Here is a 115343-nt window from a genome sequence, read left to right as displayed (position 1 = left end):
GCCACTGGCCGAAACCTCCGCGTCAGAGCGGCCCTCCCGGACTCTGGAAGAGGAGGTGGGAGTGTTGGAGGTAGAGGATCACCACCGAATACTGTATATCGAAGACAACCCCGCCAACGCCAAGTTGCTCGCCAAAATTGTGGAGCGCTTCAAGCCGTTGGAGTTGGACATTGCCGCAGAGCCCATGCTGGGTATTTATCAGGCGCGCACGCAGCTGCCTGACCTGATACTGCTCGACATCAATCTTCCGGATATGGATGGCTTTGAGGTGTTGAAGGTCTTGAAGCGCGACCCAGCCACCTGTGATATTCCAGTCGTGGCGCTGTCGGCCAATGCCCTGGCAAGCGACATTGATCGGGGGTACCGCTCGGGCTTTTCCGGGTACCTGACCAAGCCCATTGAGGTCGGGCAACTGGTGCGGGTGTTTAACCGGGTGCTGGGGGAGTGTGAGCTGGAGTGGGACGATTAACCCAAAGGCAGCCGGGGGCGGGGCCCGCCGGCTTCAAGGGCAACGGCTTATTTCGGTTGCTTCGCCACCCGAAGGTAAGGTTTGAGCGTTTTCCAACCTTCCGGGAATTTCTTCTTGGCGTCTTCATCGCTCACTGAGGGCGGAATGATAATGTCATCACCCGGCTCCCAGTTCACCGGCGTGGCCACAGTATGCTTGCCGGTCAGTTGCATGGAATCGAGCAAACGCAGGATTTCGTTGAAGTTCCGCCCGCTGGTCATGGGGTAGATCAGCTGCGCTTTGATCTTCTTGTCCGGCCCGATGATAAACACCGCTCGCACGGTGGCGTTGTCCGCTGGAGTACGACCCTCGGCACTGCCGTCTTCGTCTGCCGGCAACATGTCGTATAGTTTGGCCACGTTCAGGTCCGTGTCGCCAATCATCGGATAGTTTGGCGCCGTGCCCTGAGTTTCTTCGATATCCTTCCCCCATTTGGCATGATTCTCAACAGGATCAACGGACAGACCAATGATTTTTGTGTTGCGTTTGTCAAACTCCGGCTTCAGCTTGGCCATGTAGCCCAGCTCCGTGGTGCACACCGGGGTGAAGTCCTTGGGGTGGGAGAACAGGATCGCCCAAGAGTCACCAATCCAGTCGTGAAAATTGAGCTGGCCTTCGGTGGTCTGTGCGGTGAAGTCCGGCGCGGTGCTACCGATTCGCAGGGCCATAAGCTTACCTCCTTAGCGGATTTGCTGATTGAAGCGTTGAGATGCGGGTGAGATTGACGCTTTGCAACCCTATGGCTGTAAAGTGGGGTTATCTTATAGAAATGAAAGGGGCCCGTTAAATCACGAATTCGCATAACCTATAGCGGGAATGCATATCGAATTGAGCGCAATTTCTGCCTCCAGGGCTTGCCTTTTTATTAAGATGTATATAAATTACATCTTATGGCAAACGAGATCCGGGGAGGGCCACCATGAACCCGCTCAAACTGCTCCACGTCGCCCACGCTGGCATGCTTCTGAGTTTGGTGTTATCACTCGGCGCGCTTTCACTGGCGTATATGTTTTCGCACTCGCTCGGGTTGGCCACTCAAGTGGCGTCCCATATTGCGCTGATAGTCTTTCCAGCCTTCTTCAAGCTGGGTTATGTGCTGCGTTTGACCGCCCTCAAGCAGTTGGGGCGTGCGGTCGACTGAGCGGGCCGGGAAAGCCTGGCGTTTTATCCGGCGTCATTCCACTCTATAATCGGCGTTCATTCCCCGAGCGGAGATGCAAGTGCAAGCCGGAATAAAAGCGATAGTCGTGGCTTTGTTGTGCGGCGCGGTAACCGTTGTCCAAGCAGCCGAGCCCAAGACCGTCGAGGACATTCTCCCCCTGGTTCAGCAGTACTGTGGGTCCTGCCACGCCGTGCCGTCGCCGGCCTTGTTGCCGAAAAACAGCTGGCCCTACGTGATCGACTCCATGGTGACACTGGCCAAAAACCGTACCGGGCAGGACTTCATTCCGGCGGAGGCCGTCAAGCACATCAAGGCACTGTATTTTGGCAGCAGCCCCGAGGCCCTCCCCAAACTGCCCTACATTGATCAATCCCATCCGACGGTGCATTTCTCACCGGGCGGGATCGGTGCCCCTTCCCGCATTCCCCAGATACTCAACATTCAGTCAACCTCGCTGGGAGAGGCCCGCCACAGCTTCCTGGTGAGTGACGGCGAGGGGCATCAGCTGCTCCTGCTCGAAACCGAGGGCGGAAAGGCCCCCGAGTGGCGGGAAACCGTGCTGGCCGAGATCGATATTCCCATTACCGCCCGGGTACTGGACTACACCGGGGACGGGCGCGAGGACATCCTGGTGGCGGATCTGGGAGAGTTCCCGCCCAACGGCATGCTCGCCGGGAAGCTGTTCCTGCTGGAGCAGCATGAAAACGGCGACTTTGAAAAGCGACGGCTGATGCACCAGCTTGGGCGAGTCAGCGACGTGCAGGCGTTGGACCTGGATCAGGACGGCGATCTGGACCTGGCCGTGGCGGTCTTCGGCGGTGGCGATGTGGGAGAGGTCTTCTGGCTGGAACGCGAGGCCGACGGCTCCCACAAAAAACACGACCTGCTGGGGTTGAGCGGCGCGCTGAACATTACGCCCGCCGATTTGAACAGCGACGGGAAAATCGATCTCCTCACCCTTGTGGCCCAAGAGCATGAAACGCTGGTCGCCTTTATCAACCAGGGCAAAGGCCGTTTCGAGCGAAAGGATCTTGTCAGTGCCGGGCATCCATTGTTTGGCTCTACCAGAATGGAAGTCGTCGATTTTGACCGGGACGGCGACCCGGACGTTCTGTTTACCAACGGCGATGCCTTTGACACCCAGACCGAGCCCAAGCCCTATCACGGCGTCCAGTGGCTGGAGAACAAAGGCGATCTGAAGTTCGCCGTTCACGACATTGGCCGGTTTTATGGCGCGGCCAACGCCACCGCTGGCGATATGGACGGCGATGGGGACCTGGATGTGGTGGCCAGTAGTTGGGCCAACTACTGGGAAGACCCGAAACGTCAGTCACTCATCTGGTTTGAGAACAATGGCCGACAGCAATTTCAGCCTCGGCCGGTCAGCGGTAAGCATCGCGGTCTGGTGTCTCTGGAGCTGGTGGATATCACGGGCAACGGCCGCCTGGATATTGTGACCGGCGCCTTTCGCATGGATATTCTTACCGAGTTCTTCTCGCGAGAGGATAATCGGATCGCCCTCGACACAGAGGCAATGCGAGAAGACAAGCGCGAGCCCTCCGCTCGCCTGCTGTTGTTCAAGAATGAGGCGACGACTCCCTAAGAAAAGTCCAGCCACAAATGCTGGTAGCCACTGGCTGGATAGTGGGCATTGACCGGTGTTTTACCGATACTCGGCGTGACCCGATTGGTGGCGGCAAGAAGCTCCTCAAGAAACACTCGAAGCTCCAGGCGTGCCAGGGGCGCCCCAGGGCATACATGCAGGCCAGCGCCATACAGCAGGTTCTGGCTCTGATCCCGCCCCCAGCGAAAACGATCGGGCTCAGGGAATACCCTCTCATCCCGGTTGGCCGATACCCAGTTGACGGTGACGCGCTCGTCGGAGCCGACAGAACGACTCCCCAGGGTGACCGGCCGGGTGGTTCGGCGGCGGTTGGTAACCAGCGGGCCGTGAATACGCAAAATCTCCTCCACCGCTTCGGGAATTCGTTCCGGCTCCCGACGAAGGGTATCCTGCAAATCCAAATGCTCCGACAGGTATTGCAATAGCAGTCCGATTGACGCAGCGATAGTGCCGATTTCCCCCACGGTCCAGTTTCTGAGAATGCTGACAATATCGTTCTCAGAAATCGGGTTACCGTTGATGCGGCTGTTCATTATTTCCGTGGTCACGTCGTCCGGTGCCCATTCGCCCTGCTCGCGGCGGCTTTCCAGCAGGTCGTGAATATAGCGGCTGAAGCGCTGGGCAATCTCGTTCATGGCCTCGCGGTTACCGGCAAGTGTGGCTTCCTGATTTTCATGAGCCCACTGCCGAAGCGGTTCTTGCAAATGGTTGGGCCATCCAAGAAAGGCACACTGAATCTCCAGGGCAAAGTTCTCGGCCAGTTCCGGGATAATGTCGACGGCTTGCCGCCCGAGCACGGTACGAATCAGATTTTCCGATAGCTCGCGGCACAATGGTTCGAAGCCCGCCATGCGCGCCTGTGAAAAGTAAGGCTCGATCAGTGCTCTGTAAGGAGTATGCTCGGGCTTGTCCAGCCCGTTTGGCACTGACCGGTGCTGGGAAACCTGGTTGCTGAAGGTCTCATGATCCTCAACCACTCTGAGTACATCCTTGTGCCGGAACACCGACCAACCCATATACTCGCTATGGGCGACCGGACATTCGGTTCGCATTTGATCGAACGCGGCGAGAGGGTGATGCAGAACCTCCTCGGATCTGGGGTCCCAGTCGTATTCTTTTTTCACATCGGTCATTGCTGATCTCCCGGAACAACGTGCGCGCGCGCCGGCACCCCTCCGTGAGGGAGAGCACAAGGCGAGGCGGTGACGTTGTTATTGTGTGCTCGTGGTTTTACGGCTTTAGCAGGAAGGGCTAAATCGGTAACGGTTCCCGGAGTTCATGGTACAGCGCCGGGCATAAACGTTTCCACGGGGCTACCGCCAAAGATCTTCCCGGCTACTCCTTGTTGAGTAGTGGTCTTTCGACCTTTTTTCTAGCGTCTAAAAGTAGGTAGTTGAGGTATTCATGGGAGGTAGCTATTCGGAGGAATACTCCGGCGCAATAATTTCTGTTTATATCGAGTTGTGGGTGAGATCGTAACAGCTTTGGACCTCCCCGTAACAGACTGAGATGCGAATGAACAATTGTGCCAGAGAGTATGCCTATCCCCATGGTAAACCATGGAGTAGTGCTGTTATTCACGCCGATGCCAGATCTCCATTGAACAGGCTCGAAGATGGTTTCATCTTCGGGCCTTTTTTTGTTCGGTCGGAAGCGGTGGAGTCATGGCTTATCCGCGCCTCACGTTGTCCTTCTTCTTATCGCAGAAAGAGGTGTCTTATGACTCAGTGTATTAGGTCATGTTTACTCGGCATCGGCGCGGTGTTGGCGCTGGCAGGCAACGCTTGGGCCGCCGATCCCGCCAACGGAAAAGCGGTATACCAGCAGAATTGTCAGGCCTGCCATCAGGCTGAAGGCGCAGGAATACAGGGGGCCTTCCCCCCGCTGGCCGACAACCCCAATATTGCCGGCAACCCTGACTACCTCGCCAAGGTCATTATTAAAGGCGTATCCGGACCCCTGGAGGTGAACGGTAACCATTACAACGGCGCCATGCCCCCCATGGGTCATATCGACAACCAGAAAGTGGTGGATCTGGTGGCTTATATCCTTTCGGAATTGAACAGCAGTGGCGGTGAAATCTCCGAGGCGTCTGTTCAGGCGTTGCGGTAGTTCGTTGAAATTTTTGGTCCTCAGAGAAAGAGAGTAAAGCGATGAAAGCAGTCATGAAATCAGTAGCGGTCGGAGTAGGCGTGGCGTCGGCCTTGTGGTTGGCCGGTTGTTCCCAAACTGCGTCGGTCTCTTCGGCGGAGGAGTTTGTCGTGGACGGTCGAGTCTACGGTATGCCCGACGCCAAAGTGTATCGGGAAGACTATCTGGGTGATGCCGTGGTCGGGGAATATATGACCGCTTCCCCACACCTGGCGAAGCTCGATTACAAAGGCAATAAAACCCACCATGTGCGCCTGGACACTCTGTCTCAGAAAGTGGAAGTGGCGCCGGGGGTGAGTTATAACGCCTGGACCTTCGGTGGCAGTGTACCGGGTCCGGTGCTGCATGTACGCGAGGGGGACCGGGTGATCTTTACTATGAAGAACCGCTCGGATGAGCCTGTCGTGGTCACCAGCCCTGCGAAAGATGCGGCTCCGTTTTACCGTCAGTTAGCCGACAACCCCTATCAGAAGCCCGTCTCGGCCATTTCCCCCATGCCACACTCCATGGACTTCCACAGCGGAACCGTGGCCGCGGATGATAAATGGCGCAGCATCTCCCCCGGGGAAACCATCCAGTTCGAATGGGTCGCCAACTACCCGGGCGTGTACATGTACCACTGCGGCACTTCCAGTGTGCTGATGCATACCGCTATGGGCCAATACGGCGCGGTCGTGGTGTCGCCCAAAGAGGGTTATCCCACTGAGGCCGACCACGAATATGTGATCACTCAGTCGGAGTTTTACCTCCAGAAAATGGGTGACTCCTACATCTACGATCACCAGGCCGCCATGGCAAACAACCCGAGCCACGTCACTTTCAATGGTCACGTTTCCGCACTGATGGACCAACCACTGAAAGCCAGCAAGGGTGATCGTGTGCGCCTCTACGTGTTGAACGCTGGCCCCAATGGCACTTCCAGTTTCCATGTGATCGGAGCGATCTTCGATCGGGTGTGGTATGAGGGCAACCTGGAAAACGAGTGGCGGGGCATGCAGACCGTGTTGCTTGGGGCCAGTAATGGCGCTGTGGTGGAGTTTATCGTGCCAGAAGACGGCCTGTACAAGCTGGTGGATCACGAGTTCCACGACGCCGAGCGCGGCGCGGCTGGCGCCTTGATTGCCGCACCGGCTCAATAATAGGGCGTAAACATCATGGGTCTGAAAGCCGTTCAGTTTCTCGGAATCGTGGGGTTGGCGTGGGCGATGGGCGCCCACGCGGCCGAGCCACCGGTGACCGTGCCAGAGGGTACGTTTGAGCACGCGGTGCTGCTGGACCGGGATGTCCAGACCGAATGGATAAAGTCTTTTCGGGTAGATCCGCACCCGGTCTCCCGAGCCGACTATGCGGGCTTTGTTCAGGCCCACCCGGGTTGGCGACGCTCGGCGCTAACCGGGTTGTTTCAGGATGGTGGGTATCTCAAGCACTGGCACTCGGATCTGGAGCCTGATGGTGAACCGGGCGAGCCGGTGGTACACGTCTCCTGGTACGCCGCCCGGGCCTACTGCGAAGCCCGAGGCGGTGCCTTACCGACGTTGGCGCAGTGGGAATATCTTGTGAACTTGCGCCGGCGGTTAAACGGCCACAGCGATCAGGATTACGCCAATGCAGTCTTTGCCTGGTACGGCGAGCAACGGGTAGCGACCCTGGAGGACAAGGCTCTCGGTCTCAGCGGGTTTATCGGACCGGTCAATGAATGGCTGGAGGACTATCAGCTGTTATTGGGCAATGGAGATCAAGTCGACTTCGGTGGCGGCTCTTGCGGGGATACCGGCCGTTTGATTGTCCGCTACGACAGTGCCCATTACGCCACACTTTTGCGCTACCAGATGCGCAGCAATCTTTCCCCGGAGACCACCGCAAGCAACCAGGGTTTCCGCTGCGTCTACCCTTGATGGAGATTATTATGAAATCGTCGATGTTGAAGGGGCTGCTTTTTGCACTCTTGGGTCTCACTGGCATGAGTGCCTTGGGGTTTGATCAGACCGGGCGCGAACATCACGGTCACGACCAGCACAGTGGCATGCCGCACACGCCGCTGCCCATGACCTCCCGGGTCCCGGAGGGATCGCTTCACCAATTGGATGCCGTATGGCAGACCCATCGTGGTGACGCTTTGACGCTGGCAGATTTGGCGGGGCGGCCCGTCATTATCACGATGTTATACGCCAGTTGCACGACCGCTTGCCCGGTGCTCGTGCAGGATGTGAAGCGTATCTATCAAGCGTTGCCCGAAGCGCGGCGTTCGCAAGCGGCGTTGTTGCTGGTGAGTTTTGACACCGAAGGCGACACTCCCGAGGCGTTGAACCAGTACGCTCAGAGTGTGCGCGCCGATGGCGAGGCTTGGCATTTCGCGACAGGCTCGGCGGCGGATGTGCGCACGCTGGCGGCTTTGCTGGGCGTTCGCTACCGCAAGAACCCCAGTGGCGGCTACGACCACAGCAATGTGATTGCTGTGCTCAATGCCAAGGGTGAGGTGGTTCACCGACAGGAGGGGCTGAATCAGCCGGTGACTGGCGCTGTGAAGGCTGTGAGCCTCGACGGTGGGGCCTGACCTTACTCCGTTACTCTGTTTGGGGTAGTGCTTGCCCGGGCGTATTATGGTTAGCTGCGCTCAAGGAGTGAGCATGAACGTATCGAATCGAAATTCAGTTTTTTTAAGCCGATTGACCTGTGTCTTTTCGGTCCGCTGGCGCCACACTCTTGCCGTTGTGCTACTGTCGGGCGCGGTACTTCTGGATGCATTGGGTTCACCCGCCCAGGCGTCGGATGCGGCCGCCCCGTCAGAGCCCAAGTCCGCGGAAGACGTTGTCCAGCTGGCCGAGCGTTTCTGTGGTGGTTGTCACGCTCTACCTTCCCCCTCCTTGTTGCCCAAGCGCAGCTGGCCGGGCGTTATCGATACTATGGTGGACTTGGCGCAGAAGCGTATTGGCGGGGAGGCGATTCCCTCCGAGGCCGTCCCTCATATCAAAGCGCTTTACTACGGCTCAAGCCCCGAAGCGCTACCCGTGCTTCCTACCCTTACGCGCTCCGAAGACGAACGCCAGTGGACTGTTCAGCGTATTGGCGGGCGTTCCGCCGTACCCCAAATACTCAATATTCAGCCGGTGGCACCGAAGGATTTTGGTCGCCGCTCAGCGCACGCTTTTCTGGTGTGTGATGGCGAGCGAAAGCAACTGACCTTGCTGGAGGCTGAGGGCAATGATCGGATACGTTGGCGGGAAACGCCTCTGGCCACTTTTACGCTGCCGATTCAAACGCGGGTGCTGGATTACACGGGCAATGGCCGGATGGATATCGTGGTGGCAGACCTCGGGGAGTTGCCCCCGAGCGGCCGCCTGAAGGGCAAACTGTATCTACTGGCGCAGGATGAGGCGGGGAATCTGGACAAACAGCTACTCTACGAAGGCCTTGGTCGAATCGCCGATGTGCAGGTGCTGGATATGAATGATGACGGACGGTTGGATCTGGCTGTGGCGGTGTTTGGGGGGGATAACCTGGGGGGTGTGCTGTGGCTCGAAAATCGAGGTGACGGGCGGTTTGAGCGGCACGATTTGATAAGCTTGAGTGGCGCTCTGAATGTGGTCCCCGTGGACCTCAATGGCAATGGCCGACAGGACCTGGTCACTCTTATCGCCCAGGAGCACGAAGTGGTGATGGCCTTTATCAACGCGGGGGAGGGCCAGTACCGCCCCTTGGAAATTGCCCGGGCGCCCCACCCCATGTACGGTTTTACCCAACTGCAGGCGGCGGACCTGGACCAGGATGGCCGGCCGGACCTGATAATGACCAACGGTGATGCTTTCGATACACAAAACGACCCCAAGCCTTATCATGGGGTACAGTGGCTGCGCAATCGGGGTAACCTGAAGTTTGATTATCACGACATTGGACGCTATTACGGTGCCGCCAAGGCGACGGTGGCCGACATCAATGGTGATGGTTATCAAGATGTCATCGCCAGCAGTTGGGTTAATCACTGGGACGATCCCGAGCGCCAATCCATGATCTGGTACGAGAATGATGGCAAGCAGAATTTCCGGCCGCGGACCCTTGCCGGCAATCACCGTGGTATGGTTCCCATGGTGGTGGCCGATCTCGACGGGAATGGCCGGATGGATGTATTGTCCGGCGCGTTTCGTATGGACCTGCTACGAGAGCTGATGACCGGAGAGACCGCCAATCCGGCACCCCAGTCGCTTGGTGATGAGGCGCATTCGAGATTGTTCTGGTTTGAGCAGCTCTCCACCAAAGAGCGTTGAAGTAACGGGCCGTTCGACAGAACCGGCGACCGCGCGAGTCGGCATTGAGGGCTCCATCCCATTGAGGCGTTCAATCACATCGGGCGCCGAACGGCTCACAATTGGCGTATGGAAAAATGCGGGGAGGATAAAGCGGAACGTGCAACAGCCGATTACCGGATATCACAAAGACGAAGAAGATCACTGGGTGGCGGAGCTGAGCTGTGGCCACAATCAGCACGTGCGTCACAAACCGCCTTGGGTGGAACGCCCCTGGGTGCTCACCGAAATGGGACGAGTGGCTATGCTCGGCGAACCACTCGATTGTAAAAAGTGCGATCGGGGGGAGCCGCGAGACAACCCATGAGCCGTCCAGACCAAAGTTTGTTTCAAGCGCTTCACACATAAAAAAAGCGGCTCCCTTAGGGAGCCGCTTTTTCAGAACCTCAGCGCCGGAGCGCTGAATTCAAAACTATGCGGGCAAATAATTGCTTAGATAGCTTGAATGTTCTCGGCCTGAAGACCTTTCTGGCCTTGAGTCACATCGAAGCTGACCGCTTGGCCTTCGGCCAGGGTTTTGAAGCCTGAACCGACAATGGCGCTGAAGTGAGCAAAAACGTCTGCACCAGACTCTTGCTCAATAAAACCAAAACCTTTTGCTTCGTTAAACCACTTAACTGTGCCTGTAGACATAATCGTACCTATAATAAACTATTGATGTTGGTCCAGATGGACCGGTGCTGCTGGAAAGATTCTATTACTTAAAAAGACAGGACGATTACGTGCTACTGAGTGGCTAACTACTGGCAGGGATCGAACAGGTTTTTACAATATAAATCAGAACTTCCTAACACGACCTATAGTACAGGCTTTAAACCGACTGTCAATGCATTTCTTTTGCTGTTTGCGCGAATATTCATTGTGGTTGAGATGACGTGAGACTGCTGGCACTCTCAGGGTTCCAGAGTGAGAGCCCTGATGCACTTTGTCTTGTTGTATTTTTGTTCTGGAATCAACCACTTGGCTTAAAGGCTTGCGAAAGTGAGTCCTTGGGTCTCAAACAATGGCGAACAGGAGTGGCTATTTCATATGAACAGACCGGGTTGGGTTTTTTATCTGTCAGTGCTCCTGCTCGGGGCCTTTGTGGCGCTCGGTATTTTTTGGCCGGAGCAGCTTGCCGCGGGCTCCCGGTGGGCTCTCGACTTTACCACCCGTCATTTCGGCTGGCTTTACCTGTTTGTGACCACCGGTTTCTTGGTGTTCTGTCTGGCGCTTGGAGTCAGCGACAGCGGACGTATTCGCCTGGGGGCCGATGGTGAGGCGCCGGAATTCTCATATCCGACGTGGCTCGGAATGATCTTCTCCGCTGGCATGGGGGTCGGGCTCGTGTTTTGGGGGGTTGCCGAACCCATGACTCACTATGTCAGCCCGCCCCTCGGGATGGTTGAGGGCCGCACGCCCCAGGCGGCGGAACTGGCCATGCAGTATTCGTTGTTTCACTGGGGGTTTCATCAATGGGCCAACTTTGCCGTGGTGGGCCTTGCCATTGCCTATGTGCGCTTTCGCCAACAGCGCCCCGGGCTGATCAGTGAAACCTTCCGCTCCAGTCTGGGTGGCCATGTCGATGGTGGTTGGGGGCATGCCATCAATGTATTGGCGGTGGTTTCTACGGTGTTTGGTGTGGCGACTACGCTCGGCCTGGGCATTATTCAGATCAACAGCGGTTTGGGCTCAGTGTTTGGGGTGAGTTTCGGTGTAGCACCTCAGCTAGCCATTTTGGGGGGCGTGGCAATCATTTTTCTGCTCTGCGCCCTGGCGCCGTTGGAGAGTGGCGTACGCTACGTAAGCGACGCCAATATGCTCCTCGCGGCCGTGATCCTGGTGTTTGTTTTCTTTGCGGGGCCCACGGACTTTATTACGGCGGCAATGACCAATGCCATCGGCGACTACTTCTCCAACATGATCGGTATGAGCCTGGTCATGTCCCCCTACACCGGAGAGGACTGGGTCGCGCGCTGGACGATTTTCTATTGGGCGTGGGGGCTTTCCTGGGCGCCGTTTGTGGGCAGCTTTATTGCCCGTATTTCTCGCGGGCGGACGATTCGGGAATTTGTGGTGGGTGTCATCGGTATGCCGGTGCTGCTGAGCACGGTCTGGTTTGCCACGTTCGGCGGCGCCTCGCTTTATTTTGAGCTCTTCGAAGGGGCCGCCCTGGGGGATGCCGTCAGTCGGGAAATGAGTTCGGCACTGTTTCAGATGCTGGAGCACTTGCCGGCGGTCGGCTGGATCAGTGCGTTGATGTTGGTACTGATTGTGTTGTTTGTGATTACCTCAGCCAACTCCGCCACCTTTGTCTTGGGCATGTTTACCAGTCGGGGTGTGCTTTCTCCGAGTCGACCGATGCGTCTTACCTGGGGTGTCATTCAAGTATTGGTGGCGGGCGTGCTTCTGCTCAGCGGCGGCTTGAGTGCCCTGCAGACTGTATCGATTGTGGCGGCCTTTCCTTTCATGATTTTGATGGTGTTTATGGCCGCCTCGCTGCTCAAGTCCCTTCGCAACGAACAGCGCCAGATGGAACTGCACGAAGCGATTATGCGCGAACGTATACAGCGCCTGCTGGACAACAGTGAGCGGGAGGCATCACTGGATGCGGACCAGGGCTCAGAGGGGGAGGCCAAACCCCAGTGACGCCAATGCGCCTCAAGTCCTGTCGACGGGTGAGCGCTTTACTCACTGCGCCCGAAGGAGGCCCGGGGTTTAACCCTGGGCAATCAGCGGCTGGTGAAAGTCCTCAGAGCCGGCGTGGGCGCTCAGAACGCCGTCTCGATACAGAAAATCGCCAAAGCCCTCGTCGGCTTCCCGCTCTTGGGCATAACGTTCCAGTAGCGGTTTCAGGTCGGTCAGAATCTGGCTTTCATCAATATTCTCCCGGTAGAGTCGGTTCAGGCGTTGGCCTCCGGTGTCGGCGCCCAGAAAAAGGTTGTACTTGCCCGGCGCTTTGCCCGTGAGCGCGATCTCCCCCAGGTAGGGGCGGGCGCAGCCGTTGGGGCAACCGGAGACGCGCAGATGAATGGTGTCCTGCCCAATGCCGGCCGCTTCCATCAGTGCGTGGATTTTCCCGGTCAGCTCGGGCAGGTAGCGTTCGGATTCGGCCATGGCCAGCCCGCAGGTGGGAAAGGCCACGCAAGAGATGGCGTTGCGGGCCAGCGGTGTGCTCCGGCTTCCGTCATCCAGTGCGTAATGATCCACCCGTTCCTGAATGGCCGCGCGCTCTTCGGCGCTGACCCGGGCAATGATCAGGTTCTGGTTGCAGGTAATGCGGAACTCGCCCGAGTGAATTTTGGCGATGTCGTGTAGAGCCGTGCGCAGTTTGAGATGCTCGAAGTCGCGAATGCGCCCGCTGGGAATGCACAGGGTGAGGTGGTGGAAGCCCTTGTCGTCTTCGGTCCAGCCAAAGCGATCGCCGCTGTCGGTCAGAGTGTAATCCCGCAGGTCTTCGAGGGGCTGGCCGTGGACCTGCGCAAACTGTTCCTTGAACCAGTCCAGCCCATGGTCGTCCAGAGTGTACTTGAAGCGCGCGTGAGCCCGGTTGGTACGGCAACCGTGATCGCGCTGAATGGCGACAATGGCTTCACAGGCGTCCACCACCTGATCGGCGGGTACAAACCCGACGGGGGTGGCCAGGCGTGGATAGGTGGCCCGGTCGCCGTAGGTCATGCCCATGCCGCCGCCTACAGCAATGTTGTAGCCGATGACCTTGCCGTTTTCCTCAATCGCGATCAGGCCGATGTCGTTGGCCAGCACATCGCAGTCGTTGTGCGGGGGCAGAGCGATGGCCACTTTAAATTTCCGGGGCAGGTAGCGGTGCGTGTAGAAGGGCTCCTCTTCGTCGTCGGTCTGCTTTGCCGGCTGGTTCAGCCAGACCTCTTCATAGGCGGCCGAGCGCCAGTTCAAGCGTTCGCTGATCTGTACGGCAGCCTCATACACGGTCTGGTGGCTGGCGGACAGGTGCGGGTTGACGTTGGTCACGACGTTGCGATTCACATCGCCACAGGCACCGCGACTGTCCAGCCCGAGTACATCGAGGTCCTGAATCAGGGACGGCAGGTCCTCTTTAAAGACGCGGTGAAACTGAAACGTCTGTCGGGTCGTTAAGCGCAGGCTGCCGTCGGCGTACTCGTCCGCGATGCGGTCCAGTCCCCACCACTGTTGGGGGGTGACCACGCCGCCGGGCAGACGCAGGCGCAGCATAAACTGAAAGTGCGGTTCGAGCTTCTGCTGGCGCCGCTCTTCGCGCAGGTCCCGGTCGTCCTGCTGGTAGAGACCGTGGAACTTGCTCAGGTGGGTATCTTCCTCGCGCAGCGCGCCTGTGGCTTTGTCGGCCAGAGATTCGCGCAGGCTGCCCCGCAGGTAACGGCTCTCGCGTTTGATCTGTTCGGCTTCCGGTAGTGATTCACTCATCAGTACACATCCCGTTGGTAGCGTTTGTCTCGAGTCATCTCACGCAGGTATTGCTCGGCGTTTTCCCGACTTCTGTGGCCCTGGCTGGCCACCACATCGATCAGCGCTTCGTGCACATCCGGCGCCATGGCGTTGGCATCACCGCAGACGTAAACGTGCGCCCCTTCTTCCAGCCAGCGCCAGAGTTCGCCGCCGGCTTCGCGAATGCGATGTTGCACGTACACCTTCTCCGGGCCGTCCCGCGAGAAGGCCACATCCAGCCGGTGGAGGAGCCCCTGCTTTCGCCACTGTAGCCATTCACGCTGGTAGAGAAAATCCGTGCGAAAACGGCGGTCGCCGAAAAACAACCAGTTTTTACCCGGCTGCTCCAGCGCTTCACGCTCCTGCATAAACGCCCGGAAAGGCGCTATGCCCGTGCCGGGACCGATCATGACGATGGGTGTCTCGCCGTTCTCCGGCAGACGGAAGTTTTTGTTCCGGTCGATGAATACCGGCGCATTGTCGTCCAGTGTCAGCCGGTCCGCCAGCCAGGTGGACCCCACGCCTTCGCGTTCGCGCTCTCGTTGCTCGTAACGCACAGCGGCGACCGTCAGGTGCACTTCATCTTCCACCGCGGCCTGGCTGGAGGCGATGGAGTAGAGGCGCGGCGGCAACCGGCGCAGGTGGTCCACCAGGGTTTGCGCATCCAGTCCCTCGATCGGAAAGCTCTGCAATAGATCCAGCAGGTCCCGACCGTGCAGCCATTGAATCAGTTCGCGTTTGTTTTCTGTCAAGGTATGGAGTTCGGAGGACTCGCTCAGTTTTGCCCATTGTTGCACCGTCGGTGGCGTCAGGCGCGTCAGCTCCAGATGATGTTGCAGGGCCTGGGCAAGCGTCAGGGACTCGTCTTTGAGTGTGACGATTTGCTCGCCATCAAGGCCGGCTTGCGCCAGAAGCTGCTCCACCAATCTGGGGTCGTTCTGGGCATAAACGCCCAGAGAGTCGCCTGGAGTATAGCTCAGGCCCGAGTCTTCCAAAGACAGCTCAATGTGGTGCACCGACTTGCCCGAGCCCCGCCCATTCAACCTCACCCGGTCCAACAGCGGTGCGGAAAAAGGGTGCTTGCGGTCGTACTGACTTTGCGGTTGGGAGACACTGGCGGGGGGAGTTGTTGGTGATGGGCCGGGTTCTCCCCCCGGCTGTTCGCTGGAGAGCTGATCCAGCAACGCGGTGATCCACTGGTCCGCGGGTTCGTCAAAGTCCACATCGCAATCGACCCGCTTCGTGAGGCGTTTGCCACCCAGCGCTGCCAGGCGTTCATCGAAATCGATACCGGTCTGGCAGAAATGCTCATAGCTTGAGTCACCCAGTGATAAGACGGCGTATTGAAGCTGGGGTAGCTTGGGGGCTTTGCGGCCGTGGAGGTATTCGTGCAGCCCCAGGGCATTGTCCGGTGGGTCCCCTTCGCCGTGGGTGGAGCTGATGATCGCCAGGCGCTGCTCCTTTTTCAGACGCCGGACGGGAAAATCGTTCATATCCAGGCATTCGACCTCAAGCCCCTTTGCGCGCGCCTGTTCGGTCAGACGCTCTGCCAGGGTTTCGGCGTTGCCGGTCTGGGAACCAAACAGAACCGTCAGCTTGGCGCCCTGAGGCTGAGTGGCCGAGGGCGCCGCTCCTGCGGACTGCTGGGCGGCGCGGTACCCGGCCAGATAGCCTTGCACCCAGTCCAGTTGCTGCTCATTGAGCTCCCGGGCCAGGGCGTCGATCTGTTGTCGTTGAGCATCGCTCAATGGCGATGGTGGTAAGGACGCATTCATCCGCAGTTGGGCTCCCTTTTTCAATCCCGTGGTACTGATGGTGGGGCAGGCTAACAAAAACTCAATGAATATAGACCGCCGTCCTTAGATCGATGTTTACTAAACAAAGAACCGACGGCTCTGAAACAGGGGGCGACGCGGATCAAGCCCGCACTTTGTGGGCAATGTCGCCTTCTTTGCCCTTGAGCATATAACCCCAGTAGAAGGGCGGTAGGAGGTGCTTTTTTACCACCCAATAGAAGCGCGAGCGCTTGAACGGATTCAGTGGCAGCGTTGGGGTAACGGTGCCGCCGTAGGTAAATTCGGCGAGCATCACCTCGCCATAGCCGGTCACGAGCGGGCAGGAGGTGTAACCGTCATAGTGTGCGCTCCGAGGCTGGTGGTCCAGATGCGCCAGCAGATTTTCGACCAGCACCGGGGCCTGCTTGCGAACCGCGGCGGCGGTTTTCGACGTCGGCAGGGAGCTGGCATCGCCCAGAGAGAACACTTCCGGGTAATCGGGGTTCTGGAGTGTGTGGGCGTCCACCCTCAGCCAGCCGCCCTCATTGGCCAGTGCGCTTTCGCGCACAAACCGGGGCGCCCGCTGCGGCGGGGTGACGTGCAACAGGTCGTAGGGCACTTCGATTTCATGGGACTGATCGTCCTGATCGGTGACCTTGAAGGTCGCAAGATGTCGCTCGCCGTCCACCCGAATCAGGTCGTGTTTTAGGTTCACACCAATGCCGTAGTCAATGGCTACATTCTGCAGATGTGGAACAAAGTCCGGTACGCTGAATAGCGCGCCCATGCCGCTGTAGAACTCGGCCAGTATGTGGTGGCTCTGCTGACGTTTCTGCCACTGATGCGCCGCCAGGTAGGCAATTTTCTGCGGTGCCCCGGCGCATTTGATCGGCGTGGCCGGCTGCGTGAACAGGGCGCGTCCTGCTTTGAGCGTATCGATGCACTGCCAGGTGTAACGGGCGAGGGAGGGGGCGTAATTGCTGCAGACACCGCCGTGTCCGAGTGCTTCTGGGAGCCCCTCAATAGCCGCCCAATTCAGCTCGATACCCGCTGCGACCACCAGCGTCTGATAGTGCACGTCAACGCCATCGTCCAGGCGGACCCGCCGCTGCTCCGGGTGCAGGGCACTGACCGCCTGGCGAATCCAGGTGGCGCCTGCGGGCAGGGTCTGGGCCTGCGGACGGGCCGTGTCTTCCAGCTTATAGGTGCCCCCGCCCACCAGCGTGAAGGCGGGCTGGTAATAGTGCGTGTCGCTCGGTTCGATCACCGCCACGTCCAGTTGTGGACGCTGGCGCAATAGCGAGGCGGCAACGCTGGTGCCGGCGGCGCCACCGCCGATAATGACAATGTCGTGATGTCGGGGTTGGGTCATGAGGCAGCCTCCTGTCCATTCGAGACGGAAGCTTATCAGTATTAAGGTGTATTAAAAATACATCTATTAGATGGTTTGGATTTAAGTAAAGAGCTGAGTGATATAAGCACTTGTTTCGGCGTGATCGACGGAAAGACACCGTGGGTAATCTCACTCAGTGGGGGCTTGTGCCATGACCACTTCGCCCCGGCGCCACAACCGCCATTCTCCGGGCCGGTAGATGTCCCAGATTTCATCGCTGGTGAGCGGCTCGGTTACGATGACGCTGACAATGTCATCGGGCGTGGTTTCCGACTCGAAGTCCACCACCATATCCGCGTCTTTCAATCGGGCGGGCCCGAAAGGCGCCCGGCGGGTAATGCAGGCCATCTTGGTGGAACAGTAGGTGAACAGCCAGTCGCCATTGCTCAACAGTAGGTTGAACACGCCCCGACGGGCGTAACTTCCGGCGAGTTGGACCAATTGGCGAATCACGTCTTCAGTCGCGGCGTGCCTGTCGCAATGCCGACGCAAGTGGTTGAGCATATCGCAGAACAGCGCTTCGCTGTCGGTGTCACCCACCGGCTCGTAGAAGCCGGGCTGGGGTGAAAAACCGGACAGCTGGCCGTTGTGGGCAAACACCCAGTAACGGCCCCAGAGCTCCCGGGTAAACGGATGGGTGTTCGCCAGACTGACCGCGCCCACATTGGCCTGACGGATATGACAAATGGCCACTTCACTTTTGATGGGGTGAGTCTGCACCACTTCGGCGATACGCGACGAAGCGCTGGCGCCGGCATCGTGAAAACAGCGCACGCCTTTGCCCTCGTAGAAGGCCACGCCCCAGCCGTCTTTGTGGGGCCCGGTTTCGCCGCCCCGGCGGGTCAGGCCGGTAAAGCTGAAACACAGGTCGGTAGGGGTGTTGGCGCTCATGGCCAGCAGTTCGCACATAGCGGGCAGACTCTCAAACGGTGATGCCAGATGAGGGGGTATTATACGCACGTTGTGTGCGTTCTTCGGCGTTCGCATTGTTCATCGACACCCCCGGGCCTTCGCACCAAAAATGCGCAGTTAGAAGCCTGTGGGATATCGCATGCACCAGGTTGGTTCGGTTCTGGCCGGGGTCTCGGCACTATGATGGGGCTTGTGGGGTATTTCTGGAGCTGGTATCGGACTTGCAGTGTTTGCGCTGATTGGAACTGAATGTCCTTTTATGGGCCCACGCAACCGGAGAATGTATTATGCCCCTCTCATCAATCGCGGGCCTGCATGCGCGCGACATTATGCATAGCAACCTGCTGACCGCTTATGAAGGCTGGACAATCCATCGCCTGGCGGAATTCTTTATTCACCGACAGATTTCCGCCGCACCGGTGATCGCCTCGGATCACGAACTGGTGGGCGTTGTCAGCGTGAGTGACATTGTGCGTTTTAACACCATGGATGAGGAAAAGCGCAGTGATGCCTTGCGCAACCTCTACCGCGACAGTTGCGGCCAGGAAATCAACGAGTCAGACCTGAGAGCCTGGGTAAAGACGGCGGATAGGAACTGCACCGTGCACCAGATTATGGTGCCCGAGGTTATTACCGTGGATGAACAAGCCGGTCTGCGCGAGGTGGTAGCCACTCTGGTCGACCATCATATTCATCGTGTGTTTGTCACCGAAGATAATAAAATCATGGGTGTCATCACTGCCATGGATGCCTTGCAGGCACTTCATGAACGCCTGAATTATGAGTAGCCGGTAGCGATCTATTCAGAGTGCTGCGGACAGTGGCGGTGCCTGCACACCCTGATCAACGGCTGCGTTAATCGTCCAGCGTCCCTCGCCAGCGAAGTCGTCCAGGTGTGGGGCGCCGGTCAGTATCTGGGCCGTCAGATCCAGCAACCAGAAGGAGACCACGATGCCAAACTTCGGCGATATCGGACAGATTGAGACGCAAAGCGCTCCCCGGAGGGCAGCGCCTCGGACGCTCGGTTTCTCATGATGTCGAAGCCTTCCGCGTAAGCCTGCATCAGACTGTATTCGATGCCGTTCTGCACTATTTTCACATCCCGGGTAGCTAGCCCGGCAGGCGAATTTTCCTGGTCTGCCACCTACCGCATTGAGGGGCGGCTCTTGCCGCCCCTGCTTTTTTCTCCCTAGAAGTTGTAACGAACGCCGACTTGGTAACGTGCACCGAGATCCTCAAGGTATTGAGTCAAACGGGCGTCGCGGGTACGCCAGCGTACATTCTCTTCGGTCAGGTTCAGGCCTTCAAAGAAGACACTGAACTGCTCGTTGATGTCGTACGACACACTCATGTCCCACTGAAAGTACTCATCCACATACACCGGGTTATTGGAACCGCCCTGGTTGGTTTGGCGCAGGAACTCGTCGCGCCAGTTCCAGGCCAGGCGTGCCTGAAGGCCCCGATTTTCATACATCATTATCAGGTTGGCGGTGTCGCTCAGGCCCAGCAGAGCGAACTGTTCGGCCGTCGGGTCAGCGGTGTCATCAAAGCCGATATCGCCATCCACCACGGTGTAGTTTGCCTGCAGACCAAAACCCGTGTCACCAAAGAAGTGTTGGAATGCAAACTCCATCCCGTCAATAGCCGCTTCTCGCTGGTTGATGGGGAAGGTCGTCCGCCACTGGACGAGGGGACTGTCTTCATTCGGGGCGATGTCGTATGCCTGAATCATGTCCGCAACAAAGGTCGGGTCCAGCTGTGAGGCGTTACTACTGTCCACCTCAATGGTATCCGGGCCGTCCGGGAAGTCACCGGGATTGTCCAAAATGGCGGTCATGGTGAACAGGCTTTCCGCGTTGACGGAGATGCCTCGGTTTTCAAGCTCTTGCTCGGCCTGCTCGACCAACGGTCCGGCACTCGGGTCCCGCATACCAAAGTGCGGCTCATTGCGTACGCCCGAACCGATAAAGTTCTCTACGTCCTTGCGGAAGTAGCCGACCGAGGCGTAGCTGCTGTCGTCGAAGTACCACTCGAGGGACAGGTCTATGTTGGTGGACTCCAGTGGGTCGAGTTTCGGATCGTTCTTGCTGGCAGATGCCGTCCCGCCGAGGTAGGTGGGGTTGTCCTGCTGGAAGTTGCCGACCGAAACGTACAGGTTGCCGTAGTTGGGGCGGGCGATGGTTTGGCTGGCGGAGAAGCGCGCGAGTAGGTCCTGCGTGAGTGAAACGCTCAAGTCCAGGCTGGGCAGGAGGTTGTCATAGCTGTGGTCCTCGGCCACAAATTTCTGGTCATCTGCGTATACGGTGGTCTGGAAGTCGTTATCACTCTCCCAAGGGCGATACCGAGGAACTTCCATCAAGGCGGAGGAGGTTACCTCGGTTTCTTCGTAACGCAAGCCGAGCAACAGGTCGGTCTCCAGTCCGGCCAAGGTGAAGTTATTTTGGTATTCGACAAAGGCTGCGGTAATCTCCTCGGTCACTCGGTTGTCGTTGGGGTGCTGGTCAAGTGCCGCGCAATTCCATTCGCCATCGTAGCCCCCATAAATACCCAGCGACTGTTGGCACAATCCATATACATCAATGGCCCGCATACCGACGGTGCTCATTCTGGAGGTGTCGTAGTCGTCGTATTGAGCGGCAAAGTTAAAGGGGTGAAGAATGTTGTGCAGTTCCCCCGGGTTACTGACATTCCAGTTGCCCAGTTGTACCTGGCGGTTGGAGTTTTGCTGGCGCATCTCCATTTCCCGGTATTCCAGGCCGAAGTCCAGGCTGCTTTGGTCGAATGATTGAGTACCACCGAACTGGACCTGGGCGATGTCCATTTCCTGGGAAGCATAGAAAACCCGCCCTTGCTGGGTCCCGAAGTCGGGCTCGTCAAAGCGGTCATTGTCGTTGGTGTTACTATCATCCCAATCGAAGGCGCCCTGGGGGAGGTCGTTACCGAACCAGAAATACTGACGTTCACCGATGGGGGCGCCCACACTCATGGCAATCTCACCGGCCTGGCCCGGGCCGTCGGGCATGTTGTCCATACTCGAATCGTGCGCGTCAAACCTTAAAGTCAATGAATCGCTGACGTCCCACTCGGTATTGACCCCCAAAGAACTTAGGGTGTTGCGCTGCTCACGCCATTGTTGTTCGTAACCCATATCCTTGTTGTTGAGTTTTTCCTGAATATACAAAGGCACCGCGATCGCTGCGGAACTGTCGAAATCCACTTGCTCAATGCTGGAGCCGTTTCCGATCCACAACGCCCACTCACCGCGGTGCTCGGAGATCTTCATATCCGCATAAGTGTAGTCAACCGTAACGGTCACATCCTCCCGGGGAGCAAACTGAGCGGTTATCTGCGCGTTGGCTCGGTCACGCTGACGCTCGGAGTAGGCCCACCGAAAGTCGTTGGGGCGTGCAAATAACTGGCCGTCTTTGGGCTCGCCGTTGATCTCCGCCGCGATGTTTCCATCGCCGTCTCGAATCCAGCTAAAGCCCTGGTTTTCCCCGGCGTCGTGCGCCTCGGCGTCCCAATAAGCCATGTTCCAGTTGTTCTCGGCAGCGTTAGCCGTTGCGGAGTCGCGCTTGGAATAGCTGGCCGTGACGGCGAGACCGACGGTGTTGGCACTGTTTTTCCAACTAAATAAGCCGGAAATTTCCGGGGTAATATCCTCGCCACTGTCACTCACGGTGGTGTCATGCATGCCCTTCGCACTCAGGGACAGCTCCAGCGGGTCATTTTCCAAGGGCTTGGTGGTGGTAATGTTGACAGTGGCACCGATGCCGCCGGTGGGTACAGAGGCACGGCCGGTTTTGTAAACACTCACACCGGCCACACTTTCCGATGCGAGATTGGAAAAGTCAAAAGCTCGGGTCGCGCCGCCAGAAGTACCCCCGGCGCCGCTACCGCCACCATAAGTGTAGCCAGCGGGCAGGGTGCGGCCGTTGAGGGTCACCATATTGTTGGCGGCGCCGAAGCCGCGCACGGTAATTTGCGAGCCTTCTCCGTTTACCCGGTCAATGGAAACACCGGTAATGCGTTGTAGGGACTCAGCGAGGTTTGAGTCGGGAAACTTACCAATATCTTCCGCGGAAATGGCATCCACCACGCCCGAAGAGTCTCGTTTGATATCCATGGCACGATCGAGAGAAGCGCGTAAACCGGTGACGACGATCTCCTCAAGTTGACCGGCGTCCTGAGCCAGTGCCGGGGCGCCGAGAGAGCCACCCATTAGGGTGGCGATGCTGGCCGATAGTAAGCGTTTCTTAACCAAACTGCGGTTTGTGTTCATTGGATCCTCCAATTTTATTGTCGAGTGTTATTGCTTATCGTGCTCGAATTGGGAAAAGTCCTTCATTGCACGAGTCTGCGCGGTGCTTTGATCTACCTCTGCGCAGAGGGCCCAAAATGAACTCATATAGTCAAAAAATCTATTAGTCTGGCGGGGTATTTACGATGCGTAATCGGATACCGTCGGGGAGGTGTGAAGGGGTAGGGAATTTGAGTGCCTGGGGGCTGCCGATTTTGGGGAATGGTCGAGGCAGGTGCAGAGCGGTTACGCTAGTCGTTCGTGGACAACGCTGAGACCAGGTATTGTCCTTTGCTTGGCTTGCTGAAACGCAGGCTGCCAGTACAGGGAGTGTACTGGCTTTTCTTTGGACGGGAGCGCTGAAAAATTGAGTATCAGCCGTGGTTTATCTGCAATGGGGTACCGCTTCGATCAAACACCAAGAGGTTATTGATCATGCCGTTGCGGATGGCGTGGATGACTTTTTCGATGGCATCGTCAATTTCCTTGGTAGAGGGCAGTCTGTCTCCTGTACCGGGTAGTGCCGCCACGAACACAGCGTCCCACTCACTGCCTACCTGCTTCGCTTCTTCAACAAAGGCTGTAAATCCTTCCAACTCCGATGGCTGCTTGTCAATGCCTGCCAATGGCGCCAGGTGACCACCATGGCCTTCGGCAAAAGCCCGGGCCTGTTCCTCAGTGTGCCCGTGAGGAAGCTCGCGTTTGGCCAACACCAAAAGCAGTTTTTGCGGTTCGCTTTGCTGGCTGGCGATGGCCAGAAAGTCATCAAAGTGGCTGAGCTCGAAGGTTGTCATTGCGGACTCTCGTTCGGTAGGGGGAGTGGGTGTGTCACTGCCTGCCCATTGTGCATACTTTGTGGGCCTTCCGTCATCCCCCCAAAGGGGTAGGCCCTAGGGGGAATATCGGAACACGGCGTCGGGCAGTAGGCTAAGGCTTACGCCGAGGCCAAGTGAGTCACCAGACGGTAGACCGGTGTTGGCATCAGCTCTTCAGGAGCCTGGCCGTCCAGAAAATTTTTCAAGGCCAACCCCAATTCGGTATTTCCCTCAATGGCGAGTTTGCGACGAAAAAACAGGGTGTCGGGGTCCACCTGCCCGGCGATGACGCGTAACAGATCGTGCAAGTTGGCGCGAAAAGTTACATCAGTCGTAATGGCTTTCATGGAAACGTATAACCGTTGCGCGAGTAGGGTAACGGAGAAGTCCAGGTGGATATCCGGCACAACAATGCGAACACGGCGGCCGCGCATAAAGTCCAGTTCACCCTGCTTGAGGGCCCGGCCAAAAACATGGTTTAGGGTCGTTGATAAGGCCTGTTGGTGTACAAACCCCGGAAGGGTTTGATGAGTCCAGCGAGCCAGAATGGTAAAACGATGAAGATGGGTGGAAGACGTGGTAGAGCGGGATTGAGTGGCAGTCATAGGGGAGCACCTCCTGAATCAGCATGCTATCAAAGCCTGATGGCGGCGCCACTTATCCTGAAGAGGTACACATCGGAGGTACGAGATCGTGGAATTACTTTGCCCGGCAGGCAGTTTACCTGCGTTAAAAATGGCTCTGAAAGAAGGCGCCGATGCCATCTACGTCGGCTTGCGCGGCGATACCAATGCCCGCCACTTTGCCGGCCTTAACCTGGATACCCAGGGGCTGCGCGACGCGGCTCGGGAAGTGCATCGTCAGGGCCGACGGTTACACGTGGCGATCAATACCTTCGCCCACCCCACCGACTGGGAAAGCTGGCAGCTGGCCGTCGACGAAGCGGTGAAAGCGGGCGCGGATGTGTTGATTCTGGCGGATATGGCGGTACTGGCTTACGCGGCTGAGCGCTACCCCGAAGTGGAGCGGCACCTGTCGGTACAGGCCTCGGCAACCAATGCCGCTGCCATCGAGTTTTATCGTCAGGTCTATGGCGTGACCCGGGTAGTACTGCCAAGGGTTCTGTCCATGCAGCAGGTCTCCGCACTGGCGCACACCGTCAGTACCGAGTTGGAGGTGTTCGCCTTTGGCAGCCTGTGCATTATGGCCGAGGGGCGATGTTACCTGAGCTCCTACATGACCGGCGAATCCCCCAACAACTCCGGCGCCTGTTCACCGGCCAAGTTCGTTCGTTGGGAAGAAAAACGGGGCGTGTTGGAGTCACGCCTGAACGGCTACCTGATTGATCGCTTCGCCGGCGGGGAGAACGCGGGTTACCCCACACTGTGTAAGGGCCGCTTTGAGGTGGACGGAGAGCGCTATCACGCCCTGGAGGAGCCCACCAGCCTTAACACCCTGAGCCTGTTGCCCGAGCTCTATGGAGACGGTATCAAGGCGGTGAAGATCGAGGGCCGTCAGCGCAGCCCGGCTTATGTCGGACAGGTCACGCGAGTCTGGCGCCAGGCCATTGACCGACTGCTCAATGACCCGGAGCGCTACCGGGTTAACCGGGACTGGGATAGCACCCTGGCGGGGCTCTCCGAAGGCCATCAGACCACCATCGGGGCCTATCACAGGAGTTGGCGATAATGTTGAAAATGAGTGTTGGGCCCATTTTGTACTTCTGGCCCAAAGAACAAGTGCAGCGTTTTTATACCCAGGTGGCGGAATCCGAGGCCGATATCGTGTACTTGGGGGAGACCGTCTGTCCCAAGCGGCGGGAGTGGCGTCTCGACGATTATCTGGCGCAGGCCCATCAGTTACGCGAAGCCGGCAAGGATGTGGTGCTCTCTACCATGACCTTGTTGGAATCTCCGGCAGACTTGCGCGAGCTGCGCCGATATTGCGATAACGGCGAGTTCACCGTTGAGGCGAATGACGTTGGGGCCATTGGTCTGCTGCGCGAGGCGGGTCTGCCTTTTGTCGCCGGTGCCGCGATTAACTGTTACAACCCCCAGACCCTGCGCCAGTTGGTGCAATTTGGCATGCAGCGCTGGCTGATGCCGGTGGAACTGTCCCGGGAGTGGTTGTCTCAGATACTGTCCCATCCGGACATCGAGGATATCCGCCACACTTTTGAGGTCGAAGTGCTGGGCTTCGGGCATTTGCCCTTGGCGTGGTCGGCCCGCTGCTTTACCGCTCGCTCGGAGAACCGTCCGAAAGATCAGTGCGACTTGTGCTGCATCAAATACCCGTCGGGTCGACCGGTTTACAATCAGGAGGGTGAGCGGTTGTTTGTGCTCAACGGTATACAGACCCAGTCCGGTGACCGGTATAACCTGATCAATGAGGTGTCGGGAATGAACCGGCTGGTGGATGCGCTACGCGTCAGTCCAGAGCCCGAGGGGACGCTGGAGTGGTTAGCGCGCTTTCGCGCGGCCAGCCGGGGGGAGTCGGTCGAGGGTCGTAGCCCCGGCGATGTCAACGGGTACTGGCACAAGATGGCCGGCATTGTGCAGGTTGAGGCAACCGGGCGATAGCGCGAATTCGCAAGACGAGTGACGACATTTAAGTAGAGGCAACGAATGACAGAGCAATCCAAGGACATCACCGAACCCGCCGTCGAACTTCAACCGGCGTCCCAGGATATCTGGGACCAGAAATATCGTCTGAAAGATCATCAGGATCAGCCGGTGGACCAAGACATTGACGGCACCTGGGCGCGGGTGGCCGACGCGTTGGCTGAGATCGAGCCCAAGCGAAAGGCGCATTGGCGCGAGCAGTTTTTATGGGCGCTGCAGAACGGGGCCATCCCCGCCGGGCGAATCATTTCCAATGCCGGTGCCCAGGCCTACAAGCCCGCCACCTCCACCATTAACTGCACGGTTTCCGGCACCATTGGTGATTCCATGGAAGACATACTGCAGAAAAACCTGGAGGCGGGGCTGACGTTAAAGGCCGGTTGTGGCATCGGCTATGAGTTCTCGACCCTGCGGCCCAAGGGAGCCTATGTGGCTGGGGCGGGCGCCAATACTTCCGGCCCTCTGTCGTTTATGGATATCTACGACAAGATGTGCTTTACCATCTCCTCCGCCGGGGGCCGGCGCGGCGCGCAGATGGCCACGTTCGACGTGCATCACCCCGATGTCAGCGAGTTTATTCGCGCCAAGCGCGAAGCCGGGCGGCTGCGCCAGTTCAATCTCTCTTTGTTGATTACCGACGACTTTATCCAGGCGGTTAAAGCCGATGCCACCTGGCCGCTGAGCTTTCCCATCACCGAAAAAGACCTCAAGCGCGAAGGCCTCAATGGTGATAACGTTGAGCAGGTGGTCTGGCGCCGTCTGGACCACCTGGCCGACAAGTACCTGCGCAATGAGCAGGGGGAGGTGGCCTGCAAGGTGTATAAAAAAGTCCCCGCCCGCCAGTTGTGGAACCAGATCATGCGCTCCACCTACGACTTCGCCGAGCCGGGCTTTATTCTGATCGACCGGGTCAACCAGTGGAACAACAACTGGTTCTGCGAAGACATCCGCGCGACTAATCCCTGTGGTGAGCAACCCCTGCCGCCCTACGGTAGCTGCCTGCTTGGTTCGGTGAATCTGACCCAGTGCGTCAAGCATCCTTTTACTGAAAACGCCGAGTTCGATTGGGAAAAGTTCCGAAAGCTGGTTTCCATCTTTACCCGAATGCTGGACAACGTGGTGGAAATCAACGGCCTGGCGTTGCCCGAGCAGCGGAGAGAGATTGAACGCAAGCGCCGCCACGGTATGGGGTTTCTGGGGCTGGGTTCGGCGCTGACCATGTTGACGATTCCTTACGGAAGCCCGGCGTCCGTTGCCTTTACCGAACAGGTGAGCAAGGAGCTTGCCCTGGCCGGTTGGCGCGAAGCTCTGGCGTTGGCGAAAGAAAAAGGGCCTGCACCGATCATGGCAGAAACCTTCGAGGTCACGCCTATCATGTTGGCCAAGCAGCCGAAGCTGGCGGAGCGATACCGGGTGGGCGACAAGGTGCCCGGTAAGGTGCTCTGGACGCAGTATGGCCGCTATATGCAACAGATTGCCGAAGAGGAGCCGGCACTGGTGGACGCACTGGCTGAAACCGGCGGACGCTTCACCCACCACTCATCGATCGCGCCCACGGGTACCATTTCTCTGTCTCTGGCGAATAATGCCAGCAACGGGATTGAACCGAGCTTTGCTCACCATTACGCGCGCAATGTCATTCGTAGCGGCAAAAAATCCAAGGAAAAAGTGGATGTGTTTTCCTATGAGCTGCTGCGCTACCGCCAACTGGTGGAGCCCAACGCCAAGCCGTATCCCCAACCTGGGGAGACCGGCCTGCCGGAGTACTTTGTGGTCTCCGACCAGATTACCCCGGAGCAGCATGTGGATGTGCAGGCCGCGGCGCAGAAGTGGATCGACTCCTCCATTTCCAAGACCATCAACGTACCCACGGAAATTGCCTACGAGCGGTTCAAGGATATTTATCTGTACGCTTACGAAAAAGAGCTGAAGGGGTGTACCACCTTCCGTTTTAACCCGGAGGCGTTCCAGGGGGTTCTGGTCAAAGAACAGGATCTGGAAAACACCACCTATGTGTTTGAGCTCGAAGACGGTCGGAAGCTGGAGTTCAAGGGCAATGAAGAAGTGGAGTATGACGGTGAAATGCACACCGCGGCCAACTTATACGAAGCGTTGAAAGAAGGTTACTACGGGAAGTTTTAAACTATGAATGCCAAAGTTATTGACAAGAAGATCACCGGCTTCTCTATCAAGAAGCCGGAGGCTGAGAAAGAGCCGGACATTGAACGCATGCACGAGAAGTTCGAACGTCCGGAAACGCTTGAGGGCAGCACCTACAAAATCAAAACGCCGCTGTCCGATCATGCCCTGTACATCACCATTAACGATGTGGTGTTGAACCCCGGTACCGACCATGAAGTGCGCCGGCCCTTCGAGGTGTTTATCAACTCAAAAAACCTCGAACACTTTCAGTGGGTGGTGGCGCTGACGCGGGTGATCTCTGCGGTCTTCCGCAAGGGTGGTGATGTCACCTTCCTGGTGGAAGAGCTCAAGGCGGTCTTTGATCCTCAGGGCGGCTATTTTAAATCCGGAGGCCGCTTTATGCCGTCACTGGTGGCAGAGATCGGTGACGCCATCGAAACCCATATGAAACGCATCGGTCTGATTCAGGAAGACGCCCTGTCAGAGACGCAAAAAGAAGTCTTGCGGGAAAAACAGATCGAGTACGAGCAGAAGCACCGCATTGAGCACGCCAGCGAGGAGTTTCCACCCACGGCGACGCTGTGTTTGAAGTGCCACACCAAAGCGGTGATTGTTATGGACGGCTGCAAAACCTGCTTGAACTGTGGCGCGTCGAAATGCGGCTAAAGGACAGCGCCTCGCTTTCAGTTGATTTGCGTCAAAGCGAGGGGCTGAGGGGAGCGTAAAGTAACCCTATCATGCTGTCAGTTTTGGGTAACACTATGGACGACACACAGAAACCGCTGGTATACGCCTGTTCGGGCCGATCCAATGTCGCTCAGTTGGCGAATGACGTCGCTGTAGTCATGGACCGTGAGGGACATGCCGAGATGTCTTGTATCGCCGGGGTGGGCGGTGATGTTCCCAGTCTGGTCAAGGTGGCCAAGTCGGGGCGGGATATCTGCGCCATTGATGGCTGTCCTCTGGCTTGCGTCAAACACTCCCTGGCCCGTCACGGGGTCACGCCCAAGTGGCATATCGAGCTGACCCGGATGGGTATTAAAAAGCGCAACCGGGATGCCTGCTCCATTCGCGAGCATTACGATGTCTTGCGCAGTGTCTATAACAAGCTGGGGATTATTGCCACGGGGGAGTAGCTGATAGCAACAGTAACGGCGGATGCGCTTCGCTCCTAACGTCGGACCGACCCGGCCGTAGTTTGCTGGTGGCACAGAGGGCCGTGAAGCAGAAGGCCTTTCAAGACCGTGGAGCGGGGGACCCGCGATTCGAGCCTACAGGGACGTATTTACGGCGTGTCTTGAAAGGCCTTCTGCTTCGCGGCCCGGGCGATACTCATACGAATGGGCTGTCCAGGCGGAGCTCAACTCGACGAAGTGTTAGCTTTTCCAACCTCCGTCGGTCAATTAACGAACCAAGTGCCCTACAAAATTACAGGGCCCTTGCCGAGCATCTAACTGAGGTTGCAACAACTTCGTCCATCCCGTCCGGCAGGCCCCTGTTGAGCCCGGTAGGCAGGCAATCAGGGTATTGTTGGCCAACCCCGCCAGCGCTCGGGATTGAATGGTGGACGTGCCAATTTCCTCCCAGGAAATCTGCCGGAACATTTCCCCAAAGCCTTCGACTTCTTTATCGAAAAGGGGCTTCATCGCTTCCGGGGTAGAATCCCGATCGGTAAAGCCGGTGCCGCCGGTAATCAGCACCACCTGGATCTCCGCCTCCGCGATCCAGGCGGAGACCTGGGCGCGAATCTGATAGATGTCGTCTTTCAGCAACGCCCGGTCGGCCAGGTGGTGTCCGTCCTCTTTCAGGGCGTCGACCAGGTATTGGCCGGAGGTGTCGTTCTCGAAGGTACGCGTGTCGGACACGGTCAGTACCGCGATGTTCAAGGGTACCTTCTCTTTGGGCAGGGCGTGGGCCATTCGGTGTTACTCCAACTCTGTTTTTTAGCCGCCGATCATCGCCAAATGCTTGGTGGCGCCGGCGTTCTGTTCATGTAGGTGGTGGCTGTAGTCTTTGCCCTTGATGGCTTCTTGCAGGAAGGCCATGACGGGCTCGGGGTCATCCGACTGCAACAGGTGACGCAGGCTCTGGTGTTCATCGACAAACAGGCACAGGAACAACTGCCCCTGGCTCGAGACCCGAAGACGGTTGCAGGTGGCACAGAAGTCTTTGCTGTAAGGCATGATCATGCCGATGCCCCCGGCGTAGTCCGGGTGCCAGAACTCCCGGGCGGGGCCCGAATCCCGACCGCGCAGGCGCTCCTGCCAACCTTCGCGGCGGAGTCGATCGATGACGACATCGCCGCTGAGATGATGCCGGTCAAAGAACTCGGGATTGTCTCCGGTTTGCATCAGCTCAATCATCCGAAGCGTTATGGGCCGCTCGCGCACAAAATCCAGAAAGTCGTCCATGGCATCGTCGTTGTAGTGTTTCATCAGCACACTGTTGACTTTGATGCTGGGAAGGCCGAGTTCAGCCGCCCGGTCCAGTCCTTCGAGGATTTTCTGAAGCTTGTTGTGCCCGGTAATCATCTTGAATTTGGCGTGGTCCAGGCTATCAATACTGACGTTGACCGCATCCAGGCCGGCGGCATACCAGTCGTCCACATCCTTCGTCATGCGGTAGCCATTGGTTGTCAGCGCGACGGTCTCGATCCCGGGGGTCTGTTTGCACAGAGCGATGATGTCCGTCAGGTCTTTGCGCAGGGAAGGTTCGCCGCCGGTAATGCGGATTTTGCGCATCCCCAAGCGGGCAAAGGCGGTCACCAGCCGGCGGATTTCATCCAGCGACAGGTCGTGGGCCCGGGCCTCGGGGCCACAGTCGGTGCCCTCGGGCAGGCAGTAGTCGCAACGAAAGTTGCAGACTTCGGTAATAGACAGGCGCAGATAACTGAAGCGCCGATCAAATGTGTCAGTCAGCATAGAAACACCTTTCCAAGTACGGGAGGCGGCCCGGTTTCCCGAACAACCCTGGTTACCTCCATCCACCCGGTGGGGTGAGGGGCAACGGCCCGACGGCCTTAGCAAAATGCCTTAGGTGGCCGGGCTCGGTGTGAGTGTGTTGTTAAGTCTAGCGCAAAAGTGCCCCGTTTGTTTATGGCTCCTAGGTATAACCCCGGCTACCTCCCTATGGGTACGTCGTCCATTTGATACACGGATGTTGAGCCAAATCAAGCACTTACTCTCAGTGTATCGTTAGTATGCCTACGTTTTTACCCACGAATACGCCCGTTCCCAGAGGATTCTTGCTCAATGCGCCAGCCCAACGCCGCTCCCGAACTCCTGTCCCCCGCTGGTAGCCTGCGCGCGATGCGTCTGGCTTTCGCCTATGGCGCCGACGCCGTCTATGCCGGGCTGCCCCGGATGAGCCTGCGCGTGCGCAACAACAGCTTTGATCCGCAAGCCCTGGGCCTGGGCATTCGGGAGGCTCATGCCCAGGGGAAGCGCTTTTACGCCGTGACCAATATCGCACCGCACAATAACAAGGTGCGCACCCTAGTCAAACATCTGGCGCCGTTGATCGAAATGGGGCCAGACGCGCTGATCGTCTCCGACCCCGGCGTCATCTGGTTGGTAAAGAAGCACTTCCCCGACATGCCCATGCATTTGTCGGTCCAGGCCAACACGGTGAACTGGGCGGCGGTCGAATTCTGGCGGGAGCAGGGCATCGAGCGGATTATTCTATCCCGGGAGTTGGGGATCGAGGAGATCGGAGAAATTCGTGAGCAGGTGCCGGAGATGGAGCTGGAAGTGTTCGTCCACGGCGCGCTTTGCATGGCCTATTCCGGCCGTTGCATGCTCTCGGGTTACTTCAACCACCGGGACCCGAATCAGGGAGCCTGCACCAATGCCTGCCGCTGGAAATACGAAGCCACGCCCGCCCGGGAAAACGAAATAGGGCAGTGGGAGCCGGTAGTTCTGGAGGATAAAACCCGCCCGGGAGAGCTGATGCCCATGGACGAGGACGAGCACGGCAGCTACATCCTGAACTCCAAAGACCTGCGTGCTGTGGAGTACGTCGAGCAGCTCACCCGAATGGGTGTGCACTCGCTCAAGATCGAGGGGCGTACCAAGTCACCCTACTATGTAGCGCGTACGGCCCAGGTCTACCGGCGGGCCATCGATGACGCGGCGGCGGGCACGCCGTTTGATCCGTCGCTGCTGGGCGAGCTGGAAGGTTTGGCCAATCGGGGGTACACCGCCGGACTGCTGGACCGACATGCGCGTCCGGAATCCCTGCAGAACCTGGAGCGTGCGCACCACAACGGTGCTCAGCAGTGGGTCGCCGAGCCCAAGGCTCGGGTTGGGGACTGGTATGAGGTGGAAGCCAAGAATGGCTTTTCCGTGGGTGAGCGGTTGTACTTGCTGACCCCCGAAGGCAAGTACCCGTTTGAATTGACCGCCCTTGAAGACAACGCCGGGAGGCCGATAGCGCGTGCCCCCGGCTCCGGCCACCGCGTCCGCCTGCAGCTCCCGGTCGATTGCGACCCGGAGACCGCTTTGTTGGTGAAAACCCTGACCGATCCGCCTTACGTGTGACGACCTCATATAACCATTTCGAATGACCTCTCAATACCGCTATTAAAAACGCTTGCTTTTAAATTACGAAAAGTTTCGTAGAATAATTACGAAACCTTTCGTAATTAGGGGCGCCGCCATGTCAAAGCCGACCCGTTCAACGCCGACCCGCTCAGAGATGCAGATATTGGAGCAGCTCTGGCAGTGCCATGAAGCCACGGCCCAGACCATTCACGACGCGTTGGGGGGCGAGCGCTCGGTCGGCTACACCGGCACGCTCAAGCTCATGCAGCTGATGCACCAGAAAGGATTGTTGGGGCGGCGCCGGGAAGGTCGCAGTCACGTTTACTACCCACTGGTGGACGAGCAGAACACCAAAGCGTCGTTGCTGAGCACCTTTATCGACACCACCTTTTCGGGGTCCGCGAGCAGCTTATTGATGCATCTGCTGGGCAATAAAAAAGTGTCCCGAGAAGAGCTGGATGAAATACGGGACTATCTCGATCGGATTGAGGAGGACAAGTCATGAACTGGCTAACCCAATGGTTGGGTGAAGCGTTTGTATTCGCCCTGGGGTGGACCTTGTTGCATTCCCTTTGGCAGGGCGCCCTGGTAGCGGCGGGGCTGGCGCTGTTACTGGCGGCCAGGCCCCGGTGGTCCTCCAATGCCCGTTACTTGAGTGCGGTGGTGGCACTGGCTGTTGTCCTGATAATGAGCGCGCTGACTTACAGTCGCTATTACCTGATGGTCGAACTGGCTCTGGCGGAGTCGGCCACGGTGCCGGAGCCAGTGCTGACCGACTCCGGCTCGCTATTCTCACCGGCGGTGTGGGCCGGCTGGATCAATCGTCATATGTCGACCATTGTTCTACTTTGGATGCTGGGTTTCGCGCTGTTTATGGCCCGCTATTGCGGTGGTTTACTCTACTGCCACCGGCTGAAAAATCAGCTCAGCGAGCCCGCACCGTCGTACTGGCAGGCGCGAGTCGATGGGTTGGCACGGAGCATCGGCGTGCGCGGGGCCGTGGTATTAAAACTCAGTCGACGCCTGGCGGGGCCCTGTGTGGTCGGTCACCTCAAGCCGGTGATTCTGTTGCCGGTGGCGCTATTGACGCAAATGAGCCGCGACGAGCTGGAGGCGATCGTGCAGCACGAATTGGCCCACATTCGGCGCAATGATTATCTCGTAGGCCTGATTCAGAGCCTGATCAAAACCCTGTACTTCTTTAACTGGCCCGTGCTTTGGATCAGCGCGCAGATTGACCGTGAGCGGGAAAACGCCTGCGACGATATCGCTGCTGACGGTTGTAAAAGCCGGATCTTTTACGCCGAGACCCTGGCCCGCTTCTCCGCGCTGACAATGGACCCCTCGGCTTCCAATGATGGAGGACTTATCATGGCTGTAAACGGAAAACACCATCACCTGCTTGCCCGGATTCAGCGCTTGTTCGAACCGACGGTTTCAACGGCTCGCCCCTTTGAGGGATTGCTATCGAGCGTACTTCTCGTCGTCCTGGGACTGTTTTTAAGCGTGCACTCCCAGGCTGAGGACCAATACCCCGATATTAAAACCCTGGATGATGCGTCGGTGGAAAGCCTGATTGATACCTTCCGGTCACAATTGATGGATTCCGAAGACGAAAATCACTTTGTTACCACTTTGGTTCCCACAGCGGATTATCAGGCCCTATCGGAGGAGGAGCGGGAGGCTTTTATTCGTCACTTTAAAGCCTCTTTGTGGGAGAGGCATTCCCGAGATAAAAAGCCGATGCCGTTCTATGACCACCTTAATGAGGAAGAGTGGTTGGAGGCGCGGCGAGTGATGTTCCAGGAGGATTTCGACCACTTTATTCGCGCCCTGAAGGGGGAGCTAAAAGTACTGGAAGCGCAAGAGGCACGGCTTCCCGGTGAGTCTCAACCGATACGCTTCACGCACTTTGAGGGTGGCCGAATGGAGTCGGAAATTCCGGTTAGTGCCGTTCGATTCCTGTTGGCAGAGCCGAGTCAAGCCGTGAAAGCTGGGCCTTTTTTACTGCGCGCTTTGAAGGACAGCAGCCTGCTCCTTACTCTCAAACTGGGGGAGCAGGTGAGCGAGCTGGCCACTGCGCGCCGGATTACTAGTGATGATTTCTCAGGTAATGGCGCTCTTGCCGGAGAAATGCAGCACTTCGCATTTAATGGCGACCCTGAGATGGGCCAGGTTTGGTCTTTCGCCGCCACGGATGATTTTTACCAGATGTGGCTGAGCCAACAAGCCGTCAATTCCTTGCTGAAGGGAGAGAATTCAAAAGGGTTCAGCGCGCTGTCCGGTTATCGAGTCAGTCGCGAGGGCATGCTGGAAGTCGCGTTTGACCCGAAGCCTGAGCAATACCTGAACAGTCGGTTGATGAACTTTATGGAGAGCAAGAAAATGCCCCATGTGGAAGAGCGTGACAGGGAGCTCGAGGACCTGCTTTCCAAGCTGCCCAGCGACTTGCATCAATACCTTTACCAAGAAGAACATCTGAAACGTCACTTTAAAGCCTGGTCTTTAAAAACCGGGGTAGAAATGAGCGATCGCATGGAGCGTCTATATCGTACGGTGTTTCAAAAGGCTCGCGTTGAGTTTTTACTGGATGCAGTACGTGATTCGGAGCGTGATGCGCTTGAGATGGCTCATAGGTCCATCTCGGTCTGGGCCAATGAGGTAAGTTGGGTCAATATTTATCCCCTTCACAAGGACGATCCCGAAAAGCTGTTTGATTTGATTGTTGAGGACCAGACCGTCACTGAGGCAGTCGCTCAGGTCGCCGAAGTATGTGAGGGAATTGAACTCCCGGAAGGCCATGAAGTGGTAACGCAGCCGGTGTCGCTGTATGGCTATGAAACCCACTGCGAGCAGTGGCCGGGGGTTTTTGATCAGTTGGTGGAAAACCATTCCGATCTTGTCGCTCGTTAGTTCAAAGGCTAAACCCTAGCGCTTTTCCCGGGGCAAGCCCCGGGATTTTTTGTCTCAGGTCATGAATCGGTCAAAGGGAATGACGGTCACGGACTCGCCGGCCTCCACTTTGCCGCGCTCGGCTTCCAGAACGGCATAGGCGTTGGCGCCGAGGAAGGAGGTGAGTACGCCCGAGCCCTGGGCGCCGTTGCTGTCCACCCGGTTTTCGCCGTCCACGTAGCGCAGTGTTGCGCGTTGGAAGTCCTGCCGGCCGGGGCGTTTCTTGTAGCCGCTGGCGGCAGTGGCGGTTAACTGCAGAAGCGGTTGCGGTGCTTCGCCGGCCATGGTGCGCAGGATTGGTAGGGCCAGCTGGTGCAGGGTCACCATGGAGGACACCGGGTTGCCGGGCAGGCCGAAAAATACCGCTTCGCCCAGGTGACCGAAGGCGAAGGGTTTGCCGGGTTTGATGGCCACTTTCCAGAAACCGATTTCGCCCAGTTCGCCCAGAATGTCTTTCACATAATCCGCATCGCCCACGGAGACGCCGCCGCTGGACACCACCGCGTCCGCCTCGGAACCGGCCCGCTCAAGCGACGCCCGGATCACATCGGGCTGGTCGGGAATCAGGCCCAGGTCCAGAATCTCCACGTTCAGACGCTGGAGAATGGCGATCAGCCCATAGCGATTGCTGTCGTAGATGTGGCCGTCTTTTAACGGTTGCCCCGGCGGGGTGAGTTCATCGCCGGTGGACAGCACGGCGACTTTCAACCGACGTTTGACGCTCGCCTCCGCCAGGCCGAGGGAAGCCAGTAGCGCGATATCCACCGGGCCGAAACGATAGCCTGACGGAAAGACTTCCTGGCCTTGGGTGATGTCTTCCCCCGCGCGGCGAATGTTCTCGCCTTCTGATGGGGCTTTCAACACGTGAACGGTGCGATCGTTCACCTCGGTATTTTCCTGCATCACCACCGCGTCGGCGCCGGCGGGAATTGTGGCTCCGGTGGTGATGCGCACGCATTGGCCCGGTTGCAGTTCGCCGTCGAACCGGTGGCCGGCCAGGGACTGGCCGACCAACTCAAGTGGTTGTTCGGCATCTTCCGCGCGCAGGGCGTAGCCGTCCATCGCGGAGTTGTCGTAGCCGGGCACATTAAAACCGGCGTGTACCGGTTCGGCGGTGACCCGGTCGAGCAGTTCGGGTAGCGGCACGATCTCGGTGTCGGCTACCGCCTGCACCGCGACTTGCATACGGGCAATGGCATCTTGTACCGGAATCAGTTGAGGTTCATCGCAGCAGGCCATCAGTCACTCTTTTCCTGGTTGATCATCCACACGGCGGCTTCCACGCGCGAGCGCAGCCCCAGTTTCTTCAGCAGGTGTTTGACGTGCACTTTGACGGTGCCGTCGGAAATATCCAGCTCGCGGGCGATGAGTTTGTTGCTCAACCCTTTGGCGATCAGTTTGAGAATTTCCAGCTCGCGTCCGGTCAGGCTTTCAAGCTTGGCATCGTTGTTGGGTTGGGGTTTGCGGATGGCGGTGGCCAGGGCCTGGGTGACCGCTTCGCTCATCACCATTTTGCCTTGCAGGGCTCGCTCGATCTGATTGAGTAGCTCTTCCGGCTCCATATCTTTAAGCAGATAGCCATCCGCGCCGCGGGAGATGGCGGCGATCACATCCTCGTCCGCATCGGAGACGGTGAGCATCACGATCCGGGAAGTCACGCCGACGGCGCGCAGTTTTTCCAACGTTTCCAAGCCATCCATTCCCTGCATGTTCAGATCCAGAAGAATCAGGTCCGGGTCCAGCGCTTCTCCCAGCTTCAGGGCTTCGGCGCCGCTTCCCGCCTGGGCGACGATTTCCAGATCATCGGACAGCTCGATCAGTTGTTGCAACCCTTTGCGCAGCAGGGGGTGGTCATCCACCAGCATGATACTGGCCGCGTCTTGGTTCATGGTGGTGTCTCCCAAGTGTTTAACGTCGGGGCATTGTCGGCGGCTGTCGTCGCTTTGGCAAGCGCCTGGCCGGTCCTAGCGCATGGGGGCCGGGCGCGCAAGCGCTCCTCAGGGGTACCTACATGGGGGTGGGTGAGCCGGGGTTTGTATTGCCAAGGGAGCATTGAGCCCAGCGCAACCGAAACGCATAGTAGGCGCTATTACGTTCGCCAGGCGAGCCAACACCCGAGCATCGGTGCCGTATTTTATGCGCAGCCCTCCGCTGTCAGTTCAAGCCAGCCGTCCTCCGTCGGAAGCGACTCCCGGTGCCGGCTCAATTCGCCTGCCGGTCGGATGGCTGACCGGAGCGCTGCTGTGCGCCTTCGGAATCTGGATGTTGCCTTCGGTGGTGATGGTCGTGTTGGCCCAGACCCGTTCGGATCTGAGTATGGCGGATCTTTTGACTCTACTGGCGCTCACCGGTATGTCGGCGACGGCATTGCGGCTGACCTTGGGTTTTTGGCTACAGGCGCGGTTCGGGCCCGCCCTGGTGTTCTGGGCGCTGATTGTGCTGATGTTGGTCAGCCTCGGGGTGGCTGGACTATTGGCGTTTGGCGAGGCCTCCGGAATGGCGCTGGCCGGGTTGAGCGTCATGGTGGGGCTTGGCGGTGGAGGTTTGGCGGCATTGAGCGGCCCGGGAGCGCTGCCCGACGAGGAAACCCAGTATGAGCTGGAAACCGCGTCGCTGGTGGGGCACCTGGGGCTGGTGTTGACCTTGCTGTTGGTGCCTTATGCCCTGATGTGGCCCCTGGCGGGGGTGCCCGGCGTACCCTTGCTGTCGGGGGGGAGTCATTTTTTGGGGCGGCTCGACGCCGGCACGCCGGTATGGCTCGGTTGGCCCGGCGTGCTCTGGACCGGCATCTGTGCGGCGTTACTCGGTCTCTGGTGTCTGGTGGGGCGCGGGGGCGTGTCTCTCAAGATGCCCCAATGGCGAGGTGCTCTGTTGGCCGTGGTACTCGGCCTGTTGGTGTCGGCGCTGGGGGCGGCCGTCATCTTGCCCGACTCTCTCGGTGGGCGGACGCCCGCGGTGCCGGTTGAAGTGATACTGCCGGTGCTACTGGCTTTGTGTGTCTTGGTCATTCTGGGCCTGACGCCCCCCGCCCAGCGCTCTCGGGTGACCCAGTTGTTGGCCCATCGCCACCTGTGGGTGATGAGTGCCTTGTGGGTGGCCAGCCTGGGTACCTTTCTGGGGCTTACCCTGGTCTTTCCTTTGCTGACCTCGATGCTGTTCCGGTTGCCGGGAGAGGGGGCGGTGCTTTACTCCGGGGTATTCCTGTATGCCTGGATGCTCCCAATGGCGGCCATTCTGATGCGTCCTCTGGGAAGCTGGGCGGCGCGTCGTTGGAGCGGTGTTCGGATCGCTGCGATCGGAACACTGTTGCAGATGGTGTGGGCCGGTTGGTTGTACGCCGTACTGGTGCGCATCGGTCGTTCGGATTACCCACCGGATGAGTTGACGGCTTATCTGTTGGGAATGGCCGGTCTGTTTATGGCGGCGGGGTTGAGTCATGCGGCGCTGGTCCAGGCCTTGCCCAAGGTGTTTCCGCCCTTGTTGCGCCCCGGTGCCAGCGTCTGGTTGATGTCGGTGGCGACCCTGGGTATGGCATACATTCCGTTGGCCCTGGTCCGCGCTTTGAGCAATGACGCCGTGCACCAGGCATTTCTGGGGTTTGCGCTGTATTACTTCCTCTGCGCATTAGTGGCGGCGGCTCTCTATCTTCGTCGGCACGCCTCCATCTATAACCCTTAAGTCTTGAGGCCACAGGTTCAAGCTACCCCTTCAGGGGTAGGAGGTGGTGCCTAAACGGCTCAATAGGCAGGGCACGCAATCACTCCTAGTATGAACGGTGTACCCCTATAAGTTGTCGGGTTAATTCACTGGAGATGCCTCATGCTAGATGCCAGCGCCATTGCCCCCCGCGATCAGCGGCGTGCGCTTTTTCTTTCCACCTTTGCGTTCACGTTGTGTTTTGCGGTCTGGACGATTTTTTCCATCCTTGGTATTCAGATCAAGCAAGAGCTCGGGTTGAGCGATACCCAGCTCGGTTTGTTGATGGCCACACCGATTCTGTCCGGTTCCATCAGTCGCTTGTTTCTCGGCGTGCTGACCGATCGTTTTGATGGGCGCTGGGTGTTTGGCTTGCTGATGATCACCACCGGGGTGGCGGTCCTGCTGGTGAGCATGGCGCAAAATTATTACTTGCTGTTGTTGGCGGCGCTCGGCGTGGGCTTGGCCGGTGGCTCGTTTATCGTAGGGGTGGCTTACACCTCGGCCTGGTACCCGGCGGGGAAGCAGGGCACGGCGCTGGGTATCTTCGGCGCCGGTAATGTGGGCTCGGCCATCACCAACTTTGGCGCGCCTTTTTTGCTGTTGGCGCTTGGGTGGCAGCTCACCGCGCAAGTGTATGCGGTGGTGATCGCCCTGATGGGCGTCGGCTTTATTCTGTTTGCCAAAGCCGACCCGGGCCTGGCCAAGCGCCGTGCCAATATCACATCGCTCGGACAGCAGTTGGCCCCCTTGGGGGACATTCGGGTTTGGCGCTTTGCGCTGTATTACTTTTTCGTCTTCGGCGCGTTCGTCGCCCTGGCGTTGTGGTTGCCCCATTACCTGATGGAAGTCTACGGGCTGGGCATTGCCGCGGCCGGTATTCTTACCGCGCTTTACACCATTCCGGCGTCATTGTTTCGTATTCTCGGCGGCTGGATGTCCGACCGTTACGGCGCTCGCCGGGTGATGTACTGGACGCTGATTGCGTCGGTGATCTGTTGTTTCCTGCTCAGCTATCCGCCCACCGAGTACCGTATTCTTGGGGTTGATCGCACGGTGGAATTCAGCTTTCAGTTGACTCTGCCTGCCTTTGTGACGCTCACGTTTATTCTCGGGTTTTTCATGTCGCTGGGTAAGGCGGCGGTGTTCAAGCACATTCCCGTTTACTATCCCACACACGTGGGGGTGGTGGGTGGCATTGTCGGCATGATCGGGGGGCTGGGTGGTTTCTTTCTGCCGTTGACCTTCGGCATGCTCAATGATGTGATCGGTATCTGGCAAAGTGCCTTTATGTTGTTGTTTGTCATTGCCGCAGCGGCATTGGTCTGGATGCACTACGCCATTCGTCTGGCGGAGCGGCATGAGTGGCGTTCGGGTCGGGACGTTACCGACTTGCCGGAGTTCTCCACCCCCGATGCGTTTGTGTTGGAAGACTGGCGCCCGGAAGATACAACCTTTTGGGAGGAGAAAGGTAAAAAAATTGCCCGGCGCAATTTGTGGATTTCCATTCCCAACCTGTTTCTCGCCTTTGCGGTCTGGTCTATCTGGTCCATTCTGGTGGTGAAGCTGCCCCAGCTCGGCTTCCCTTACACTTCAAGCCAGTTATTCTGGTTGGCGGCACTGCCGGCGTTGTCCGGTGCGACGTTGCGTATTTTCTATAGCTTTATGGTGCCGATTTTTGGCGGCCGACGCTGGACGGCCATCTCCACGGCTTCTTTGCTGCTTCCCTGTCTGTGGCTGGGTTTTGCATTGCAGAACACCGACACCTCCTATCTGGTCATGCTGATTCTCGCTCTGCTGTGCGGGTTTGGGGGTGGTAACTTTGCGTCCAGTATGGCGAACATCAGCTTCTTCTTCCCGAAGGCAGAGAAGGGGGGAGCGCTCGGGCTCAATGCCGGTTTGGGTAATCTTGGGGTGTCGGGAATGCAGTTGATCGCACCACTGGCAATCGCCGCCAGCGTGCTCGGTCCTTTTGGTGGCGACCCCATGGTGGTTCAGTCCGGCAATGCGGCGGGGGAGTCTCTCTGGATTCAGAACGCCGCCTTGATCTGGGTGCCGTTTATCATCGCCGCCGCCATTGCCGCGTGGTTTGGAATGAATGACATCGCTTCGGCAAAATCCTCATTCAGTGATCAGGCCATCATTTTCAAGCGCAAGCACACCTGGTTGATGTGTTGGCTGTATCTGGGCGCTTTCGGCAGCTTTATCGGCTTTGCCGCCGGGTTCCCCTTGTTGTCAGGCCTGTTGTTCAAGGATGTGGACCCGACTAAATACGCCTTTATCGGCCCCCTGCTCGGCGCCTTGGCCCGACCCGCCGGCGGGGTGATTGCCGACAAACTCGGCGGCGCCCGGGTTACTTTGTGGGTGTTTGCGGTCATGATTGCCGGCGTGTTTGGCGTGATGCACTTTTTGCCGGACGAGGGCAGTACCGGCAACTTCTGGGGATTCTTCGGGATGTTTCTGGTGCTGTTTATCGCCTCCGGGGTACTCAATGGGTCCACCTTCCGCATGGTGCCGGTGATGTTTATGACCCTGCGTCAGCGCGCGCTGGGCAATAATGAGCAGGCGGAAACGGAGGGTAATCGCGAAGCCGCCGCGGTACTCGGTTTCATCTCCGCCATTGCGGCCTACGGCGGCTTCTTTATCCCGAAGGCCTACGGTACGTCGTTTGATATGACCGGCGGTGTGGCTGCAGCCTTGATCGGTTTCGTGGTGTTCTATGTTACCTGCCTGTTGGTCACTTGGTGGTATTACGCCCGGCGTGGCGCCGAGGTGCCCTGTTGAGGTGATGGGTTTATCGTAGGAGGCCCACAACAACGTCTCCCCTTGGTGCGCAAGAGGAGACGTTGTTTTTTTAACTGACTGTCAGGTCGGTATTTTTGAGGGGGATATTGCGAATGCGCTTGCCGGTTGCTGCGAAAATTGCGTTCAACACCGCCGGTGCCGCTACCGCGATGGTGGGTTCGCCCACACCGCCCCAGAAGCCGCCGGAGGGCATGGTGATCACTTCCACCTTGGGCATATCTTTGAGCGTCATCACTCTATAGGTGTTGAAGTTCTGCTGCTCAATACGCCCGTCTTTCACCGTCGCTTCGCTATAGAGCAGGGGCGATAAACCGTAGACGAACGAGCCGGCCACTTGCGCTTCCACCTGTTGGGGGTTGATGACATGGCCCGGGTCGGTCGCGGCCACAATGCGGTGCATCTTCACTTCGCCATCGGTAACCGACACTTCCGCAGCGGCCGCCACATAGCTGCCAAAACCTTTCACCTGGGCAATGCCGCGATAAATGCCTTCCGGTGGTTTGGTGTCCCAGCCGATACCCTTGGCGGCGGCTTCGAGCACCGCCAGGTGCTTCGGGTGGTTGGCCATCAGCTTGCGACGAAACGCCAGCGGGTCCTGGCCGGCGGCGTGAGCCAGCTCGTCGATAAAGCTCTCCAGATACAGGGCATTCTGATTCAGGTTGACGCCCCGCCAGAAGCCCGGGCGGATGTGCGGGTTGTGCATGGCGTGGTCGACCAGCAGGTTGGGAAACGAGTAACCGAGCGCCATGTCGCCTTCGGGATCCAGACCCTGGTACGCCACCGGATCGCCATTGTCGCCCATCGCCTGGGGCATGGCGTAGGCCATGATCGACTGACCGGAAATGCGCATATGCAGTGCCTGGACGTTGCCTTCATCGTCCATGGCCGCACGTAGACGACACTGGGTCACCGGATGGAAACGGCCCTGCAGCATGTCCTCTTCCCGCGTCCACATCAGCTTGATCGGCGTGTCGGGAATCTGCTTGGCGATCAGGGTGGCCTGTCGTATATAGTCCGTGGCCGCGCGGCGACCAAAGCTGCCGCCGATGCGCATCGTGTGGATTTCGCAGACGTCCTGCGGCAGTTCCGCCGCTTCGGCCAGGGCCGCCAGGGCCGCTCCTGGCACCTGGGTCGGTCCCCACATCTCGCAGCCGTTCTTGCGCCAGCGCACGGTGGCGGCGAGCGTCTCCATCTGGGCGTGATTCTGATAGGGATAACTGTAGTCGGCTTCGATGACCTGCTCGGCGTTGGCCAGAGCGTCTTTGGCATCACCCGCCTGATTGCCGACAAACGAGGTGTCCGCGGTCAGGCCCTCGCGCAGCTTTTTGGCGATACTCTCGCTGGAGACTTTGGCGTTGTCGCCTTCATCCCACTCGATCGGCAGGGCTTTCAAGGCTTTCTGGGCGCGCCAGAAGGTATCCGCGACCACCGCCACGGTTTCGTCATCGACGCGCACCACCTGCTTGACGCCGGGCATGTTCTTGACCTTCTCAGCGTCGAAACTTTTCAGTTTGCCGCCGTGCACCGGGCAGGCCTTGGGTACCGCCACCAGCATACCGGGCATGGAGAAGTCCACGCCGTACACCAGGGAGCCGTCGAGTTTGTCCAGAGTGTCCAGCCGCGCCTTGTCCTTACCGGCAATGCGCCAGTTTTTAGGGTCCTTGAGGATGATGGACTCGGTCTTGGGCGGCTCGATGTCATTGGCCGCCTTGGCCACGGCGCCGTATGTGGTGGTGCGTCCGCTAGGCTCGTGAGTGATCACCCCTTCGGAAACGCGGCACTCACTGGCGGACACCTGCCACTGCAGGGCGGCGGCCTCGGTCAGCATCATACGTGCGGAAGCGCCGCCCTGACGCAGGTACTCGTGGGAGCCACGAATCGCCGTCGAGCCGGCCGTGAACTGACTCCCCCAGGCATTGTCGCGCTCGCGGTTCTGGCCCGGTTTCACCAGGTCGAAGTCGACCTTGTCCCAGTCGCACTCCAGCTCCTCGGCCACCAACTGCGCCAGGCCGGTCAATGAGCCCTGGCCCATTTCCTGACGGGCGATACGGATCAGCACCGTCTCATCGGGCTGAACCACCACCCAGGCGTTCACCTCGGGCGAGTTTGATTGCGCCAAGGCCGATTGGCTGAAGGGCACCGAAAAACCAAATACAAAGGCGCCGGCGGCGGCACCGCTGCCTTTGAGAAAACCCCGGCGGGTCAGATTGATGGCGCCTTCAGAGTGCGCGTTGGTTTCAGACTTGTTCATTGGAACCTCCGGCCTTCTGGTTGGACGCCATGCGCTGGGCCGCGAGCTTTACGCCCTCAAGCACCCTCGGGTAAGTCCCGCAGCGGCAGATGTTGGTGATTTCGCTCTGGATCTGTTCATCGGTGGGGTTCGGGTCCTGTGCCAGCAGCGACGAGACTGCCATGATCATACCCGGCTGACAGAAGCCGCACTGGGCCACATCGATCTCGGCCCAGGCGTCCTGCACCGGGTGAAATTGCTGCACTCCAAGGCCCTCAATGGTAGTGATTTTCTGAGTCTCGCTCACGGCGCTGATGGGCAGTACGCAAGAGCGTTGCGCCACGCCATCAATGTGCACGGTGCAGGCCCCGCACATGGCGATGCCGCAGCCGTATTTGGTGCCGGTGAGGCCTAGCTGTTCGCGTAGCACCCAAAGCAAAGGGGTGTCGTCTTCGACATCGACCTCAGATACCTGGCCGTTGATGGAGAGTTTCATGGGCGGCTCCTGAATGTGTGATCAATCGTGGTTCTCGTTCTGGTTCTGGCTTTGGGGCGGCGGTGGCCTAGGCTTCGCGCGCAAACACGCCGGCCTGGCGCAGGCAGTCCGGTGTAAAGGAGAACTCCACCCGCGTGCCGCCTTCGGCACGGTTGGCGATGACCACGCGGCCGCCGAGGTTTTTACTGCGCTCCTGCATAATAGCCAAACCGTAGTGATTCAGCTTTTCGGGGCTTTCCGGGATGCCCACACCATCATCGTCGATAAAAACGGATACTTTGTTGTGCCGGCGCTCAATGGAGATGTCCACGCGCTGGCCCTGACTGTGATGCAGAGCGTTCTGTGTGGCCTCGCGCACGATCTGCAGCAGGTGAATTTCTTCGTTGGGGGTTAATGGCAGGCTCTCCAACTGATAGTTCAGCTCAATGCTCATGTCGGTCTGGTCACTGAGTTGCTGCACGCTCATTTGCAGCGCGCCGAGTAGCCCAGGACCATCGACCTTCAGCCGGAAGGTGGTCAAGAGTTCACGCAGTTGACGGTAGGCCGAGCTTAGTCCTTCTTGCAGTTCGTTGGAGACATCCTCCAGGGTTTTCTTGTCGTCTTTGGCCAAGGCCCGGTTCAGGCGGGTGACCTGGATTTTCAGGTAGGACAGGGCCTGCGCCAGGGAGTCGTGCAGCTCCCGGGCAATAACCGTGCGCTCGTGGGCGAGTGACAGTCGTCGGGCATTGTCTTCCTCGGCCTGTAGGCTCAGCGCCATGGCAATCTGGTCGGCGATGGACTGCAGGAGCTGTTGCTGCCAGGCGGTCAGGGTTTCGCCCTCGCCCATGCGGCAAACCAGTACCCCGTAATGGCGCTGCTCCCGGTTCATCGGGAAGCTGTAGCGGTATACCGGATCTGGTAAGCCTGTCTCCTTGGCATTGGTCAGCAGTTCACCGCTCAGGCAATCGCCGCAGTTGCGGGTCATGCACAGGTCGTAGTCGCTGTTTTCGGGTTTGACTTGCCGGTAGGGGTGGTCGCCGGTGTCGGTAATCAGGCACAGTTCCAGGTCGTCGACCTGGGCGACTTGCGCGGCGCGGCTGATGATGGGCTGGAAGTCGATGCCAGCGGTTTCCTGCTCAATAATGGTCTGGGCGGTTTCGTAGAGAAACTCCAGCGTGGTGTTGCTGCGTTGCAGCTCCCGGGTTTGTTGCTCGATCTGGGATTCCATCTGGCCGTGGGCGTGGGCAATGGCCCGGCTCATCTGATTGAATGACTCGGCGACGGCGCCGAGCTCATCCATAAACCGGGGTTGCAGCCGATACTGGTAGTCCCCCTGGCTGATGCGCTGGGTGACCTGTTGCAGCTCATTCAGCGGGTGTTCGAGTCGACGGTGCAACCAATAGGCCACAATGGCCGCCAGGGCGAGAATGGCGAACATGGCGAGCACCTGAACCAGCCGCAGCAAGGCGGCGTTGCGCTCGGCGTGGTTCTGTAATTGACCGACGAAGGCGTTGAGCTGCTCGACAAAGCGATCGGTGGCCGCGATTCGCTCGGCCGGAGTCATCTCGGTAAAGGCCTCGTTCAAAGCCTTCCACTGAGCCTGCGTGCTATCGAGTTCCGCTGCCAGTTGGCTGTTGCGGTGACGCAGGGCGTCAAACAGCGGGTGTGCCCAGGTACTCTCCAGCCGTGCACGGGCGCGCTCACGCTCTTCCTCGGTGGCCGCAGGGTTATCCTCCAGGGCCAGAAGGCGATAGGTATGCATGCGCAGGGAGCCGGCCAGGTTGATCGCATGGGCATCACTGTCAGCCCGGTCCGAGAGCCAGTAAGAGGCGGCCATGGTCATGGCGGCCAAGGCGACAATGCCCGCGAGCGCGAGCTTGATACTGAGAACCAGGGAAGTGGTACGCATAGGTGGAGCCGTTTGAATGTGTCGGCCGGGGCCTAACCCCCTGGCCGACCGCCGAATGGGACGGATCAGGCGCTGACTTTCTCCAGCGCCTGATCAATGTCCGCAATAATATCATCAATGTGCTCAATACCAATGGACAAGCGCACCAGGTCGGCCGAGACCCCCGCCGATTTGAGCTCCTCTTCATTGAGCTGGCGGTGAGTGGTGGTCGCCGGGTGGCAGGCCAGGGATTTGGCGTCGCCGATATTCACCAGGCGCAGAATCATCTGCAGCGCGTCGATAAACTGGGCGCCCGAGTCTTTCCCACCTTTGATGCCAAAACTCAGGATGCCCGACGCCTGGCCGCCACTGATCTTCTGGCACAGGCCGTTGTAGGGGCTGTCCGGCAATGCCGCGTAGTTCACCCAGTTGATTTTGGGATGCTGCTTCAGGTGCTGGGCGACTTTCAGCGCATTTTCGCAATGACGCTCCATACGGATTCCCAGTGTCTCCAGACCCTGCATGATCAGAAAAGCGCTGTGCGGTGCCAGTGCCGAACCCGTGTTGCGCAGCGGTACTACTCTGCAGCGGCCGATATAGGCGGCTTCACCCAGGGCTTCGGTATAGATCACGTTGTGGTAGGAGGGGTCTGGCTCATTGAGCATGGGGAAGCGCTTTTTGTTCGCGACCCAGTCGAACTTGCCCGAGTCCACAATAACGCCGCCCACGGTGGTGCCATGGCCACCGATGTATTTGGTGAGCGAGTGCACCACGATATCCGCCCCGAAATCGAAGGGCTTACACAGAAAGGGGGTCGCCACGGTATTGTCCACGATCAGAGGAATGCCGTGACGGTGGGCGATATCCGCCAGCGCCTGGATATCCACGATATTGCCCGCCGGGTTGCCGATGGACTCGCAGAACAGCGCCTTGGTTTTGTCGTCGATCAGGCTTTCCATTTTCTCCAGATCATCGAAGGAGGCCATGCGCACATCAATGCCCTGGCGGGGAAAGCTGTGGGCGAACAGATTGTAGCTGCCGCCGTACAGTTGGCTGGTACTGACGATGTTGTCTCCGGCATCGGTAATACACTGAATGGCGTAGGTGATAGCCGCCATGCCTGAAGCCAGTGCCAGGGCCCCGATGCCCCCCTCCATGGCCGCCATGCGCGCTTCGAGCACCGCATTGGTCGGATTCATGATCCGGGTGTAAATGTTGCCCTGCACCTTCAGGTCGAACAGGTCAGCCCCGTGCTGAGTGTCATCAAAGGTGTACGAGGTGGTCTGGTAAATCGGCGTTGTTGCCGCATGGGTGGTGGGCTCGGGCTCGTAGCCGCAGTGTAATGCCAGTGATTCAAGTTTCATGGGGTTTCTCCGAACCAACAGCGTCTGGACGCCGGTATTTTTGATGTTTTGGAACCATTAACTCTATCACATCCGTGAATGAAAACAGCTCGCAAAAACCCCACGCCTATTACGGGATACCCACGATGAACTTGGGGGCGGAAAAGTTCGCTTCTGCTCGAAAGTGAAAAGTAAAGATATCAATAAAATCAAAGGGTTATCGTATTTCCGCTCTACCAAAAAGGGGGTAGAAGTGGGCATTTTCACAGCTTGGAGGCCAGTGGCGGACCCGCGGATTTTTACGCACTATGAACGGGTGAAATTGTTACCGAGCAATGTCCGGACCTGGGCATTGCCATAGCCTCTGTTCAGGAGTCCGCGAATGAGTCACCTTCTCGATAAGTTGCGCTACTTTCAAGCGCAGCGAGAACCTTTTGCCGAAGGCCACGGCGTCACTACCGATGAAGATCGCCAGTGGGAGCGAGGCTATCGGCAGCGCTGGCAGCACGACAAAATTGTACGCTCCACCCATGGGGTCAACTGCACCGGTTCCTGTAGCTGGAAAATCTACGTGAAAAACGGTCTGGTCACCTGGGAAACCCAGCAGACCGATTACCCGCGCACGCGTCCCGACCTGCCCAACCATGAACCCCGGGGCTGTCCGCGCGGCGCCAGCTATTCCTGGTACATCTACAGCGCCAACCGCCTGAAGTACCCCAAGGTACGCCAGTCACTGATGAAGCTCTGGCGCCAGGCGCGTCAGGAGCATACCGACCCGGTCCGGGCCTGGGCCTCCATCGTGGAAGATCCGGCCAAGGCAAAAAGTTACAAGTCCCGCCGAGGTTTGGGCGGCTTTGTACGTGCCCACTGGGATGAGGTGAATGAAATCATCGCCGCCTCCAACGTCTACACCGCCAAGACCTATGGCCCGGACCGGATCAATGGCTTCTCGCCCATTCCGGCCATGTCCATGGTCTCCTATGCGGCGGGCTCGCGTTATCTGTCGCTGATTGGCGGTAACTGCCTGAGTTTTTATGACTGGTACTGCGATCTTCCTCCTGCGTCACCTCAGGTGTGGGGCGAACAGACCGACGTGCCGGAATCCGCCGACTGGTACAACTCCTCCTACATCATCTGCTGGGGTTCCAACGTGCCCCAGACCCGGACCCCGGATGCCCACTTTCTGACCGAGGTGCGTTACAAAGGCACCAAAGTGATCAGCATCACGCCGGACTATTCCGAAGTGGCCAAGCTCACCGATCAATGGTTGGCGCCCCGGCAGGGTACCGACGCCGCTTTGGCGATGGCTTTTGGCCACGTGATTCTGAAAGAATTTTACGTCGACTCCCAGAGTGAGTACTTCACGAATTACGTGAAGCGCTACACCGATATGCCCAATCTGGTCATTCTGGACGAAGAGGGCGGCCGTTTGCAGCAGGGTCGTTTCCTGCGGGCGGCGGACCTGGTGGACAACCTGGGTGAAGAAGCCAACCCGGACTGGAAAACCATCGCCATCAACAGCGACGACCAGCGCCTGGTCAGCCCTAACGGCTCCATCGGCTATCGCTGGGGCCGCCCGGAGGGGCAAACCGGACGGTGGAATCTGGAAAATCGCGACGGTCTCACCGGTGATGAGGTTAACCTGCAGCTCTCCCTGAAAGGCAACAGCGATGATGTCGTCGATGTCGCCTTCCCGTATTTCGGTTGCAAGGAGCACGACTACGGCTACTTCCAGCACACCGAACACACCGAAGTGCAAATGCGCAAAGTCCCGGCCAAGCGCGTCAAATTGGCGGATGGGCGAGACGTATTGGTGGCCACCGTGTACGACCTGACCCTGGCCAACTATGGGGTGGACAATGGTCTGGATGATTCCAACTGTGCCCAGAGCTTTGACGATGACAAGCCCTACACGCCCAAATGGCAGGAGCGCATCACCGGCGTCAAACCCGAGCATGTAATCCGTGTCGCCCGTGAGTTTGCCCGCACCGCAGATAAAACCCACGGTCGCTCCATGATCATTGTCGGCGCCGGCATGAACCACTGGTTCAATATGGACATGAACTACCGCGGCTTAATCAACATGCTGATGATGTGTGGTTGCGTTGGCCAGAGCGGTGGCGGCTGGGCGCACTATGTGGGCCAGGAAAAACTGCGCCCCCAAACCGGTTGGCAGCCCCTGGCTTTTGGCCTGGACTGGCAGCGCCCGCCCCGGCAAATGAACGGCACCTCGTTCTTCTATGCGCACTCTGATCAATGGCGCTACGAAAAATTGAACATGAGCGACCTGGTCTCTCCTCTGGCGAAGAAGGAAAAGTGGCAGTCGAGCATTCTGGATTACAACACCCGCGCTGAGCGTATGGGCTGGTTGCCGTCCGCGCCTCAGTTGGCCACTAATCCGCTCAAGTTGGCGGAAGCCGCGAAGGCTGCGGGTAAGGACATTAAAGACTATGTGCGCGAGCAATTGGTGAATGGCGAGTTGAAGTTTGCCTGTGAGGATCCGGATGCGCCGCAAAATTTTCCGCGCAATATGTTTATCTGGCGTTCCAATCTGCTGGGTTCCAGCGGCAAGGGTCACGAATACATGCTGCGTCATTTCCTGGGCACCAAGCATGGCCTGATGAACAAGGATCTGGGGGAAACCGGCGAAGCCAAGCCCGAAGACGTTACCTGGCGCGATGAGGCGCCGGAAGGAAAGGTCGACTTGTGGGTGACATTGGATTTCCGTATGTCCACTACCTGCCTGTACTCCGATATCGTTCTGCCGACCGCCACCTGGTACGAAAAGAACGACATGAACACCTCGGATATGCACCCCTTTATCCATCCGCTGACCGAGGCGATTGACCCGGTGTGGGAGTCGCGCAGCGACTGGGATATTTTCAAAGGTATTGCCAAGAAGTTTTCCGAACTCACCAACGGACACCTTGGCGTGGAGCAGGATGTGGTGACTACGCCCATCATGCATGACTCGCCGGGAGAAATGGCGCAGCCCTACGGTGTAAAAGCCTGGTGGAAGGGGGAGTGCGAGGCCGTGCCCGGGGTCACCATGCCCAACATCAATGTCGTGGAACGGGACTACCCCAACACTTATCACCGCTTCACGTCGCTTGGCCCCTTGATGGACAAACTGGGCAATGGCGGCAAGGGTATCAACTGGGATACCAAAGAAGAGGTGGAATTCCTCGGAAAGCTGAATCGCGTACACCATGAAGAGGGAGCCAACAAAGGTCGCCCACGGATTGAGTCGGCCATTGATGCCTGCGAGGTCATTCTGTCGTTGGCTCCGGAAACCAATGGCCATGTGGCGGTAAAAGCCTGGGATGCACTGGGCAAGATTACCGGTCGGGATCACAAGCATTTGGCCTTGCCCAAAGAGGAAGAGAAAATCCGCTTCCGCGACATTGTCGCCCAGCCGCGCAAGATCATTTCCTCGCCGACCTGGTCGGGGTTGGAAGATGAGCATGTGTCCTACAACGCGGGTTATACCAATGTGCACGAACTGATTCCCTGGCGCACGATCACCGGTCGGCAGCAGTTCTATCAGGATCATGAGTGGATGCTCGATTTCGGTGAGCAGCACTGCCTGTACAAGCCGCCGGTCAACCTGAAGACCGTTGAGCCGATTCTCAATCAACGCAGCAACGGCAACAAAGAGCTGGTGCTCAACTGGATCACTCCGCACCAGAAGTGGGGCATTCACAGCACCTACTCGGACAACCTGCTGATGCAGACGCTTTCTCGTGGTGGCCCGATTGTCTGGCTGAGCGAGAAGGATGCAAAAGCCGCGGGTATTGAGGACAACGACTGGATCGACGTGTTCAACGTCAACGGCGCCATCGCCTGTCGCGCGGTCGTCTCCCAGCGGGTGCCTGAAGGGATGAGCATGATGTATCACGCCCAGGAGCGGATCATCAATACGCCGGGATCAAACCTGACCAAAACCCGCGGCGGGATTCACAACTCCGTGACCCGTGCGGTGATGAAACCCACCCATATGATCGGTGGCTACGCCCAACAGGCTTACGGCTTCAACTATTACGGCACCGTAGGCTGTAACCGCGACGAATTCGTCATTGTCCGCAAGATGGATAAAGTGGATTGGCTCGAAGAAGACGAGCAGACCACTGACAGCCTGGCTAAGTGAGGTAAGGCATGAAAGTAAGAGCGCAAATCGGCATGGTGCTGAACCTGGATAAGTGCATTGGTTGCCACACCTGTTCAGTGACCTGTAAAAACGTCTGGACCTCGCGCGAAGGTGTCGAGTACGCCTGGTTCAATAACGTGGAGACCAAGCCCGGGGTTGGTTATCCCCAGGAGTGGGAAAACCAGAAGAAGTGGAATGGCGGTTGGAAACGCGATAAGAAAGGCAAGATCAAGCCGCGCATCGGTGGCAAGCTGCGGGTGTTGGCCAACCTGTTCGCCAACCCTGACCTGCCGGAAATCGACGACTACTATGAGCCGTTCGATTTTGATTACCAGCACCTGCATAAAGCCGGGGATAAAAAGCACCAGCCTACCGCTCGGCCATTTTCGCTGATCTCGGGTCAAAAAATGGAAAAGATCAAATGGGGGCCTAACTGGGAGGAGCTGTTAGGCACCGAGTTTGAAAAACGTAAAAAGGATGTCAACTTCGAACAGGTGCAGGCGGACATCTACGGTCAGTTTGAAAACACCTTCATGATGTATCTGCCCCGGTTGTGCGAGCACTGCCTGAACCCGGCCTGTGTGTCTTCCTGTCCGTCCGGCGCCATCTACAAGCGTGAAGAAGACGGCATTGTTCTGATCGATCAGGACAAGTGCCGGGGTTGGCGCATGTGCGTCTCGGCCTGTCCGTACAAAAAGATTTACTACAACTGGAAGAGCGGTAAGTCCGAAAAATGTACCTTCTGCTATCCGCGTATTGAAGTGGGTCAGCCCACCGTCTGCTCGGAAACTTGTGTGGGTCGTATCCGCTATCTGGGCGTGCTGTTGTACGACGCGGATCGTATTGAAGAGGCCGCCAGCGTTGCCAACGAAGCAGATCTGTATCAGGCGCAGCTCGATATCTTCCTGGACCCGAAGGATCCGGCGGTGATTGCCGCGGCTCAGGCCGAGGGTATTCCCCAGGGATGGATCGACGCCGCCCAGAACTCGCCCACCTACAAGATGGCGGTTGAGTGGAAAGTGGCGCTGCCGCTTCACCCGGAATACCGCACTCTGCCCATGGTCTGGTATGTGCCGCCGCTGTCCCCGATTCAGAGTGCAGCCGAAGCGGGCCACGTGGGCATGAACGGCGAAATACCCGATCTGAAATCCCTGCGGATACCGATTCGCTACCTGGCAAATTTATTGACCGCTGGGGAAGAGCAACCGGTGGTGGAAGCACTGGAGCGGATGATCGCCATGCGCGCTTACAAGCGCTCCCAGCACGTGGACGGCGTCGAAGACCTGGATGTGCTCAAACAGGTCGGATTGAGCGTGGCTCAAGTGGAGGATATGTATCGCTACATGGCGATCGCCAACTACGAGGATCGTTTTGTGATCCCCACCAGCCACAGGGCCTACGCCGAAGATGCCTATGACATGAAAGGCGACTGCGGCTTCAGTTTCGGTAATGGCTGTGCGGACGGCACCAGCGAAACCAGCCTGTTCGGTGGGAACCGCGCCGGCGTTCGCCAGATTATTCCTGCGATCCTGCAGGATTAGGAGAAAGATTGATGAAAAGTTTACGCGTTATTTCTCTGCTGATGGAGTACCCCACGGCGGAGTTGATGGAAGCTCGAGGCGAGTTGAAGGCACTGGTCGCCCGCATGAACCTCAAGGGCAAGCAGCGCGATGGGTTGCTGGCCTTTGTCGAACAGCGCACCGAGGGCGATCTGATGGACTGGCAGTCCGAGTACGACGCCCTGTTCGAGCGCGGTCGGTCCCTGTCGCTGCTATTGTTCGAGCACGTGCACGGCGAGTCCCGGGATCGTGGCCAGGCCATGGTGGATCTGATGAACCAGTACCAGCAGGCGGGTCTGGCCATCGACGCCAACGAGCTACCGGACTATCTGCCCCTGTACCTTGAGTTTTTGTCCACCCAGGGGCCGGATAATGCCAGAGCGGGGCTGCAGGAGGTGGAGCATATTCTCGGTCTGCTCGCCGCTCGCCTGAAAGAGCGCGAGTCCAACTACGCCGCCCTGTTCGAAGCGCTGCTGCACTGGTGTGGGGATCGGGTCAACATCGAGCAGATCCGCGAACAAGTCGCCGGCGAAGCTCGCGACGATACGCCAGAAGCCCTGGATAAAGTGTGGGAAGAAGAGGCCGTCACCTTTGGTCCGGACGCGCAGGCCGATGGCTGCAACGTTCAATACCGGCCGGACTCCGGCCAGCGGCGGGATCAGGAGCAGATACTGAACCTGATGGACCCTCAACCCGTACAAAAGCATCAGGAGGCATGATGTCCACTTTTCATCTATTCGCTTTTGGCATCTACCCCTACATTGCGCTGGCGGTGATGTTTATCGGTACCTGGGTCCGCTATGACCGGGAGCAGTACACCTGGAAGGCCGGTTCCAGCCAGTTGCTGGAAAAGAAATGGTTGCGTATCGGTAGCATTCCCTTTCACATTGGCATTCTTGGTATTTTCCTTGGGCATCTGGTGGGGCTCCTTACACCGTTGGAGGTGTGGCATTTCCTGGGTGTCAGTGCCAGCGCCAAGCAAATTTTGGCGGTTGTGGCCGGGGGGCTCTTTGGTGCGCTCTGCCTGTTCGGTCTGGTGGTGCTCACCTTGCGTCGTCTGTTCCACCCGCGGATACGCCCCAATAGCCAGCCGATGGATATCGTGGTGCTGTTCTTGTTGTTGGGGCAGTTGTTGTTGGGGTTGGCCTCCATTTTTATTTCCGTCGGTCACCTGGATGGTGCGGTAATGCTGCAGTTGATGCACTGGGCCCAGAGTATCTTCCTGCTGCGCGGGCTGACTGGTGCTGAGTACATTGTGGATGTGCACTGGATCTTCAAGGCGCATCTGGTGCTGGGGTTGACCATCTTCCTGCTGTTCCCCTTTACCCGACTGGTGCATTTGTTGAGCGTGCCGGTGAAGTATTTGGGTAGAAATTACCAGGTGGTTCGCCGCCGCACTCGAGCCTCCATGTAGGAAATGCCATGATTACCGTCAACCAAACGCAAATTCCCGAAGACAAAGTGCTCGCGGAAATGCAATACCACCCGGCGGAGTCCCGCCGGGACGCCATGTTCAAAGCGGCTGAGTCCCTGATCATCGGCGAGCTGTTTCGACAGCGCGCCAAAAGCCTGGGCATTCCCGTCAGTGATGATACTGTGGTGAGCTCCGATGAAGATTTCATCGAGGCTTTGATCGAGAAAGAAGTCGCCATTCCCGAGGCCACGGAAGAAGACTGTCGGCAGTACTACAAGGCGAATCCAGCGAAGTTTGAAACCTCTCCACTGCTCGAAATCAAGCATATCCTGTTGGCTGTCCCCAAGGAGGACGATGCGGGCCGGGCCGAGGCCAAGGTTCGCGCCGACGCGCTGTTGGATATCGTTAAAGGTGGCGCTGATTTCGGTAAGCTTGCCCGGCGGGAGTCCGCCTGCCCGTCAAAAGAAACCGGGGGCAGCCTTGGGCAGATCAGCAAGGGGCAAACCGTGCCGGAGTTCGAGCGCCAGGTGTTTGCCGCCGAGCCGGGCCTGATGCCTCGACCGGTGGAGAGCCGTTACGGCTATCACCTGGTCTATATCGAACGCAATATTCCCGGCCGACCTTTACCTTATGAAGAAGTCGCTGAACAGATTGCGGATTACTTGAATGAGAAAGTGCGGCGTAAGGCCATAGCGCAGTACATTCAGGTGTTAATCGCCGAAGCGGAGATTGAAGGTTATGACTTCGAGGTGGATGGTTCTCCATTGATGCAGTAAAAACTATTGAATCTCGTTCGATAGAGGTTGACGGGAGATAACGGCGGATGCGCTTCGCTTATCCGCCCTACATAAGGTTGGCCCTACGTAAGGTTGGATAGGGCGGGTAAGCGAAGCGCATCCGCCATCATCCTCCCTCAAGGCTCACTCTGCGCCGTATGTTTCAACCGCAACCTGGCCCGTAACCAGCGGGCTAGAATATCCACCCCGATATTCAGCAGCGCGGTAATCAGGATCAACACCATCGCCCGATCAAAGCGGATCTCCTGAATCGCGCTGTCCACATAGAAGCCCAGGGTGGCAATCCCCAGAATGCCGAGAATCGCGGTCTCGCGCATAATGATTTCCCAGCGATAGAACAGGAATGCCAAAAACGGGCCGTACAGCCGGGGCGTAAGCTCGTAAGCGTAGCGCTCAATGCCCGTGGGCGCGTCCGGGCGCAAGGTAACGTCGTTGGAGCGCCGCCCGATGAGGTGCCCAATGATGCCGCTGTTGTGCACGGCGAGCGCGATGACCGCGGGCAGCATTGAGGGTCCCCAGAGTTGCAGCAAAATAAAGGCGAGCAAATACTCAGGCGTGGAGCGCAACACCACCAGCACGGTATGGCCCAAGGGGCCGGTGAGGCGATTGGTAAAGTGGCGTGATCCGAGGGGGTAAAGTAATAGCGTCAAAACACCGGTGAGCACCAATGCGATCTGGGTCAGGACCAGCGTGTTCCAGATGCCCGGCAAGGCTTCGGTGCTGAGCAGTTCCACCAGCCAGGGGCCAAGCTCGGACCAGCCTTCACCGCCGCGCAGAGGGGCCGGCACAATATCCTCGGTAAAGAAGCGAGTGACGTTTTGCCATCGGATCGGCAGGCCGCTGCCGAGTAAAAACGGTGCGACCATCAAGTAGAGCGGCACGAGCTTCGGGCGTACCCAAAGGCGCAAAGTAGTGATCAGTACGTAGAACAACAGCAGCAGGGCGCCCACCGCCGAATAGTGGCCTTGGGCGAAGGCGGACTCCAGGTAAAACCCCAGCGTCGGCATACCGACAAAGCCGAGTACGGCGCTGGAGCGCAAACCGCACTCCAATCGGTATGAGGTATAGGTTACCAACTGGGGCCAGGCCTGACTGACTCGGGTGTAAAGCAGCGCAATGATTTTGCCGGTGCCGAAAGGCAGCGTATCCCGCGGCTGAGGATCGGTCTCCTCCAGAATCTCGGCGTAGACTTTGCCAAAGACGCCGGCGTAGGGGATGGCGATCGCCAGCACACCGGTCAGTGGGTGCAAGCCAAAGAACTGTAGGAAGATCAACGCCCAGAACAGTTCATGGATGGCCCGAATAAAGGCACAGAAGGTACGGACGATGCGCGAGCCGAAGACCATCGCGAGCGCGAAGCCGCTGGCTGCCCCTAATCCAACGCCCACGAATGCAAACGCCAGGGTCCGTACCAATGCCTCGGCCAAATAATCCGTTCGGGTAAGGTCGGGTGTCAGCAAACCGGAGAAGAGGCGAGCGAGCTCGCCCCAGGGGTCGTGTGCGCTGATCGTCAGGTCGGCGAAAAACGCACACACGACCGCCAGGGCAACAAACCACAAGCTGGTACTTACGCTGGCCGATCGCCTCATAATGCCTCTGATCAGTACAGCGAAAGCAGGTCTGAGGCCTGCACACGGTGAGTGGGTTGGTCCAGGGCAATACCGCCATCGGCGATGCCCACCACCCGGTCAGAAAAGCGCAATGCCAAATCCACGTCGTGCATGGCCAGAACGGCCGTCTGGTAGGTTTGGGTGAGTGCGCCGAGAACCGTTTCCGCCATCGGACCGTCCAGCGCGGAGGCGGGTTCATCGGCCAGTAAGACCTCACCCGCCTGATAAATCGCCCGGGCAGCGGCCACGCGTTGGCGTTGCCCGCCGGAGAGTTCACCGGTGGCACTCCAACATTTGTGGTCTATGCCCAGGGTTTGGAGCACCGGAAGGATCTGGGCCACATCGTGCCGGTAGGGTCGTACGAGCGTAACGAGGTTATGCCAACTGGAACGCTGGGCAAGGCCCCCCATGTAGACGTTGTGGTACACACTCAACGTCGGCACCAGGCCCAGGTCCTGCGGCATAAGCGCAACGCCCCTGGAGCGCCAGTGCTGGTGCATCAGGCTTAAAAGGGTGGATTTGCCCGCGCCGCTTTTTCCGACGAGGGCGATGGTTTGTCCCCGCACCAGCTCCAGGCTCAGCGGGCCGAGTACTTGCAGGTCGCCGTAGCGGGCGACCACTCCGTCCAGAGCCAGTGCTGTCATTCGTCGATCAGGCCAATCTGTTTGGCGACATCCTCAATGATGGCATAGTCGCTGTTGTCCGCAGGAATAAACTTGGAGCGGGGGAAGCTCTCCAGCAGTTTTGGGTCATCCATGTTCAATAGTGCCTTGCGTACCTTGTCGGTAAAACCTTTGCCAAAACGTTCATCGACGTCGCCGCGAATGGTCCATTGATAATCGGGGTAGGGCGGTGTTTCCCAGATGACATTGACCTCGTCGGTGTCGATGTTGCCGGCCTCTACCTCGTTTTCCCAGACGGTGTAGTTCAGTGCGCCCAGTTGATAAGCGCCAGTGGCCACCAGAGAAGCGGTGCGGCTGTGGTTGCCGCTGAAGCCCACTTTGTCGAAAACTTCTTCCGGTGCCGCGTCGTAGGTTTTGCGGAGGTAGTACTCCGGCATCAAACGCCCTGAGGTGGAGCCCTTGGAGCCGAAGGTAAAGGTCATGCCCTTCAACTCTTCGGTCAGGCCCGAGCCCGGCTTCAGCCCGGTGCTTTTGTGGGCGATAAAGTAAGTGACGAACTCGGCATCCTCCGCGCCCTGGGCCAGGGCCTGAGAGCCGGGTACCCGGGCTCGGGCCTGCACTCCGGAGAGCCCACCGAACCAGGCCAACTGGACCTGGTCGTTGCGAAAGGCGCTCACAGCCGCCGCATAGGACTTGACCGGTACGAAGCGCACGTCGACATCCAGCTCTTCCTGCAAATAGTCGGCAACAGCCTGGAAGCGCTCGCGCAGGCGGGTTTCATCCTCATCCGGAATGGCGGTGAAAACAAACGTCTGGGCGCTGGCGCCGAGGGCGACCAGGCAAAGCGTCAAGCAAAAAGCAATGCGTCCTAACATGAGATGTCCTCTTTCGATGGCGATAAAAACTCAGCCGGTATGGTACCGGATTTGATCAATCGGCGTCGGCAACCGCTCGGGTGTGCTGGCGACGGAGGATCGTGCTAACCTTTTTCGAGCGATTTTATCTGTCTGTACCCAAGGAATCCGTTTGAGCCACTCACCCCTCATCGCCTTGATTACCCCTGCCGCCCCGGGGTCCCGCGCCGGGAACCGGGCGACAGCGACGCGCTGGGCCCGGCTCCTGCGCTCGCGGGGTTATCGCGTCTGTCTCTATATACCGGATGATGTCCCCGACGGAATACCGACCCCAGACCTGATTCTGGCGCTCCACGCCTGGCGCAGCCACGACGCACTCAAAGCCTGGAAGCGGGCTTACCCGAAGTGCCCTGTCATCCTGGCACTGACGGGGACCGACGTGTATCGGTTCCAGTATAGCCATCCCCAGGCGGTATACGACAGCATGGACAAAGCCGATCTATTGATCGGGTTACATGACTGCCTGTCGGAGAATCTGCCGCAGCGGTACATGAATCGCTTGCGGGTGGTCCACCAGTCGGCCGAACCATTGCCGCCCGGCGCTCCCAGACCCGGCCATCGCCGTTTCGAGGTGTTGGTGGCCGGACACCTGCGGGAGGAGAAGGACTCTCTGCGAGCCGCCTATGCGGTTCGGGACGTGCCTTCTGAGTCTCGCCTGCGGATCGTTCAGATGGGGGGCGCCCACAATGACAAGTGGGCGCAGGCGGCGCGCGAGGAGATGGCGGGCAACCCGCGCTACCGATGGCTCGGCGATCAGCCGCACTGGCGCGTGCGCCAGGCGATGAGTCGGGCACGGTTGATGGTGATCAGTTCCCGTATGGAGGGGGGCGCCAACGTCGTCAGCGAAGCCTGCGTAGCGGGGCTGCCGGTGATCGCCTCCGATATCCCGGGGAATCGAGGCTTATTGGGGAGCGATTACGAGGGCTACTATCCGGTTGGGAATACCGAAGCGCTGCGCGACTGCCTTCTGAAGGCTGAACGCTCTCCAGAGTGGCTGGAACACTTGGGCCGACAAGTGACCGCTCGCGCCCCGTTATTCTCGCCCGCCAGAGAAGCGGCACGCTTGGCAGAGGTCGTGGCGTTGGTAATGGGGGCAGGCTGGCCCCCGGAGAGCGCGTAAGCTACCTCAGGTACCATTCGGGGTGACGCTCTGAGCCGAGAATGGTCTCCAGCGAGTAATGTTGGGCTTCGTCCTCATTCAACTGGTGGGACCAGGACGCCCGCTGCTGGGGCGCGGCACCGGGGCCGCGACTGTTGTGCTCGGCGTAAAAGCTCTGTCGCTCAGCCTCGGGGTTGGACCAGTTGTGCCAGCCCTCGGGGCGGATATGCTCGCCCATCTGGGTATTGATAAACACGGTTTGCGCGTAGGTCCGCCAGGGGCGACCCAGGTAGACGGACTCGACACCGGTGTTCGCGGTCAGTGTTGCATCGAAAAATACCAGGCCGTGTTCCACACCTTGTGGCGTAGAGGCGGCGGTGATGTAGGAGTCCGCCAGGGAGTGAATCTGGCAGCCGTCGAACACTGCGGTGGCGCGCCCGAAAATAAAATCGGTGGTGCCTTCGATATAGCAGTTCTTGAAGTACTGCTTTTTCCCCTCGCCAGTGGCGTACACCGTGTCCTGATGCCCGAGAAACCGGCTGTTATAAAAACTCACCCGATCGGCGTTGATCGCCAACGCCACAGCCTGGCCCACAGGGCCGGCGGTGTTGCGAATGGTCAGGTTCTCGCCGTGAAAGTCGTCGCCGTTGATCTGCACCGTGGGTGTGTGGAAGGTGCTGTTTCGCCCCTTGTTCACTTGCTTGAAGTGACTGCCCCAGGTAATGACCGTGCCCTCAACGCTTTCGCCGATGAGTGAGACCATCGGATTCCATTCATACACTTTGACGGGCTCGTGGTAAACGCCGTTTTTTACGTGAATGGTAATGCGTTTGTCCGGGAAGGCTTTGGTGGCATCAATGGCGGCCTGGATGCTTTCAAAGTCGCCGCTGCCGTCCTGGGCAACGGTCATTTCATAAACAATCTGAGCGTGACTGGAAACGGGCAACGCCAATAGCAGCGCCAGGAGCAGAACAACTCTCATGGTTTAACGTCCTCGGGTTGATGATTTCTTGTTTTGTGGTGGTTGTAGGACGATCAGTATAGAGGGTTTCCGCCAGTCGTTCGAACGCTCGCCCGGTGAAGTCAGAACCTGATCCCTCTCAGACGAGCGGCTTCCTCCACAACAATCGCGTGACGGCGGGCCAGCGCGACCCGGTCGTCGTCATAGCCGCCACCGATGACGGTGGCCACCGGAATGCGCCGGCGCAGCAGCTCGCTCAGCACCTGCCGGTCCCGTTCGCGGATGCCGGCTTCGGAGATGTTCAGGCGCCCGAGCGGGTCGCCCCGAAAGACATCCACCCCGGCATCGTAGAGCACAATATCCGGTTTGACCCTGTCCAAAACCTGATGCAGCGTTTCCATCACGATGGTCAAGTAGGGCGCATCATCCAAGCCGTCTTCGAGGGGCACATCCAGATCGCTCTGCTGTTTCACAAAGGGAAAGTTGCTCTCGCAGTGAATGGAGCAGGTGAAGGCTCTGGGTTCGTTTTTGAGCAGGGCGGCGGTGCCGTCGCCCTGGTGGACGTCGCAATCGAAAATCAGAACCCGCCCCACACCGCTTTGATGGAGAAGCACCTTCGCGGCGATGGCCAGATCGTTGAGAATACAAAACCCCGACGCGTGATCGTATTGGGCGTGGTGAGTTCCGCCCGCCAGGTGGCAGGCCAGGCCGTGATGCAGGGCCAACTGGGCCGCCAGCACCGTGCCCGAAGGCGCAATCAGAGTGCGCTTGACCAGCCCCTCGCTCCAGGGCAAATTCATTTGCCGGTGTTCCTGCGGCGTCTGCTCCCGGTTGATGAAGCGGGCGAGGTAATCCGGGCAGTGGGTCTGATTTAACCACAGGGGTTTGCTGCGCCCGGGCCTTACCCCGTTCTCCCGTGTGAGTAGGCCTATGTCCCGCAAATACTCCGCCAGCAAACCGAACTTCGCCATGGGAAAGCGGTGCTTCTCCGGAAAGGGAAAGCTGTAGTCCGGGTGGTACACCAGAGGCAAGTGGGTGGAATTCGGCATTGTGGGGGAACGGGCTCTTATTCGGGTTTCGCTCAGCCAAACAGCTCAACGGCCAGGCTCAGGGATACGAGCGCAAGAATAAGAGAGATGCCTTTCCAGAACAATACCGGGTCCCGTTCCAGCAGCGGGGGTTGGGTTTTCTGAACATAGCGGGGGTTGGGGTGCTCCAGGTCGTAGACGAACTCCGAGAGCGCATCGTAGCGTTTGAACGGGTCGACGCTCAGCGCCCGTTTGAGCGTCTCATCCACCCACAGAGGCAGGGCGGGGTTGTGGGTCAGGGCCGACTGGTAGCGCAATTTGTGCTGATCGGCCCGGGTGCGGGCCTTGGCCACCTGGGTGCCATAGGGCAACTCGCCGGTAAGCAGTTGATAGGCGAGCACAGCCAGGGAGAACTGATCGGCTCTCGGGGTGGGGGGCTCCCCCACAAAATATTCGGGCGCCGTGTAGGCCGCCGTGCCCAGGATCTCGTTGGTCTGGGTTTTCAGCTCCGCGAGGCCGGCGACGCGTGTGGAGCCGAAATCGATGATTTTTACCGTACCCGAGTCGTCGATCATGACGTTGGCCGGGCGCAGATCCTGATGCAGCATTTCGAGCCGGTGAAAAGCCCTCAGGCCCTTGGCGATCTGGGCCACCAGGTCTCTTACCTGCGGTAGCGACGGCGATGGGTTGTCGCGTGACCATTGCTGCAGCGTCTGCCCCTCAATATATTCGGTGACCGTGTACAGGTGTTGCCGGGCCCGGTTGGGCAGGCAGGGTTTGAGAACATGAGGGCTGTCGATGCGCCGGGCGATCCACTCTTCCATCAGAAACCGCTCCTGATGGGCGTCGTCTTGCTGAAGGTCCGTCGCCAGGGTTTTCAGAACGAGGCTTTGTTCGGTTTCCAGGTCTTTCACCAGATAAACGTGACTGCGGCTGCTGGCGTGCAACTGCCGCAGGATAAGGAAACCTTCGAATGTCATACGAGCGCTCAGCGACGGCGGGAAGGGCAGGTGTTTCAGGTCCCGGACCATCTCGGACTGGTCACCGCCGGGTACGCCATCCACACGGACCAGTTGCGCGGTAATATTATCGTCACTGCCGTTTTCATAGGCCTGCTCCCCAATGCGCTTTGCCGCCTCGTCCAAATCCCCGTCACACTCTGTGAGCGTGTTGAGTACCGCCTGTTCACTGACGAACTCGTACACCCCGTCCGAGGCGAGCAGAAAGGTGTCGCCTTTCTCCAGCGCCAACGTCTGGTAATCCATTTCCAGGTGGTGATTGATCCCCAGCGCCCGGCTCAGATAGCTCACCTCTTTTGACACCCAGAGTCGATGGTCCTCCGTCAACTGCTCCAGTCGCCCCCCACTCACCCGATAGATTCGAGTGTCACCAATATGGAACACATGTGCTGTGGTGGACTTGAGAATCAAGGCGCTGAATGTACAGACGTAACCCCGGTCCATGTCGTAGCGGTACTGACTTTGGCGGGTCTGAGCGTAAAGCCAGGAGTTGGTGGCCATGAGCACCCGTTGGGCCGCCTGCTTGACCGACCAGGTTTCCGAGGTGCAATAGTAGTCCGCGAGGAAGCTGCTGATGGCGGATTCACTCGCGATCTGGCTGACATCGCTGCTGCTGATGCCGTCCGCCAGCGCCACGACAATGCCCTTGGTGGTGCGGTGGGGCTCCTTGGGCAGATAGGCCCCGTGAAAGTCCTGATTGAGCGCCTTGCGCCCCCGATGGGTGTATTGCCCCAGACGAACGGTCAATGAGTCAGTCATAAACAGAAAAGCCACCGCCCCGACGCGAGGGCGTCGAGGCGGTTGGCATCAGCTCCTTTTAGCGCCTGCTTCAGGACAGGGCGCGTTGCGGGGCGGTGCGCACGTGAGTGGAGTAGAGCGTGAGCCCGGTGAGCGCCAAACCACCGATCAGATTACCCAGCACCACCGGAATTTCGTTCCAGATCAGATAATCCATGATGGAAAAGTTACCGCCCAGAATCAGGCCGGAGGGGAACAGAAACATGTTCACCACCGAGTGCTCAAACCCCATCGCAAAGAACAGCATGATCGGCATCCACATGGCGATGACCTTACCGCTGACCGTGGTGGAAATCATGGCGCCGACAACGCCGAGGGACACCATCCAGTTACACAGAATGCCGCGAATGAAAATGGTCGCCATACCGCCGGCGCCATATTCTTTGTAGCCGACCGTCCGGCCCTCACCAATTTCCCCAATAATCTGACCGACCTTATCGGGTTCTGTGGAGAATCCGTACGTAAAAACTATTGCCATCAGAAATGCCACCGTCAGGGCGCCCGCGAAGTTCCCGCAAAAGACCACGCCCCAATGCTTGAGAATTCGCGGCCAGGTGATCCCCGGCCGGCGATCAAACCGGGCCAGCGGCGTCAGCACGAAAACGCCGGTCAGCAGGTCGAAGCCCATCAGATACAGAATACAGAAGCCCACCGGGAAAAGCGCAGCGCCCACAATGGGGTAACCGGTTTGCACGGAAATGGTCACCGCAAACACCGCGGCAATCGCCAGAATGGCACCGGCCATATAGGCACGGATCAACGCATCTCGAGTGGACATATACAACTTGGCTTCACCGGCGTCCACCATCTTGGTGGCGAACTCCGAAGGCAATAAATAAGACATAGCGAGCCCTGATTTCAATCAATGAATGGAAGTGGCACTCCAGAAGAGCGTCCTGTTTGTGGTTAGGGCTAACGCAAAAAGTGAACCAGATGCCCCGATTTTTTTGTAAGTTATTGAAAAGGCAATGTTTATACTGATTTTTGCAAGCGCCTGGAGATGGTGGTCAGCAACCATTGGGCTTTTCTTTGGTGCGTTTCGGATTGGCGCTTGAACATTAATGGGGCAAAAATCACATTCATTGGGGGACGAAGGTGCACCATATTGTGGCTCCGGCGGCGTGCACTGCGCCCCTTTGTAGTGCTGGCCGGGAGCGTACCGTCAAAGGCTGCTATCCTTATGCCCGTGAACCGTCAACCACCGGCCGAGAGCAGCAACCCAGAATGCAGCCACAGAAACAAAACGCCCACGTTGGTATCGTTCTCGCCGCCGGCCAATCCACGCGCTTCGGCAGTGACAAACGCCGTGCCCTCCTGCGAGAAGGGCAAACCCTCCTGCACGCCACCCTGAGCCTCGCCCAGCGTCACTTCGGTCATGTCATAGTCGTGCTCGGCCCCAAGGACAAAAGCCTCCCCCTGGAAATACCAGAGGCGATCACCATCGTTTACGCCCCTGAAACACAGGCTGGGCTGGGCACCAGCATCTCCAGCGCCTTCCAACACCTACTTGAGACAAATCGTGAGGCCCAAACCGCCGCCGTCCTGCTCGGCGACATGCCGTGGATTCAGTGGGATACCGTCGAGCGGTTAAAACAGAACGCCACCGCCTCGACAATCGTACGCCCCCTCTACCATAGCCAAGTTGGACACCCGGTGTTTTTTGGTAAAACCTTCTGGAAAGAATTATCAGAACTTTCCGGGGATGACGGCGCAAAGTCAGTGGTTCAGAGGCACCGAGAGAAGTGCGAGCTGATTGAGGTTGACGATGTTGGGGTTTTGAAAGACGTAGATCGTCCGGGGGATTTGAGGCGTTGATGTTTGGTTTATACAGGTCGTGTTTGACGGGCTTAAAGGAAGCCTTTTGCCGGATGCGGCTGCGCCTTATCCGGCCTACGCGTAGCTTAATTCGAAGTGGGTAGGTCTGGTTTGGGATTCCCCCTTCCCAGACCGTGGAGCGGGGGACCCGCGATTCGAGCCCCCAAGGATGGGTTTACGGCGTGTCTGGGAAGGGGGAATCCCACACCAGACCGGACGAGATGCGGCAACTGAAGGTGAATAAAACTTCAAAAAAAACCGAAAGGGGTTAAGCTTTCAACGCCTTCAACACCTCCTCGGACCGAATCGGAATATCGCGCATTCGAATGCCCACGGCTGCAAAAATCGCATTCCCGATCGCCGGCCCCACCACTGTCGTCGCCGGCTCACCCAACCCGACCGACGTCTCAGTGCTATCCACAAACTCAATCTCCATCGCCGGCACATCCCGCATCCGCATCGGCGTATAACCGTTCAGATTGCGATCCTTCACCTGACCATTCTCCAACATCGTCCCCTCATGCAACGCCATACTCGCACCCCACAACGCCGCCCCCTCAACCTGAGCGCGCGCGCCATCCGGATGCACAATGGTGCCCGCATCCGTCACAATCGTCAGCTTCTGCAACGTCACCTTGCCCGTTTCGCGGCTCACATGCACCTGCGCCACACAAGCCGTCCAGGTCGGCATATTCCGCTCCTGGCCGTAAGACGTCGCCACACCCAGAGCCGTATCCGCCGGTAGTGATTGCTGCCAGTTCGACAGCTCCCGAACCCGACGCAACACATTCGCCTGCCGGGAGGCACCGCCCACCGAATTGGGCGCCGAGCCGGCGTTCTTGCCTTCGGCTTTCAACAGCGCCAGGCGAAACTCAATCGGGTCTTTGCCTACCTTGTGGGCCGCCTCATCCATAAAAGACTCCAGTGCCCAATTGACCCAGCCCGAGCCCACCGAGCGCAACCAACCGGGGCGGAAAGTCTCGTTCGCCAGGTCATTGGAAATGGCCCGCAAGCGGTGTGCGCCCACCGAATACCAGTGGGCTGCCCCCTGAATGGCGAAGGGATCAAACTTCACGCCATTGGACGCCTCCGGCATAAACGAGGGCACCATGACCTGGGTCGGCCAACCCGCCGTCGCGTGGTGCTCCATCCCCGTCGGGTTGCCCTCCGCATCAAAGGCCATCCGCACCCGCTGGTACGCAGGGGAGCGAATTGAATCAAAGCGGCAGTCATCCTCCCGGGTAAAGACCAGTTTCACCGGTCGACCGAGTGCCTTGGCCGCCAGCGCCGCCGGTACTGCGTAGTCGCCATTCAGCCGACGGCCGAAGCCGCCGCCCAGCATGTAGGTGCGCATCACAATATTTTTTTCGGGTACATCCAGTGCCGTGGACAGCACCGGTAAAATCAGTGATTGCCACTGGTTCCCCGTATGCACCTCCCACTGGCCGTCTTTTTCAAATGCCAGGGCGTTGACCGGCTCGAGCTGGAAGTGCAGCACACTGTGGGTGATGTAATCGTGCTCCAAGGTGGTGTCGGCGCTGCTGAACGCATCGTCCACACCATCGTCGTTGACCACCAGCGCGCCCTTGTCGGAGGACTCAATCAGCTCCCTGCCGTGGTCGAGAACATCGCGCTCACTGACGTTGGCGGTCTTGCCGGGGTTCCAGTCGACTTTCACTTTTTGTGCGGCTTTGTTGGCCGCATGGAAAGAGGTGGCCACTACCACGGCCCAACCCGGCACGGTACCGCTCGGGTCATCGAGTTTTATCGTCTTTAGGTAGCCGTCGACTGTCTTCGCCTCACTGTCATCAATACGGTTGATGGAAGAACCAAGGCGCGTGGGAGGAATCAGAGGCCGGGCGTACACCATGTTCTCGACGGACGCGTCCAGCCCATATTGGCTGGCCCCGGTGGTTTTAGCGGGAATATCGAGGGCCTGGGTTTCTTTACCGATCAAGCGGCGCTCGGAGGGCGGCTTGATGGGCATTTCCTTAAGCTGCTCCTCGGTAAACGTCCGGCTGAGCTTACCGCGTTGGACAATCTCGGCATAACTGATGGAGCGATTGCCCGCAGTGACCTGACTGTTGCGAGCGCGGCACTGGCTGGCCTTCACGCCCATCAGTTTGGCGCCCTCTTCGATCAGGGCCATGCGCCCGGCGGCACCGGCGCGGCTGAGCGGGTCGAAATTCTGCCAGACCGACCAGCTGCCGCCGGTCACCATCAGGCCCCATTTCGGGTCGCTGTCCACATGGTGCAGCTCGACCATGGACCAGTCCGCCTCCAGTTCATCCGCCACGATGCGAGCCAACGCGGTGCCCACGTGCTGACCCATTTCCGCTTCGGCGATATTCACCACAATGCGGCCGTCGGGGTGAATGTGATACCAGATGGTCGGCTCAAAGGTCTGGTTCTCCACTGCGTCTTCCGGCTGGGCGAAACTCAGCCCCGGTCGAAAAAACGCCATGGTGAAACCGCCCGCGGCGGCGCCAATCAGAAAGCCCCGCCGGCTGACTTTCGGCGGCTCGGCCGGTGCGCCGTGTTCGGGGTTCAGCAGGGAACGAAACAACTTGTTCATGAGGCCGCTCCTTCTGTTGTATCGGTTCCGTCATTGGGTTCATTGCCTTGGCCGGCACCGCGCATGTCGGCCGCGGCCAATTTGATGGCTTCGCGTATGCGCACATACGCCATGCAGCGGCACAAGTTGCCGCTCATCACCTGATTGATCTGCTCGTCCGTCGGGTCGGGGAAGTCCTTCAGCATGGCCGCGGCCTGCATGATCTGCCCCGACTGGCAGTAACCGCACTGGGGCGTCTGGGTTTTGACCCAGGCTTGCTGCAGGGGGTGTTCGCCCTCCGGGTCCAGCCCTTCGATGGTGGTGACGGCGGTGCCGTCTACCTGTTTGGTGGGGGTAATGCACGAGCGAGTGGCCCGGCCGTTGATCAACACGGTGCAGGCACCGCACATGCCGATGCCGCAACCAAACTTGGTGCCGGTCAGGTTCGCATCGTCGCGCAGGCTCCACAGCAGCGGAGTGTCATCGGCCACCTCCAGGGTGACCGGCTGGCCATTCAGGGTAAACGTGGTACTCATTGGGCTGACTCCGTTTGGGTGGCGACCTCTTGGCGTTGGCGTTCGATCTCGTCCTCCAGATTGTTCCAGGCCGGTCGATCGGTGTGGGTCGCTCGCAGGAAGTGCAAAAGGGCGCTGATATCGGCGTTGCTCAGTTCGGCAAAGCCCGGCATGACCACACCAGGCAGTCCCTCTTCATTGTCTACGCCTTCCAGGGTGACGCGGATCAGGTTCATCGGGTTGTCCGCTCTGAGGGCTGTGTTCAGGCTCAGGTCCGGGCGCAGCGTGCTGGGGTTTTCCGGGTCGTTGTAGTGACAGGAGGCACAGGCATAGGTAAACACTTTCTCGCCGTAGCCGAGCGTTTCGGCGCTGCGCTGCTGCGCGGCTTGAATCGTCGCGGTGGCGGTTTGGGCGGCCTGCTCTTCGCTTCCCGGTTCCGCCATGGCACTGAAGTAGCTCGCCAGCGCGCGGATGTCCCGGTCCTGTGCTCGGCCCAGGCCCCGATGCACCACATCGGCCATGGAGCCCACGGCGACGCCGTGATAGGTGGAGCCGCCGGAGCGCAGGTAATCGTAAAGCGATGCCTCGGTCCACGCCACCGGCGCCAGGCTGCTGGTGTTCAGGGCGGGGGCGTACCAGTTGTTGATGACTGCCCCTTCATAGGCTAGGTCAGTCTGCTCCGCCCCGAAGTCGTTGCGCGGTGTGTGGCAGGCGGAGCAGTGCCCCAGCCCTTCCGCCAAATAGGCGCCCCGGTTCCATAACTCGGAGCGGGAGTCTTCCGGCTGATAGCGGCCTTCCTCAAAGAACAGCAGCTTCCAGCCCGCCTGTAACAGCCGGATATTGAACGGGAAGCGCAAGTCGTTGCCCGGCGGTTCGGCGTTCACCGGCTCTCGGGTCATCAGGTAGGCGTAGAGCGCGTCCAGATCCTCGTCACTGACTTTGGTGTAGTGGGTGTAGGGAAAGGCGGGGAAGAGATGAGCGCCGTTGCGGGAAATACCCTCGCGCATGGCCCGGTGAAAGGCCTCCCGGGACCAGGTGCCGATGCCGGTGGCGGTGTCCGGGGTAATGTTGGTGGAGTAGAGGGTGCCGAACTCCGTGGGGAAGGCGCGACCGCCGGCCAGCGGCTGCTCGGGATCCACGGTATGGCAGCTCTGGCAGTTGCCAATGCCCGCAAGCGCCTCGCCCTGCTCAAGCATGGCCTGGGAGAAGTTCCCGGGGGAGGGCGGGTCTTGCTCGGGTATCGATGCCTCCCAGGCGTACACCAGAAACACCGCCAGCAACAGAATGCCCAGGCCAACGAGAATGGCCGTTATGCGCTTGATCACCTTGCATCTCCTTCGTCTTACTGCCTAAAGCGTTATGCTAAATCGGCAGATGAGTGGCTATACGGGTGCTGCGTTTTTTAACATACGCACGCCATCTGCCGCCGATTCATGGCGACGGTTTGGCAAGTGCTTATTTTGTTATCTCTCCATTGTAGACCACACGGGGGGGTTGTGTCGTACAAAGCCGCCTTTGTGGGCGGCAGCCGGAGTAAAAGACGGGACTTTGGGGCGGCGGCCAGGCCCGTTTATCCCTGAGCCTGGCTTATTGAAGGTTTGGTCGTTATAGGTTTGAAGGCGGGCTATTTCTTTTCGACCTTTACCAGAATGCCCATATGGTCGGTGTAGGCGGCAGCCCGGTTCGCTGTGAAGGAAAACTGTGTAAAGTATTCCACCTCTATAGATTTTACGGTGGCGGTATTGTATACGGCGACGTCGAACTTTTTGTTGTTCGCTGAGTTTGTCCCTTTGTGAATAACCGCTCCGCTTCCGACCCAGCTATCCGTGGGGGTGGTATAGGCTTTGTCGGAGTCGGCATCCCGGAAGGCCTTGCCCAGCGCTTTGCTGATAACTTCCGGGCTAAACTCCTCCCTGGACTGGTTGGTGTCGCCCATTATCAGGTCGATGAGACCGCCTCCATCAGTGTTCAGCAGGGCTGTTTGAATTTTCTGATAAAACTGCTCCATATTGGCGGCCTGCTTTGCAATACGGTTGGGCACATGTACAAACACTGTCAGCACTCCGTTGCATCGGGCCGCGCACCATCCATCTCCCTCTCCCAACACGGCCATCGTCCCTTGTTGGCGGGAGCTGTGAAGGCTGAAGCAATTGCAGGCTCTTGTTTTCAATCCCCCTGTTGCCCGGAGCCGCTTTCCAGCGGAGGCGGGAAGCGAGTTCCATTCGGGGTGAGCCGAATCGAGCTCGCCAAACACGATCAGATCGCAGCTCAGGCCCAGCTCCCGGTGGGCCTGTTGATAAATCTGCAACGATTTGCTTTTTACCATTTTGAGCGTTCTGTCGAGCGCCTCGGCGTACTCGGGCTCGGCCTCCGAACGTTTCCGCTTGAGCGACTGTTTGGGCTTTTTAACGTTCATGGCGTCGGCATCGGCAACAGGCACCAGTTCCGCTGGGCCTTGTATCGCCTCGTGCGGCTCGGCCTTTGGGGTGGTGGGGTATTTCAGTGCTCCGCTATGGCCCGTATAAAAGGACGCCAATGTTTTCTGCGTGTGACGAAGGTGTGTTTGGGAGGTGCTGGCTGCAAGCCCGTGTTCCAGACTGGAGTTGGAGTTCAATGATTGGTAAGCGATGACGGACACCATATAACTTCCTCGCTGTTTTTGAGAAAACCGGTTGTGAATCAGGTACGGTTTCCACCGTCCATGAGTTGAAAAACATCATTAGTGCGGACGCTTTTTAACACACCGCTTGTGACAGGCCAGTGAAGTAAGTCGCAAAGTCAGAAGAGGCTATGGGAAGTGGCATCTATGTCTGCAGTAAAGCGCGTTCCTTGAGCGCTTATAATTATTCAGAATCTAGGTTTCCCGTAACTGAATAGGCTCCAGCGCCTCCCCCTCCGGTAGCACCCGTCCGATCACCCGTGTGTGCGGGTAGCCTAGCGCCTGAAGCGCCAGCACGCAGGCCTCGACCCGATCGGCCGGTACACTGGCCAGAAGCCCGCCGGCGGTTTGTGGGTCGAACAGCAGTGGGTAGCGCGGGTGGTTCACCCATTTTTCCTGCTCCTTGATCGCACGGCGCAAGCGTACATTGGCCGGCTGCAGGGAGCTTAGAATGCCGGCTGCGACGGTTTCCTCGGCGCCGTCCAGCAGGGGCAGTTCCGAGAGGTTGAGCTCCGCATCCACGCCGGAGGGGCGGGTCATTTCCACCAGGTGGCCCAGTAGGCCGAAGCCGGTCAGGTCGGTGCAGGCGGTGGCGCCGTGCTCGCGCAGGCACTGTGCGCCCAGGCGGTTGGACAGGCACATACTTTCCAGGGCGGCGTCGATCCAGCGGCCCTTGGCACCGAGTTTGGCGTGAGCGGCGAACAGGGTGCCGGTGCCGATGGGTTTGGTGAGGATCAGCGCTTGGCCCGGTTGCAACGCGCCCTTGGTCAGTGCCGTTTCGTCTTCGCCGATCAGGCCATTGACCGCGAAGCCCAGCGCCAACTCTTTGCCCTCGCCGGTGTGACCACCCACTAACGTACAGTTGGCGTCGTTGAGCACCTCGAGCGCGCCGGTCATCATCTGGAAGACGGTGTCTTCGACTTTGGACTCCAGCCCCTGGGGCACGGTGGCGACCGCCGTGGCGCTCTGGGCTTCGGCGCCCATGGCAAAAATATCCCCCAGGGCATGGTTGGCCGCCACCTTGCCGAAGATATAGGGGTCGTCAATAAACGCCCGGAAAAAGTCGATGGTATGCACGGCCAGTTGGCCGGCGGGGACGCGCACCACGGCGGCGTCGTCCGGCGCATGAAGGCCGACGAGCACTTCCTCCCGCTCTACGGGCTCGAGGGTGGAAAGGGCGCGGGACAATACCGACGCGCCCACCTTGGCGCCGCAGCCACCACAGCGCATCGCCACGGCGGAAATCGCCTGGCTCTGTTCATCCTCATCGAGAGGGACCCGGCTCGGGCGCGCTTTGCCCATGGTGCTCTCTTCCATGGGTGGCAGGTCATTGAATTTGGCCATGAAACGCCGGTCGATGCTGTTCTTCCAGCGCCAGACCCAAGTACCGGCACAGGAAAAGCCACCGCGTGAAGCCACAGCGTATTGCTCGCCGGTGCTGATCAATGCCAGCCAGCGTTTTTGGGGGCGGTAGGGTTTCAGTGGGCGGTTCAAAATCGCGGCCCGCAGGTTGTCCGCCAGGGGGCGCCCCTGACGTACGGCGAACACGCCGGCTTTTTCTCGCGGGTGATTGATTTGGGTGGCGACATCCCCGGCGGCGAAGACCTTCGGATCATTCAGCGTCTGCAATGTGTCTTTGACGCTGATAAAACCGCTGTCGTCCAGCTCCAGTCCCGTGTCTTGCAGCCAGGCGGCACCACCGGCATTGGTGACCCAGACGATCTCGTCCGCCTCGTGCCAGTGCCCATCGGCGGTTTGCAGTCGGCCGGACTGCACCGCGGTGACCTCCGCATTGGTATGCAGGTTGATGTCCCGATAGGCCAGGGCTTGATGAAAATGGTTGCGCACTCGTTGGCTGTGAGTGGGCAGAATTTTCTCATCCCGAGTGAATAGATTGAAGATCAACTCCTCCGGGTCCCGCCCCATCGCGGTCAGCTCGTTGTGCAAGCGATAATGCATGGCCAGGGTGAGCTCCACGCCTCCAGCGCCACCGCCCACCACGGCCACCCGGGTTTTACCGTCGTGATGGGTGAGCCGGTCCAGCAACTGTTGCCAGCGGTCATTGAACTGGTGAATAGGCTTCACCGGCACGGCGTGTTCCGGGGCGCCTCCGATGGAGCGCATCTGTGGGCTGGAGCCGATATTGATGGAGACCAGATCGTACGGTACTGGTGGGCGGTTCTTGCACAACACCGTTTGCTGATTGCGGTCGAGCCCCACTGCTTCATCCCGAAAGAATCGCGCGCCGGCGTATTCGGCCAACCGACGCAGGTCGATATGCACCTCGTCATAGCGATAGTGCCCGGCGATATAGCCCGGCAGCATGCCGGAGTAGGGCGTGTGGGTATCCCGACAGATCACCGTCAGGCGCACGCCGGGTTCGGGCTTCATGGCAAAGCGCTTGAGCACGCCCACATGACTGTGGCCGCCGCCGATCAGAACAATGTCGCGCAAGATAGGTTGGTCGGCCTGTTTCATGGGTGAATGCCGGACTCCACGTATTTCAGATTGATAAAGACACGCCCGAGACTGTTACCCAATCTGAGGCAGATGAAGATTGAAATGGGTGATCACCCAGTCCGATTCGCCCTCGATCACTACCGGCTCGCCAAACTGACCGGTTTCATCGTCGTAGCTCAGTCGAATGTCCAGGCCGTCCCGCTCGCAGCGATAGATTGACATTAAACCCGAAGCGTCTTCTTTGGAGAAGTCTGAGCCGCTGAACTCAATGACGTCGCCTTCAGGATTTTCGAGAACCACCTGGCCGGCCAATGTGGACGCTGACATAGATTGCTCCTTCAGGTTGAGGGGAAAAGGGGGCGTCGCCAGAGGCTCACCTCGGCGAGTGTGTGTTGGTACTTCCGGGCAGTCTCGCGAATCACAAAGGGTAGCTCGCGCGTGGGCGTTTGAAGCTCCAGGGCCGGCTCAAGCTGTCGGCGTAGGCCCTCGAGCATGCGAAGGGGGCGACCGTCTTGGACAAAGCCTCCAATCCATTTCTCGGGTGAGGTGTATTCCGGCAGCAGGGTATAGGGCGAGCTGATCACCAGCAGGCCGCCCGGTTTGACCAGATTCGGCAGCTGGGCGAGAAAAGCCGCCGGGTCCGGCAGGCGGTCGATCAGGTTGCCGGCGAATACCAGATCAAAGGTGCCCAGGCTGGCGTCCAGCGCACAGGCGTCGCCCTGTTGGAAGTGAGCACGGGCCGCGGCGTCACTGAGGCCGAGCGCCGATAGCTCCACGGTCTGTTGGCTGAATAGCTCACCCTCCTCCCTCACCCGGTAGTCAGACTGCCCGGTATTCGCCAGCACGTCAGCGGTAGCGATAAAGCGGTGAGACAGATCGATGCCGATCACCTCGTCAAAAGTTCGAGCCAGCTCAAAGGTGCTGCGCCCGACGGCGCAACCCAGATCCAGGGCCCGCTCGCGATGGTCGGAGTGGGTGGCCAGGGCCAGCTCCACGCAGGCGCGGGGGTAGTTGGGCACGCCGAAGTGCTCCGCTCCGTAGTGGAAGTCCAGGTACTGGCCGAGCAGCTCGTCGGTTTCGTAGGGGTTCATGCCGTTGGCTCCGGATCAGTCATCAGGACAGGTGCGAAAGCCCACGAAGGCATCACTCCGGTCAGGCATATAGGCCTGGCGGTAGGTACCCCGGATCAGGCGTGATGAGGTGGCGCAGGAGCCACCCCGGGTGACTTTGTGGCTGCCGAACTGCAAGGTGGACATAAACACGTACATATCCACGGAAAAGCCGTCGTAGGGCAGAAATTGGTCGCTGGTCCATTCCCACAGGGTGCCCAGCATCTGGCGGCAGCCGAAGGGGCTTTCCCCTTGAGGCAGGGCGGTGATGGGCTGGCTCGCCAGGCCGATGCCGTCCATATCCACCCGGGTGGGGTCCATCTCATCGCCCCAGGGGTAACGGCGCAAAGGCTGGTCCGGGCGGTTGCCCAGTGCGGCCACCTCCCACTCGATTTCAGTGGGCAGGCGGCGACGGGCCCAGCGGCAGTAGGCTTCGGCTTCCCAGTAGGTCACATGCTTGACCGGGAAGTCCTCGGGCAGAGGGCGCCAATGGTCGAAGTGGCGTTCTTCCCATCCGGTCGGAGTTCGGTGCCAGTAGTAGGGGTGAGTCTGGGTACCGATTCTGGGCGACTCGGCGGTCCCGAAGGCCAGGTCTCTCTCGGTATCCAACCATTTGCGGCCACCCTGACTCCAGAGCTCGCGCCGCTGGTAACCGCCGTCCTCGACGAAGCGGCGGAACTCGCCGTTGCTGACCAGGGTGCGGGAAATGCGGAAAGCGGGCAGGTCCACCTCGAAGCCGGGTTTCTCGTTATCGAAGGCGAAATCGTGACGCGCATAGTCGGGGGAGTGTGCGGGCATACCGATGCGATAGCGTCCGGCCGGGATCAGCGCGTCTCCGGTCGCGTCCGGGTCGGGTTGCGGGGCCTCCTGCGGAGCCAGCCGGGTGCCGGGCGGGGCGGGGTAGCCTTCGGTCTGTCGGCACCAGATCATGGACTCGATGTGCATGTTCTGGTGAAAGATGGCGTATTGGCTGAGGTAGTGAGCCTCGTCGGTCAGGGGCTTTTGCTCGATCCGCCGGCGAATCGCCCGGTAGATGGCGTCGGAATAAGCGAGAGTGTCCGCCATGCTTGGAAACAGCTCGGGGTTCCAGCGGTCCTCGTGGTCCAGGTGGAAAGAGTCCCAGATCTCGTCCATGGTCGGATCATAGGAACCGACGTCATCAAGTGGCTTGCGCACGAAAGTCTCGTAGAAAAAGGCGCAGTGCCCCGCCTCCCAGACCGGTGGATTGACGCCGGGGTGATAAGGGACGCGGAGCCTCTCTTCCCCCAGAGTGTCGATCAGCTCTCGCATGCGCTGCTGGGTGTTGTCCAGGGCGAGTAGCAGGGTGTCTCGGTTGTCCATTTTCTGCCTCCTCCCGTGGCGATTTGGCGGATGTGGAGTCCGACGACCATCGCAATGCGTTAGGTCGTGACATACGCTGACAAGGGTGCTGAACGATCAACGATAGCATAAAACGGGAAATTCCCCGGTTCCCTTGCTATAATCCCGCCCTTTTTCCAGTTCCCGGCCGGCAGATCGCTGGTGGCGGGGTCCCCGGTCGGGGGCGGGCTGGCCCGCTTCCGGCGGTGTTTATTGGAGTCTTCCATGGCTAACAAAGTGGCAATTGTGATGGGTTCGCGTTCGGACTGGCCGACCATGTCCGAGGCGGCGACGATTCTGGATACGCTGGGCGTGTCGTACCACACTGAGGTAGTGTCCGCCCACCGTACGCCGGATAAGATGTTCCAGTTCGCCGAGCATGCGGCGGAGGAAGGCTACAAAGTCATTATCGCCGGGGCCGGCGGCGCGGCGCATCTGCCGGGCATGATAGCGGCCAAAACCACGCTGCCGGTGCTGGGCGTGCCGGTCCAGAGCAAGGCGCTCAGCGGCCAGGACAGCCTGCTGTCGATCGTCCAGATGCCGCGCGGCGTGGCGGTCGGCACGCTTGCCATCGGCGGGGCCGGGGCGTTCAACGCCGGCCTGATGGCCGCCCAGATCCTCGCCACCGGCGATGCGGACCTGACCCGTCGGATTACCGACTGGCGCAACCAGCAGACCCAGACGGTCCTGGACAACCCGGATCCCCGAGGCGAATAAGCCCGAACCACGCTAGCCCTGAGACAACGCAAGAGAGACGAGTGAGTATGGTCCCACGCATAATCGTGGCCGGTAACGGTCAATTGGGTCAGATGCTTCAACAGGCCGCCGCGCCCATGCAGGTGCGGGTCATGCCCGTGAATCCCGCGGGGGATGAGCCGCTCGAGCTGAACGCCAGCGACGTGATCACCGTGGAGCTGGAGCACTGGCCCGATACCCCGCGCGGGTTGCAACTCAAGGAGCATCCGAACTTTCTCAATGCCACCGCCCTGCACTCGGTCATCGACCGCCAGCGGCAGAAGAGCCTGCTTGACCGGTTGAAGGTGCCCACTTCGCCCTGGGTGTCGTTGGGTGACGCCGATGGCATGGCCGAGCAGCTTGAATCCCTGGGCCAGCCGGCCATCGTCAAGCGCCGTCGCGGCGGTTACGACGGACGTGGCCAATGGCGCTGGCAACCGGGCGATGCCCCGCTGCCCGAATGGGCCAATGAATGCATCGCCGAGGCGATGATTCCCTTCAGCCATGAAGTGTCCCTGGTGGGCGCGCGCAATCGCGCCGGGCACAAAGTCTATTACCCGCTGACCCGCAACTGGCATCAGAACGGTATTCTGCGCGCCAGCGTGGGCAACCTGCCGGTGCCCGCCGAGCAGCAGCGGCTGGCCGAGGAGTGGCTCGGTAAGATCATGGATGACCAGAATTACGTGGGCGTCATGGCCATGGAATGCTTCGTGGAGAATGGCCACCTGTTGGTCAACGAGCTGGCGCCTCGGGTGCACAACTCCGGCCACTGGACCCAGGCCGGGGCGGATATCAGTCAGTTCGAGCTTCACTTGCGGGCCGTGGCGGATTTGCCGCTGATTACCCCCGAAGTCTATGGCGTAACCATGATGTACAACCTGCTCGGACGGGACTGGCAGCCCCGCTGGCTCTCGGTGCCCGGCACCCATGTGCACTGGTATGCGAAAGAGATTCGTCCCGGTCGCAAAGTGGGCCATATCAACGTTCATCGCCCGGATGTTTCCACCGTGATGGGGAGCCTTAAAACCTTGCGCGAGCTGGTGGACGAAGAAGACCAGTGCGTGTTTGATTGGGCCCTGGCACAGGTATAGCCGAGCCCACGGGGCCTGACTCCGAGGTAATAGCGGCCTACCTCCAAGGCGGTATGGTGCGTCCCTGCTCGGGGCGGTAAATTGGTGCAACCAGGGGCGTAGTCGCCTTTGAGTTGATTGACGTCAAAGCGCGCCGGGTACGGCGGCTTTACGCTACCGGCACCATCCATACCCCGAGTTCTGCCATGTCTCTGTACCAAGAACCCCTCGCCTGGGACCAGGCCGTCATCGATCGCTATGACCTGAGCGGCCCCCGGTATACCTCTTACCCCACCGCGCCCCAGTTCCGCGAAAGCTTCTCCCTGAACGAGTGGCGCGCGGCGGTAGCCCGTAGCAACCGCGCCCAAAAGCCGCTGTCGCTTTACTTCCATATTCCGTTTTGCGACACCCTGTGCTTTTACTGCGCCTGCAATAAAATCGTGACCCACAACCGAAGCCGTGCCATGCCTTACCTCGAACGGGTCGAGCGGGAGATGGCTCTGCAGGCCGAGGTGTTTGACACCGAGCGGCCGGTCAGCCAACTGCACTGGGGCGGTGGCACGCCCACCTACATCAGCGAAGAGGAAATGTCCTGGTTGATGGACGCCACCGCACGCCACTTCCGGTTGCTGGACAACGATGAGGGCGAGTACTCGGTGGAGCTGCATCCCGGGCGTATGTCTGTGGGTAAGCTGGTGCATATGCGCGATCTCGGCTTCAATCGGGTCAGCATGGGGGTGCAGGATTTTAACCCCCGGGTGCAGGAAGCGGTGAACCGCTACAACAGCGTCGAGCAGGTGGATGAGCTGATGCAGGCGGCGCGCGCTCACGGCTACCGCTCCATCAGCATGGATCTGATTTACGGTTTGCCGCTGCAAACCCGCGCTACCGTGACCGAAACCCTCAATCAGGTGATTGACCTCGGGCCGGATCGGTTGTCACTGTTCAACTATGCGCACCTGCCGCACCTGTTCAAAAGCCAACGGCTGATTCACGAGTCGGAGCTGCCCAGTGCCGAGGAGAAGCTGGACATTCTGCACTCGGCCATCGAGCAACTGCAGCGCGCCGGCTATGTCTACATCGGGATGGATCACTTCGCCAAACCGGATGACAGCCTGGTTACCGCTCAGCAGCAGGGCCGCATGCAGAGAAATTTTCAGGGTTACTCCACGCACGCCGAGTGCGACCTGATTGCTTTCGGGGTGTCGGCCATCAGCTATTATGGGGGTACTTATCTCCAGAACGAAAAGCGTGTGGAGGACTACCAGGCACGCATCGATGAGGGCAAGCCTGCGTTGGTGAAAGGCGTACCGCTCACCGAGGAAGACCATCTGCGCCGCGCCGTCATCAATCAGTTGATCTGCCATTTTCAGTTGGACTTTGATGCGCTTCGCCAGCAATTCGGTATTGAACCGGCGAGCCACTTCGGGTCGGAATTGGCCGAGCTGCAACCGATGGTGGACGATGGCCTGATTGAGCTGAACGAGCAGGGCATTCGGGTACTCAACCGGGGGCGCCTGTTGATTCGCCGGGTCTGTATGGTGTTTGACCAGTACCTTAATGCCGGCACCCAGATTCGCTATTCCAAAGTGATTTGATGCCCGCGCCGTGTACAATGCTCTCCATTGAAAAATGGGAGGCAAGGCGTGGCGCTTTTCTGGCTTTTTGTGGTGACGGTGGTGGTTGTCTCGGTGTTGGTGTTTGGGCCGGTGTGGCGCTATCGCCGCCGCCGCGCGGAGGCAACCAAACCCCTGCCCGCGACCTGGCAGCAGTGGTTGAGCGACCGTTGGTGGCTTTACCCCTACCTCCCCGAGACCGTCCGGGTTGCCCTGCACCGGCAACTTCAGGTCATGGTGGCCCACACCGATTTTTACGGCTGCAACGGCCTGGCCGTCACTGAGCCGATGAAAGTGCTGACGCTGGCACAGGCGGCGCTGATGAACACCGGTCGGGGCCGGATGCAGTGGTCGGGCTTTCCCGTGGTGTTGCTCTACCCCGACGCCTTCGTACGCGAGGGCGAAGTGGTCAATGAGTTGGGCGTGGTCAGCTATGAGCGGCACGAACTCTTGGGCGAGTCCTGGGAGCAGGGCAAAGTGGTGCTGTCCTGGTCCGATATTGAGCAGGATCTGCGCGGCCACGACAGTCACTGCCTGGTGATTCACGAATACGCGCATCAGCTCGATGGGCGAGATGGCGTCATGAATGGTACGCCGCCATTGCTGGATCAGGTGCAACTGGGCGATTGGGCGAAGGTCATGCAGTCCGCTTATGATCATTTGTGCGCCGCACTGTCCCGGCCAGGCCTGACACAGGGAGAAGTGTTGAGTCAGGTATCGATCGATCCCTACGCCGGCACCAACCCGGAAGAGTTTTTCGCGGTCATTTCCGAGGTTTTTTTCACCGATCCGGAAACTCTGGTATCGGCTTATCCCGCCGTTTACGAGCAGCTTCGGCGTTTCTATCGTCTGGATCCCGCCGGCTGGTTCGTTTAGTCCGCTTCGCCGGTGGCGCCACGCTCGGATCAATACTATAAACAGACAGTACGCGACCATCGCGCCGCCGCTTTTGTGAGCGGGAGGATTTGCAGTGGTCTATGTATCTGTCACGGTGTCTTGTGTGCCCATTTTCTTCTTTGCCTAATCGTTGTTGACGGGGCGGAGTCTTGTCGCATTTGTCGTTAATGGCATCATTTTCATGCAAAGCGGTAAAGCGATCTCGTATCTGTTAATCAGATATGGAGTCGGTAGCGATAAATTGGCCCCCCGCTCACGAGCCTGGTAGGGAGCCATGTCCAAATCGTTGTACAAAACGGAAACAAAAGTGTTGCTTGAGGTGCTCAGGGAATTGCGCGGAGAGTCCGGCCTGACCCAGGCTCAGTGTTCCCAGGCCCTCGGGCGTCCCCAGTCGTTCATCAGTGACGTTGAGCGCGGTGTTCGCCGCCTTGACCTGATACAGCTGAGGGACTTGTGCCACGTGTTCGGGATCAATTTGAGAACCCTGGTCGGGCGTTTCGAGCGTCACTTGGCGGAGTGCTATGAACACGCTCAGAGTGAGAGAGAATGACCCCCTTCCTGATTGACGCCTTCCTCCGCAGTTGAATATCTGAAAAACAGATACTACACTCCTAACTTGAATGGCACTTAAGTCCTTGTCACAGGACAAGCACGCCGTCGATCAATGTCGGCACTCTGGGGGCCTTGGCTTGCGATCCGGCGCGCTCGGCTGTGATGTAGCATCTTGCGAAATGACGGGCGGTAACTAGACTAGAACTAGGTAAACAGGAACAGCCTGGATGCGTTCGCCGCCGCCCGGGAGGGTTCCTCGCGTGTTTTGGCCAACAGGAGGATGGCGCGCATGAATCGATCCCTGGCATGGAATCGGTCCGAGGACTGGCATTTCTATCAGTTGCTGGACTGGCCCTTGGCGGCCCGCACTCCCTGGTGCCTTTTGGCGGTGACCGTCATGTTGGCGGCGGCGACCTACGTGGTGTACCGCACCGGTGGCACGGCCTACGCCTATCCCTATCTGATTTTGATTCCCGTCCTGTTTTCGGCGGCCTGGTTCGGTCTGGCCGGAGGCCTGTTTTCGGCCTTGTTGGCGGGGGCTCTGATGGCTGCTATGCCCCTGGACGTCGAGCGCGGCGTCTCGCAGCCGGTGTTCAACTGGGTGCTGAGGGTGGGGTTGTACCTGGTCATCGGTGGAGTGGCTGGCTGGTTGTTTCAGTCCCTGCGCCGCGCGTTTCGCGAGCGTGAGCAGATTGTTCGCACCGACCCGCGCTCTGCTCTGCCCAACCAGGTGGCTTTGGAGCAGGACCTGCAGCGCTGGCTGATCGATAGCTATGCCCGGCGTGAGCCCCTGAGCCTGTTGATCGTGCGGGTGAGCGATGCTACCGATATCCTGGAAGCGATGGGAGCAGACGCTTCGGATGAACTGATCTCCCGCCTGGGACAGCGGCTCAAGCATTTGGTGGAACCGCTCGGTAACGTCTATCGTTTCAGCATTTCTGAAATCGCCATTCCCCTGAAAGATTGTGGCGACGTCCGACTCTCGACGCTGGTGCGCTCGATCATTGAAGCCGGGGAGGAAAACCTGCAGGTCAAAGGGGTCCCCGTGCGAGTGCAATTGGCGCTCGGCGCCAGTACCACCGGCGGCAGTTCGCCGCCCGCGGAGCCCGATCATTACCGCCATGGTCTAGATCACTACCGCCAGTGCCTGGATGCGCTGCTGAGCGAAGCGCGCATTGCGTTGTTTGCGGCCCTGGAGCGGCGCATCAGTTACTGTCGGTATGAGCCGGCCTTGAAGCAGAAAACACGAGACAATATTCATCTGATCGCGCGCGTGCGCCAGGGACTGGACCGCAACGAGTTCGAACTGCATTATCAACCCAAGGTCCGGGTTCGAGATGGCGCCCTGGGTGGCTGTGAATGCCTGATTCGCTGGCGCGACGGTGCTCGGGAAATGATTCCTCCCGACCTCTTTATGCCCAAGGTGGAAAACACCACACTGATCGCTCCGGTTACGGAGTTCGTCAGCCAGCAGGGTTGCGAGTTTCTTCGCCAGTTCCGGCGCCCCACCAGCATCAATTTTTCGTCCCGAAATCTGGTGGATGATCGATTACTGAATTTTATTGAACGCCTGGTGAGCCGCTGCGATATCGACCCCGCATTGGTGGAAATCGAAGTCACCGAAAGCGCTTTGATCCAGAATCTGGAGGCGGCCAGGCGGGCTATTGAAAAGCTGCGTGGTTACGGTTTCAAAGTCACCATTGATGACTTCGGAACCGGCTTTGCGTCATTTGATTATCTGCGTCGTCTGCCCATTACGGGCATCAAGATTGATCGCGCTTTCGTGGTCGGTATCGACACCGACGAACGGGCCAGAAAGTTGCTCGGTTGTATGATTGATATGGGACACGCTCTGGAGTTGACGGTGACCGCGGAAGGCGTCGAGACCAAAGCCCAGTTCCGAGTTTTGCAAACGCTAGGCTGTGACTTGGCCCAGGGCTTTCTTTTTGCCAAAGCCATGCCCGCGTCCACGTTCATGGCCTGGTCTGCCGCTTATCGACCGCCAGAGCCCTAGTGACCAGGCGTGCCGGTATTCAATGGTTCGCTAACGGTTTTCCAAACGGTTGTAGTCCAATAGGCCAGCCGCCACGCCAGCGCGCCGGCGGTAGAGCGTGTGAATTTCATCGCTGATGTCCCAGAAGTTCGGGTCGCCCCGGCGCACGCCGTAGCGGTCCTTCAGCCGACGATAATCGGCCTCGGTTTTAAGGGATTCAATGGCCTGAACAAACGCCGGGATATCCCGCTCGTTCATCATCAGAAAACTGTTGGGATAGGTGCCGATCACACCACCGGCGATGGTCAGGCTGTCCTCGTCGGGCAGCCGCCGGGCCTGCTCGGAGAACATGGATGAGAGATTGCTGTAGGCGGAGTTGTGGGTCAGCGTGAGCAGTGCCTTTTGCGGGATATAGATGACGGTGGTTGGTGGCAGCAGGGTGAGCGGTTGGCCCTGGGTCTGATTCAGGCGGGCCAAGGCTGTTTTTGACGCGTCGTTGAGCTCTAGAGCCGCCACCGAGTGGCTTCGGTCGAGTACCGGCTGCAACCGGTTCGACAGGTGACGGTAGAGCTGCTGCTGGGCGTTGCCGCCATCAAACGCAAGGCCGGTGCGAACGTTCAGATTGCCCCGATAGATATTCAGGTACTCCCGCAGTTCCTTTTCCGCGTCTTGATACCAGTGGGAAATTGTCGGCTCTTGTCTGGCATCGGGCAGGAAGCTGATAAAATTCATTTCCCCCTCCATGCGCAGGAAGTCCATGTAAAGCCGACTGAGCAGCTGGTGAGAGGTGTTGCCGTAGACATCGAAGCCGGCCACCAGTAGGTAATGGATGCGTTCGAGCAGAGGGTAGTCGATGACCCAACTGGTTTTTGGTGGCTGGCCGATGAACCCTTTGTGGATACTGGCACTGTCGGTGTGGCGGAAGATTGTCAGGGCGGCATTGCGGTTGTGGCCATCTCCGTCCCAGATCATTGCCATCGTCAGGGGAACACGCTCACCCAATTTGTGGGAAAGGTAGGTGGCCTTCGCGGCCAGGTAGTCTTTCTGCAGTTGGGAGTAGCGGTGCCAGTTGCTCAGGGGGCGCCAGGTGTTGCCGACGCCGGCGGGCAACTTGAGGTGGTCACTGTTTTTGGCCAGAAACTCGGCGTCCATTTCGTCGCTGCTGTACTCCGGGTCTACAAAGCTCACCCAGAAGTGGTCCTGAATCACGTTCAGCGCCACCTGCCCCCGGCAGACCGGCCCCTTGATGAAGTTCATGATGGTGAATTCCGCCTCATCCAGCAGGAACCGGTAGCGGCTCTCCACCGGCAGGTCGACAAAGGTTTCGAACGGGTTGGCGGCCTGTTCAGGCTCGTAACCCGGCAGCCGGGAGACGCGATAGTCGGCCTCAAGGAACCACTGTCGCCAACGCTCCCGGCGGGCGTCGGTGAGTGAGTAAGGCAGGTGGTTTTTGGCCACAATGCTGCTCGGGTCCCGCCAAAGCCGGTAGTAGACCCGGTCGGTGCCGGGGTCATCAAAGGGGCGGCGGGTGCTGATGCGATCGATCGGCGCGCCCGGCGGTGTGCGGGAACGGACCAGTTTGAAGTAGGCCTCGGGCGTGTCGCCCAGGTGCAGGTGCGCCAGGAAAAGGTGTTCGTACAGGTAGCGGCTCATCAATCGTGCTTTCAGGCTATCGCCATTGAAGAAGGTTTCCCAGTCCGACACCGACGCTTTCAGCGTCTGGCTTAGCGGCGTGGGAGGCCCGGCGGGAGCACCGTCTCTGAGCCACTGGATCAGGGTGTTGTGTTCATCCTCGGCGAGGCCTGGCAACCCGTAGGGCATACCCCACAGCGGATAATCCTTGGCATAGTCGTCGAAGCCTTCTATGCGCGGGCACTGCCATTGCCGGTTGAGGGAGAAGTCAAAACTGTCGGGAAGGACCCGCTGGGCCGGCAAAGGGTGGCGCCGCTTCAACTGCAGCATCTGCGCGAGCACACTCGCCTCAATGTTGCTGTCGGCATCCTGGCGGCGTTCGTTGATCACGGGATAGAAACCTTTTTCACGCCACTGGGCGGTGGTCTCGGCATCCTCGAACAGTCGCGTTACTTCGGCGCCGAGCAGGCGGGTACCGTCGTACACCTTTTCTTGATGCGCGCCCCGAAACAGTCCTTCCCGGGCTTCCATTTTCAGTTGGCAGGGGGCGTCGTAACAGCCGTGGCAGACCGTACAGCGGTGTTCGAGCAGAGGTTTGATGGTGCCTTGGAAGCGGTCATCCGCGGACGTGGATGAGACTTCCCGCGGCTCGGGCTCGCCGTAGTGGTCATTCCACCACTGGTGGCCAATAGTGCTGCAGCCTATGACAATCAGTGCGAGTGCGGCCAGGGTTCCTCTGGAGAGCCAGCGTGGGCGGGGCATGTGGGGTCCTGGGTTAAAAATGGAGGTCGCCTTGGAGTATACCAGTTGCGAGCGGTTCCACTCTGGGGCGCGGTTTACATCAAATGGCGAAGTCGGGATACTGGGCCATACTGTCATTGTCTGTGAACCATCAACGAGACCGAATACCTGTGAGCCGAGAGCCGTCCTCCGAGCGGGAAGTGCTGTACCCCGATTACCCGCGCCTGAGCCGGATTTATGAGCAGTTGAGCGACGACGAGGATGCCCGCGTCTGCAAGGACATCCCCGATGGCGCCTGCCGGCATCAACCCCGCAACTTTTTTGCCTATCTGGTGGCCAACACCCTCAGCAAAATCGCTGATGAGCTTTCCAGTGCACGCCTGATCCTTCCCTGGTTGATCGGGGCGGCCGGGGCCTCTTCCGGTTTTGCCGGGTTCCTTGTGCCCATTCGGGAGGCCGGCGTGTTGGTGCCTCAGTTGGTGGTGGCGGCCTATATTCGACGCCTCGCCCGGCGCAAGGTGGTGTGGCTACTGGGCGCGTTGCTCTCGATGTTGTCGCTGGCCGGGATGGCCTCGGCGGCCGGGTTTCTGGAGGCATCGCAAGTGGGGTGGGCGATCGTGGGGTTATTGATCGTCTATAGTGTTGCCCGCGGCTTCTGTTCCGTGGCGGCCAAGGATGTGCTCGGCAAAACCGTCTCCAAAACCCGTCGTGGCACCCTGATGGGGTACAGTGCCAGTGCTGCTGGAGTGGCGACATTCGGCGTTGGGGTGTATGCGGAGTTCGCCACAGAGGGGGTCAACCTGACCTTTTTTCTTGCCGCCGCGGCCCTGTTATGGTTGTTTTCGCTGGTGGCGTTCACCCGTATTCAGGAGGAGCCGGGGGCGACCGAAGGCGGCGGCAACGCCTTGGCGGTGGCCTTGAAAAGCTTGGGGATTCTACTGACCGACCGGGCGTTTCGGCGCTTTGTGCTGGCCCGCGGGTTGTTGCTGAGTATTGCGTTGGTGCCGCCGTTTTTTGTCCTGTTGGCACAGGAGCGGGCCGGCAGCGGTGCCGCTGGCCTGGGGCTGATGATTATTGCCAGTGGTCTGGCCGCGAGCTTGAGCTCTCCGGTGTGGGGGCGGCTCAGCGATCGCTCCAGCCGCTGGGCCATGTTCTGGGCGTCTCTGGGGGCTGCTCTTTTGTGTGCCTTGACGGCGGCGCTGGCCTGGTGGGACGGCGCTCTGTTGGCATCGCCCTGGCTCCACGGGTTGCTCTTTTTTGGTATCAGCATCTGCCACGGTGGCGCCCGGTTGGCACGAAAGGTCTACCTGGTGGACATGGCCACTGGTGAGAATCGGGCTCAGTATGTGGCGGTCAGCAACACCGTCATCGGTTTGGCGATGCTGGTGCTCGGGGCCGTTGGGTTGCTGACCGTCTGGATCGGTGTGCCCGGCGTCATTGCGCTGCTCGGCGGCATGTCGCTGGTGGCGGCCGTGTATGGTTTGACATTGAAAGAGGTGAGCGGTTGACGCCCCTCTCCTGGAAATTCGAAGACATAATGTCTGTTAACGGTAAGGACCGATGAAGTATGGCGAAAAAAGAGGTCAATAAGCTGGGGCAACCCGGTGCGCACCTGACCGTGCGCAACGCCACGCTGGCGGATGTGCCGGCGATTGTGGCGTTGGCGGACCGGGTCTATACCCCGCTCAAGATGGAAGGCTACAACAGTGCGGCCATTGTGGGGCAGATCAACAACTTCCGTCAGGGGCAGATCGTGGTCATGGTGGGAGATGTGCTGGTCGGCTATTGCGCGACCTTCCGCATTTCCGGGGAGTTGGCGCTCAAACCCCACAGCTGGAACGAAATCACCGGCAACGGCTTTGCCTCGCGCCACGATATTCACGGTGATTGGCTTTACGGGATGGAAGTCTGTATCGACAACGCCTACCGCGGTTATCGAATCGGGCAGCGGCTCTACAACGAGCGCAAAAAGCTGTGCCAGTCACTGGGGCTCAAGGGCGTGGTGTTTGCCGGACGCATGCCGAACCTTGCCAAGAGGCTGAAGAAAGTCGGCTCGGTGGAAAACTACATCGACCAGGTGGTCCACAAACAGATCAAGGACCCGGTTCTGTCGTTCCAACTGCGCAACGGCTTCGAAGTCATTGGCATGATCCCCAATTACCTGGACGATGATGAGCAGTCCCTGAACTACGCCGCGCATCTGGTCTGGTACAACCCGAAGGTTCCCCAGGAAGACGAGAAGCCGGTCAAGAAATACGGCGTGCGCATGCCCGATGTGGTGCGCATTGCCACGGTGCAGTACATGCAGCGGCGGGTGACCTCCTTCGGTGAGTTTCTCAAATACATCGAGTACTTTGTCGATGTGGTCGCCGACTACAAGAGCGACTTTGTGGTCTTCCCGGAGCTGTTCACGCTGCAGCTGCTGTCAATTGAAGACCAGGAGCTGTCGCCGTTCGAATCCATTGAGGCGTTGACCAAGTACACGCCGCGGCTCAAAGAAGCCTTTCGGACCATGGCGCTCAGCTACAACGTCAACATTATTGCCGGCTCTCATCCCACCCGCGTGGAGAATGGCCGGATTGAAAATATTTCTTATATTTTTCTGCGCGATGGCCGCGTGTTTGAGCAACCCAAAATCCACCCCACGCCAAATGAACGCTACTGGTGGGATATTGAAGGCGGCAGCGATCTCACCGCCATCGATACCGACTGTGGGCCGATCGGGGTTCTGATCTGTTACGACTCGGAATTCCCGGAGTTGGGGCGTCACCTGGCCGATCAGGGTGTTCAGATCCTGTTTGTGCCCTTCTGTACGGATGAACGCCAGAGTTACCTGCGGGTGCGTTACTGCTGCCAGGCCCGTGCGGTGGAAAACCAGATGTACGTGGTCATGTCGGGTAACGTCGGTAACCTGCCCGGGGTTTCCAATATGGATATCCAATACGCGCAGAGTTGTATCCTGACGCCGTGCGACTTCCCCTTCGCCCGGGACGGCATCGCCGCCGACACCACGCCCAATGTGGAGACGGTGGCCTTTGCCGACTTGCGGCCGGAGTCACTGCTCATGGCGCGCAACAGTGGTACCGTGCAGAACCTGAAAGATCGTCGGCATGACTTGTACCGGATGCGCTGGCGGGGTAACACCAAGTCGTGATGAACGTTCCCGTCAGGGACCATCTCTAAAGACAACAAGGAGCTTTTATGCAACGTTTGCGTCTGTCCTTCGTGCGCACTGTGTTTGAAGCCGTGCACAGTGCGCGCTACCACGGAGGGACTTTGCTTAGAATGCTCCTCCCGGTGGTCGTCATTACGGCCGCCTCGAGCGCTTACTTCAATCGCGTTATCGCCGATGGTGAATATCAGTCGGGTGATGTGGGCATTTTGATAGTGGGCGTGCTGGCCTGGCTCTATGTGGCCACCTGTATGACGTTGGGCCTTTATCGTTTGTTTCTGTTTGACCGGGCGCAAGAGCCGGCGGAAGGTGCGGCGGCCAGCCCGGAGAATGTCTATGCGTGGACCAACACCCACTGGCGGCTTCTGGGGTGGGGCGTGCTTCTGGGCATTCTGACCCTGTTGACGTCAATCATTCCATTAGTGATTGCCCGCTACATTAGCGAGACGCTCGGTGCCACGGAAACATCCAGTACCGCACAACTGCTCAGTGCGGCGGCCATGCTGGTCGGGTATTACTTTTACGGGCGCTGGGTGTTGGCGCTCCCCATGATTCTGCTGCCGGACACCGGGCCCTCTCTGGGGCGATCGTGGGACTGGAGTGAAGGCAATAGCGTCCATATGCTCCTGTGTGTGGGTTTGCTGCCGACGTTTCAGGCCATCTGTTGGGCGTTTGTACCCGAGACGGCAGGGATCGGAGCCTCGCTCGTAGGGGCCGTGATCACTACTGTGGTGATGGCAGCGGAGGTCATCATGGTGTCGCGCTCGCTGGTTCGCCTTCAGGAAGCCGGCGTTACGGCCGAGGTACCCACCGCCCCCGAAGAGTGAGTCCGGTGGGGCGGGCTTGATGAAGGGGTAGCACTGTGGTCTACTTATCATATAATTCTTACTATTGATAAGTTGCTGTCATGTGTCATACCCCGTTTGCCCGATTCGCGCGCCTCTTGCTGGTGTCAGTATTATTCTTGGCATTGTTGGCCTGCCAATCGGCAGAGCCTCCTGTCTCGACAGCGGCCGCTGCCCGCCAGATCCCCATTATTGACGCCGCCTATGCCGGCAGCTCCGTCAACGTGGTGGCCGGTAGCCGCCAGACACTCTTCACCGACCAGGAGCACCAGTACGCCGGCTTCTATGATGCGGCTGGCCAACTGACTCTCGCCAAGCGCCGCCTGGGGGAAACCCAATGGCAGGTTCGCAGGACGGGCTACACCACGGCGGTGCAGGATGCCCACAACACGGTGAGCCTGGTGGTCGACGGCCAGGGTTATCTGCACGTGGCCTGGGGCCACCACAACACCCCTCTTCAATACGCCGTGAGCCAGACACCCGGAGCCCTCTCGCTGGGGGCACCGGTCTCCATGCTGGGTCGAACCGAGTCCAGCGTCACCTACCCCCAGTTCTATCGCACGGCGGACGGAGGTTTGCTGTTTCTTTACCGGGAAGGCGGTTCCGGGAACGGCCGTCTGGTGCTCAACCGCTTTGACCCGAATACCCGACAATGGCAACGGCTGCAGAGCAACCTGATTGACGGTGAGGGCGAACGTAGCGCTTATTGGGATATGACCATCGACTCAGCAGGGGGGCTGCACCTGGCCTGGGTTTGGCGCGAAACACCGGATGTGGCCAGTAATCACGACCTGCTCTATGCCTATTCTCCGGACGGCGGGCGCCGTTGGGAAAGATCCGACGGCACGGCTTACTCACTCCCGATCACCATGGCCTCAGCCGAAGTGGCCGTGGAAATTCCCCAAAGCCGTAACTTGATGAATCCACCGGTGATTGCGACCGACGCTCGACACCGCCCCTATATCAGCTCTTACTGGTCCGCCACCGAGGGCGAGCGACCACGATTTTCAGTGGTTTATCAGCGTGATGGAGGTTGGTTGACCAGGCCCGGGCCAATGGCGGGGCGCGATTTCGAGCTCAAAGGCTGGGGCACCAAACGGCCGCCCATCTCCCGGGCCGCCCTTTTGGTGGAAACGGGTGAAACCAACGTCGGTGCCCATCTGATCTACCGGGATGACAGTCTGGGTGGAAGAGTGGTTCTCGCGACGTTTGAAAACCTGGGAGACACGGTCGATAAGGAGGGACAAGCGGGGCGATGGTTACGGGGTTTTCTGACCGAGGATGGCGTGGGTGCCTGGGAGCCTTCGGTAGACCCGACGCAGTGGCATAACAATCGTGAGGCCCATCTGTTACTTCAGGATGTGGATCAAATTGACGGCAACGATCGGTCTGGCAGCGATGCGTCGGCCTCGCCGTTGAAGGTGCTCATCTGGGAGGCCCGCTAATAAACCAAGGCAAATGGGATCACGGATAGGGCGGGTGGCCGGTGGAGCGTCCAAGGGCTCCACCCGCACACAGCACCCGGTGGTCAGAGTGGAGGTTTACGCCCTACGACGGCGAAGATAATAGCGAGAATGATACCGACGACAAACAGCACCCAGGCAATATTGGTGGCGGCGCCAGCGATTCCGCTTAAACCCAGTACGCCGGCAACAATCGCGATAATCAGAAACAGGAATGCCCAACTAAACATATGCAGACTCCTTTGACGGTGGTTGTGCAGAATTCCCCTAGTCCCTAAATGGCTAGGTCTTCATACCTTTGGGTATCGATAAATCAGAAAGTTGCATGGAAAAGATAGAAAACGTGACAATATTCCCATTTCAATGTTTTTCAGTGCCACCCCCTGTTGAATTATGTCAATTCAGCCTAAGATCATGGGTGTGCTGCAGTGGCTTTTAAAGCCGAGCCTGTCTGGAACCGTCAATTGGTTTTAATGTTGAATATGGCGTCATCCAGTCGGTGCTGCGGACTTCACGGGGCAGCGATAAGTCCCCTTTTACGAATTGAAGGAGTCAACACGATGAATGAAGAAAACGTACTTTCCAAGCGTCTGCGTTCACTGGCCCTGGCATTTTTCATGGTCATCGGTGGCGGTGCATTCCTGACTGCCTGTGACCAAGGTCCGGCCGAAGAGGCGGGAGAAAATATCGACGAGGCCGCCGAGGAAGCCGGCGATGCCATGGACGATGCCGCTGACGAAGCGGAAGATGCGGTCGAGTAAAACCGACTCGTAGTGATCAGGCCGGGATCTCCCGGCCTGTTTCACAGGCTTTATGGTGAGTTCTTTTCCGAATAAAACTTTCCCTCTTTTATAGCTTTTTCCCTCTCTCCTACAAACCTACCGCACCAACATGACGCCGTACCGCCTGTTTTGCTTGGTTTTGGTGCATCGCTTTTGCGTTCGACGAGCATGCTGCCGAGGTAAGCATCGGTATTTGCGGTAACTTTTGCTCTTGGCGTTCATATTGCTCACTTGGCATTCATATTGCTGTAGTCACAGTACAGAGGATTCAATGGGACGGCCCATTGGAGCAACTCAACAGACAATCTGATTAAGGCGTTGCCGTTGATGGTGCAACGCTGAATAGGCCGCTAGGGTTCCGGCGCTGAAAGGCAGCGCGACTGGTCCGAGAGCAGCCGACCTTTTGCGGGAACCTTCTGCGAAAGGTTACACGGCGGGACAAAAGCCCGGGAGGTTCGAGATGGCGCTGGCGCCGTTGAATCCTCTTTCATCAAACCGTGTAACCTCAGGAGGTTCACCATGATAGCCAAGACCGCAACTTTTTTAGTCTCTCCGACCCACTGTTGTGGCAAGTTAAAAACCATGGGGTTTTTACTTGCCACTTTTTTTTGTGTCTTCGCTTTGCCCGCCAGCGCCCAGGAACGCGATAAGTTCAGCATCTGCTGGTCGATTTACGTAGGCTGGATGCCCTGGGGTTACGGTGCCAATGAAGGCATCGTGAAAAAGTGGGCCGACAAATACGATATCGAGATCGACGTTGTTCAGATCAACGATTACGTCGAGTCCATCAACCAGTACACCGCTGGCCAGTACGATGGCTGCTCCATGACCAATATGGATGCGTTGACCATCCCCGCCGCCGGGGGTGTCGACTCCACGGCCCTGATCGTGGGGGACTTCTCCAACGGCAATGACGGTGTTGTGCTCAAAGGCGAGTCTGACCTCAAGGCCATCAAAGGCCAGGACGTCAATCTCGTGGAGCTGAGCGTCTCCCACTACCTGCTCGCCCGTGCCCTGGAATCGGTGGACATGACCGAGCGCGACGTCAATGTCGTGAACACGTCTGATGCCGATCTGGTCTCCGCCTACACTTCCGATGATGTCACCTCCGTGGTGACCTGGAATCCCCTGCTCAGCGAAATCGTCAGCATGCCCGAGAGCAAGCTGGTCTTCGATTCCTCCCAGATTCCCGGCGAAATTATTGACCTGATGGTCGTGAAGACCGACGTGCTCAAGGCCAATCCGGATTTCGGAAAAGCCCTCGTAGGAGCCTGGTACGAAATCATGAGCACCATGAGCGGTGACAGTGCCTCCGCCAAAGCGGCCCGCAGGGCCATGGGCGAAGCCTCCGGCACCGATCTGGCCGGCTACGAATCGCAACTGGCCTCAACCCGCATGTTCTACACCCCCGCCGCCGCCGTGGAATTCACCCAGAGCGACGACCTGAAAACCACCATGCAGTACGTGGCCGAGTTTTCCTTCCAGCACGGCCTGCTCGGCGAAGGCGCGCCCGATGCCACCTTTATCGGCGTGGAGACCCCGTCCGGCGTGTATGGCAACACCGGCAACATCAAGCTGCGTTTTGACCCCACCTATATGGAAATGGCTGCCGACGGAGAATTGTAATCCGGCCCTGATCGATACACCGACACCGAGGCGATAATGAAACGACTGATCAACCAAGAGCCCAATCGCGTGGCCCGCTGGCTACTGGGACTACTGCCTTTCCTGTTGTTGCTCGCGCTCTATGTGGGCGCCAGCAATGCCCGTTTGGCGGAAAACCCCAATGACAAACTGTTGCCGTCATTCGACAGCTTTGGTAGCGCGATCGAGCGGCTTGCGTTCGAACCCAGTCGCCGCACCGGAGAGTACCTGTTCTGGCAGGATACGCTCAGCAGCTTGCAGCGCCTGGGTATCGGCGTGGCCCTCAGTGCGTCGTTTGCCCTGGCGTTCGGTGTCTTGACCGGTGCCATTCCCTACGTTCGTGCCAACCTGTCGCCGCTGATGACGGCGGTATCCCTGGTGCCGCCGATGGCGATACTCCCCATCCTGTTCATTGTGTTCGGATTGGGAGAGCTGGCCAAAGTGATGTTGATCATTATTGGCATTGCGCCGTTTCTGTGTCGCGACTTGCAGCAGCGCGTGATGGAAATTCCCGATGAACAGCTGATCAAGGCGCAGACACTTGGGGCCAGTAGTTGGCAGATTATTCAAAGAGTCATACTGCCGCAGATCTTGCCCCGCTTGATCACCAGTGTTCGTCTTTCACTCGGGTCAGCGTGGCTTTTTTTGATCGCCGCCGAAGCGATTGCTTCCACCGACGGGCTGGGGTATCGCATTTTTCTTGTTCGCCGCTATCTGTCGATGGATGTGATTCTGCCCTACGTGGTCTGGATTACCATCCTGGCGTTTTTCATTGACCTGTTGCTGAGGTTGCTGTCACGGCGATGCTTCCCGTGGTTTCACGCACAGACCGGCAATAATTGAGGTTCCATGAGCTATATAAAGATCGACAAACTGTGGAAACGCTACGGCGACACCGTGGTGTTGGAAGACCTCAATAAGACTGTTGAGCGGGGCGAGTTCATTACCATTGTCGGCGCGTCCGGTTGTGGCAAAACCACTTTTCTCAAAATGCTTCTGGGCACTGAAAGCCCCACTGGGGGTGCGATTCTTCTGGACGGAATTCCTCTGGTGGCCGAGCCGAGCGAGGAGCGCGGTATTGTCTTTCAACGCTATTCGGTGTTCCCGCATATGACGGCGCTGGAAAATGTCATGCTCTCCCTGGAGTTTGAACAAAGCCCGCTGTTGGCCCGACTGTTCGGTGGGGCGAGAAAAAAGGCCCGGCAAACCGCCAAAGACATGCTCGAGGCGGTGGGGCTGGAACAGGCGCTGCACAAATACCCCCACGAGCTTTCTGGCGGTATGCAGCAGCGCCTGGCCATCGCCCAGTCCTTGATCAAGCAGCCGCGAATACTGCTCCTGGACGAGCCCTTCGGCGCGCTCGACCCCGGCATCCGAAAAGACATGCACGAATTGGTGCTCAAACTGTGGCGCGAGCTTAACCTGACCGTCTTTATGATCACCCACGACATCCAGGAAGGTTTCTATCTGGGGACCCGCCTCTGGGTGTTCGACAAGGAACGGATCGACCCCCATGCGCCGGAAGCCTACGGCGCGAAGATTACCTACGACCTGCCCGTCGGGCAGACCGACGATGCGCTCTTGCAGCGTATCGACCAATCCCTGAACCAGACCGAACAGAAAAAGGAGACGCTACACCATGGCCAGTGAAGCGCTTTACGAAACCACCCTGCCGCCAGCCAGCCACTGGTCCCTTCGCCTTCGGCGCGGCACGGCATTGGAACTCACCGACCTGGAAGGCGGCGCCAACCTCGGGATGCTGTTCTACAATCCCGAAAACCTGTTGGAACGCTACAACGCGCCGGACACCCTCAAGTGCCAGCACACCTTCAAACTGACCAAGGGCCACTGCCTCTACTCCGACATGGGGCGCATCTTCGCGTCCGTGGTGGAGGACACTCTCGGTTGGCACGAAACCCTGTGTGGCACCAGCAATGCACAACAGGTGGCCGAGCGTTGGGGTAAGCGGGACTACCAGAACGATCGGAACCAATGGCACCAGGACGGCATGAGCAGCTTTCTGGTGGAACTGGAAAAATACGGCCTGGGCCCCAAAGACATGGCCGCCAACCTCAATTGGTTCAGCAAAGTCGCCCCCGATGCCGACGGTAACCTGAGCCTCGCGGAGAACCACTCGACCGCCGGCAGCAAAGTCGTGCTGCGTTTGGAAATGGACACCCTGGTGGTGATGCACTCCTGCCCCCACCCCATGAGCCAGTCGGTCGACTACCCCAGAAAACCGGTGGGCATTCGAATCCTGAAAGCCGACCCGGTCGGTGACGACGACTACTGCATGAACTTCCGCCCGGAAAACCGGCGCGGTTTCGAAAACAACCGCTTGTACCACCTGGGCGCTTAAGGAGGCGAAATGATTAAAGAGAGTCAACTCCAACCGGAAAACGCCCACTTTCGCGAAACCGTGGGCGCGGGAGACTATTTTCTAAAAATCGTCAAAGCCGGACAGACCTTTCGCATACTGGACCTGGAAGGCAACCAGGCCGCCGACACCCTGTTCTACAGCGCTGAAGACCCCACCGAACGCTACAGCGCCATGGACACCATTCGCGAACAGGGCAACGCCTACCTTACCGCCGGCACCCGACTGCGCTCCAACTACAACCGCATCATGCTCGACATCGTTGCCGACACCTGCGGCCGCCACGACACCCTGGGCGGCGCCTGCGCCACCGAAAGCAACACCGTGCGCTACGACCTCGACAAACGCCACATGCACGCCTGCCGCGACAGCTGGATGCTCGCCATCGCTGAACACGAAGAACTGGGCCTGAGCAAACGGGACATCACCCACAACATCAACTTCTTCATGAACGTCCCCATCACCCCGGACGGCGGCCTCACCTTCGAAGACGGCATCTCCGCTCCCGGGAAGTACGTCGAAATGAAGGCACAGATGGACACCATCGTATTGATCTCCAACTGCCCGCAGTTGAATAACCCCTGCAACGGGTACAACCCGACGCCGATTGAAATATTGGTGTGGGATTGAGGTTGGTTTCTGGTGGAACATGCGTACCGCTGCGCTCAGCTCCGCCCTACGGAACTACGCTGAATGTTGGCACTGAGGTCCAGGGGGGAAACACCTTTTCAAAACCGTGGAGCGGGGGACCCGCGATTCGAGCCCCCAGGGATGGGTTCACGGCGTGTTTTGAAAAGGTGTTTCCTCCCTGGACCGGACGTCACTAGAGCTTCTACCAAAAAAGCCCCACCGGGACGACCCGGAAAGGCAACGAACCACGCGGGACGACCCGCACCGACATCGAGAGCCTGAGCGATGTTCACAAAAGTCCTGATTGCCAACCGCGGCGCCATCGCCGTGCGCATCATCCGCACCCTCAAAAAACTCGGCATCACCTCCGTCGCCGTCTACGCCGACGCCGATGCCGACTCACTGCACGTCACCCTCGCCGACCAAGCCCATAGCCTCGGCGAAGGCGCCGCCACCGACACCTACCTCAACCAACAAAAACTGTTCGACCTCATCGCACAACACCACATCGACGCCGTCCACCCCGGCTACGGCTTTTTGAGCGAAAACCCCGACTTCGTCAACGCCTGCGAACAACGCGGCGTCGCCTTCGTCGGACCCACCCCCGAGCAGATGAACGCCTTTGGTTTGAAACACACCGCCCGCGCCCTGGCCGAAGCCAATCAGGTGCCGTTGCTTCCGGGCACCGACCTGCTGGAAAACGTCGACGCCGCCGTCGCGGCCGCCGGCGACATCGGCTATCCGGTCATCCTGAAGAGCACGGCCGGTGGTGGCGGCATCGGTATGCAAACCTGTTACTCCGAGGCCGAGCTTCACAAAGCCTTTGACAGTGTCAAACGGCTCAGCGCCAACAACTTCTCCAACGACGGGTTGTTTGTCGAAAAATACATCGAGCGGGCCCGCCATATCGAAGTTCAGGTTTTTGGCGACGGTCAGGGTACTGCGGTGGCATTGGGGGAGCGGGACTGCTCCTCCCAGCGCCGCAACCAGAAAGTCGTGGAAGAGTGTCCCGCGCCCAATATGCCCGAGTCCGTCCGGTCCGAGCTGCATCGCACCGCCGTGCGGTTGGCCGAAGCCGTCCACTATCGCAACGCCGGCACTGTGGAATTTATTTACGATGCCGGTGAGAATCGCTTTTATTTCCTGGAAGTGAATACACGGCTTCAGGTTGAGCACGGCGTTACCGAACAAGTGTATGGCGTGGACCTGGTCGAGTGGATGCTCAAACAGGCCGCCGGTGAACTGGGCGACCTGAAAAGCGCGTTCGCACAACTGACCCCGTCCGGTCACGCGGTTCAGGCCCGAATCTACGCCGAGGATGCCAACAAAAATTTTCAGCCCAGTGCGGGTCTGCTGAGTGCGGTGGTGTTTCCCGATAGCGATGGCCGGGAGCGGCGTATTGATACCTGGGTGGAAGCGGGCCTGACGGTTTCCCCCTACTTTGACCCGATGTTGGCCAAAGTGATCGTTTGGCAACAGACGCGCGAGCGTGCCATTGAAGCGCTGGATGCGGCGCTGGCCGACACCGTGATTGAAGGCATTGAAGTCAATGCGGACTATGTCCGGCGCATTCTGGAAACCCCTGAATTCCATGCCGGCGAGATCCACACCCGCTTTCTGAATACCTTGGCCTACACGCCGACCACCATTGATGTGTTATCGGCCGGCACCATGACCACCGTGCAGGATTACCCGGGCCGGGTTGGCTACTGGGATATCGGCGTGCCCCCCTCAGGTCCGTTTGACGACTACGCGCTGCGTTTGGGCAACCGGATTCTGGGTAACCCCGAAGGCGCCGCCGGGCTGGAGTTGACCCTGAACGGACCCACCCTCAAATTCAATATCGACACCGACTTCGTCCTGGCCGGCGCACTGCTGGAGGCCAGCCTGGAGGGCGACGCCGTGCCGTTTTGGCGGCGTGTTCGGGCGAGTGCCGGTCAGGTGTTGAAGCTTGGGAAAACCACGGGCAGTGGCGCCCGCGCCTATCTGCTGGTGGCCGGTGGTCTTCAGTGTTCGGATTACCTCGGTTCCAAATCCACTTTCACGCTCGGGCAGTTTGGTGGCTTCGCCGGTCGGGCCTTGCGTACGGGGGATGTGCTCCATTTGGGAGCTCGCCCGGTGACGACTCAACCCCTTGAGGCGCCGGAGGCCCTGCGCCCCGGGCTTGATGGTAATTGGCAGCTGCGTGTGATTTACGGGCCTCACGGTGCACCGGATTTTTTCACCGAGCAGGATATGCACACCTTTTTTGAACACCGTTGGGAAGTGCACTACAACTCCAGCCGCACCGGCATTCGGTTGATCGGTCCGAAACCCGAGTGGGCCCGCCGTGATGGCGGCGAAGCCGGACTGCACCCCTCGAACATTCACGACAATGCCTACGCCATCGGCACCGTGGATTTCACCGGTGACATGCCGGTGATCCTCGGACCGGACGGCCCTTCGTTGGGGGGCTTTGTCTGCCCGGTCACCGTCATCGCGGCGGATCTGTGGAAGCTCGGGCAACTCAAAGCCGGCGACCGGGTGCAGTTCACGCCGGTCACTCTGGCGGATGCGAACGCGCTTGAGCGTCGGCAACTGCAAGCGCTGGAAACGCTGGTGGACATTCCGGAGCCGGAGATTGAGCCCGACCGAATCGAGGAACTGATTCATGCGACACCCGTACTGAAAACGCTGTCCGGTGAGGATACCGGGGTACCGGTCGTCTACCGGCCCTCGGGGGACAAATACCTGCTGGTGGAGTACGGCCCGCTTCAGTTGGACATCCGCCTGCGCTTTCGCGCCCACGCTCTGATGTTGTACCTGCAGGAGCAGGGCATCGACGGCATACTGGAAATGACCCCGGGCATCCGTTCGTTGCAACTGCACTACGACAGTCAGATCATTGGAACCGATCAACTGCTGGCACGGCTGGAAGCCGCCGAACTGAAATTGCAGAATATCGACGAACTGGAAGTGCCCTCACGCATCGTGCATCTGCCCCTGAGCTGGGATGATCCCGCCTGCCGAAAGGCGGCGGAAAAGTATATGCAGTCGGTGCGTAAAGACGCCCCCTGGTGCCCGGACAATATTGAGTTCATCCGCCGCATCAACGGCCTGGACTCCATCGACGCGGTGAAAAAAATTCTGTTCGAAGCCAGCTACGTGGTGATGGGCCTGGGGGATGTGTACCTGGGCGCTCCCGTGGCGACACCCCTGGACCCGCGCCACCGCTTGGTCACCACCAAGTACAACCCGGCCCGAACCTGGACCGCGGAAAACTCCGTGGGGATCGGGGGCTCTTACTTGTGTGTTTACGGTATGGAAGGGCCGGGCGGTTATCAGTTTGTCGGCCGCACCCTGCAGATGTGGAATCGCTATCGGAAAACCCGGGAGTTCACCCAGCCCTGGCTGCTGCGCTTTTTCGATCAGATTCGCTTCTACGAGGTGAGTCACGATGAGTTGCAAACCATCCGCCGGGATTTCCCCAAGGGTCAGTATCCGCTGAAAATCGAGGAGACGACGTTCAAACTCTCGGATTACGAGGCGTTCATTGAGAAGCATCAGTCGGAGATTGATACGTTTGTTGATCACCGAAACAAAGCCTTTGATGAGGAGCTTCAGCGTTGGATCGATAACGGACAGATGAACTTTGATAGCTCGGGGCAGGAAGCCGCCGCTGAGCAGGTGGATGCCTTACCTGAGGGTGCCACGGCGGTGGAGAGTCAGGTGGCGGGGAATATCTGGCAGTTTGTGGTGAAGCCCGGTGATCGGGTGAAGGCGGGGGAGACCGTCTGTATTCTGGAGTCGATGAAGATGGAGATTGAGGTCGCGGCACCGGAGGATGGTGTGGTGGATTCTCTTTCCCGGGACGAAGGACAGTCGGTGAATGCAGGAGATCGGCTTTTGGTACTTAAGTAGAGGGTTTTCTTGGAGCTTCGCATGGGAGAGCGGAGGGAGGGCATACCCTGGTGAGACACGCCGTGAACCCATGACGTGAAGGGATTCACTAATGCCGCGATGGCATGGATGCCAAGGAGCGGCCCCTGGGGGCTCGAATCGCGAGTCCCGCGCTCCACGGTCTCCCAAGGGTATATTCAGCCTCCGCAGTGTCAGCGTAGCGTTCCGGGAGATAGCACCTTAAGTCTTTAAGTGTGTAGGGCAGGTAAGGCGTTAGCCGCCACCTTCCAATAATCGCGATAAAAAGGGAAAGCGTGTGATGATGGCAGGTGGCGGCTAACGCCTTACCATGCCCTACGCGGTTATCAAGCCTCGCGCAGGTGAACTGTGCCAACGAGGGCGGGAGCGGGTGTACCGGTTCTAGACTCTCTGAGGCATGGATGCCGATGAGAAGCCCCCATGGATGGGTTTACGGCGGGTCTAGAAGCGGTACACCCGCTCCCGCCCGGACGAGATGCCACAGTGGACCAAAAACCGAATAGCCTCCATGGTACAATGACGGTTTTGCAATGATCGAAACCCAGGCGCCATGGCCAAAAAGAAACCCGAAGTCAAATTGCGCAGCTGGGGCCTCTATACCCCGCTCGACCCAAAATCCAAAGACCTCCCCAAACTCATCAAAATGACGCGGGACATCCCCTGCGAGCTTGATATCGAATTTGGCTACATCGTCAACATCAAAAAAGCCAAAAACAAAAAGCTCCAATACTGCATCTACCACCCCGACATCCCCGACGAAGACGGCAACCCACTGCCCCCCTTTGACGGAGAAGTCTATATCAAGCAAAACGACTGGGATTTCTTTATCGGCGACACCATCTGGAAACCCGTCGAGAACAAACAGGGCCCCTGGCGCATCACCCTGGCCATTGAAGGCCAGTTGATCGCCGATGAAACCCTGAACCTGATAGCGCCGAACGATTAGTGAGCGCTGATGAAGAGTCGAGCGGAGCGCCTTAAAGCGCCTCCCGCAGCCGTCGGATGATCTGCACGCGATTGATAAACTCCTGCATGATCAGCGTGTAGAGCTCATCGCCGATAAACTCGTCCTCCACACCTTCATCAATACTGGGGTTATCGTTCACCTCGATCACCACCACTCGTTTGCCACTCTGCTTCAGGTCTACGCCATAGAGCCCCTTGCCAATCAGGCCGGCGGCCTTGATGGCGGTGTCGATCACTTTGCGGGGCACCTCATAAGTCGGCATGGTCTGATAGCCGCCCGAGGGGTCGGCGGTGTTGTTGTGATCGTAAATCTGCCAGTGGCCGCCGGCCATAAAATACTTGCAGGCATACAGCGGCTTGCCGTTGAGTACACCGACACGCCAGTCGTAATCCGTATACATAAACTCCTGGGCGAGCAGCAGCGCTGATTTTTTCAGAAGGTCCGTGACCGCATGATCCAGAGCCTTGCGGTCCTCCACCTTGAACATGCCCCGGGAGAAAGATCCATCCGGGATCTTGACGATCATGGGGAAGCCCAGCTCTTCCGCCACTTTATCCAGAGCCGCCTTGCCGTTGGTGGAGATCAGGCGGGTATTGGGTGTGTCGATTTTTCGCGCCGCGAACAGGTCCGCCAGATACACCTTGTTGGTACAGCGGATGATCGATTGCGGGTCGTCCATCACCGCCAGCCCTTCGGCCTCAGCCCGACAGGCGAACTGGAAGGTATGGTGGTCGATGTTCGTGGTTTCCCGAATAAACAGCATGTCGTATTCGGGCAGCTTTCGAATGTCCTTGCGGCCAATAAAGTCGACGTTGATGCCCAGCCGGTTGCCGGCTTTGACGAATTTCTTCAGGGCCTTGTCATCGCTGGGCGGCAGTTTTTCGTCCGGATTGACCAGAATCGCCATTTCGTAACGGCTGATTTTCTGGGTCTTCGCCTTGCGCCAGAGCTGGGCACTGAAGCGGTCCAGGGCGTTGGCAAAAGCTTCCTGCTCGGCGTCGTTGAGCGTATGCACCGGCGCCACTTTCAGACTGCTGATGCGCCAGCTGCCCTCCCAACTGAGTTCCGCTCGCAAAATCGGGCAGGGTTGCTGTTCGAACAGCTCCCTGGCCAATTTCTTCAGCTCCGGCACACTGCTTTCGCCGAAGAATATCCAGAAAGGGTAGGTTTTTTCCTCCCGGCTGGCGAGCTTGTTCAGGAATTTTTCCGACTGGCTTTGCAGATGCTCGGAAATCACCGAAAAGCTGTTCCGGTCGCGCAGGTCGTTCAGGGTTTTCACCGAGGGGATCACGGAGTGCCCCCGCGCTTCGGCCAGCAACGAGCAGTAATACCCCTTGCTCAAATAGCTGAACTTCCGGCACAGGTTGATGACCCGCGTCCGGTTGGTTTTGGCCGGGGGGAGCTGCAAGTAGTCGTCAAAAGTGATGACCTGCTCGCTGGGGAAGTAGGGCGCCCAGTCTTGGGCGGACTCCACCACAATAAAAAGTCGAGACATTCAGGGTTTCCGTCAGATGCTTCGGTTAATCGGTTTCCACGGGGGTGTCGGGGTGGTTGCCCCATTCAGCCCAGGACCCGTGGTAACCCTTGATATCAAACCCCAGGCTTTTGCCTACCAGGTAGGTAAAGCCGGAGCGGTGATGACTCTGGCAATGCGTCACTATGCGCTTGTCTTTGGTTAACCCTCGCTCGGCAAGAAACGCCTCGGCATCGGGGCGGATTCGCAATCCGTTCTGGTGGTCCATCAGTTGGGTCCACTCGACGTTCACGGCGCCGGGAATGTGTCCGCCTTTCTGGGCCAGCACTTTTTCGCCCCGGTACTCCGAGGGGCCGCGGGCGTCCCAGACCACGAAGTTCGGATCCTCAAGGGCGTCCAGAATATCCGGAATTTCCACCACGACGCTCGGGTCCAGGCTGACCCTGGCTTCGGTTGGCGTTACCTGCGGGATCTCGCGACTCAGCGGCCGCGCTTCGTTTTTCCAGGCCTGAAGCCCGCCATTCAGGTAAGAATAGTGTTTGTGCCCGATGGCATCCAGGGTCCAGATGAAGCGCCCGGCCCAGCCGCCGCCTTCATCATCATAGACCACGAAATGAGTCTCGGGCGTGGCTCCCAGAAAGGAGAACAGCCGATTCAATTGCTCCACGGTACCGATGCGGCCTGGGGCGGGTGGAATATTGCTCAACAGCATCTGGGGTGGGATGTGCAAGGCGCCCTGAATGTGTCCCATCTGATAGCTTTGTTCGCTACACAGGTCGACGATTCGAAGGTTTTCCGGTGGCTGTTCCTGCAGGTCAGCCAGCTCGGCCGGTTCGAGTATGAGTGGCAGATCGGCCATAGTGTGTGTCCTTCCTGATACTGCGGTGATTGCATGACCCACTAGCATAGCGCCAATGGGGTTGGACTCAAGTGGAATTGCCGCCCATTGCTAGCGAGGCGAGTGCAGACTGTCGAGAATCTGTTCGCAACTGTTCATTCTCTGGCGGCTGATGTCGCCGGATTCAAGGGCTTTCTGCAAGGCACAGCCCGGCTCGCCCTTATGGGCGCAGTCACGGAATTTACAGTGACCCAGGTGGGGGCGAAACTCGACAAAGTTCTCCAGCACCTGCTCGGAGCTCATATGCCAGAGCCCGAACTCCCGCACCCCGGGGGAGTCGATCAGCTGCCCGCCGCCGGGGAAATGAAAGAGCTCGGCGTTGGTGGTAGTGTGGCTGCCGGTCTGGCGCTCGGACAACTCGCCGACTCTCAGGCCCGCCTCGGGCAGGAGCCAGTTGGTAAGTGAAGACTTACCTACACCGGACTGGCCGACGAAGACACAGGTGAAATCCTTGAGGTAATCCGCGAGCTCGCTCATGCCCTCGCCGGTGCTGGCGGAAACCCGCTGGACGTAGTAGCCCAGGCCGCGATAGAGCTGCTCCATCTGTTCCAGTTTGTCGCGGATTCGGTCATCCACCGCATCGCACTTGTTGATGATCAGCGCGGGGGTGATATCACTGGCTTCGGCCGCCACCAGATAGCGGTCGATCAGGCTGTAGTGGGGCTCTGGGTAGGGCGCGACCACAATCAGGGCGCGGTCGACATTGGCGGCGACAGTTTTCAGGTCGCCATAGGGGTCCGGGCGGCACAGTTCTGAGCGGCGCGGCATCACCGCTTCTACTACTCCATAAGGAGAGCCGTCGCGCCAGACTACCCGGTCCCCGGTGACCAGTGAGCCCAGGTTGCTGCGAAAATGGCAGCGTTTGCGCTCATGTGCCGGTGCCAACGATTCCACGAGCACCAGTGTGCCGAAGTGAGTCACCACTAACCCTTCTTGCTCCGGGCCGAGGTTGGTCTCATCCAGTTCGGCGCTCGGCTCTTGCCGGCGCTGGGCGCGCTCGCTGCGTTCCTGCTGAATTTTCTGGATGCGCCAGGCCTGGCGGCGGGTCAGTTTGCGCTTACTCATGAAGTGGTGGTTTTTCTCCCGTGGTCGCCGGTTGTTCCCATTGGGACGGCGGGTTAATCTTGTGCCCCTGTCTCAGGCGCTTATTGTGCCTGATCCTTTCGGAAAAAGTCTGTAGGGAATCGAATTTATGTCCAATGAAACCAACCTGGTCTGGATTGATCTGGAAATGACCGGCCTCGACCCGGATCGGGATGTGATCATCGAAATTGCCACCATCGTGACCGATGCCAACCTCAATATTCTGGCCGAAGGCCCGGTTCATGCCATCCATCAGCCCAATGAGGTGATGCAGAGCATGGACGAGTGGAATACCCGCCAGCATGGTCAATCCGGTCTGACTCAGCGGGTGCGCGAGAGCGAAGTGACGCTTGAGAAAGCCGAGGCGGAGACCATCGCCTTTCTGGAAAAGCTGGTACCGCCGGGTAAGTCACCCATGTGTGGCAACTCCATCTGCCAGGACCGCCGCTTCCTGGTGCGCGGTATGCCCAAGCTGGAGCGGTTTTTCCATTACCGGAATCTGGATGTGTCGACCGTGAAAGAGCTGGCCCGTCGCTGGCGGCCGGATGTGCTGGAGGGGGTGAAGAAGAGCGGGGCGCACTTGGCCCTGGATGATATCAAGGACTCGATCAACGAGCTGAAGCATTACCGGGAGCACTTTTTCAAGATGGAGTGATTTGGGGGAGTGGCGGTGGCGGATGCGCTCCGCTTATCCGCCCTACATCTCGGCATGTAGGGCGGATAAGCCGGAAGGCGCATCCGCCAATTAATGGCCCGGCTTGCGTAGGGCGGAGCCACGCGCAGCGTTGCTGCCGACATCCGCCATCACCGGATTCGATCCTTACACGTTATACGTGGAAGAAGCGGTATCCCCGCCGCGGCCGGTCCAGTTGGTGTGGAAGTGCTCACCCCGGGGCTTGTCCACCCGCTCGTAGGTGTGGGCACCGAAGTAGTCCCGCTGGGCCTGGAGCAGGTTCGCCGGCAGGCGGGCACAGCGGTAGCCGTCGAAGTAGTTCAGGGCCGAGGTAATGGTCGGTGTCGGGATGCCGCTGCTGATGGCAGTGGCCGCAATCCGGCGCCAGCCGTCCTGAGCCGCTTCGATCTTGCCTTTGAAGTAGTCATCCAGCAGCAGGTTCTTCAAGTCGCCGTTCTTGTCGAACGCCTGCTTGATGTTGTCCAGGAAGCCGGAGCGGATGATACAGCCGCCGCGCCACATCAGAGCGATGCCACCGTAGTTCAGGTGCCAGCCGAATTCCCGGGCCGCTTCGCGCATCAGTGCGTAGCCCTGGGCGTAGGAAATCATCTTGGCGGCCAGCAGCGCTTGGCGCAGGTCATCGACGAAGGCTTTCTTGTCGCCTTCGAACTTCACTTTCGGGCCGCTGAGAACTTGAGAGGCTTCTACCCGCTCGTCTTTCTGGGCCGACAGGCAACGGGCGAAGACCGCCTCGCCGATCAGGGTCAGCGGAATGCCCATATCCAGGGCGATAATGCCGGTCCATTTGCCGGTGCCTTTCTGGCCGGCCTTGTCCAGAATCTTCTCGACCAGGGGCTCGCCGTCTTCTTTGTAGGCCAGGATGTCGCGGGTGATTTCCACCAGGTAGCTGTTCAGTTCACCCTCGTTCCACTCGGCGAAGACTTCGTGCATCTCATCGTGGCTCATGCCCAGCAGGTCTTTCATCAACTGGTAGGCTTCACAGATCAGCTGCATGTCGCCATATTCGATGCCGTTGTGCACCATTTTGACGAAGTGACCGGCGCCTTGCTCGCCCACCCAGTCACAGCAGGGGCTGCCATCGTCCACCTTCGCGGAAATGTCCTGAAAAATGGGTTTGACGTGTTCCCAGGCTGCGGGGGAGCCGCCGGGCATGATGGACGGCCCGGTCAGCGCGCCCTCTTCGCCGCCGGAGACGCCGGTGCCGATAAACAGCAGGCCCTTGCTCTCCAGGTATTCGGTGCGCCGGTTGGTGTCCGGGTAGTGGGTGTTGCCGCCATCGATGATGATGTCGCCCTTGTCCAGGTGCGGGATCAACTGCTCAATGAAATCATCCACCGCCTGTCCGGCCTTGACCATCAACATGATTTTGCGGGGCTTGGCCAGAGACTCCACCAGCTCCTCGACGGAATGAGCACCGCGAATGGATTTGCCGTCGGCACGACCGTTGATGAACTTTTCCACCTTCTCGGTGGAGCGGTTGTAGGCGGTCACGGTGTAGCCTTTGCTGGCCATGTTCAGAATCAGGTTTTCGCCCATCACGGCGAGGCCTACCAGGCCGATATCGGATTTCTCTTTCATAGAGTCTGCTACCTGTCTCTCGGGTTGATGTGGGTGTGATGTCCTTTGTCGGCGACCGCTTTTGGCGGCGCACTTTATCGTTGGGAACGTGTCCAGAACCGTCAGTCTCTGCCCGTCCGTAAACCGGAAAGGGAGAAAAGGTTCTCAAAAGGGTGCGTATTATTCACGTTTGTGACACAAATTAACAGGGCAATTGGCCCAATAGCATTAATAGCTATAACCTAAATGCTTGTTATAACGGGCGTTTTCGGCGGATTTTGCGTTTGCGGCGGCGCCCCGGGCGCGCCTGTTGGGCGAGGGCCCAGTCGATGTGTTCCTGCACCAGCGCCGAGACGCTCGAGCGCCGGTTTTCCAGGGCCTGGATGATCTCGGGGCTCGACGGAGCATTCCCCAGGCCGACCGCCAGGTTGCGCAGCCAGCGTTCGTAACCGGCCCGGCGAATGGCGGAGCCCTCGGTGTAGCGCAGGAATTCTTCTTCGGTCCATTGGAAAAGCGTCAACAGGTCCCGACTGTCCAGGCCGTGGCGGGGCTGGAAGTCGTCCTCTCGGGTGTAGTGGGCGTATTTGTTCCAGGGGCAGATGGCCTGGCAGTCATCGCAGCCGAACACCCGGTTGCCCATGGGCTCGCGAAACTCCTCCGGGATCGGGCCGGGGTTTTCGATCGTCAGGTAGGAAATGCAGCGCCGCGCATCCAGCTCGTAGGGTTGGGGAAAGGCGTCCGTGGGGCAGACCTGCAGACAGGCGCTGCAGTCCCCGCAACGGTTGGGCTGTTCCGATTGGTCCACCGGCAGGGGCAAATAGGTAAATAATTCCCCCAGGAAAAACCAACTGCCCGCCTCACTGTTGAGAATCAGCGTGTGCTTGCCGGTCCAGCCCAGTCCGGCCTTGTCGGCGAGGGGGCGTTCCAGCACGGGCGCACTGTCCACAAAGGGACGTTGTTGGCCCTCGCGCAATTCGGGGGGCAGGGCGGCCTCAATGGTCTTGGCGAGTTTGGCGAGGCGCTTGCGGATCAGTTTGTGATAATCGCGTCCGAGGGCGTAGCGGGAAATATAGGCCTTGTTGGGGTCCTTGAGGATTTTGATCTGCTCGGTATCTTCCGGCAGATAGTCCATGCGCACGGAAATCACCCGGATCGTTCCGGGGACCAGTTCTTCCGGCCGGGAGCGTTTGTTGCCGTGGGCTTCAAACCAGTCCATGGCACCGTGATAGCCTTTGGCCAGCCACTCCTTCAGGTGGGCTTCCTCCTCCCGCAGGTCGGTATCGGTAATGCCCACTTGCTGGAAACCCAGCTCCCGTCCCCAGCGTTTGATATCGTCGGCGAGTTGTCGATAATCCACAGGTGGCATAAAGGCCTTGGGCGCAGCGGCGTTTGAGGTATTGTGAGCGGACGGTCCGAAGACGTATCACAGGCATTGTGCGCGCGTTACGATAGTCTTCAAAGTTCGCGTATAATTTTGCCAGAAATAGCGGTATTTATCTTTGAAATTGAGGAATCTATGAAATTGACGTCCGCCGATGCTTCGGGCTTTCCCCGCGACCTGTACACCGCCGAGCAGACCCGGGAGCTTGATCGTCGCGCGGTTGAGGCCGGTACCGCCGGTATTCAATTGATGAAGCGCGCCGGTCGCACCGCCTTTGAGCAACTTCTCAACCATTTCCCCGCGGCCGACCGGGTCACGGTCTACTGTGGTGCCGGCAACAACGCCGGTGACGGCTATGTGGTGGCGGCGCTCGCTGCCCAGCGTCGTTTGTCGGTCAGCGTGATCACCGTGGGCGAGCCCGACAAGCTCAAAGGCGAGGCGGCCCAGGCCCGGGATTATGCCCGTCAGGAAGGGGTTGAGTTCATGCCTCTGGGGGCGGCGCCAAAAGCGGGCGTTATTGTCGATGCGCTGTTGGGGACCGGTGTCAGTGGCGAAGTGCGTCCGCATTACGCCGAGGCGATAGAGCAGATCAATCAGTCGGGGTTGCCCGTGCTCGCTATTGATTTGCCTTCCGGACTGGCGGCCGATAGTGGCGCGGTGCTGGGCGTCGCGGTTCAGGCGACGGTCACCGTCACCTTTATCGGCGTCAAACAGGGGCTCCTGACCGCCCGGGGGGCGGCTTTGTGTGGCGAGCTGGTTTTTGCCCGTCTGGGCGTCTCCGATGCGGTGTATGACGCAGTCCCCTCAAACTGCCGACGGCTCGCCTTGAGTGAGATCTTGCCGACGCTGGGGCGGCGAGCTCCGGATGCCCACAAAGGCGCTTTTGGACACGTCATGGTCATCGGCGGTGATACCGGGTTTGGCGGCGCGGCGATCATGGCGGCCGAAGCGGCCGCCCGGGCCGGTGCCGGGCTGGTCAGCCTGGCCACCCGTCCGGAGCACGTGGCGCCCATGCTGACCCGTCGACCGGAAATCATGGTCTGTGGCGTGACCTCGGGACAAGAACTTGAACCCTGGTTGGCTCGCCCGACGGTGCTGGTGGTGGGGCCGGGGCTGGGGCAGTCTCCCTGGTCCGAGCAGATGTTGCAGCAGGCGCTGCAATCGGGCTTGCCGCTGGTGCTCGATGCCGATGCGCTGAACCTGTTGGCGGCCCATCAGCCTGCCGGCAAGGCACGCGATAACTGGATACTGACGCCCCACCCGGGCGAAGCGGCGCGCTTACTGCAGACCCAGACTGCGGAAGTGCAGCGCGACCGGTTTGCGGCGGTGCATCAGCTTCAACACCGCTACGGCGGTGCCGCCATCCTGAAGGGGGCCGGTTCCCTGGTGTGTTCCGAGCCGGGCCGGACGGGTCTGGTGGCGGCGGGTAATCCGGGCATGGCCTCGGGCGGTATGGGCGATGTGCTTTCCGGCCTGCTGGGCGGTTTGCTGGCCCAGGGGCTGAGCGTGGGCTCCGCCGCGGAGCTGGGCGCCTGCCTGCACGCCGAGGCGGCGGACCTGGCGGTGGGCGACTGGGGTGAACGCAGCCTTCTGGCAACCGACCTGATCCCCGCTTTCTGTCAACTGCTGTCCCTGGAGAGCGAGAATGAGCGCTGAGACAGAGCTCTCTGTATTTCTCGCGAGCGAGGCCGACACCCTGGCGTTGGGCGAGAGCCTGGGGCGGGCGCTCCTTGATGATGGCGAAGAAGGGTTGGTGCTGTTTCTCGAAGGCGATCTGGGCGCAGGGAAAACCACGTTCTGTCGCGGCCTTTTGCGCGGCGCCGGGCATTCAGGTGCCGTTAAGAGCCCCACCTATACCCTGGTTGAGCCCTACGAGCTGGGATCGCTCAGCGTGAACCATTTTGACCTTTATCGCCTGGGGGATCCCGAAGAACTGGAATATATGGGCATTCGGGATTATTTTAGGCCCAGTGACGTCTGTGTCATTGAATGGCCGGAACGGGGCCAGGGCGTCCTTCCGGTACCCGACCTCTTGCTGGTGCTGAGTGTCGAAGCCGGTGGGCGACGGGCGAGACTGCGTGCCGGTACCTCGAGAGGGCAGCGCCGATTGAACCTCTGGACGCTTCCGGACTCTTTGGAGGCGGCCCGCGGCGACGCTGGCGGAAGGCCGTCGGGATCAACCCTAACCGGATTGCAGTGAGGAAGACTTTGAGATCCAGTTTGAGACACAAGTGGCTTCGAGGGTGCCTCGTGCTGATGTGGCTGTTGGGGGCGACCCTGGCTCAAGCCGCCGACGTCGACAGCGTCAGGCTCTGGCGGGCGCCCGATCATACCCGGCTGGTGTTTGACCTGAGCGGCCCGGTCGAGCACAAGCTCTTTACACTCTCTTCGCCGTCACGGGTGGTCGTGGATGTTGCCGACACGCGCCTGAAGGATGATCTGGATAATCTTGCCCTGGAAGATACCCCAATCCGGCGTGTTCGCAGCGCCCACCGTCAGGATGGCACGTTGCGGGTCGTGTTTGACCTCAAAACCTCGGTTCGCCCCAAGAGTTTCCTGCTCAAACGCCACGCGGGCATCAATGACCGGTTGGTGATCGACCTGCACGATGAAGGTAAAAGCCGGGCGGAGACCCTGGCGGACAAGACACCGGCAAAGCCTGCGGGCGAGCGCAATGTCATCATTGCTGTCGATGCGGGGCATGGCGGGGAAGACCCGGGCGCCATCGGCCCCGGCAAGCTCTATGAAAAGAATGTGGTGTTTGATATCAGCAAGCGTCTGGTGCGTCAGCTTAACGATATTCCCGGCTACGAAGCCAAGCTGGTCCGTACGGGGGACTACTATGTGCCCCTGCGCGAGCGGCGCAATATCGCCCGCAAGATGCAGGCCGACCTGTTTGTCTCGGTCCACGCCGACGCTTTTACTCACCCGTCGGCGAACGGCAGTTCGGTGTTTGCCCTCTCCCGCCGCGGCGCCACCAGTGAAACCGCCCGCTTTCTGGCCGAACGGGAAAACGAAGCGGACCTCATCGGCGGTGTCGGCAGCGTCAGCCTGGAAGACAAGGATGAGGTGTTGGCCGGCGTGTTGGTCGACCTGTCCATGACCGCCACGTTGAATTCCAGCCTGACGGTGGGGAAAGACGTACTCTCTTCCATGGGTGACATCTCTCGCCTGCACAAGCCCCAAGTGGAGCAGGCCGGGTTCGCGGTACTGAAGTCGCCGGATGTTCCTTCCATCCTGGTGGAAACGGGGTTCATCTCCAACCCGTCCGAGGCCCGCAAGCTCTCAACAGCGCAGTACCGGGAGCAGATGGCCACCAGCATCGGCAACGGCATACGCAACTATTTCGAGCGCCAGCCTCCGGCGGGGACTTACCTCGCCCGGCATCAGGGCAGCGGCGATTCCCAGAAGTACACCATCAGCCGGGGTGATACCCTGAGCGCCATCGCCCGTCGTCACAATGTCAGTGTGGACGCGATCCGGCGAGAGAACGGCTTGGACAACCACGTCATTCAGGTTGGCCAGGTGTTGAAAATTCCCTCAAGCTAGGGCGGTTGACCGCCCCGACACTCGCCTCCCAAGCGGGAGGCGCAACGCGACTGGAAGTGCATGACTAGAATTCAATTACTCAACCCCCGTCTGGCGAACCAGATTGCCGCCGGTGAGGTGGTCGAACGTCCGTCATCCGTGATCAAGGAGCTGTTGGAAAACAGCCTGGACGCCGGCGCCACACGGGTGGAAATCGAGGTCGAGGACGGCGGCATCAAGCTGATGCGGGTCCGGGACAACGGCAACGGTATTGCCAAAGACGACCTGCCGTTGGCCCTCAGCCGTCACGCCACCAGCAAGATCCGCGAATTGGACGACCTGGAGGCGGTGGCCACCTTGGGGTTTCGGGGCGAGGCGCTGGCCAGTATCAGTTCCGTGGCGCGCCTGGCGTTGACCACCAACACCAGCGATGAAGGCGCTGCCTGGCAGGTGACCGCCGAGGGGCGGGACATGCAGGCCGAGCTCGCCCCAGCGGCCCATCCCAAAGGGACCACCGTGGAAGTGCGGGACCTGTTTTTCAACACCCCCGCCCGGCGCAAGTTTCTGCGCACGGAGAAAACCGAATACAACCACCTGGACGAGGTCATCAAACGCCAGGCCCTGTCCCGATTCGACGTCGGTTTCACTTTGCGCAATAACGGTCGCGCAGTGTACAGCTGGCGGTCCGCCGACACCCAGCTTGAGTGCGAGCGCCGTGTGGCCCAGGTCTGTGGGCCGGCGTTTATGGAGCAGGCGCTGCATATCGATATGGAGCGCTCCGGCCTCCGGCTCTGGGGGTGGGTGGCCCAGCCGAGCTTCAATCGCAGCCAGGCGGACCTTCAGCACTTCTACGTCAACGGCCGGGCCATCCGGGACAAGCTGGTGGGCCATGCCGTGCGCCAGGCTTATCAGGACGTCCTCTACCACGGTCGCCACCCGGCCTTCGTGCTCTACCTGGAAGTGGACCCGGCCACGGTGGATGTGAATGTGCACCCCACCAAGCACGAAGTCCGTTTCCGGGACAACCGGCGGGTGCACGACTTTATTTTCAGTAGCCTGCATCACGCCTTGGCCAAGGTGCGCCCCGGTGACCAGTTTGAGCCGGAAGAGCGCACGGCCGAACCCGCTCTGAGCGGCGTTGCCGCGGGTGAGTTTCAGCAGGCGCCCATGGGGCTGTCCTCCAGCCCGGCGGGCAGCCCTTCGGGCTTCGGCGGCTACCGCCCGCCCGGCTCGGGCGCGCCGGGCAATGTCGCCGAGCAGATGCGCCATTACGGCAGCCTGCATCAGCCCTATGGAGGGCCGGCAGGCACTCCCGCCCAGCCTCAGCCCATGCCGGAATCCGAGGACGGGGAAGTGCCGCCCCTGGGCTTTGCCGTCGCGCAACTGAAGGGCATTTATATTCTGGCGGAGAATGCCCAGGGCTTGATCATTGTGGATATGCACGCGGCCCACGAGCGGATCACCTACGAGCGGATGAAAACCGCTTACGCTCAGGGCGCCATTCAGACCCAGCCGCTGTTGGTGCCGGAGAGCATTGCGGTCAGCCAGAAGGAGGCGGACTGCGCGGAGCAGAACGCCGAGACCTTTACGCAGTTGGGTTTTGAAGTTCAGCGCGCCGGCCCCGAGAGTCTGCTGGTGCGCCAGGTGCCGGCGCTGCTCAATCGCGCCCCGGTGGCGCAGTTGGTGCGGGATGTGTTGTCGGATTTGATCGAATACGGCAGCAGTGAGCGGATTCAGCAGCGGATGAATGAGTTGTTGTCGACCATGGCCTGTCACGGTTCGGTGCGTGCCAACCGGCGGCTGACGATTCCGGAGATGAATGCGCTGCTGCGGGATATGGAGGCCACCGAGCGCAGCGGCCAGTGCAACCACGGCCGCCCGACCTGGGCTCTGCAGTCGTTGGATGAGCTCGATAAGTTGTTTATGCGAGGGCAGTAGTTTCTGGGGGAGTATTTGTCACGTCCGGTCTGGGGCGGGGTATATCGTTTCTAGACCCGCCGTGAACCCATCCATGGGGGCTTCTCATCGGCATCCATGCCTCAGAGAGTCTAGAAACGATATACCCCGCCCCAGACCTCAGTGCCACATTGTCCCTTTGGTGGTTCATCCCCCTCCGACGTATCGAGTAAGCGTAGGGTAGGTAAGCGAAGCGCCACCTACCATAACAAGTCCGTGAGCTTGGCTGGTGGAGGGTGTCGTACCAATCGTCTTCTGCGTGGCTGTTGGACTTTTTTGCCGGATGCGCTTGGCGCTTATCCGGCCTACGAAAAGGTAAAATTTGGCACTGAGGGTCGGAGAGGGCGTACCCCCTCGGGACTCTCTGACGCCTACACGGATGTAGGTGCTAGAGCGACGCAGGAGCCAAAGCCGCGGCATGGATGCCGATGAGAAGCCCCCAGGGATGGGTTTACGGCGTGTCCGGGGAGGATGCACCCCGAAGCGGCCCGAACCCTCTACGAAGTCACCAAACCACAGTGAATCCAATGACCAACCGCCAGAAAGTGATATTCCTGATGGGCCCCACCGCCTCCGGCAAAACTGCCCTGGCGGTCGAGCTGCGCAAACACCTTCCGGCTGAGCTCATCAGCGTCGACTCCACCCTCGTCTACAAAGGCATGGATATCGGCACCGCCAAGCCCGGCCCCGACGAACTGGCCCAGGCTCCGCACCGGCTCATCGACATCCGGGACCCCGCCGACCCCTACTCCGCCGCCGACTTCTGTGTCGACGCCGAGCGCGAAATCGCCGATATCCACGCCGCCGCCCGTATTCCGCTGTTGGTCGGTGGCACCATGCTCTATTACAAAGCCCTGCTTGACGGTCTCGCGCCTATGCCCGAGGCCGATCCGGCTATTCGGGCCGAGATCGAAGCTCAGGCGGCCGAGCGGGGTTGGCCCTCCATTCATGCCCAGCTAGCGGAGGTCGACCCGGACACCGCCGCCGAGATCCATCCCAACCACTCTCAGCGAGTCTCCCGCGCCCTCGAAGTTTACCGGGCCAGCGGCAAAACCATGACCGAACTGCGCCGTATCCAGCAGGCCGAGGCCGGCCCGGCCTTTACCGAACGGTTCGATGTCATCCAAATTGCCATCGCCCCCCGTGATCGGCGGGTGCTCCACCAGCGTATTGCTCTACGATTTGACCAGATGCTGGAACAGGGACTGATCGACGAGGTCAAAGGACTCCGAGCGCGCGGTG

The 115343-nt window shown here is 59.1% G+C and carries 94 protein-coding genes and 2 riboswitches (2 of these 96 only partly in view); of the genes, 52 read left to right on the top strand and 42 right to left on the bottom strand.

What is annotated here, in order from left to right; translation table 11 throughout:
• Positions 1-469, top strand: the end of a protein-coding gene (locus G547_RS0108180) for a PAS domain-containing protein (protein ID WP_027329439.1). The gene continues 1541 nt to the left of window position 1, outside the view; the window shows 469 of its 2010 coding nt (coding positions 1542-2010); the start codon falls outside the window, past its left edge; its stop codon occupies positions 467-469.
• Between the two features lie 47 nt (positions 470-516).
• On the opposite strand, the gene G547_RS0108175 is transcribed toward G547_RS0108180, so the two are convergent.
• Positions 517-1176: a peroxiredoxin gene (locus tag G547_RS0108175; RefSeq protein WP_027329438.1), complete on the bottom strand. Its 660-nt coding sequence runs from the start codon at positions 1174-1176 to the stop codon at positions 517-519.
• 251 nt (positions 1177-1427) lie between these two features.
• Here G547_RS0108175 and G547_RS0108170 point away from each other — a divergent pair, with 251 nt between their 5' ends.
• Entirely contained in the window at positions 1428-1649 is a 222-nt protein-coding gene (locus tag G547_RS0108170) for a hypothetical protein (RefSeq protein WP_036187669.1), read from the top strand.
• Between the two features lie 79 nt (positions 1650-1728).
• Complete coding sequence (locus G547_RS20640; RefSeq protein ID WP_169449432.1) at positions 1729-3273, top strand: FG-GAP repeat domain-containing protein; 1545 nt, start codon at positions 1729-1731, stop codon at positions 3271-3273.
• Here the strand turns inward: G547_RS20640 and G547_RS0108160 are convergent.
• Positions 3270-4427, bottom strand: coding sequence for a cytochrome P450 (locus tag G547_RS0108160; protein WP_027329436.1), 1158 nt, complete (start codon positions 4425-4427; stop codon positions 3270-3272). The two genes, G547_RS20640 and G547_RS0108160, sit on opposite strands and share 4 nt — an antisense overlap.
• A 586-nt stretch (positions 4428-5013) precedes the next feature.
• Between G547_RS0108160 and G547_RS0108155 the strand changes: the two genes are divergently transcribed.
• The 6 genes from G547_RS0108155 (at position 5014) to G547_RS0108130 (ending at position 10053) form a co-directional block, all read left to right on the top strand.
• On the top strand, positions 5014-5406 hold the full coding sequence (locus G547_RS0108155) for a c-type cytochrome (protein WP_027329435.1): 393 nt from the start codon (positions 5014-5016) through the stop codon (positions 5404-5406).
• Between the two features lie 53 nt (positions 5407-5459).
• A complete protein-coding gene (locus G547_RS0108150) occupies positions 5460-6584 on the top strand; it encodes a multicopper oxidase domain-containing protein (RefSeq protein ID WP_027329434.1) in 1125 nt (374 codons plus the stop codon).
• 15 nt (positions 6585-6599) lie between these two features.
• Positions 6600-7340, top strand: a complete 741-nt coding sequence (locus G547_RS0108145) for a formylglycine-generating enzyme family protein (RefSeq protein WP_036187668.1) — start codon at positions 6600-6602, stop codon at positions 7338-7340.
• 11 nt (positions 7341-7351) lie between these two features.
• Positions 7352-7999: an SCO family protein gene (locus G547_RS20635; RefSeq protein WP_051235063.1), complete on the top strand. Its 648-nt coding sequence runs from the start codon at positions 7352-7354 to the stop codon at positions 7997-7999.
• 73 nt (positions 8000-8072) lie between these two features.
• Positions 8073-9707, top strand: coding sequence for an FG-GAP-like repeat-containing protein (locus tag G547_RS20630; protein ID WP_051235061.1), 1635 nt, complete (start codon positions 8073-8075; stop codon positions 9705-9707).
• A 139-nt stretch (positions 9708-9846) separates the two neighbouring features.
• Positions 9847-10053, top strand: coding sequence for a DUF3565 domain-containing protein (locus G547_RS0108130; RefSeq protein ID WP_027329432.1), 207 nt, complete (start codon positions 9847-9849; stop codon positions 10051-10053).
• A gap of 125 nt (positions 10054-10178) precedes the next feature.
• Here the strand turns inward: G547_RS0108130 and G547_RS0108125 are convergent, their stop codons facing one another.
• On the bottom strand, positions 10179-10379 hold the full coding sequence (locus G547_RS0108125; protein ID WP_027329431.1) for a cold-shock protein: 201 nt from the start codon (positions 10377-10379) through the stop codon (positions 10179-10181).
• Positions 10380-10775: 396 nt separating this feature from the next.
• On the opposite strand from G547_RS0108125, the gene G547_RS0108120 reads away from it, so the two are divergent.
• Positions 10776-12374: a BCCT family transporter gene (locus tag G547_RS0108120; RefSeq protein WP_027329430.1), complete on the top strand. Its 1599-nt coding sequence runs from the start codon at positions 10776-10778 to the stop codon at positions 12372-12374.
• 69 nt (positions 12375-12443) lie between these two features.
• Here G547_RS0108120 and G547_RS0108115 read toward each other — a convergent pair whose 3' ends face one another.
• The 4 genes from G547_RS0108115 to G547_RS0108100 form a co-directional block, all read right to left on the bottom strand.
• The gene (locus tag G547_RS0108115) at positions 12444-14147 is read right to left on the bottom strand and encodes an NADPH-dependent assimilatory sulfite reductase hemoprotein subunit (RefSeq protein WP_027329429.1); all 1704 of its coding nucleotides are present in this window, start codon (positions 14145-14147) and stop codon (positions 12444-12446) included.
• The gene (locus tag G547_RS0108110) at positions 14147-15943 is read right to left on the bottom strand and encodes an assimilatory sulfite reductase (NADPH) flavoprotein subunit (RefSeq protein ID WP_027329428.1); all 1797 of its coding nucleotides are present in this window, start codon (positions 15941-15943) and stop codon (positions 14147-14149) included. Before G547_RS0108110 ends, G547_RS0108115 begins: the two co-directional genes overlap by 1 nt.
• A gap of 142 nt (positions 15944-16085) precedes the next feature.
• Positions 16086-17315 (bottom strand): NAD(P)/FAD-dependent oxidoreductase, encoded by a 1230-nt coding sequence (locus tag G547_RS0108105; protein ID WP_027329427.1) that lies wholly within the window; start codon positions 17313-17315, stop codon positions 16086-16088.
• A 150-nt stretch (positions 17316-17465) separates the two neighbouring features.
• On the bottom strand, positions 17466-18245 hold the full coding sequence (locus G547_RS0108100; RefSeq protein WP_027329426.1) for a class II glutamine amidotransferase: 780 nt from the start codon (positions 18243-18245) through the stop codon (positions 17466-17468).
• Positions 18246-18535: 290 nt separating this feature from the next.
• On the opposite strand from G547_RS0108100, the gene G547_RS0108095 reads away from it, so the two are divergent.
• Positions 18536-19036: a CBS domain-containing protein gene (locus G547_RS0108095; RefSeq protein WP_051235060.1), complete on the top strand. Its 501-nt coding sequence runs from the start codon at positions 18536-18538 to the stop codon at positions 19034-19036.
• A gap of 15 nt (positions 19037-19051) precedes the next feature.
• Here G547_RS0108095 and G547_RS23655 read toward each other — a convergent pair whose 3' ends face one another.
• From G547_RS23655 to ubiT, 5 genes are all read right to left on the bottom strand, one after another.
• Positions 19052-19198: a hypothetical protein gene (locus tag G547_RS23655; protein ID WP_211224533.1), complete on the bottom strand. Its 147-nt coding sequence runs from the start codon at positions 19196-19198 to the stop codon at positions 19052-19054.
• The gene (locus tag G547_RS24040) at positions 19171-19338 is read right to left on the bottom strand and encodes a hypothetical protein (RefSeq protein WP_211224528.1); all 168 of its coding nucleotides are present in this window, start codon (positions 19336-19338) and stop codon (positions 19171-19173) included. The genes G547_RS23655 and G547_RS24040 overlap by 28 nt, the downstream gene beginning before the upstream one ends.
• A 99-nt stretch (positions 19339-19437) precedes the next feature.
• Positions 19438-22530, bottom strand: a complete 3093-nt coding sequence (locus G547_RS0108090) for a TonB-dependent receptor (RefSeq protein ID WP_051235058.1) — start codon at positions 22528-22530, stop codon at positions 19438-19440.
• Positions 22531-22922: 392 nt separating this feature from the next.
• The gene (locus G547_RS0108085; protein ID WP_027329423.1) at positions 22923-23342 is read right to left on the bottom strand and encodes a hypothetical protein; all 420 of its coding nucleotides are present in this window, start codon (positions 23340-23342) and stop codon (positions 22923-22925) included.
• A gap of 140 nt (positions 23343-23482) precedes the next feature.
• Complete coding sequence (gene ubiT / locus G547_RS20625) at positions 23483-23968, bottom strand: ubiquinone anaerobic biosynthesis accessory factor UbiT (RefSeq protein ID WP_051235056.1); 486 nt, start codon at positions 23966-23968, stop codon at positions 23483-23485.
• Between the two features lie 88 nt (positions 23969-24056).
• On the opposite strand from ubiT, the gene ubiU reads away from it, so the two are divergent.
• From ubiU to G547_RS0108055, 5 genes are all read left to right on the top strand, one after another.
• Positions 24057-25052, top strand: a complete 996-nt coding sequence (ubiU, locus tag G547_RS0108075) for a ubiquinone anaerobic biosynthesis protein UbiU (protein ID WP_027329422.1) — start codon at positions 24057-24059, stop codon at positions 25050-25052.
• Positions 25052-25942 carry a U32 family peptidase gene (locus G547_RS0108070; protein WP_342664683.1) on the top strand — a complete coding sequence of 297 codons (891 nt, stop codon included), beginning with the start codon at positions 25052-25054 and terminating at the stop codon, positions 25940-25942. The genes ubiU and G547_RS0108070 overlap by 1 nt, the downstream gene beginning before the upstream one ends.
• 45 nt (positions 25943-25987) lie before the next feature.
• The gene (locus G547_RS0108065; protein WP_027329420.1) at positions 25988-28126 is read left to right on the top strand and encodes an adenosylcobalamin-dependent ribonucleoside-diphosphate reductase; all 2139 of its coding nucleotides are present in this window, start codon (positions 25988-25990) and stop codon (positions 28124-28126) included.
• 3 nt (positions 28127-28129) lie between these two features.
• Complete coding sequence (locus G547_RS0108060) at positions 28130-28792, top strand: TSCPD domain-containing protein (protein ID WP_027329419.1); 663 nt, start codon at positions 28130-28132, stop codon at positions 28790-28792.
• A gap of 95 nt (positions 28793-28887) precedes the next feature.
• Positions 28888-29262, top strand: coding sequence for a putative zinc-binding protein (locus G547_RS0108055; RefSeq protein WP_027329418.1), 375 nt, complete (start codon positions 28888-28890; stop codon positions 29260-29262).
• A 267-nt stretch (positions 29263-29529) separates the two neighbouring features.
• Here G547_RS0108055 and moaB read toward each other — a convergent pair whose 3' ends face one another.
• Entirely contained in the window at positions 29530-30045 is a 516-nt protein-coding gene (gene moaB / locus G547_RS0108050; RefSeq protein WP_027329417.1) for a molybdenum cofactor biosynthesis protein B, read from the bottom strand.
• A gap of 24 nt (positions 30046-30069) precedes the next feature.
• On the bottom strand, positions 30070-31047 hold the full coding sequence (moaA, locus tag G547_RS0108045) for a GTP 3',8-cyclase MoaA (RefSeq protein WP_027329416.1): 978 nt from the start codon (positions 31045-31047) through the stop codon (positions 30070-30072).
• Positions 31037-31190: riboswitch (molybdenum cofactor riboswitch) on the bottom strand. Its footprint overlaps the gene before it by 11 nt.
• 187 nt (positions 31191-31377) lie before the next feature.
• On the opposite strand from moaA, the gene trhP reads away from it, so the two are divergent.
• The 3 genes from trhP (at position 31378) to G547_RS0108030 (ending at position 35580) form a co-directional block, all read left to right on the top strand.
• Positions 31378-32664, top strand: coding sequence for a prephenate-dependent tRNA uridine(34) hydroxylase TrhP (trhP, locus tag G547_RS20620; RefSeq protein WP_036187667.1), 1287 nt, complete (start codon positions 31378-31380; stop codon positions 32662-32664).
• A 118-nt stretch (positions 32665-32782) separates the two neighbouring features.
• On the top strand, positions 32783-33172 hold the full coding sequence (locus G547_RS0108035) for a BlaI/MecI/CopY family transcriptional regulator (RefSeq protein WP_027329415.1): 390 nt from the start codon (positions 32783-32785) through the stop codon (positions 33170-33172).
• Positions 33169-35580, top strand: coding sequence for a M56 family metallopeptidase (locus G547_RS0108030; RefSeq protein ID WP_027329414.1), 2412 nt, complete (start codon positions 33169-33171; stop codon positions 35578-35580). The genes G547_RS0108035 and G547_RS0108030 overlap by 4 nt, the downstream gene beginning before the upstream one ends.
• Before the next feature lie 54 nt (positions 35581-35634).
• Here G547_RS0108030 and moeA read toward each other — a convergent pair whose 3' ends face one another.
• On the bottom strand, positions 35635-36858 hold the full coding sequence (moeA, locus tag G547_RS0108025; protein ID WP_027329413.1) for a molybdopterin molybdotransferase MoeA: 1224 nt from the start codon (positions 36856-36858) through the stop codon (positions 35635-35637).
• Positions 36858-37508, bottom strand: coding sequence for a two-component system response regulator NarL (narL, locus tag G547_RS0108020; RefSeq protein WP_027329412.1), 651 nt, complete (start codon positions 37506-37508; stop codon positions 36858-36860). The genes moeA and narL overlap by 1 nt, the downstream gene beginning before the upstream one ends.
• A gap of 247 nt (positions 37509-37755) precedes the next feature.
• Between narL and G547_RS0108015 the strand changes: the two genes are divergently transcribed.
• Positions 37756-39297: an MFS transporter gene (locus G547_RS0108015; RefSeq protein WP_027329411.1), complete on the top strand. Its 1542-nt coding sequence runs from the start codon at positions 37756-37758 to the stop codon at positions 39295-39297.
• Between the two features lie 141 nt (positions 39298-39438).
• Entirely contained in the window at positions 39439-42099 is a 2661-nt protein-coding gene (locus G547_RS0108010; RefSeq protein ID WP_027329410.1) for a nitrate/nitrite transporter, read from the top strand.
• A 70-nt stretch (positions 42100-42169) separates the two neighbouring features.
• On the opposite strand, the gene G547_RS0108005 is transcribed toward G547_RS0108010, so the two are convergent.
• The 4 genes from G547_RS0108005 to G547_RS0107990 all read right to left on the bottom strand — a co-directional run bounded on the left by G547_RS0108005 (position 42170) and on the right by G547_RS0107990 (position 48077).
• Positions 42170-44371 (bottom strand): xanthine dehydrogenase family protein molybdopterin-binding subunit, encoded by a 2202-nt coding sequence (locus G547_RS0108005; RefSeq protein WP_051235054.1) that lies wholly within the window; start codon positions 44369-44371, stop codon positions 42170-42172.
• Positions 44358-44846 (bottom strand): (2Fe-2S)-binding protein, encoded by a 489-nt coding sequence (locus G547_RS0108000; RefSeq protein ID WP_036187666.1) that lies wholly within the window; start codon positions 44844-44846, stop codon positions 44358-44360. Before G547_RS0108000 ends, G547_RS0108005 begins: the two co-directional genes overlap by 14 nt.
• 67 nt (positions 44847-44913) lie before the next feature.
• The gene (locus G547_RS0107995; RefSeq protein ID WP_027329407.1) at positions 44914-46734 is read right to left on the bottom strand and encodes a histidine kinase; all 1821 of its coding nucleotides are present in this window, start codon (positions 46732-46734) and stop codon (positions 44914-44916) included.
• 65 nt (positions 46735-46799) lie between these two features.
• The gene (locus G547_RS0107990) at positions 46800-48077 is read right to left on the bottom strand and encodes an O-acetylhomoserine aminocarboxypropyltransferase/cysteine synthase family protein (protein ID WP_027329406.1); all 1278 of its coding nucleotides are present in this window, start codon (positions 48075-48077) and stop codon (positions 46800-46802) included.
• 361 nt (positions 48078-48438) lie between these two features.
• On the opposite strand from G547_RS0107990, the gene G547_RS0107985 reads away from it, so the two are divergent.
• The 5 genes from G547_RS0107985 to G547_RS0107965 are packed head-to-tail and all read left to right on the top strand — an operon-like array spanning position 48439 to position 55952.
• A complete protein-coding gene (locus G547_RS0107985) occupies positions 48439-52203 on the top strand; it encodes a nitrate reductase subunit alpha (protein WP_027329405.1) in 3765 nt (1254 codons plus the stop codon).
• An 8-nt stretch (positions 52204-52211) separates the two neighbouring features.
• Entirely contained in the window at positions 52212-53744 is a 1533-nt protein-coding gene (narH, locus tag G547_RS0107980; RefSeq protein ID WP_027329404.1) for a nitrate reductase subunit beta, read from the top strand.
• Between the two features lie 11 nt (positions 53745-53755).
• Positions 53756-54481 carry a nitrate reductase molybdenum cofactor assembly chaperone gene (narJ, locus tag G547_RS0107975; RefSeq protein WP_027329403.1) on the top strand — a complete coding sequence of 242 codons (726 nt, stop codon included), beginning with the start codon at positions 53756-53758 and terminating at the stop codon, positions 54479-54481.
• Positions 54481-55176, top strand: a complete 696-nt coding sequence (gene narI, locus G547_RS0107970; protein ID WP_027329402.1) for a respiratory nitrate reductase subunit gamma — start codon at positions 54481-54483, stop codon at positions 55174-55176. Before narJ ends, narI begins: the two co-directional genes overlap by 1 nt.
• Before the next feature lie 8 nt (positions 55177-55184).
• Positions 55185-55952 (top strand): peptidylprolyl isomerase, encoded by a 768-nt coding sequence (locus G547_RS0107965; RefSeq protein WP_027329401.1) that lies wholly within the window; start codon positions 55185-55187, stop codon positions 55950-55952.
• 137 nt (positions 55953-56089) lie between these two features.
• Here the strand turns inward: G547_RS0107965 and G547_RS0107960 are convergent, their stop codons facing one another.
• From G547_RS0107960 to G547_RS0107950, 3 genes are read right to left on the bottom strand one after another with little or no spacing between them, the layout of a single operon-like run.
• On the bottom strand, positions 56090-57562 hold the full coding sequence (locus G547_RS0107960) for a PhnE/PtxC family ABC transporter permease (RefSeq protein WP_027329400.1): 1473 nt from the start codon (positions 57560-57562) through the stop codon (positions 56090-56092).
• An 11-nt stretch (positions 57563-57573) separates the two neighbouring features.
• A complete protein-coding gene (locus G547_RS0107955) occupies positions 57574-58227 on the bottom strand; it encodes an ATP-binding cassette domain-containing protein (RefSeq protein ID WP_027329399.1) in 654 nt (217 codons plus the stop codon).
• Complete coding sequence (locus G547_RS0107950) at positions 58224-59081, bottom strand: putative selenate ABC transporter substrate-binding protein (protein WP_051235053.1); 858 nt, start codon at positions 59079-59081, stop codon at positions 58224-58226. Before G547_RS0107950 ends, G547_RS0107955 begins: the two co-directional genes overlap by 4 nt.
• A gap of 151 nt (positions 59082-59232) precedes the next feature.
• On the opposite strand from G547_RS0107950, the gene senB reads away from it, so the two are divergent.
• The gene (gene senB, locus G547_RS0107945; protein ID WP_211224527.1) at positions 59233-60240 is read left to right on the top strand and encodes a selenoneine biosynthesis selenosugar synthase SenB; all 1008 of its coding nucleotides are present in this window, start codon (positions 59233-59235) and stop codon (positions 60238-60240) included.
• A gap of 1 nt (position 60241) precedes the next feature.
• Here senB and G547_RS20615 read toward each other — a convergent pair whose 3' ends face one another.
• The 4 genes from G547_RS20615 to G547_RS0107925 form a co-directional block, all read right to left on the bottom strand.
• Positions 60242-61201 carry a pectinesterase family protein gene (locus tag G547_RS20615; RefSeq protein ID WP_051235051.1) on the bottom strand — a complete coding sequence of 320 codons (960 nt, stop codon included), beginning with the start codon at positions 61199-61201 and terminating at the stop codon, positions 60242-60244.
• 101 nt (positions 61202-61302) lie between these two features.
• Positions 61303-62229 (bottom strand): histone deacetylase family protein, encoded by a 927-nt coding sequence (locus tag G547_RS0107935; protein ID WP_027329396.1) that lies wholly within the window; start codon positions 62227-62229, stop codon positions 61303-61305.
• A gap of 32 nt (positions 62230-62261) precedes the next feature.
• A complete protein-coding gene (locus G547_RS0107930; RefSeq protein ID WP_027329395.1) occupies positions 62262-63986 on the bottom strand; it encodes a bifunctional protein-serine/threonine kinase/phosphatase in 1725 nt (574 codons plus the stop codon).
• Positions 63987-64056: 70 nt separating this feature from the next.
• Positions 64057-64869 (bottom strand): formate/nitrite transporter family protein, encoded by an 813-nt coding sequence (locus G547_RS0107925; protein WP_027329394.1) that lies wholly within the window; start codon positions 64867-64869, stop codon positions 64057-64059.
• 380 nt (positions 64870-65249) lie between these two features.
• On the opposite strand from G547_RS0107925, the gene G547_RS0107920 reads away from it, so the two are divergent.
• A complete protein-coding gene (locus G547_RS0107920; RefSeq protein ID WP_027329393.1) occupies positions 65250-65840 on the top strand; it encodes a nucleotidyltransferase family protein in 591 nt (196 codons plus the stop codon).
• Positions 65841-66108: 268 nt separating this feature from the next.
• Here G547_RS0107920 and G547_RS0107915 read toward each other — a convergent pair whose 3' ends face one another.
• The 8 genes from G547_RS0107915 to senA form a co-directional block, all read right to left on the bottom strand.
• Positions 66109-68415, bottom strand: a complete 2307-nt coding sequence (locus G547_RS0107915) for a xanthine dehydrogenase family protein molybdopterin-binding subunit (protein ID WP_027329392.1) — start codon at positions 68413-68415, stop codon at positions 66109-66111.
• Complete coding sequence (locus G547_RS20610) at positions 68412-68930, bottom strand: (2Fe-2S)-binding protein (RefSeq protein ID WP_036187664.1); 519 nt, start codon at positions 68928-68930, stop codon at positions 68412-68414. The genes G547_RS0107915 and G547_RS20610 overlap by 4 nt, the downstream gene beginning before the upstream one ends.
• Entirely contained in the window at positions 68927-70234 is a 1308-nt protein-coding gene (locus G547_RS0107905) for a cytochrome c (protein WP_027329391.1), read from the bottom strand. The genes G547_RS20610 and G547_RS0107905 overlap by 4 nt, the downstream gene beginning before the upstream one ends.
• A 299-nt stretch (positions 70235-70533) precedes the next feature.
• Positions 70534-71550, bottom strand: a complete 1017-nt coding sequence (locus G547_RS20605; protein WP_051235046.1) for a hypothetical protein — start codon at positions 71548-71550, stop codon at positions 70534-70536.
• 213 nt (positions 71551-71763) lie between these two features.
• Positions 71764-74046 carry a selenide, water dikinase SelD gene (gene selD / locus G547_RS0107895; protein WP_027329390.1) on the bottom strand — a complete coding sequence of 761 codons (2283 nt, stop codon included), beginning with the start codon at positions 74044-74046 and terminating at the stop codon, positions 71764-71766.
• A 54-nt stretch (positions 74047-74100) separates the two neighbouring features.
• Entirely contained in the window at positions 74101-74355 is a 255-nt protein-coding gene (locus G547_RS0107890; RefSeq protein ID WP_027329389.1) for a hypothetical protein, read from the bottom strand.
• An 11-nt stretch (positions 74356-74366) separates the two neighbouring features.
• Positions 74367-75119 carry a putative 4-mercaptohistidine N1-methyltransferase gene (locus tag G547_RS0107885; protein WP_027329388.1) on the bottom strand — a complete coding sequence of 251 codons (753 nt, stop codon included), beginning with the start codon at positions 75117-75119 and terminating at the stop codon, positions 74367-74369.
• A 15-nt stretch (positions 75120-75134) separates the two neighbouring features.
• Positions 75135-76478: a selenoneine synthase SenA gene (gene senA / locus G547_RS0107880; protein WP_027329387.1), complete on the bottom strand. Its 1344-nt coding sequence runs from the start codon at positions 76476-76478 to the stop codon at positions 75135-75137.
• A 243-nt stretch (positions 76479-76721) separates the two neighbouring features.
• Between senA and purE the strand changes: the two genes are divergently transcribed.
• The 6 genes from purE (at position 76722) to G547_RS0107845 (ending at position 83380) form a co-directional block, all read left to right on the top strand.
• The gene (gene purE, locus G547_RS0107875) at positions 76722-77213 is read left to right on the top strand and encodes a 5-(carboxyamino)imidazole ribonucleotide mutase (protein ID WP_027329386.1); all 492 of its coding nucleotides are present in this window, start codon (positions 76722-76724) and stop codon (positions 77211-77213) included.
• Positions 77214-77260: 47 nt separating this feature from the next.
• A complete protein-coding gene (purK, locus tag G547_RS0107870) occupies positions 77261-78322 on the top strand; it encodes a 5-(carboxyamino)imidazole ribonucleotide synthase (protein ID WP_027329385.1) in 1062 nt (353 codons plus the stop codon).
• A 185-nt stretch (positions 78323-78507) separates the two neighbouring features.
• Positions 78508-79899 carry an oxygen-independent coproporphyrinogen III oxidase gene (gene hemN, locus G547_RS0107865; protein WP_027329384.1) on the top strand — a complete coding sequence of 464 codons (1392 nt, stop codon included), beginning with the start codon at positions 78508-78510 and terminating at the stop codon, positions 79897-79899.
• A gap of 48 nt (positions 79900-79947) precedes the next feature.
• Positions 79948-80793: a M90 family metallopeptidase gene (locus tag G547_RS0107860; RefSeq protein ID WP_027329383.1), complete on the top strand. Its 846-nt coding sequence runs from the start codon at positions 79948-79950 to the stop codon at positions 80791-80793.
• Positions 80794-81088: 295 nt separating this feature from the next.
• Complete coding sequence (locus G547_RS0107855) at positions 81089-81364, top strand: helix-turn-helix domain-containing protein (RefSeq protein ID WP_027329382.1); 276 nt, start codon at positions 81089-81091, stop codon at positions 81362-81364.
• A 291-nt stretch (positions 81365-81655) separates the two neighbouring features.
• Positions 81656-83380, top strand: a complete 1725-nt coding sequence (locus G547_RS0107845; protein WP_027329381.1) for a putative bifunctional diguanylate cyclase/phosphodiesterase — start codon at positions 81656-81658, stop codon at positions 83378-83380.
• Positions 83381-83410: 30 nt separating this feature from the next.
• Here the strand turns inward: G547_RS0107845 and G547_RS0107840 are convergent, their stop codons facing one another.
• Positions 83411-85753, bottom strand: a complete 2343-nt coding sequence (locus G547_RS0107840) for a fatty acid cis/trans isomerase (RefSeq protein ID WP_036187660.1) — start codon at positions 85751-85753, stop codon at positions 83411-83413.
• A gap of 149 nt (positions 85754-85902) precedes the next feature.
• Between G547_RS0107840 and G547_RS0107835 the strand changes: the two genes are divergently transcribed.
• The 4 genes from G547_RS0107835 (at position 85903) to G547_RS20600 (ending at position 91194) form a co-directional block, all read left to right on the top strand.
• Positions 85903-87240 carry an MFS transporter gene (locus G547_RS0107835; RefSeq protein WP_211224526.1) on the top strand — a complete coding sequence of 446 codons (1338 nt, stop codon included), beginning with the start codon at positions 85903-85905 and terminating at the stop codon, positions 87238-87240.
• Positions 87241-87299: 59 nt separating this feature from the next.
• Positions 87300-88886, top strand: coding sequence for a carbon-nitrogen hydrolase family protein (locus G547_RS0107830; RefSeq protein ID WP_051235044.1), 1587 nt, complete (start codon positions 87300-87302; stop codon positions 88884-88886).
• A gap of 47 nt (positions 88887-88933) precedes the next feature.
• Positions 88934-89731, top strand: a complete 798-nt coding sequence (locus G547_RS0107825) for a hypothetical protein (RefSeq protein ID WP_027329377.1) — start codon at positions 88934-88936, stop codon at positions 89729-89731.
• 80 nt (positions 89732-89811) lie between these two features.
• A complete protein-coding gene (locus G547_RS20600; RefSeq protein ID WP_051235042.1) occupies positions 89812-91194 on the top strand; it encodes a BNR repeat-containing protein in 1383 nt (460 codons plus the stop codon).
• A gap of 83 nt (positions 91195-91277) precedes the next feature.
• On the opposite strand, the gene G547_RS23015 is transcribed toward G547_RS20600, so the two are convergent.
• Entirely contained in the window at positions 91278-91442 is a 165-nt protein-coding gene (locus G547_RS23015; protein ID WP_027329376.1) for a DUF1328 domain-containing protein, read from the bottom strand.
• A 330-nt stretch (positions 91443-91772) separates the two neighbouring features.
• On the opposite strand from G547_RS23015, the gene G547_RS20595 reads away from it, so the two are divergent.
• From G547_RS20595 to G547_RS0107775, 8 genes are all read left to right on the top strand, one after another.
• Positions 91773-91973 carry a hypothetical protein gene (locus G547_RS20595; protein ID WP_036187657.1) on the top strand — a complete coding sequence of 67 codons (201 nt, stop codon included), beginning with the start codon at positions 91773-91775 and terminating at the stop codon, positions 91971-91973.
• Positions 91974-92333: 360 nt separating this feature from the next.
• Positions 92334-92449, top strand: a riboswitch (guanidine-I (ykkC/yxkD leader).
• A gap of 127 nt (positions 92450-92576) precedes the next feature.
• Complete coding sequence (locus G547_RS0107805) at positions 92577-93620, top strand: putative urea ABC transporter substrate-binding protein (protein WP_027329375.1); 1044 nt, start codon at positions 92577-92579, stop codon at positions 93618-93620.
• 36 nt (positions 93621-93656) lie between these two features.
• Positions 93657-94481 carry an ABC transporter permease gene (locus G547_RS0107800; protein ID WP_027329374.1) on the top strand — a complete coding sequence of 275 codons (825 nt, stop codon included), beginning with the start codon at positions 93657-93659 and terminating at the stop codon, positions 94479-94481.
• 6 nt (positions 94482-94487) lie between these two features.
• Positions 94488-95288: an ABC transporter ATP-binding protein gene (locus G547_RS0107795; RefSeq protein WP_027329373.1), complete on the top strand. Its 801-nt coding sequence runs from the start codon at positions 94488-94490 to the stop codon at positions 95286-95288.
• Entirely contained in the window at positions 95278-95997 is a 720-nt protein-coding gene (locus G547_RS0107790) for an urea amidolyase associated protein UAAP1 (RefSeq protein ID WP_027329372.1), read from the top strand. The genes G547_RS0107795 and G547_RS0107790 overlap by 11 nt, the downstream gene beginning before the upstream one ends.
• A 9-nt stretch (positions 95998-96006) precedes the next feature.
• The gene (locus G547_RS0107785; RefSeq protein ID WP_027329371.1) at positions 96007-96645 is read left to right on the top strand and encodes an urea amidolyase associated protein UAAP2; all 639 of its coding nucleotides are present in this window, start codon (positions 96007-96009) and stop codon (positions 96643-96645) included.
• 285 nt (positions 96646-96930) lie between these two features.
• Positions 96931-100545: an urea carboxylase gene (uca, locus tag G547_RS0107780; protein WP_027329370.1), complete on the top strand. Its 3615-nt coding sequence runs from the start codon at positions 96931-96933 to the stop codon at positions 100543-100545.
• A 568-nt stretch (positions 100546-101113) separates the two neighbouring features.
• The gene (locus tag G547_RS0107775) at positions 101114-101509 is read left to right on the top strand and encodes a DUF3859 domain-containing protein (protein ID WP_027329369.1); all 396 of its coding nucleotides are present in this window, start codon (positions 101114-101116) and stop codon (positions 101507-101509) included.
• A 31-nt stretch (positions 101510-101540) separates the two neighbouring features.
• On the opposite strand, the gene G547_RS0107770 is transcribed toward G547_RS0107775, so the two are convergent.
• The 3 genes from G547_RS0107770 to rsgA all read right to left on the bottom strand — a co-directional run bounded on the left by G547_RS0107770 (position 101541) and on the right by rsgA (position 104967).
• On the bottom strand, positions 101541-103025 hold the full coding sequence (locus tag G547_RS0107770; RefSeq protein ID WP_027329368.1) for a RimK family protein: 1485 nt from the start codon (positions 103023-103025) through the stop codon (positions 101541-101543).
• Positions 103026-103050: 25 nt separating this feature from the next.
• Positions 103051-103863 carry a sulfurtransferase gene (locus G547_RS0107765; RefSeq protein WP_027329367.1) on the bottom strand — a complete coding sequence of 271 codons (813 nt, stop codon included), beginning with the start codon at positions 103861-103863 and terminating at the stop codon, positions 103051-103053.
• Positions 103864-103953: 90 nt separating this feature from the next.
• Positions 103954-104967 (bottom strand): small ribosomal subunit biogenesis GTPase RsgA, encoded by a 1014-nt coding sequence (gene rsgA, locus G547_RS0107760; protein ID WP_027329366.1) that lies wholly within the window; start codon positions 104965-104967, stop codon positions 103954-103956.
• Between the two features lie 127 nt (positions 104968-105094).
• Here rsgA and orn point away from each other — a divergent pair, with 127 nt between their 5' ends.
• Positions 105095-105640 carry an oligoribonuclease gene (orn, locus tag G547_RS0107755; protein ID WP_027329365.1) on the top strand — a complete coding sequence of 182 codons (546 nt, stop codon included), beginning with the start codon at positions 105095-105097 and terminating at the stop codon, positions 105638-105640.
• A gap of 165 nt (positions 105641-105805) precedes the next feature.
• Here the strand turns inward: orn and gnd are convergent, their stop codons facing one another.
• Positions 105806-107257 (bottom strand): decarboxylating NADP(+)-dependent phosphogluconate dehydrogenase, encoded by a 1452-nt coding sequence (gene gnd / locus G547_RS0107750; RefSeq protein ID WP_027329364.1) that lies wholly within the window; start codon positions 107255-107257, stop codon positions 105806-105808.
• Positions 107258-107489: 232 nt separating this feature from the next.
• Entirely contained in the window at positions 107490-108602 is a 1113-nt protein-coding gene (gene queG, locus G547_RS0107745; protein ID WP_027329363.1) for a tRNA epoxyqueuosine(34) reductase QueG, read from the bottom strand.
• Positions 108603-108752: 150 nt separating this feature from the next.
• Between queG and G547_RS0107740 the strand changes: the two genes are divergently transcribed.
• The 5 genes from G547_RS0107740 to miaA form a co-directional block, all read left to right on the top strand.
• Positions 108753-110273, top strand: coding sequence for a bifunctional ADP-dependent NAD(P)H-hydrate dehydratase/NAD(P)H-hydrate epimerase (locus G547_RS0107740; protein ID WP_051235040.1), 1521 nt, complete (start codon positions 108753-108755; stop codon positions 110271-110273).
• Complete coding sequence (tsaE, locus tag G547_RS20590; protein WP_051235038.1) at positions 110263-110817, top strand: tRNA (adenosine(37)-N6)-threonylcarbamoyltransferase complex ATPase subunit type 1 TsaE; 555 nt, start codon at positions 110263-110265, stop codon at positions 110815-110817. Before G547_RS0107740 ends, tsaE begins: the two co-directional genes overlap by 11 nt.
• Before the next feature lie 56 nt (positions 110818-110873).
• Entirely contained in the window at positions 110874-112166 is a 1293-nt protein-coding gene (locus tag G547_RS0107730) for an N-acetylmuramoyl-L-alanine amidase (RefSeq protein ID WP_084645773.1), read from the top strand.
• A gap of 60 nt (positions 112167-112226) precedes the next feature.
• Positions 112227-114083 (top strand): DNA mismatch repair endonuclease MutL, encoded by a 1857-nt coding sequence (mutL, locus tag G547_RS0107725; RefSeq protein WP_027329360.1) that lies wholly within the window; start codon positions 112227-112229, stop codon positions 114081-114083.
• 545 nt (positions 114084-114628) lie between these two features.
• Positions 114629-115343, top strand: partial view of a tRNA (adenosine(37)-N6)-dimethylallyltransferase MiaA gene (miaA, locus tag G547_RS0107720; protein WP_027329359.1) — the 5' portion only. It continues 278 nt past the right edge of the window; 715 of the gene's 993 nt are visible here — the first part of the coding sequence; the start codon lies at positions 114629-114631; its stop codon lies off the right edge, out of view.

The sequence above is a fragment of the Marinimicrobium agarilyticum DSM 16975 genome, from assembly GCF_000423345.1.
Taxonomy (GTDB): Bacteria; Pseudomonadota; Gammaproteobacteria; order Pseudomonadales; family Cellvibrionaceae; genus Marinimicrobium; species Marinimicrobium agarilyticum.
The sequence above is the reverse complement of the archived record's forward strand: the minus strand, read 5'-3'. Positions and strand labels throughout refer to the sequence as shown.

Excerpts from the sequence above, each read along its gene's own strand:
- queG (WP_027329363.1), bottom strand. The coding sequence starts at position 108,602 with ATGCCACCTGTGGATTATCGACAACTCGCCGACGATATCAAACGCTGG.
- G547_RS0108170 (WP_036187669.1), top strand. The coding sequence starts at position 1,428 with ATGAACCCGCTCAAACTGCTCCACGTCGCCCACGCTGGCATGCTTCTG.
- G547_RS0108115 (WP_027329429.1), bottom strand. The coding sequence starts at position 14,147 with ATGAGTGAATCACTACCGGAAGCCGAACAGATCAAACGCGAGAGCCGT.
- G547_RS23015 (WP_027329376.1), bottom strand. The coding sequence starts at position 91,442 with ATGTTTAGTTGGGCATTCCTGTTTCTGATTATCGCGATTGTTGCCGGC.
- G547_RS20595 (WP_036187657.1), top strand. The coding sequence starts at position 91,773 with ATGAATGAAGAAAACGTACTTTCCAAGCGTCTGCGTTCACTGGCCCTG.
- moaB (WP_027329417.1), bottom strand. The coding sequence starts at position 30,045 with ATGGCCCACGCCCTGCCCAAAGAGAAGGTACCCTTGAACATCGCGGTA.
- G547_RS0108090 (WP_051235058.1), bottom strand. The coding sequence starts at position 22,530 with ATGAACACAAACCGCAGTTTGGTTAAGAAACGCTTACTATCGGCCAGC.
- G547_RS0108065 (WP_027329420.1), top strand. The coding sequence starts at position 25,988 with ATGACAGAGCAATCCAAGGACATCACCGAACCCGCCGTCGAACTTCAA.
- G547_RS0107965 (WP_027329401.1), top strand. The coding sequence starts at position 55,185 with ATGATTACCGTCAACCAAACGCAAATTCCCGAAGACAAAGTGCTCGCG.
- G547_RS0107955 (WP_027329399.1), bottom strand. The coding sequence starts at position 58,227 with ATGACAGCACTGGCTCTGGACGGAGTGGTCGCCCGCTACGGCGACCTG.
- selD (WP_027329390.1), bottom strand. The coding sequence starts at position 74,046 with ATGAAACAGGCCGACCAACCTATCTTGCGCGACATTGTTCTGATCGGC.
- G547_RS0107960 (WP_027329400.1), bottom strand. The coding sequence starts at position 57,562 with ATGAGGCGATCGGCCAGCGTAAGTACCAGCTTGTGGTTTGTTGCCCTG.
- G547_RS0107800 (WP_027329374.1), top strand. The coding sequence starts at position 93,657 with ATGAAACGACTGATCAACCAAGAGCCCAATCGCGTGGCCCGCTGGCTA.
- moaA (WP_027329416.1), bottom strand. The coding sequence starts at position 31,047 with ATGCTGACTGACACATTTGATCGGCGCTTCAGTTATCTGCGCCTGTCT.
- G547_RS0107925 (WP_027329394.1), bottom strand. The coding sequence starts at position 64,869 with ATGTCTTATTTATTGCCTTCGGAGTTCGCCACCAAGATGGTGGACGCC.
- G547_RS0108175 (WP_027329438.1), bottom strand. The coding sequence starts at position 1,176 with ATGGCCCTGCGAATCGGTAGCACCGCGCCGGACTTCACCGCACAGACC.
- G547_RS0107930 (WP_027329395.1), bottom strand. The coding sequence starts at position 63,986 with ATGACTGACTCATTGACCGTTCGTCTGGGGCAATACACCCATCGGGGG.
- G547_RS0107935 (WP_027329396.1), bottom strand. The coding sequence starts at position 62,229 with ATGCCGAATTCCACCCACTTGCCTCTGGTGTACCACCCGGACTACAGC.
- G547_RS0107795 (WP_027329373.1), top strand. The coding sequence starts at position 94,488 with ATGAGCTATATAAAGATCGACAAACTGTGGAAACGCTACGGCGACACC.
- G547_RS0107830 (WP_051235044.1), top strand. The coding sequence starts at position 87,300 with ATGGCGAAAAAAGAGGTCAATAAGCTGGGGCAACCCGGTGCGCACCTG.
- G547_RS0108010 (WP_027329410.1), top strand. The coding sequence starts at position 39,439 with ATGCTAGATGCCAGCGCCATTGCCCCCCGCGATCAGCGGCGTGCGCTT.
- G547_RS0108120 (WP_027329430.1), top strand. The coding sequence starts at position 10,776 with ATGAACAGACCGGGTTGGGTTTTTTATCTGTCAGTGCTCCTGCTCGGG.
- G547_RS0108005 (WP_051235054.1), bottom strand. The coding sequence starts at position 44,371 with ATGAACAAGTCTGAAACCAACGCGCACTCTGAAGGCGCCATCAATCTG.
- narJ (WP_027329403.1), top strand. The coding sequence starts at position 53,756 with ATGAAAAGTTTACGCGTTATTTCTCTGCTGATGGAGTACCCCACGGCG.
- G547_RS0107885 (WP_027329388.1), bottom strand. The coding sequence starts at position 75,119 with ATGAACCCCTACGAAACCGACGAGCTGCTCGGCCAGTACCTGGACTTC.
- G547_RS0108125 (WP_027329431.1), bottom strand. The coding sequence starts at position 10,379 with ATGTCTACAGGCACAGTTAAGTGGTTTAACGAAGCAAAAGGTTTTGGT.
- G547_RS0108060 (WP_027329419.1), top strand. The coding sequence starts at position 28,130 with ATGAATGCCAAAGTTATTGACAAGAAGATCACCGGCTTCTCTATCAAG.
- G547_RS0108155 (WP_027329435.1), top strand. The coding sequence starts at position 5,014 with ATGACTCAGTGTATTAGGTCATGTTTACTCGGCATCGGCGCGGTGTTG.
- G547_RS0108030 (WP_027329414.1), top strand. The coding sequence starts at position 33,169 with ATGAACTGGCTAACCCAATGGTTGGGTGAAGCGTTTGTATTCGCCCTG.
- G547_RS0107740 (WP_051235040.1), top strand. The coding sequence starts at position 108,753 with ATGAAATTGACGTCCGCCGATGCTTCGGGCTTTCCCCGCGACCTGTAC.
- G547_RS0108145 (WP_036187668.1), top strand. The coding sequence starts at position 6,600 with ATGGGTCTGAAAGCCGTTCAGTTTCTCGGAATCGTGGGGTTGGCGTGG.
- mutL (WP_027329360.1), top strand. The coding sequence starts at position 112,227 with ATGACTAGAATTCAATTACTCAACCCCCGTCTGGCGAACCAGATTGCC.
- G547_RS0107990 (WP_027329406.1), bottom strand. The coding sequence starts at position 48,077 with ATGAAACTTGAATCACTGGCATTACACTGCGGCTACGAGCCCGAGCCC.
- trhP (WP_036187667.1), top strand. The coding sequence starts at position 31,378 with ATGCGCCAGCCCAACGCCGCTCCCGAACTCCTGTCCCCCGCTGGTAGC.
- rsgA (WP_027329366.1), bottom strand. The coding sequence starts at position 104,967 with ATGAGTAAGCGCAAACTGACCCGCCGCCAGGCCTGGCGCATCCAGAAA.
- G547_RS0107985 (WP_027329405.1), top strand. The coding sequence starts at position 48,439 with ATGAGTCACCTTCTCGATAAGTTGCGCTACTTTCAAGCGCAGCGAGAA.
- G547_RS0108035 (WP_027329415.1), top strand. The coding sequence starts at position 32,783 with ATGTCAAAGCCGACCCGTTCAACGCCGACCCGCTCAGAGATGCAGATA.
- G547_RS0108105 (WP_027329427.1), bottom strand. The coding sequence starts at position 17,315 with ATGACCCAACCCCGACATCACGACATTGTCATTATCGGCGGTGGCGCC.
- G547_RS0108015 (WP_027329411.1), top strand. The coding sequence starts at position 37,756 with ATGCGCAGCCCTCCGCTGTCAGTTCAAGCCAGCCGTCCTCCGTCGGAA.
- gnd (WP_027329364.1), bottom strand. The coding sequence starts at position 107,257 with ATGAAAGAGAAATCCGATATCGGCCTGGTAGGCCTCGCCGTGATGGGC.
- moeA (WP_027329413.1), bottom strand. The coding sequence starts at position 36,858 with ATGGCCTGCTGCGATGAACCTCAACTGATTCCGGTACAAGATGCCATT.
- G547_RS20600 (WP_051235042.1), top strand. The coding sequence starts at position 89,812 with ATGTGTCATACCCCGTTTGCCCGATTCGCGCGCCTCTTGCTGGTGTCA.
- G547_RS0107825 (WP_027329377.1), top strand. The coding sequence starts at position 88,934 with ATGCAACGTTTGCGTCTGTCCTTCGTGCGCACTGTGTTTGAAGCCGTG.
- G547_RS0108055 (WP_027329418.1), top strand. The coding sequence starts at position 28,888 with ATGGACGACACACAGAAACCGCTGGTATACGCCTGTTCGGGCCGATCC.
- G547_RS0108070 (WP_342664683.1), top strand. The coding sequence starts at position 25,052 with ATGTTGAAAATGAGTGTTGGGCCCATTTTGTACTTCTGGCCCAAAGAA.
- G547_RS0108095 (WP_051235060.1), top strand. The coding sequence starts at position 18,536 with ATGCCCCTCTCATCAATCGCGGGCCTGCATGCGCGCGACATTATGCAT.
- G547_RS0108000 (WP_036187666.1), bottom strand. The coding sequence starts at position 44,846 with ATGAAACTCTCCATCAACGGCCAGGTATCTGAGGTCGATGTCGAAGAC.
- G547_RS20635 (WP_051235063.1), top strand. The coding sequence starts at position 7,352 with ATGAAATCGTCGATGTTGAAGGGGCTGCTTTTTGCACTCTTGGGTCTC.
- G547_RS20630 (WP_051235061.1), top strand. The coding sequence starts at position 8,073 with ATGAACGTATCGAATCGAAATTCAGTTTTTTTAAGCCGATTGACCTGT.
- purE (WP_027329386.1), top strand. The coding sequence starts at position 76,722 with ATGGCTAACAAAGTGGCAATTGTGATGGGTTCGCGTTCGGACTGGCCG.
- G547_RS0107920 (WP_027329393.1), top strand. The coding sequence starts at position 65,250 with ATGCAGCCACAGAAACAAAACGCCCACGTTGGTATCGTTCTCGCCGCC.
- G547_RS0108085 (WP_027329423.1), bottom strand. The coding sequence starts at position 23,342 with ATGACAACCTTCGAGCTCAGCCACTTTGATGACTTTCTGGCCATCGCC.
- G547_RS0108110 (WP_027329428.1), bottom strand. The coding sequence starts at position 15,943 with ATGAATGCGTCCTTACCACCATCGCCATTGAGCGATGCTCAACGACAA.
- ubiT (WP_051235056.1), bottom strand. The coding sequence starts at position 23,968 with ATGACTGCCACTCAATCCCGCTCTACCACGTCTTCCACCCATCTTCAT.
- G547_RS0107805 (WP_027329375.1), top strand. The coding sequence starts at position 92,577 with ATGGGGTTTTTACTTGCCACTTTTTTTTGTGTCTTCGCTTTGCCCGCC.
- G547_RS0107790 (WP_027329372.1), top strand. The coding sequence starts at position 95,278 with ATGGCCAGTGAAGCGCTTTACGAAACCACCCTGCCGCCAGCCAGCCAC.
- G547_RS0107785 (WP_027329371.1), top strand. The coding sequence starts at position 96,007 with ATGATTAAAGAGAGTCAACTCCAACCGGAAAACGCCCACTTTCGCGAA.
- purK (WP_027329385.1), top strand. The coding sequence starts at position 77,261 with ATGGTCCCACGCATAATCGTGGCCGGTAACGGTCAATTGGGTCAGATG.
- narI (WP_027329402.1), top strand. The coding sequence starts at position 54,481 with ATGTCCACTTTTCATCTATTCGCTTTTGGCATCTACCCCTACATTGCG.
- G547_RS0108100 (WP_027329426.1), bottom strand. The coding sequence starts at position 18,245 with ATGTGCGAACTGCTGGCCATGAGCGCCAACACCCCTACCGACCTGTGT.
- tsaE (WP_051235038.1), top strand. The coding sequence starts at position 110,263 with ATGAGCGCTGAGACAGAGCTCTCTGTATTTCTCGCGAGCGAGGCCGAC.
- senA (WP_027329387.1), bottom strand. The coding sequence starts at position 76,478 with ATGGACAACCGAGACACCCTGCTACTCGCCCTGGACAACACCCAGCAG.
- G547_RS0107915 (WP_027329392.1), bottom strand. The coding sequence starts at position 68,415 with ATGAACAAGTTGTTTCGTTCCCTGCTGAACCCCGAACACGGCGCACCG.
- narL (WP_027329412.1), bottom strand. The coding sequence starts at position 37,508 with ATGAACCAAGACGCGGCCAGTATCATGCTGGTGGATGACCACCCCCTG.
- G547_RS20615 (WP_051235051.1), bottom strand. The coding sequence starts at position 61,201 with ATGAGAGTTGTTCTGCTCCTGGCGCTGCTATTGGCGTTGCCCGTTTCC.
- uca (WP_027329370.1), top strand. The coding sequence starts at position 96,931 with ATGTTCACAAAAGTCCTGATTGCCAACCGCGGCGCCATCGCCGTGCGC.
- G547_RS20605 (WP_051235046.1), bottom strand. The coding sequence starts at position 71,550 with ATGGTGTCCGTCATCGCTTACCAATCATTGAACTCCAACTCCAGTCTG.
- G547_RS0107770 (WP_027329368.1), bottom strand. The coding sequence starts at position 103,025 with ATGTCTCGACTTTTTATTGTGGTGGAGTCCGCCCAAGACTGGGCGCCC.
- G547_RS0108150 (WP_027329434.1), top strand. The coding sequence starts at position 5,460 with ATGAAATCAGTAGCGGTCGGAGTAGGCGTGGCGTCGGCCTTGTGGTTG.
- orn (WP_027329365.1), top strand. The coding sequence starts at position 105,095 with ATGTCCAATGAAACCAACCTGGTCTGGATTGATCTGGAAATGACCGGC.
- G547_RS0107855 (WP_027329382.1), top strand. The coding sequence starts at position 81,089 with ATGTCCAAATCGTTGTACAAAACGGAAACAAAAGTGTTGCTTGAGGTG.
- G547_RS0107765 (WP_027329367.1), bottom strand. The coding sequence starts at position 103,863 with ATGGCCGATCTGCCACTCATACTCGAACCGGCCGAGCTGGCTGACCTG.
- hemN (WP_027329384.1), top strand. The coding sequence starts at position 78,508 with ATGTCTCTGTACCAAGAACCCCTCGCCTGGGACCAGGCCGTCATCGAT.
- G547_RS0107950 (WP_051235053.1), bottom strand. The coding sequence starts at position 59,081 with ATGTTAGGACGCATTGCTTTTTGCTTGACGCTTTGCCTGGTCGCCCTC.
- narH (WP_027329404.1), top strand. The coding sequence starts at position 52,212 with ATGAAAGTAAGAGCGCAAATCGGCATGGTGCTGAACCTGGATAAGTGC.
- G547_RS0108160 (WP_027329436.1), bottom strand. The coding sequence starts at position 4,427 with ATGACCGATGTGAAAAAAGAATACGACTGGGACCCCAGATCCGAGGAG.
- G547_RS20610 (WP_036187664.1), bottom strand. The coding sequence starts at position 68,930 with ATGAGTACCACGTTTACCCTGAATGGCCAGCCGGTCACCCTGGAGGTG.
- G547_RS0107845 (WP_027329381.1), top strand. The coding sequence starts at position 81,656 with ATGAATCGATCCCTGGCATGGAATCGGTCCGAGGACTGGCATTTCTAT.
- G547_RS0107890 (WP_027329389.1), bottom strand. The coding sequence starts at position 74,355 with ATGTCAGCGTCCACATTGGCCGGCCAGGTGGTTCTCGAAAATCCTGAA.
- G547_RS0107840 (WP_036187660.1), bottom strand. The coding sequence starts at position 85,753 with ATGCCCCGCCCACGCTGGCTCTCCAGAGGAACCCTGGCCGCACTCGCA.
- G547_RS0107730 (WP_084645773.1), top strand. The coding sequence starts at position 110,874 with ATGTGGCTGTTGGGGGCGACCCTGGCTCAAGCCGCCGACGTCGACAGC.
- G547_RS0107995 (WP_027329407.1), bottom strand. The coding sequence starts at position 46,734 with ATGCGTACCACTTCCCTGGTTCTCAGTATCAAGCTCGCGCTCGCGGGC.
- G547_RS0107775 (WP_027329369.1), top strand. The coding sequence starts at position 101,114 with ATGGCCAAAAAGAAACCCGAAGTCAAATTGCGCAGCTGGGGCCTCTAT.